The sequence below is a fragment of the Brotomerdimonas butyrica genome (assembly GCF_025567305.1).
GTDB lineage: Bacteria > Bacillota > Clostridia > Peptostreptococcales > Anaerovoracaceae > Lentihominibacter > Lentihominibacter butyricus.
The window spans coordinates 115,344-207,770 of record NZ_JAOQJP010000003.1; the positions used below are offsets into that span (position 1 = coordinate 115,344).

At 47.8% G+C, this 92,427-nt stretch carries 87 protein-coding genes, 3 pseudogenes and 1 riboswitch (1 of these 91 cut by a window edge); of the genes and pseudogenes, 22 read left to right on the top strand and 68 right to left on the bottom strand.

Annotation, left to right across the window (positions count from 1 at the left end; genetic code table 11):
• From kamA to OCV59_RS03350, 14 genes are all read right to left on the bottom strand, one after another.
• On the bottom strand, nt 1–639 hold the 5' portion of the coding sequence (kamA, locus tag OCV59_RS03285; RefSeq protein WP_147593087.1) for a lysine 2,3-aminomutase. Its footprint begins 618 nt before the window's first position; only the first 639 of its 1,257 coding nucleotides appear in the window; the start codon lies at nt 637–639; the stop codon falls past the left edge of the window.
• A gap of 470 nt (nt 640–1,109) precedes the next feature.
• Nucleotides 1,110–2,003 (bottom strand): DMT family transporter, encoded by an 894-nt coding sequence (locus OCV59_RS03290; protein ID WP_147593088.1) that lies wholly within the window; start codon nt 2,001–2,003, stop codon nt 1,110–1,112.
• A gap of 334 nt (nt 2,004–2,337) precedes the next feature.
• The gene (locus OCV59_RS03295) at nt 2,338–3,741 is read right to left on the bottom strand and encodes an ABC transporter ATP-binding protein (RefSeq protein ID WP_147593089.1); all 1,404 of its coding nucleotides are present in this window, start codon (nt 3,739–3,741) and stop codon (nt 2,338–2,340) included.
• Complete coding sequence (locus OCV59_RS03300; RefSeq protein ID WP_147593090.1) at nt 3,738–4,433, bottom strand: energy-coupling factor transporter transmembrane component T family protein; 696 nt, start codon at nt 4,431–4,433, stop codon at nt 3,738–3,740. The genes OCV59_RS03295 and OCV59_RS03300 overlap by 4 nt, the downstream gene beginning before the upstream one ends.
• The gene (locus OCV59_RS03305) at nt 4,433–5,032 is read right to left on the bottom strand and encodes an MptD family putative ECF transporter S component (protein ID WP_147593091.1); all 600 of its coding nucleotides are present in this window, start codon (nt 5,030–5,032) and stop codon (nt 4,433–4,435) included. Before OCV59_RS03305 ends, OCV59_RS03300 begins: the two co-directional genes overlap by 1 nt.
• A 77-nt stretch (nt 5,033–5,109) precedes the next feature.
• Nucleotides 5,110–5,727, bottom strand: a complete 618-nt coding sequence (locus OCV59_RS03310; protein WP_147593092.1) for a TetR/AcrR family transcriptional regulator — start codon at nt 5,725–5,727, stop codon at nt 5,110–5,112.
• A 79-nt stretch (nt 5,728–5,806) separates the two neighbouring features.
• A complete protein-coding gene (locus OCV59_RS03315; protein WP_147593093.1) occupies nt 5,807–6,673 on the bottom strand; it encodes a hypothetical protein in 867 nt (288 codons plus the stop codon).
• A gap of 113 nt (nt 6,674–6,786) precedes the next feature.
• Nucleotides 6,787–8,106 carry a sensor histidine kinase gene (locus OCV59_RS03320; RefSeq protein WP_147593094.1) on the bottom strand — a complete coding sequence of 440 codons (1,320 nt, stop codon included), beginning with the start codon at nt 8,104–8,106 and terminating at the stop codon, nt 6,787–6,789.
• Complete coding sequence (locus OCV59_RS03325; protein WP_147593095.1) at nt 8,103–8,756, bottom strand: response regulator transcription factor; 654 nt, start codon at nt 8,754–8,756, stop codon at nt 8,103–8,105. The genes OCV59_RS03320 and OCV59_RS03325 overlap by 4 nt, the downstream gene beginning before the upstream one ends.
• A 178-nt stretch (nt 8,757–8,934) precedes the next feature.
• A complete protein-coding gene (locus OCV59_RS03330) occupies nt 8,935–10,311 on the bottom strand; it encodes an ABC transporter permease (RefSeq protein WP_147593096.1) in 1,377 nt (458 codons plus the stop codon).
• A gap of 2 nt (nt 10,312–10,313) precedes the next feature.
• The gene (locus OCV59_RS03335; protein WP_147593097.1) at nt 10,314–10,967 is read right to left on the bottom strand and encodes an ABC transporter ATP-binding protein; all 654 of its coding nucleotides are present in this window, start codon (nt 10,965–10,967) and stop codon (nt 10,314–10,316) included.
• A 9-nt stretch (nt 10,968–10,976) separates the two neighbouring features.
• Entirely contained in the window at nt 10,977–12,146 is a 1,170-nt protein-coding gene (locus tag OCV59_RS03340; RefSeq protein WP_449495049.1) for an ABC transporter permease, read from the bottom strand.
• 416 nt (nt 12,147–12,562) lie between these two features.
• On the bottom strand, nt 12,563–14,329 hold the full coding sequence (locus OCV59_RS03345; protein ID WP_262584087.1) for an ABC-F family ATP-binding cassette domain-containing protein: 1,767 nt from the start codon (nt 14,327–14,329) through the stop codon (nt 12,563–12,565).
• A gap of 3 nt (nt 14,330–14,332) precedes the next feature.
• Nucleotides 14,333–16,576, bottom strand: a complete 2,244-nt coding sequence (locus OCV59_RS03350; RefSeq protein ID WP_147593099.1) for a U32 family peptidase — start codon at nt 16,574–16,576, stop codon at nt 14,333–14,335.
• A 329-nt stretch (nt 16,577–16,905) separates the two neighbouring features.
• Here OCV59_RS03350 and OCV59_RS03355 point away from each other — a divergent pair, with 329 nt between their 5' ends.
• The gene (locus tag OCV59_RS03355) at nt 16,906–18,219 is read left to right on the top strand and encodes an MATE family efflux transporter (RefSeq protein WP_317239763.1); all 1,314 of its coding nucleotides are present in this window, start codon (nt 16,906–16,908) and stop codon (nt 18,217–18,219) included.
• 96 nt (nt 18,220–18,315) lie between these two features.
• Here OCV59_RS03355 and yedF read toward each other — a convergent pair whose 3' ends face one another.
• From yedF to yqeC, 6 genes and pseudogenes are all read right to left on the bottom strand, one after another.
• Nucleotides 18,316–19,011 carry a sulfurtransferase-like selenium metabolism protein YedF gene (yedF, locus tag OCV59_RS03360; RefSeq protein ID WP_147593101.1) on the bottom strand — a complete coding sequence of 232 codons (696 nt, stop codon included), beginning with the start codon at nt 19,009–19,011 and terminating at the stop codon, nt 18,316–18,318.
• Nucleotide 19,012: 1 nt separating this feature from the next.
• Nucleotides 19,013–20,158: an aminotransferase class V-fold PLP-dependent enzyme gene (locus OCV59_RS03365; RefSeq protein ID WP_147593102.1), complete on the bottom strand. Its 1,146-nt coding sequence runs from the start codon at nt 20,156–20,158 to the stop codon at nt 19,013–19,015.
• Nucleotides 20,145–20,354 (bottom strand): DUF3343 domain-containing protein, encoded by a 210-nt coding sequence (locus OCV59_RS03370; protein ID WP_262584099.1) that lies wholly within the window; start codon nt 20,352–20,354, stop codon nt 20,145–20,147. The genes OCV59_RS03365 and OCV59_RS03370 overlap by 14 nt, the downstream gene beginning before the upstream one ends.
• A 39-nt stretch (nt 20,355–20,393) precedes the next feature.
• Nucleotides 20,394–21,440 (bottom strand): annotated as a pseudogene (gene selD, locus OCV59_RS03375) (selenide, water dikinase SelD); the annotation flags it as partial.
• Nucleotides 21,441–21,500: 60 nt separating this feature from the next.
• A complete protein-coding gene (yqeB, locus tag OCV59_RS03380) occupies nt 21,501–22,322 on the bottom strand; it encodes a selenium-dependent molybdenum cofactor biosynthesis protein YqeB (RefSeq protein WP_147593104.1) in 822 nt (273 codons plus the stop codon).
• A 122-nt stretch (nt 22,323–22,444) separates the two neighbouring features.
• Nucleotides 22,445–23,200, bottom strand: coding sequence for a selenium cofactor biosynthesis protein YqeC (yqeC, locus tag OCV59_RS03385; RefSeq protein ID WP_147593105.1), 756 nt, complete (start codon nt 23,198–23,200; stop codon nt 22,445–22,447).
• 112 nt (nt 23,201–23,312) lie between these two features.
• Between yqeC and OCV59_RS03390 the strand changes: the two genes are divergently transcribed.
• The 4 genes from OCV59_RS03390 to OCV59_RS03405 are packed head-to-tail and all read left to right on the top strand — an operon-like array spanning nt 23,313 to nt 27,492.
• On the top strand, nt 23,313–24,095 hold the full coding sequence (locus OCV59_RS03390; protein WP_147593106.1) for an FAD binding domain-containing protein: 783 nt from the start codon (nt 23,313–23,315) through the stop codon (nt 24,093–24,095).
• A complete protein-coding gene (locus OCV59_RS03395) occupies nt 24,086–24,610 on the top strand; it encodes a (2Fe-2S)-binding protein (RefSeq protein ID WP_147593107.1) in 525 nt (174 codons plus the stop codon). The genes OCV59_RS03390 and OCV59_RS03395 overlap by 10 nt, the downstream gene beginning before the upstream one ends.
• Nucleotides 24,611–26,899, top strand: coding sequence for a xanthine dehydrogenase family protein molybdopterin-binding subunit (locus tag OCV59_RS03400; RefSeq protein ID WP_262584088.1), 2,289 nt, complete (start codon nt 24,611–24,613; stop codon nt 26,897–26,899).
• Between the two features lie 14 nt (nt 26,900–26,913).
• Nucleotides 26,914–27,492, top strand: coding sequence for a nucleotidyltransferase family protein (locus OCV59_RS03405; protein ID WP_147593108.1), 579 nt, complete (start codon nt 26,914–26,916; stop codon nt 27,490–27,492).
• Nucleotides 27,493–27,501: 9 nt separating this feature from the next.
• On the opposite strand, the gene OCV59_RS03410 is transcribed toward OCV59_RS03405, so the two are convergent.
• On the bottom strand, nt 27,502–27,714 hold the full coding sequence (locus OCV59_RS03410) for a hypothetical protein (RefSeq protein ID WP_147593109.1): 213 nt from the start codon (nt 27,712–27,714) through the stop codon (nt 27,502–27,504).
• Nucleotides 27,715–27,743: 29 nt separating this feature from the next.
• Between OCV59_RS03410 and OCV59_RS03415 the strand changes: the two genes are divergently transcribed.
• Nucleotides 27,744–28,031 (top strand): substrate-binding domain-containing protein, encoded by a 288-nt coding sequence (locus OCV59_RS03415; RefSeq protein WP_262584089.1) that lies wholly within the window; start codon nt 27,744–27,746, stop codon nt 28,029–28,031.
• Nucleotides 28,032–28,119: 88 nt separating this feature from the next.
• Here the strand turns inward: OCV59_RS03415 and OCV59_RS03420 are convergent, their stop codons facing one another.
• The 13 genes from OCV59_RS03420 to OCV59_RS03480 all read right to left on the bottom strand — a co-directional run bounded on the left by OCV59_RS03420 (nt 28,120) and on the right by OCV59_RS03480 (nt 44,803).
• Nucleotides 28,120–28,875 (bottom strand): Rossmann-like domain-containing protein, encoded by a 756-nt coding sequence (locus OCV59_RS03420; RefSeq protein ID WP_147593111.1) that lies wholly within the window; start codon nt 28,873–28,875, stop codon nt 28,120–28,122.
• Between the two features lie 32 nt (nt 28,876–28,907).
• On the bottom strand, nt 28,908–30,566 hold the full coding sequence (locus OCV59_RS03425; protein WP_147593112.1) for a hypothetical protein: 1,659 nt from the start codon (nt 30,564–30,566) through the stop codon (nt 28,908–28,910).
• A gap of 162 nt (nt 30,567–30,728) precedes the next feature.
• Nucleotides 30,729–31,520: an ABC transporter ATP-binding protein gene (locus OCV59_RS03430; RefSeq protein ID WP_147593113.1), complete on the bottom strand. Its 792-nt coding sequence runs from the start codon at nt 31,518–31,520 to the stop codon at nt 30,729–30,731.
• Between the two features lies 1 nt (nt 31,521).
• A complete protein-coding gene (locus OCV59_RS03435; RefSeq protein WP_147593114.1) occupies nt 31,522–32,925 on the bottom strand; it encodes an ABC transporter substrate-binding protein in 1,404 nt (467 codons plus the stop codon).
• Entirely contained in the window at nt 32,922–33,932 is a 1,011-nt protein-coding gene (locus tag OCV59_RS03440) for a FecCD family ABC transporter permease (protein WP_147593115.1), read from the bottom strand. The genes OCV59_RS03435 and OCV59_RS03440 overlap by 4 nt, the downstream gene beginning before the upstream one ends.
• A 9-nt stretch (nt 33,933–33,941) precedes the next feature.
• Entirely contained in the window at nt 33,942–36,101 is a 2,160-nt protein-coding gene (locus OCV59_RS03445) for an ABC transporter permease (protein ID WP_262584090.1), read from the bottom strand.
• 52 nt (nt 36,102–36,153) lie between these two features.
• Nucleotides 36,154–37,071 (bottom strand): ABC transporter ATP-binding protein, encoded by a 918-nt coding sequence (locus tag OCV59_RS03450; protein ID WP_147593116.1) that lies wholly within the window; start codon nt 37,069–37,071, stop codon nt 36,154–36,156.
• Between the two features lies 1 nt (nt 37,072).
• A complete protein-coding gene (locus OCV59_RS03455; RefSeq protein ID WP_147593117.1) occupies nt 37,073–38,317 on the bottom strand; it encodes a hypothetical protein in 1,245 nt (414 codons plus the stop codon).
• A 44-nt stretch (nt 38,318–38,361) separates the two neighbouring features.
• Complete coding sequence (locus OCV59_RS03460; RefSeq protein ID WP_147593118.1) at nt 38,362–39,198, bottom strand: hypothetical protein; 837 nt, start codon at nt 39,196–39,198, stop codon at nt 38,362–38,364.
• Nucleotides 39,199–39,335: 137 nt separating this feature from the next.
• Nucleotides 39,336–40,907, bottom strand: coding sequence for a chitobiase/beta-hexosaminidase C-terminal domain-containing protein (locus tag OCV59_RS03465; RefSeq protein WP_147593119.1), 1,572 nt, complete (start codon nt 40,905–40,907; stop codon nt 39,336–39,338).
• Nucleotides 40,908–40,993: 86 nt separating this feature from the next.
• Nucleotides 40,994–42,469, bottom strand: a complete 1,476-nt coding sequence (locus OCV59_RS03470; RefSeq protein WP_147593120.1) for a hypothetical protein — start codon at nt 42,467–42,469, stop codon at nt 40,994–40,996.
• A 376-nt stretch (nt 42,470–42,845) separates the two neighbouring features.
• Entirely contained in the window at nt 42,846–43,595 is a 750-nt protein-coding gene (locus OCV59_RS03475; protein WP_147593121.1) for a collagen-like domain-containing protein, read from the bottom strand.
• 113 nt (nt 43,596–43,708) lie between these two features.
• Nucleotides 43,709–44,803 carry a glycosyltransferase family 2 protein gene (locus tag OCV59_RS03480; RefSeq protein WP_147593122.1) on the bottom strand — a complete coding sequence of 365 codons (1,095 nt, stop codon included), beginning with the start codon at nt 44,801–44,803 and terminating at the stop codon, nt 43,709–43,711.
• Nucleotides 44,804–45,406: 603 nt separating this feature from the next.
• On the opposite strand from OCV59_RS03480, the gene OCV59_RS03485 reads away from it, so the two are divergent.
• A complete protein-coding gene (locus OCV59_RS03485; RefSeq protein ID WP_147593123.1) occupies nt 45,407–46,243 on the top strand; it encodes a hypothetical protein in 837 nt (278 codons plus the stop codon).
• On the opposite strand, the gene OCV59_RS03490 is transcribed toward OCV59_RS03485, so the two are convergent.
• From OCV59_RS03490 to OCV59_RS03585, 20 genes are all read right to left on the bottom strand, one after another.
• Nucleotides 46,244–46,768 carry a GNAT family N-acetyltransferase gene (locus tag OCV59_RS03490; protein ID WP_147593124.1) on the bottom strand — a complete coding sequence of 175 codons (525 nt, stop codon included), beginning with the start codon at nt 46,766–46,768 and terminating at the stop codon, nt 46,244–46,246. It lies immediately after the preceding gene.
• On the bottom strand, nt 46,749–47,564 hold the full coding sequence (locus OCV59_RS03495; protein ID WP_147593125.1) for a prolipoprotein diacylglyceryl transferase: 816 nt from the start codon (nt 47,562–47,564) through the stop codon (nt 46,749–46,751). The genes OCV59_RS03490 and OCV59_RS03495 overlap by 20 nt, the downstream gene beginning before the upstream one ends.
• A 12-nt stretch (nt 47,565–47,576) precedes the next feature.
• On the bottom strand, nt 47,577–47,900 hold the full coding sequence (locus tag OCV59_RS03500) for a DUF4190 domain-containing protein (protein WP_262584091.1): 324 nt from the start codon (nt 47,898–47,900) through the stop codon (nt 47,577–47,579).
• A 173-nt stretch (nt 47,901–48,073) separates the two neighbouring features.
• Nucleotides 48,074–48,322 carry a DUF2321 domain-containing protein gene (locus OCV59_RS03505; protein ID WP_147593126.1) on the bottom strand — a complete coding sequence of 83 codons (249 nt, stop codon included), beginning with the start codon at nt 48,320–48,322 and terminating at the stop codon, nt 48,074–48,076.
• A gap of 93 nt (nt 48,323–48,415) precedes the next feature.
• Complete coding sequence (locus OCV59_RS03510; RefSeq protein WP_147593127.1) at nt 48,416–51,289, bottom strand: molybdopterin-dependent oxidoreductase; 2,874 nt, start codon at nt 51,287–51,289, stop codon at nt 48,416–48,418.
• A 208-nt stretch (nt 51,290–51,497) separates the two neighbouring features.
• Nucleotides 51,498–51,619, bottom strand: a riboswitch (molybdenum cofactor riboswitch).
• A gap of 267 nt (nt 51,620–51,886) precedes the next feature.
• Nucleotides 51,887–52,195 (bottom strand): MGMT family protein, encoded by a 309-nt coding sequence (locus OCV59_RS03515; protein WP_147593128.1) that lies wholly within the window; start codon nt 52,193–52,195, stop codon nt 51,887–51,889.
• Nucleotides 52,195–52,986 (bottom strand): hypothetical protein, encoded by a 792-nt coding sequence (locus tag OCV59_RS03520; RefSeq protein WP_147593129.1) that lies wholly within the window; start codon nt 52,984–52,986, stop codon nt 52,195–52,197. Before OCV59_RS03520 ends, OCV59_RS03515 begins: the two co-directional genes overlap by 1 nt.
• Nucleotides 52,987–53,039: 53 nt before the next feature.
• Nucleotides 53,040–53,510 carry an AzlC family ABC transporter permease gene (locus OCV59_RS03525; protein WP_147593130.1) on the bottom strand — a complete coding sequence of 157 codons (471 nt, stop codon included), beginning with the start codon at nt 53,508–53,510 and terminating at the stop codon, nt 53,040–53,042.
• Complete coding sequence (locus tag OCV59_RS03530) at nt 53,507–54,160, bottom strand: GDSL-type esterase/lipase family protein (RefSeq protein WP_147593131.1); 654 nt, start codon at nt 54,158–54,160, stop codon at nt 53,507–53,509. The genes OCV59_RS03525 and OCV59_RS03530 overlap by 4 nt, the downstream gene beginning before the upstream one ends.
• Nucleotides 54,161–54,276: 116 nt before the next feature.
• The gene (locus OCV59_RS03535) at nt 54,277–55,773 is read right to left on the bottom strand and encodes an aspartate aminotransferase family protein (protein WP_147593132.1); all 1,497 of its coding nucleotides are present in this window, start codon (nt 55,771–55,773) and stop codon (nt 54,277–54,279) included.
• Between the two features lies 1 nt (nt 55,774).
• The gene (locus OCV59_RS03540; protein WP_147593133.1) at nt 55,775–56,218 is read right to left on the bottom strand and encodes a GtrA family protein; all 444 of its coding nucleotides are present in this window, start codon (nt 56,216–56,218) and stop codon (nt 55,775–55,777) included.
• Complete coding sequence (locus OCV59_RS03545; protein ID WP_147593134.1) at nt 56,215–57,204, bottom strand: class II aldolase/adducin family protein; 990 nt, start codon at nt 57,202–57,204, stop codon at nt 56,215–56,217. Before OCV59_RS03545 ends, OCV59_RS03540 begins: the two co-directional genes overlap by 4 nt.
• A 14-nt stretch (nt 57,205–57,218) precedes the next feature.
• On the bottom strand, nt 57,219–58,820 hold the full coding sequence (locus OCV59_RS03550) for a xylulokinase (protein ID WP_147593135.1): 1,602 nt from the start codon (nt 58,818–58,820) through the stop codon (nt 57,219–57,221).
• Between the two features lie 126 nt (nt 58,821–58,946).
• On the bottom strand, nt 58,947–59,579 hold the full coding sequence (locus tag OCV59_RS03555) for a TetR/AcrR family transcriptional regulator (protein WP_147593136.1): 633 nt from the start codon (nt 59,577–59,579) through the stop codon (nt 58,947–58,949).
• A gap of 175 nt (nt 59,580–59,754) precedes the next feature.
• The gene (locus OCV59_RS03560) at nt 59,755–59,892 is read right to left on the bottom strand and encodes a hypothetical protein (protein ID WP_394802989.1); all 138 of its coding nucleotides are present in this window, start codon (nt 59,890–59,892) and stop codon (nt 59,755–59,757) included.
• Between the two features lie 8 nt (nt 59,893–59,900).
• Nucleotides 59,901–60,791: an ABC transporter permease gene (locus OCV59_RS03565; protein WP_147593137.1), complete on the bottom strand. Its 891-nt coding sequence runs from the start codon at nt 60,789–60,791 to the stop codon at nt 59,901–59,903.
• Nucleotides 60,788–61,702 (bottom strand): ABC transporter ATP-binding protein, encoded by a 915-nt coding sequence (locus OCV59_RS03570; protein WP_147593138.1) that lies wholly within the window; start codon nt 61,700–61,702, stop codon nt 60,788–60,790. The genes OCV59_RS03565 and OCV59_RS03570 overlap by 4 nt, the downstream gene beginning before the upstream one ends.
• A gap of 92 nt (nt 61,703–61,794) precedes the next feature.
• Entirely contained in the window at nt 61,795–62,832 is a 1,038-nt protein-coding gene (locus OCV59_RS03575; RefSeq protein WP_147593139.1) for a macro domain-containing protein, read from the bottom strand.
• A gap of 300 nt (nt 62,833–63,132) precedes the next feature.
• Nucleotides 63,133–64,278, bottom strand: coding sequence for a lactaldehyde reductase (gene fucO / locus OCV59_RS03580; protein ID WP_147593140.1), 1,146 nt, complete (start codon nt 64,276–64,278; stop codon nt 63,133–63,135).
• A 149-nt stretch (nt 64,279–64,427) separates the two neighbouring features.
• Nucleotides 64,428–64,970 (bottom strand): TetR/AcrR family transcriptional regulator C-terminal domain-containing protein, encoded by a 543-nt coding sequence (locus OCV59_RS03585; protein WP_147593141.1) that lies wholly within the window; start codon nt 64,968–64,970, stop codon nt 64,428–64,430.
• 539 nt (nt 64,971–65,509) lie between these two features.
• Between OCV59_RS03585 and OCV59_RS03590 the strand changes: the two genes are divergently transcribed.
• A complete protein-coding gene (locus tag OCV59_RS03590) occupies nt 65,510–66,673 on the top strand; it encodes a pyridoxal phosphate-dependent aminotransferase (protein ID WP_147593142.1) in 1,164 nt (387 codons plus the stop codon).
• 37 nt (nt 66,674–66,710) lie between these two features.
• On the opposite strand, the gene OCV59_RS03595 is transcribed toward OCV59_RS03590, so the two are convergent.
• The 4 genes from OCV59_RS03595 to pdxR all read right to left on the bottom strand — a co-directional run bounded on the left by OCV59_RS03595 (nt 66,711) and on the right by pdxR (nt 70,917).
• The gene (locus tag OCV59_RS03595) at nt 66,711–67,484 is read right to left on the bottom strand and encodes a 4Fe-4S binding protein (protein WP_147593143.1); all 774 of its coding nucleotides are present in this window, start codon (nt 67,482–67,484) and stop codon (nt 66,711–66,713) included.
• Nucleotides 67,485–67,525: 41 nt separating this feature from the next.
• Complete coding sequence (locus tag OCV59_RS03600; protein WP_147593144.1) at nt 67,526–67,777, bottom strand: BRO family protein; 252 nt, start codon at nt 67,775–67,777, stop codon at nt 67,526–67,528.
• 343 nt (nt 67,778–68,120) lie between these two features.
• Nucleotides 68,121–69,515: a magnesium transporter gene (mgtE, locus tag OCV59_RS03605; protein WP_147593145.1), complete on the bottom strand. Its 1,395-nt coding sequence runs from the start codon at nt 69,513–69,515 to the stop codon at nt 68,121–68,123.
• Nucleotide 69,516: 1 nt separating this feature from the next.
• Complete coding sequence (gene pdxR, locus OCV59_RS03610; protein ID WP_147593146.1) at nt 69,517–70,917, bottom strand: MocR-like pyridoxine biosynthesis transcription factor PdxR; 1,401 nt, start codon at nt 70,915–70,917, stop codon at nt 69,517–69,519.
• 107 nt (nt 70,918–71,024) lie between these two features.
• On the opposite strand from pdxR, the gene pdxS reads away from it, so the two are divergent.
• Nucleotides 71,025–71,909 (top strand): pyridoxal 5'-phosphate synthase lyase subunit PdxS, encoded by an 885-nt coding sequence (gene pdxS, locus OCV59_RS03615; protein WP_147593147.1) that lies wholly within the window; start codon nt 71,025–71,027, stop codon nt 71,907–71,909.
• Nucleotides 71,910–71,911: 2 nt separating this feature from the next.
• Complete coding sequence (gene pdxT / locus OCV59_RS03620; protein WP_147593148.1) at nt 71,912–72,478, top strand: pyridoxal 5'-phosphate synthase glutaminase subunit PdxT; 567 nt, start codon at nt 71,912–71,914, stop codon at nt 72,476–72,478.
• A gap of 30 nt (nt 72,479–72,508) precedes the next feature.
• On the opposite strand, the gene OCV59_RS03625 is transcribed toward pdxT, so the two are convergent.
• Nucleotides 72,509–73,396: a LysR family transcriptional regulator gene (locus OCV59_RS03625; protein WP_147593149.1), complete on the bottom strand. Its 888-nt coding sequence runs from the start codon at nt 73,394–73,396 to the stop codon at nt 72,509–72,511.
• Nucleotides 73,397–73,557: 161 nt separating this feature from the next.
• Between OCV59_RS03625 and OCV59_RS03630 the strand changes: the two genes are divergently transcribed.
• The gene (locus OCV59_RS03630; RefSeq protein ID WP_147593150.1) at nt 73,558–74,892 is read left to right on the top strand and encodes a sodium-dependent transporter; all 1,335 of its coding nucleotides are present in this window, start codon (nt 73,558–73,560) and stop codon (nt 74,890–74,892) included.
• A gap of 233 nt (nt 74,893–75,125) precedes the next feature.
• Here OCV59_RS03630 and OCV59_RS03635 read toward each other — a convergent pair whose 3' ends face one another.
• On the bottom strand, nt 75,126–75,788 hold the full coding sequence (locus tag OCV59_RS03635; RefSeq protein WP_147593151.1) for a Crp/Fnr family transcriptional regulator: 663 nt from the start codon (nt 75,786–75,788) through the stop codon (nt 75,126–75,128).
• Between the two features lie 178 nt (nt 75,789–75,966).
• Between OCV59_RS03635 and hcp the strand changes: the two genes are divergently transcribed.
• The 4 genes and pseudogenes from hcp to OCV59_RS03655 all read left to right on the top strand — a co-directional run bounded on the left by hcp (nt 75,967) and on the right by OCV59_RS03655 (nt 78,693).
• Nucleotides 75,967–77,562: a hydroxylamine reductase gene (gene hcp / locus OCV59_RS03640; protein WP_262584092.1), complete on the top strand. Its 1,596-nt coding sequence runs from the start codon at nt 75,967–75,969 to the stop codon at nt 77,560–77,562.
• Between the two features lie 54 nt (nt 77,563–77,616).
• Nucleotides 77,617–77,979 (top strand): annotated as a pseudogene (locus OCV59_RS03645) (recombinase family protein); the annotation flags it as partial.
• Nucleotides 77,980–78,037: 58 nt separating this feature from the next.
• Nucleotides 78,038–78,238 (top strand): transposase, encoded by a 201-nt coding sequence (locus tag OCV59_RS03650; RefSeq protein ID WP_147593152.1) that lies wholly within the window; start codon nt 78,038–78,040, stop codon nt 78,236–78,238.
• A gap of 104 nt (nt 78,239–78,342) precedes the next feature.
• Nucleotides 78,343–78,693, top strand: a complete 351-nt coding sequence (locus OCV59_RS03655) for a zinc ribbon domain-containing protein (RefSeq protein WP_394802990.1) — start codon at nt 78,343–78,345, stop codon at nt 78,691–78,693.
• A gap of 102 nt (nt 78,694–78,795) precedes the next feature.
• Here OCV59_RS03655 and OCV59_RS03660 read toward each other — a convergent pair.
• From OCV59_RS03660 to OCV59_RS03690, 7 genes and pseudogenes are all read right to left on the bottom strand, one after another.
• Nucleotides 78,796–79,254 (bottom strand): annotated as a pseudogene (locus OCV59_RS03660) (hypothetical protein); the annotation flags it as partial.
• 57 nt (nt 79,255–79,311) lie between these two features.
• A complete protein-coding gene (locus tag OCV59_RS03665; protein ID WP_147593153.1) occupies nt 79,312–79,503 on the bottom strand; it encodes a hypothetical protein in 192 nt (63 codons plus the stop codon).
• Between the two features lie 66 nt (nt 79,504–79,569).
• Nucleotides 79,570–80,103, bottom strand: a complete 534-nt coding sequence (locus OCV59_RS03670) for a DUF2815 family protein (protein WP_317239783.1) — start codon at nt 80,101–80,103, stop codon at nt 79,570–79,572.
• 4 nt (nt 80,104–80,107) lie between these two features.
• Nucleotides 80,108–81,238 carry a DUF2800 domain-containing protein gene (locus tag OCV59_RS03675; RefSeq protein WP_147593155.1) on the bottom strand — a complete coding sequence of 377 codons (1,131 nt, stop codon included), beginning with the start codon at nt 81,236–81,238 and terminating at the stop codon, nt 80,108–80,110.
• Complete coding sequence (locus OCV59_RS03680) at nt 81,231–81,569, bottom strand: rRNA biogenesis protein rrp5 (RefSeq protein ID WP_147593156.1); 339 nt, start codon at nt 81,567–81,569, stop codon at nt 81,231–81,233. The genes OCV59_RS03675 and OCV59_RS03680 overlap by 8 nt, the downstream gene beginning before the upstream one ends.
• Nucleotides 81,562–81,765, bottom strand: coding sequence for a hypothetical protein (locus OCV59_RS03685; RefSeq protein WP_147593157.1), 204 nt, complete (start codon nt 81,763–81,765; stop codon nt 81,562–81,564). The genes OCV59_RS03680 and OCV59_RS03685 overlap by 8 nt, the downstream gene beginning before the upstream one ends.
• Nucleotides 81,766–81,847: 82 nt before the next feature.
• A complete protein-coding gene (locus tag OCV59_RS03690; RefSeq protein WP_147593158.1) occupies nt 81,848–82,336 on the bottom strand; it encodes an RNA polymerase sigma factor in 489 nt (162 codons plus the stop codon).
• Between the two features lie 523 nt (nt 82,337–82,859).
• On the opposite strand from OCV59_RS03690, the gene OCV59_RS03695 reads away from it, so the two are divergent.
• Genes OCV59_RS03695 through OCV59_RS03725 form a run of 7 tightly spaced genes read left to right on the top strand, consistent with a single transcriptional unit; the run spans nt 82,860 to nt 91,757 of the window.
• Entirely contained in the window at nt 82,860–83,069 is a 210-nt protein-coding gene (locus OCV59_RS03695) for a type II toxin-antitoxin system Phd/YefM family antitoxin (RefSeq protein WP_117553284.1), read from the top strand.
• A gap of 19 nt (nt 83,070–83,088) precedes the next feature.
• Complete coding sequence (locus OCV59_RS03700; protein WP_147593159.1) at nt 83,089–85,251, top strand: type I restriction-modification system subunit M; 2,163 nt, start codon at nt 83,089–83,091, stop codon at nt 85,249–85,251.
• A complete protein-coding gene (locus OCV59_RS03705; protein WP_147593160.1) occupies nt 85,251–86,585 on the top strand; it encodes a restriction endonuclease subunit S in 1,335 nt (444 codons plus the stop codon). Before OCV59_RS03700 ends, OCV59_RS03705 begins: the two co-directional genes overlap by 1 nt.
• Before the next feature lies 1 nt (nt 86,586).
• Nucleotides 86,587–87,063, top strand: a complete 477-nt coding sequence (locus OCV59_RS03710; protein ID WP_262584093.1) for a hypothetical protein — start codon at nt 86,587–86,589, stop codon at nt 87,061–87,063.
• Entirely contained in the window at nt 87,060–89,663 is a 2,604-nt protein-coding gene (locus OCV59_RS03715) for a DEAD/DEAH box helicase family protein (RefSeq protein WP_262584094.1), read from the top strand. Before OCV59_RS03710 ends, OCV59_RS03715 begins: the two co-directional genes overlap by 4 nt.
• Nucleotides 89,664–89,677: 14 nt before the next feature.
• Complete coding sequence (locus OCV59_RS03720) at nt 89,678–91,174, top strand: ImmA/IrrE family metallo-endopeptidase (protein ID WP_147593161.1); 1,497 nt, start codon at nt 89,678–89,680, stop codon at nt 91,172–91,174.
• Nucleotides 91,175–91,190: 16 nt separating this feature from the next.
• Nucleotides 91,191–91,757: a GIY-YIG nuclease family protein gene (locus OCV59_RS03725; protein WP_262584095.1), complete on the top strand. Its 567-nt coding sequence runs from the start codon at nt 91,191–91,193 to the stop codon at nt 91,755–91,757.
• 10 nt (nt 91,758–91,767) lie between these two features.
• On the opposite strand, the gene OCV59_RS03730 is transcribed toward OCV59_RS03725, so the two are convergent.
• Nucleotides 91,768–92,427: IS3 family transposase (locus OCV59_RS03730; RefSeq protein WP_147593162.1), on the bottom strand; the 660-nt coding region annotated here is incomplete at its 5' end.

The window sequence follows — 92,427 nt, forward strand, 5'->3', positions numbered from 1 at the left end:
TCTCATCGGCATTACCACCGGCGTTCTTGAACCGATTCTTATGATTTCAACGTGTTCTATTTTGCGCAGTTCACTGATTATGTACTCGAGCATCTTGTCCGACACACAGAGGGCATCTCCGCCTGAAAGTACAACGTCTCTGACCTGCGGTGTCTTGCGGATATATTCGATACAAGCATCTATATCTTCTCTGCTTCTGGCTCTGTCATTTTCTCCTGCAACTCTTCTCCTTGTACAGTGTCTGCAGTACATAGAACACATATCAGTGATCAGGAAAAGCACCCTGTCAGGATATCTGTGAGTCAGTCCGGGTGCAGGTGAGTCTTCGTCTTCATGAAGAGGATCCAGCATGTCTTCAGCCCCTCTGAAAGTTTCACTGATTACCGGCACAGCCTGCATTCTTACAGGGCAGGTGTGGTCGTCGGGATCCATCAGGGATGCGTAGTAAGGCGTGATGCCTACGCGGAATCCATCCATTACTTTCGCGATATCCGCTTCTTCTTCAGGTGTAAGGTTGACAACCTGCTTTATTTCTTCAACTGATGTAAGTCTGTTTGAAATCTGCCACTGCCAGTCGTTCCACTGATCTTCCGTAACATTCTCCCATAATGGTATTTTTCTCCAATCTTGTCTTGCCATATAGTTTCCTCCTTTTGATCTCTTATGCTTTTATTGATTTGCACGATACTTTGATCCAGTATTATGATTAGCAAAGATAATGCCAACTTTTTAAAAAAGCTGACAGCGTTGAAAACACTGTGTTTTGCGATGAACCTAGATTTTGCGGTCTCTGTCATAAGCGGTTCAGAAAGGTAAAAATCGAGTCGGTTCTGATATCAGGCGAATCGATAAAAAAGAGGCTGATCTCCTTTTTTCTCAGACGTCAGTCGGAAAACCAGCATCAACCATGCCGAATATACGGATCAGATCGTCTGCCAGTTCTGCAGGTGTATGTGTTTCTGACAGCAAAAAACAGGTTCAAGCCGAACCGCTTGAACCTGTTTTTGCATCACTTCGCCTATGCTGCTTTGTGATTCTGAATGTTTGTCAATAACTGCACTACAGCTTGCCGCAGTCATGGACCTTACTGCAGCGCAGAACTGCCGGAACTATGGCAGGAACTTTTCTTTCACCATATTCAGGATGCCTTTCGGATTCGTTTCCATGATGAGCAGACCGAGAAGCATCATAGACGCACCGGCATATGCTCTCGGCAGCAGTATTTCGCCGGCAAGCAAAAATGCTACTATGCCTGCGAACACAGGCTCAAGTGTGAATATGACACCAACGTGAGCCGCTGTGGTGTATTGCTGCGCGACTGCCTGTACGATGAACGCTACGCCTGTACAGAAAACAGCAAGAAATATCGCAGCGCTCCACACCGGGAGTGAGTACGGCAGAGAAGGTTCTTCAAATATGAACGAAAACACCAGCATGAAAATGCCGGTAAAACCCAGCTGGAAGACCCCGAGCTGGAATGCATTGACATCTGCTCTGGAAACTGCCGCTTCTGTGATGAGCAGATCGATGGAGTATGCAAAAGCGCACATAAGACACAATATATCGCCGAATGCCATTTTGAAATGGCCGTCCAGCGTCATAAGCGCAATACCGATAATGCACAGCACTATTACGACCATCAGCTTTCTGCCGGGTTTTTGCTTCTTTACAAAAAAAGCAAGTACCGGAGTGAACACGACGGCAAGAGCACATAGAAACCCTGCGTTTGAAAGGCTCGTGTACTTGACGCCGAATGTCGCGCCGATGTACACGATCACGAGAGCTATGCCGATATAAAGAGAATATTTCAGCGTTACCATATTGACATGTTTGAGCCGGGGGAAAGCAAGCACGCCGGCCGCCAGAAAGGCACCGAGAAATCTGAACGCATTGAGCGTGAACGTACCCATCTCTTTCAGGCATATATCTATAAAATAATACGACATCCCCCAGCCAAGTGTAACAATAACCAGCATAAGATCGGCCTTTAACTGTGTTTTCATATTTATGATCCGCCTTTCTGCATCTTCTTAACATCGTACACTTATGCAGCATAAAATCAAAGACAACAATAGACTTCGCTGTCATAAATATCTTTAACGCAATAAACATGCCACCTTGCCGATGACTTTAAAAACCTTTAAAGCACAGACCTTTCAGCTTATACAGCCTGCTTGATCAACGTATGTCGTGATGACAGAATCGAATCGGACCGAATCGCCTGAACCGGTTCTGCAATCAGATTGCCGTCTGCATTCTGCTTTCTCTCATTGACTCAACTGAATACAATTCACTGACAAGCGGCCTATGCGGATAGAATCTCCGCCGCTCAGGTGCCTATTTATCGGCACGACCGTCTATGGAGATCTCGCTGTCACAACGGCATATCAATTCATCATCATGCGTAATAACAAGAACTACTTTCTTTTGATCTGCGGCTTCTCGCAGCACATCTGCAATTATCTTCATATTACCGCCATCCAGTCCGCTTGTAGGCTCATCAAAAATGAGTATCGTTCTGTCAGAAAGGATGCCGCAGGCAATCGCGAGCCGCTGCTTTTGACCGCCAGACAAAGAAGCCGGATGAACATCTTTATATCGATACAGACCTAAGCGCTTTAGAAGGCTTCTTGCTTTTTCCAGGTGTTCTTCTGAATGTTTCATATTTAGCAGTACTTCCTCCGAAACGCTGTTCGTAAAGAATTGCGTTCCCGTATCGTTGGAGCTAAACCAGGTTTGCTTCCGACGCTCACGAGCATTCAATTCTCTACCATCAACCAAGACTCGTCCGCTTTCTTCTTTCCATAAACCAGACAAAACCAAGGCAAGGCTCGTTTTGCCAATGCCGTTATGACCGGTGATCGCCGTGATTTGTCCTGCAGGAGCAGAAAAACTGATACCACGAAAAATTTTAGTTTTTTTCCTTCTGCAGGATAGGCTTTTTACACACAATGCCGGGAACTGATCTGTATGCCTTGTGGTAATCAGAATATTTCTGTCCCTTTTTTCGGTGATTTCTCTTAACCCATATCTCTCTCTTTCTTCTGGTGATAGCTGTTCCATCTCGGCAGTATTTCGTTCCCACAAAACTCTGCCATCCCGAACATAAATAAAGCGGTCTGCAATTCCATGAAGCCATGATAACCGATGTTCAGCAATAATAATGGTATTGCCTTCAGCTTTTAACTGCTTGAATGCTGCGGCTAATTGTTCAGATCCGGTTTTATCCAGATTTGATGTAGGCTCGTCACAAACATAAATATCGGGGCGAAGTGCATAAACCGAAGCAATCGCCACTCTCTGCTTTTCTCCACTGGAAAGCACATCAAGATTTCGTGAGCGGAATCCATTCAAGTCGAACGATACGATCGCATCATCCGTGCGGTCACGTATCTCCTCTGCTGAGAATCCATAGTTTTCACAGGCAAAAGCCGTTTCTCCGACCAGTTCCGAAGAGAAAAACTGGCTCTTTGGATCTTGAAATACACTGCCGATCTGCCTTGCCACTGTATATTGCGGCATTTGTGTCAATGATTTTCCCTTTAGAGATATCGTCCCTGTCAGTGTTCCTGCGTAATAAGAAGGAGCGAGAGCATTTAAAAGTCGTGTGAGAGTGGTTTTTCCGCCGCCGGATGGTCCGGTAAACACTACGCACTCCCCCTCATTAATCATAAGATCAATCCCGGATACTCCTTCCGTGCTGTTTAAATACCGGAAAGAAACATCTTTCATCCGTATCATGCACGCACACCTCCTATCCACAAAAACAGAAAAGTCACGACACTCCACAGGATCAGGCAGCTCCAATCCTTGATAGTCATATCTTTTTCATAATAGCTGCCCCGTTTGCCCGGAGCCTCTGCACCACGTGCCACAGCAGAAACGGAAAGCTGATCGGCAATTTGAAGACAGCGCAGCAGCAGAGGTACCAGTACATATTCGCAGGAAACCACAGGGTGTAACAGAAGTTGAGCCGGAGCTGCAAGTCCCCTGTTACGCATAGAAAGCCATACACTTTTCAGCTCTGCTTTCATCGTAGGGAAAAAACGGAACATAACCAGTAATCCCAAAACACCGGCAGTCGGCATATGGATACGAGACATAAATGCTGACAGTTCTCCAGGGGGTGTCGTGATCAAATCCCAGCCAACAATAAAAACGGCAAACAGGTTCCAGAACATCAGCACATAAAACTCTGAAAAAACAACCATATGAAGACCCTGATACCGGATCAAATACAGCAGTACCGCCATAGCAATATAAAACACGCCAAAAGACCTCAGTGCCCGCCAATTATGCTGAACCGAAAGATAAAGAAATCCGGACAGTGCCAGGATGCAGGTCAGCACTGTATTGGATGTCATAGAAATACCGACTATGGCACAGCTTGATGCCCACAACTTAACCGGTACCGCAAAGTTCTCCCTCTGCATCAGAGTGCCCCAGCTTTCTTAAAATGCTTGTCCATAAGCCGTCCACCTGTCAAACTCCCAATAAAACCGCAGATAGTTGTAAAAAGAATAATGAAGATCAGCCATCCTGGAGAAGAATAATACCGTACAAAAGAATCAATGTAGCTCTGTTCCATGCCACTGGAAACAGCAAATTCTTCATAAGTATCCCAGAAAAACCAGAGCGGCAACAGGTTGACGCCATTATACAGTAAGCTGGCTATCGTCCATGCAGCCGTCATTTTCTTTTTAGATTCCCATCCGTTTTTCCATAAAATAGCTTCGCAGATAGTACCAATCACCATATAATAGGGCAATAGATACCAGTTCCCCATAATGAGAAAAACGATCCCCAAAATGGTCATGTAAACGAAGGAAACACCCCGTTGACGTACACGGCTGACCATGAGGAAATAGATCGGCGCACACAACAGCATAGTGAAACCGACTGACAGCACCATGCTCACAAAATCGTTCACCATGCACACCATATTGACGACAAGTTGAATAAGGATCAACAACACCGAGAGTAATACCGTTGTAATTACATCTTTTACAGTCCACTTTTTTGTCTGACTCATAATAATCTTCCTTTCATAGATAACCCCTCTTAACAATTCGGTTAGAATTCACTAACTCTCACCCTTAAAATTAAGGCTCAGATGAGCCTCAACAGACCGTTCCAGCCATGGTTAAAAAATACAGCAAGCTCGTTTACATATTCAACAGCCCGTTCTCTGTCCATATCATGTGCTACCGTTTCAAAAACTGCGGTGAAATAAGCACTGGTGATCATATGGTGCAGATCATGACTTATGTTTCCTTCCAGCTTGCCAAGCTGGCGGAGCTGTTCATAATAGACTTCCGTTTGAGAGACTTCCGATTCCACTAAATCATGAATATAGTTTGCATATCCGGTTCCTTCAGAGCAACAGACCACCAGCTTGAATGCATCAAAATTATCATAAATATAATTGATAAAATGATTCAGATAATCTGTAGACAGCTCTATGCTTTCAGTCGTTTTTTCTTCCGGGATCAAATCGAAATGTGCATCTTGCGCTGCCTTGAACTGATTCATAAGAGTATCAGCTGCTTCTGATACAAGCGCATCAAAGAGCGCGGCCTTATCCGGGAAATAGCGAAATACTGCACCTGTTGTCAATCCTGCGGTTTTTGCAATATTGCGAACTGATGCTTCACTGTATCCCTTTTTCAAAAATTCTGCTTTTGCCAGTTCCAGCAGATGTTGTTTTGTCGCTTCACCTTTTTGCAATATCTTCCTCCGTCTCTCAAAAAATAGCGCCGCTATTTTTTATTATACATAAGAATTTCAATTTTTCAAGATAGAATTATTATTTTTTATGAGTTTCCTGCAATCCTGCAATTGCTGCTGTGGTTTTGCTGCCACTTTTTTCAAAGTACTCCAGCAGTTCTCTTATTCGCCGGATCCGCTCTCTGTCACGAAACTCGCTCCAGTAGTACTTCTCTTTCTTGGCGTTTTCATTAAATTCTGTTTTAAAGAATTTCAGATCTTCCGCCAGTTTCTTTTTGATTTCCTGCAAAAGAAGATCATTTTCTGAAACCGGCATGCAGTAACGTACATTACAATTTTTGAACAGCTCCATTTCAAAGGCAGCGACAATCTTCTCTGCTGCGCTGCCTCGATCTTTTGTACTGTGCCTGCATGCCTCGATATAATCCCTCAGCAAATCATCCCGGTTCAACGACAGTATCCTTTCATGCACTGCCATATCGAGATCCATATAGTCTTCTTCACAAACGTCATCTGTATCCGGATGGTCTTCTATGACAAATTCAAGCCTGATGATATCATCCAGTATTTCAAATGCATCCTTATATTCTTCCAGCACGATCAAATCATGACATCCTTTTATTGCTGATACGATAACCGGCATGGCATTTTCAGGATCATAAAAAACGTACTCCCAGTCATCATGGAAATGGCCATAATCATCAAATTCAACATAATGAGTCTCATACTCAACGGTGATTTCACCATTCCTGACTTTTTCACATAACTCAGTGATTTCTTTGCGCTCGGGCATATCTATGACCTTTTTGCTGCCGCAAACGCTTTTATAAAAGTCCTCCTGCTTCCATTCCGGAAGTATCTTAGCCTGCGAAAGGATCCACTCATCTTTTTCATTTTCTTTCATCCGCATCAATTGTTCCTTGATTTTATCTAAAAACCTGTCCATAGATCGCTGCCCCCCTACTATACCGCCGCATCAGCATCAATACTGTCAATAACTTTCCGGATCCTGAACCACGCGCTTTGACGCTTGTGTCAGATTGTTATTTCAAACAGTATCTAAGAAGATAATTTTATTTTAAATACAAAACTATCTTTATTCTGTAAAGCTTTATATTCTATTTTATAGTTATTCAAAAGATTACTGACAATATATAACCCTAAGCCATTACTATTTTCCTTATTAAGGTCAAACTCAACCTCAAATAATTTATCTATATCCAGAATTTTATCATTTTTATATGAATTTTCAATATATAACCATCCTTTATCTGCTCCAATATTGATAACTCCGCGCACATCAGTATATTTTACCGCATTACTGATCAAATTAGATAAAACAATCTTTAAGGCGGTTTTACCTATATAAATCTCTTCATCTGATATATAATTGTTGATCCTTATATCTTTCTGGCTTGCTAATACTTCATACTTTTCTAATACATCTTCTAATATATAATTTATATTTAATAATTCTTCATCATTCTTCAGGTTTTCTATAGAATAAACTGATATGATCTGAGAGATATTTTTTGTTAAGCTGTCAACTATATCAATGCAGTCATTGATATAAAGGTCTCTGTCTTTATACTTGCCTATATTATATTTCATGTTCTCCAGTATTATTTTAAGACTGGCAAGAGGAGTTTTAAGTTCATGAGATGCCCCTTTGAAAAAATCATATTTTAACTTTTCCAGTTTTAAGATCTCTTTATTTTTAAATTCCAGATCATCAATTGTTCTTAATAAAGCATCATACAAATCATTGATCTGTTGTTTTAATTCTCCTATTTCATCCTTCGAATCATATTCTAAACGAGCATTCTTATCAAGCTCCATCATTTTGTCAGTAACATTTTTTATTTCATCTATGTTATTCTTTACTGATTTCGCGTATATTAAAGAAACAATAGCAGAAAACAAAATTGATACCGATAATGAATACGGTAAAAATTTAAAACTTAAATCTTTTGCATCTTTTTGCATATCAGCTGTAGAAACGAATTGCAGATCTATTTTTTTACCATCATCAAGTGTTATTTCTCTTTCTTCAATTATCAGAGAATTATTATCACTTTCCAAGTCAATATCCACATTATTTCTGATCTGTATTTCATTATTCCTGTTCCCGGCCTTTACAAATACTTTTATCTCACTGATTTCAGAATAAAAATCCAAAGTTTGTTCTATATATTCTAATCCTTTTCCATTCATATTGCCGGAAATTTCATTTGCCTTACCGGAAATCTCTTCTTTTCTAGTCTCCAGATATGTTTTAGGAAAAATCAAGAAAACCAATAAATGGATCAATATGATTATTACTAAAATAACAGAAAATATTTGTATAAACATTTTGGGAAATATCTTTAGATTTTTCATTTTCTCTCCAATTTATAGCCTACATTTCTAATAGTGATGATACAATCCAATTCTAATTTTTTTCTCAATTCCTTGATGTATACGTCTATTACACGATCATAGGGAACTTCTTCTGTTTCCTTCCAGACATTATCAATTATTTGCATTCTCGTTAATACTTGCCCTTCGTTATCCAGCAAACACTTTAGTATTTCCAGCTCTTTTGCATTTATATCTATATCCTCATCATTTATTTTTGCAGTATAACTGGTAAAATTAACATCTATATTTTTATATTCGAATTTCTCTATCTCTCCAAAGTTCTTTTTGATCAGAGAATCGATCCTTGCCTTTAACACTGGTAATGAAAAAGGCTTTTCTACATAACCATCTGCCAGATTAGTGAATGCTTCGATCTTAAATTCTTCATCACTAAACGCTGTCAGCATCAAAACCGGCACCTTGCTTTTCTTCCTGATTTCTTTTAACACATCTAATCCGTTTATGAATGGTATCTGAATATCTAAAATGATCAAATTTATATCATTATTAAATTTGGATATAGCTTCGCTGCCGTCTTTTGCTTCCATAACAATATAACCGAATTCCGATAAGTATTCACTTATTCCTTCTCTTAGCGTTTTATCATCTTCAACAACCAATATCTTCATAGCCAGTCTCCTTTTTTTGATTTATATGATTATATTATATATCACATATTCCTACTATGTTTTTTTACGATTTAATTTATATATTATTTGATTTTTCAGACAGTCAATCGGGCAGGGGCTGACATGCAGCCCCTCTCACCCATAAAAAACTATAGGTGCCAAATGGCACCGACAGTTTTTATTTATTATCAATCAATAAATCTTTTGGATTTTTCTTTAAAATACCTGCTGAGGAAATGATCAGAGATATTATAAGCACCAGACTCATGAATAAAATCACATACAGCATAGACTTTGGCAATATGCTGATATCCAGACTTGTCAAAGTTTTGTTGAATCCATCAACTTCTGCCCCTCCGCCAAGCTGGCTCGATGATGATTGTTTTGCTATCTGTTTAGTGATATCACCAGTTACCTTATTTAATATATTATTTCCAAGGTTAGCACCTGTAAACCTAGCTAAGAAATAAGCTCCTGTAAATGCCGGAATTGATATGAACATCAATTCCATTAAGAATTGCCCGAAAATTGCTAACTTGGAAACTCCTAATGATAATAAAACTGCTATCTCTTTTTTCCTGGCATTCATCCACAGAAACAGCAGTAACGAAACTACAGCACCTGCAAATATCAGAGAGCCGGCAAACAACTTATTCGCTATTGAATATATACCTGATATGGACTGCTGCAATGCAGGATAATTCGATGAACTTTTGATCAAATTATAATCTCTCCAATTTATATCCAGTTTTCCGAGATCTTTTATCACCTTATCTAAATTCTTATCGCCTTTTACAAAAAAAGTCGCATCCTGATATACTGCTGTATCTTCTGTATTCCCGTAAACTTTAGCAGCTGTGTCGATATCCGTTATCAGAGTATTTTCGTAAAGCTCTTGTGCTGCACTTACACCACCATTATTATGTCCATCAAAAAGACCTTTTATCTCCGCTTCGACCGTTTCATCTGCACCTTTCTCATTATCAGCATCAAATAAATTAGACTTTACTTTTATCTTATCTCCAACTTTCAAATTATTCTTTTCTGCCAAATCTTTATGCATCAGAACTTTGTTTTTATCCTGATTTTCCAAATGTTCGCCTTCAATCAATTTATAGGCTCCTGACACGAATTTTGTTTCTTTTGACGAGTCATTAACTCCCGTCAGCATGACAGTTCTCTTAAAGTTTTTTGCTCTCTCCGGTGATTGATATGCAAGCGTTTCCTGAGTTTCTATAATGTCATGATCAACCAGATCAGCTACGCTGTTTATCCTTTTAACATAAGACTGTATATTTTCAGTTTCGGATATTTTTTTAATATCCTGTCCTTTTACATTGCCTCCTCCCCTGGGTGTGCCTGGATTTACCTGCCTGTTTATTTCCATAGAAAAGCTATTTGTAATACTGCCGAAAGTTTCTTCTGAAGCCCTGTTTGTAGCATCTTTAATAGACAAACTGATCAGACTAAGAGTTGACATTGATAAAATAACTAATAATATTATGACTGATTTCAAACTTTTTCTAGTTACGTATGCAAAAGCATTTTTTATCATTACTACACCTCCGTATTGATTTTACTTACTTCTTTTAGTTTTTTACCACTCAGCTCTAAAATGACGTCTGCGGCATCTGCGACCTCTTTACTGTGTGTTACAACTATCACACATTTATTTCTCTCTTTAGCCAGCTTCTTTAATATCGCTATTATTTCTCCGGCAGTAGCACTATCCAGATTACCTGTAGGTTCGTCTGCTAATATTACAGGTGCTTCCGACACTAAAGCTCTTGCTATAGCAACTCTTTGCTGTTGACCACCTGATAATTTCATTACATTTCTTTTTATCTGTTTTTCATCAAGACCTAATTCGATCAAAATACTTTCTGATGATTTTTTATTTACTAATCTGACATTTTCAATTGGAGACAAATAGTCTATCAGATTGTAGTTTTGAAATACTAAAGATATATTATTTTTTCTATGGTTACTATATCCCTTTTTCTCTATATTTTCATTTTTAAATAAGACTTGACCGGTCTGAGGTTTGTCCAGTCCAGCTAATAAAGAAAGCAGAGTAGACTTTCCTGCGCCTGATTTGCCTATTATCGCATAAAATTTTCCAAGTTGAAATTTTTGATTTACTGATGATAAAATTTTCTCCCTTGAGTTGGTGTAACTATATGTTACATTTTTCATTTCTAATACATCCATTTTGATCTCCTAACTTATTTTTGATAATATTTCTTTTGGTTTCTTTACTAATATCATGGTGGAAGCGACGATCACTGACAAAATAATAATACTTATCAATATGAAATAGCTTTGTATCAAATTTTCCAAACACAATATCCAATCGTTTTTATTAAACAAACTATTGATAATGGCCGCTGAGTTATCAGAACTGATAAACCCGTCAACAATCTGACTTAATAATAAGTTGCCTAGAAATAAAGATGATATTATGGATGGAAGAGATATAAATATCAATTCCAGAATAAATTGAGTCACGATCTTTATCTTACTGATACCAATTGATAATAATACTCCTATTTCATAAATTCTCTCCCTTAACCATAGGATCAATATCAGTGAAAGAACGACTATTCCACTCAACATGACAGAACAAGTCATTATTTTTATAATATATTTTATACCCCTTACAGAATCTAATGTTTCTTCAAACGCAGTGGTGTCTTTTTCAATGGTATACTCCGACCAATCGATTTTAAGCCTTTTTATTTTATTCAATGCTGAATCTGTGGCTTCCGGACTGCTTGAAAACATCAGAATTTTGCTGGCAACTTCAGAACCTTCTGTCCTGCCCAATGCCTCTTGACTTGTCTCATAATCGACAAAGACCATGTTCTCACTGAAATCAGAAGATAATCCCGTATATTTTTCCTGCTTTTTCCCGGAGAAGATACCTACGACTTCAAATTTACATTCTTTTTTTTGCCCATTGTTATCAATTTCAATCAATTCAAGGCTGATTACATCATTTAACTTTAAATTATTTTCTTTTGCAAAATCTTCATGTATAAGAATTTTTCTTCTGTCATTTTCTTCAATATTCCTGCCTTTTTTAATGGTAAAGACTCCACTGTTAAATAACGTATTTTTTTCAGTCTTATTTGCAGCTTCCAGAGAAAGAACATTTTTAAATTCATCAGGCAAATCATCTCTCTCTATTTTTTGTTCTCCATCGACCACTTTAGCTTTTATGGGTTTTGCCAATCCATTATACTGAAAAACTTTTTCTTCAACTTCTTTTATTTTTTCTATATCCTTAAACTGGTGAATATCAAAATAACCGCCGTCTTTTTTTGTTATTGATAACGAAGAATTAGAAATCTTATATAAAGACTCTTCCAGGCTGTTGCTTGATTTCATTATGCTTAAACACGAGTACAGGCAGGAAAGAAGTATTGTTAAGATAACAAATATGATAAAAGTTCTGTTTTTTTTCCTTGTAATATATGCTATGGCATTTTTTATCACTTTTTTACCAAGTCCCTTTCTGTTTTTTCACAATTAATCTACTTATCCTCATCTATATCTGAATATTGAAATAGAGTTAAAAACCGAGTAATACTTTTTTCATAAAATTTCCCTCCTTTATTTCTTATGCAGCAGCAGTTTATTATCGCTTCAAAAGATATATTACGGACCCTTTATGAAACGTTTATGAAACGATATTGTGAAGTTTTGAAAAGCCGGTAAAATCTGAAAAAAAGGATGGCGCATTAACGATTTATGATCTTAAATCGTTAATGCGCCATCCTCCGACGTCATATCCGTCATATGATCTATTTCACCTGACTCAGCTCTTCCAGCTGTCCGCAGAGCTTGTCCACGGCTGTCAGATCGTTATTTTTAAAAGCCTCAGTGATAGCCGCTTCCAGCTCCTGCTTTCTTCTGTCGGTCTCCAGGTATGCCGAATCGAAATACCTGTCATAGACCATCTTTCGGAACTTTCTGGCTCGCATCCGCCTTACAGTATTATCCTCGACAAGCAGTATAAAGTCCGCGCATCCGGCCGCCAGATAGAAGTCATGCGTCACCATCAGCACAGCTCCCTTGTAGTCTGCGATCGCCTTTTCCAGCGCGGTCTGAGCGTAAAGATCCAGATGGCTCGTCGGCTCATCCAGTATCAGCAGCTGCGCGTCTGAAGCCGCCAGCAGAGCGATCTGCAGCAGGTTCTTTTCGCCGCCGGAAAGCTGTCCCGCTTTCTGATCCATGCATTCCTCAGACAGGCAGTATTTCGCAAGGCACCTTCGCACCTCGTCGCGCGTCATGAATCCCGCATCCTGCATGATCTCATACACAGTCTTTTCCTCTTCCAGACTTTCTTCCTGCAGCTGGGAAAGGCACGCATAACTGATATTTTCATCTATATGGATCGCCGGATCGTCATTTCGCAGTATGTCGCGCACCAGCGTCGTCTTTCCTGTTCCGTTGGCGCCGATCAGCGCCGCCTTTTCACCGGGCATCAGCTGGAAGTCAACGTGCTCCAGCAGGTCCTCGTCAAAGCTCACCTGATAATCCGTGACGCTCAGCACCGGCTCTGAGCCTTCGCCCTCAGGTCTGACCTCAGGCAGCACGATCTCCGGTTCGCGTATCTCTATGAACGGCGCCTTTATCTGCCGCGCCACGAGACGATCCAGCTGCGACTGCTTTGCATTGACCGACCGGCCGATGACCGGATTGACCTTTTCCGACGCACGCTTCCTCAGTATATCTACCATCTCCTGAGTGCGCGCGATCTCATCCTGCTCCTCGATATTCTGCAGCTTCAGTGCCAGCTTTTCCCTGAGGATCGAGCACCTGTACTCGGTATAAGTGCCGTCGAACTCCTGCAGATCACCGTTTTCCAGATGAAGTATCTTGTTGAAGCAGTGATTCAGCAGATATCTGTTATGCGTGATCACCAGCATCGTCCCTTTGTATTCGTTTATCAGCTGACACAGACCCGCCAGATTCCCGAAATCCAGGAACGCATCCGGCTCATCGAGGATCAGCAGATCAGGCGCCAGCAGCATTTCCCGCATTATCTGCAACAGCTTGTACTCCCCGCCGCTTATCTCGTGCAGCTTCGTATCCGCAAGCCCGCTCATGCCGGCCGCAGCCAGCTGCTTCGATATATTGCTTTCATAATTATCGCCGTCCATAGCCTCGTTCCGGTCGAGAAGCTGCTGATACTTTGCATACGAAGCCTCAAGATCCTCCGCCTGCGCCATCTCCTCGCAGACCGCCGCGATCTGTTCCTGCAGCTCCGTGAACCGCTCGCTCAGATACTCGAACACCGTTCGGTCACTCAGCTTGTCGCGTACGCTGAACTGACTGGCATACCCGATGCGGCAGTTTTCATCCACGATGATCTTTCCGTCATACAGATACTCCTCCGGATCGGTCAGGATCTCCACCAGCGTGGATTTTCCCGTGCCGTTGCTGCCGATCAGCGCGCAGTGCTGCCCCGCTTCCAGCGTGAACGAAACATCTTTATATAAATCTTTTGCGCGAAAACCAAAAGAAAGGTTTTCCACTCGAATCAAATTTTCTCTTTCCTTTTCCATAACCTATAAAATTTCCTTGTTGAAATGTCCTCTCGTGTCCGTCTTCTGCCTGAACACCGATTTTTCCAGCGACCCTGCAAGCTTTTTCTGCGCCGTGCCGATGATGCGCTTCACTTCGTCGGCAGACTCTATCGTAAAGTTCAGCCTGAACGCTTCCACACCATTCACCGACGTCATCTCATCCAGCAGATTCAGGATCTTGCCGTTCAGTATCGTAGTAGTGCAGTCATCATGCGACAGCACCGGGAACTCCCCGTACTCGTCCTTCAGCTCATAGCTGTTCTTTTTGCAAAGGCCGCACTGCCCCATTTTCTTCAGCGGACAGTATTTCGTAAAGAGCAGCGGTGCGCGTCCGTACACGATCATCTCAAGCGCCGGATATCCGCCGTTTGCATCCCTGTAAGCCTCCACCAGATTGCTGATCTGGTTCCTGTTCAGCTCGTACGACAGCGTGATGCGCTTAGCACCGAGCTCGTGAAGCTGCCTGCAGCTTTCAGCATTGACGACGTTGAGCGAGTAGTCCGTCACAAACGGATTAGTATCCCTGTAGCGATAGATCCCGCCGTATCCGCCGATCAGCAGCTCGCCGTCCTTCTCTTCATATGTGTTCTGATTTCTTCGTATAATATTGTCAAAATATATGTCTTTTATGCCGCACGATCTGCACGCCTCGTACTGTTCCATGGTCGTGACAGTCGCCGTCAGGTACGGCTCCCGATGCGGGAAGGTCAGGCCTTCTTCAGGCTCCACGGTCTTCGTACGGTTTTTCCATTTTCCGAGCTTCGCCTCGCAGAGAGCCAGGGCGATCTGCCGTCTGGCACTGTTCAGCAGCTTTGCCGGTATGAACGCATCGTATTCCTCGAATTCCACGCTGCCGAGTTCGAACACGGTATCGTTCAGCTTCGAAAGCTGTTTAACCACCTGTTCTTTCGTCGTCGGGCTTTTCACCGCTTCACTGATGATCTCTTCGCTCTCGTAAAGGTACTGCAGGCCGAACGCCTCTGCATCTATGACGAGGGCGGATCCGGGATACGCGTAGACCTTCATGTCCAGCGGAAAACGCCTGAATTCCCCGTCGAGTGAGCTTTCCAGCTCCTTGTAAAAATGATAGTCCTTCGTCTTGTAGACCACGTCACCCGGCCATAGCTTTTCCTTGATCCGGATATAGCACACTTTGTCAGCATGATTTATCAGCCTGCCGTCTCTGTCATACAGCTTCACGACTGACAGATTGACGTCTTCCCCGTCGTGGTCGATCCTGATGATGTCGTTCTGGTTCAGCACGCGGTCGAGCGCTATTTCGTACATGCCTCGGTAGACCCTCGTGATCCTGCCGATCTCATAGCCGAAATTGTTCGGTCTGCTGATATTGGTGATATCGCCGGGGTCTTCCCCGAACAGATAGCCCTTCGTGTACGTCCTGTTGAAAGTCTTGCGGAGATCTTCCCTGTCCTCCTCGCTGATGTCGCCGTCGAGTGCTTTCCTGTAGCGCGCCACGACGTTCGCAACATATGCCGGTTCTTTCATACGGCCTTCTATTTTCAGCGAATCGATCACCTTCAGGTCATCCGTATAGTCGATGGTATTCAGGTCTTTCGTCGATAAGATGTAATTCCTGCCGAGAGACGCTCCCGTCGTCATGTCGATGATCTCGTACTGCTTGCGGCACGAGCCCACGCATCTTCCGCGGTTGCCGCTGCGGTATCCGATCAGCCCGGACATGAGGCAGTTTCCGGAGTACGATACGCAAAGCGCGCCGTGCACGAAGATCTCAAGCGGTATTTTTGCCGCCTTTCGTATAGCTTTCGCCTTGTCGATATCGACTTCACGCGCCAGCACGACTCTGTCGGCGCCAAGCTCTTTGAAAAGCAGCGTCCCTTCCAGATCGTCTATCCCCATCTGCGTCGAACAGTGGACCTCCATGTCGGCAAAATGCTTCTCGGCATAGTCAAACACGGCCAGATCCTGCACGATGATCCCGTCCACACATATCTCATTGAGCTGCCGCAGCTGCTCCTGCATATCGCTGATCTCGTCTTCGAACACGATGGTATTCATCGTCACATATATTTTCACATCTCTCAGATGCGCATAGTCGACAGCTTCCTTCAGCGTGTCTGCCGAGAAGTTGTCCGAATATGCTCGCGCGCCGAATTTCTGCAGTCCCAGATAGATCGCATCGCAGCCGTTTGCTATCGCTGCTTTCAGTGCCTCCATATTGCCTGCCGGCGCCAGTAATTCCGTCATCTGTTTCTCCTGTCTCATGATCGTCTCATTTATTTCTTTTCTGCAAAATGCAGATACTCATACAGAATATAATTTACCACATATGCGGCAGGATTTCAAATCCGCGCTGGCGGCTGACATATGCTGACATCTTGACAGCCCTGATCTTTGCTGATAGAATCTAGCTACAAAACCGCTCTGCGGAGCGGTGTGGATTTTTCTGAAGGCAGCACGCTGTCTTTACTTTTCGCCACACGAAGACATTGAAGCTATCGATGTACTCGTGTGTTTTCTGTTTTTTGGCAGCAGACACACGGTAACAGAAAGGATTTTAAATGGATCAGGATTTTATGAAAGAAAAAAAAGTGCTACCGCTCGTACTTACGATGTCATATCCCATGGCGATCTCGATGGCGGTCAACGCACTGTATAATATAGTGGATTCTTTTTTCGTGGCGCAGCTGGATGTGAAAGCCATGACGGCTCTGTCACTGCTGTTTCCGGTACAGAACCTATCGCATTCCGCAGCTGTGGGCTTTGCGATAGGGATCAACGCCACTGTCGCATTTTATCTCGGTCAGGAGAAAAGCGAGCCTGCGGACCGGGCGGTCTCAAGCGGTACGCTGCTGAGTATCATACATGGATTCATACTTACAGCCATATGCATTTCAGTGATGCCCTGGTTCCTGTCGATGTTCACTGATGACGCTGCGATCACGAACTACGGGATCGAATATTCGCGGTATGTTTTCCTCTTTGCTCCGATGGACTGCATGTTCCTGACATGTGAAAAGATATTCCAGGCAACAGGGCGTATGAAGACCACGATGTTCTGCCTCGCGGCAGGCTGCATCACGAACATCATACTGGATCCGCTGATGATATTCGGGATCGGCCCATTCCCGCAGCTGGGGATCAGGGGTGCGGCCATTGCAACGGGCATCGGACAAAGCCTGCCTGTGCTGATATATATAGCGCTCTACGTGCTGAGACCGCTGCCTGTGAGATTCCGCCTGAAATACTGCCGTCCTGAGCTTTACATGATAAAACGGCTGTACTCCATAGGCAATGCGGCCACTCTCAATCTGGCGCTGCCGTCCGTTCAGATATCCGTACTCAATGCGATACTGTCATCGTTTTCGTCCGGATATGTGTTCGTGCTCGGAGTCTACTACAAGCTGCAGACGTTCCTGTATCTTTCTGCGAACGGCGTGGTCCAGGGTATCAGACCGCTGGTCGGATACAATTACGGCGCCGGCAGGAACGACCGGGTACGTGAGATCGTAAAAATAGCGACCATAACGGTCGCCTGTATAATGCTGGCCGGCACTGCCGTATGCCTTCTGATGCCCGGCCGCCTGATAGGTATATTCACAAGTGATGCGGAGATCGTCAGCATCGGAGCTTCAGCCATCAGGATCATCAGTGCCGGATTCATCATTTCATCGGCGCCAGTGATACTGTCCGGTGCTCTCGAAGGTCTTGGAAAGGGTACAGCGTCTCTGATGATATCACTGATACGGTACATCATCGTGATACTGCCTCTGGCTTTCCTGCTCAGCCGGGTGTTCGGCGCCTGCGGCGTATGGCACGCATTCTGGCTGACCGAGATCGTCGCAGCAGTCGTATCGTATTTCATATATCGAAGAGCATGCAGCATATGACGTACATGTAGCGCACAGACCGCGGTCACGATCTGCCTGCACATGTTCCGTTCTGTATACCCCGGATCACATGACGGCACGGATGATATATGCACATCACGGCCTGATGACCGTGACTGCCTTTTCCATGACCTCAACGATCTCATACATATTCGTCACGGAGCCGACACCCAGCTCATCCTTGAGGCCGTAGTAGTCGAGACATGTGCCGCACGTCATGATGCTGACACCTTCTGCCTCAAGCGCCTTCAGATCCTCGAAAGATTCTGAGCCTTTGCATGAAAGATACGCGCCGCGGTTGTAGCACAGCACTGTTTCCGGAAGCACATCCTGCTTCGTCAGTGCGAACACGAACGACTTCATCAGTGTTTTTCCGAGCGCGTCGTCGCCTGTCCCCATCATATCGGCGGACAGCACGACCACCATTCCGGATCTTATCACATCAGGCGCGCACCCTGCAGCTCCCGTAACTGTCGCTGATCTGGCGTTTTCATCGTTTCTGGCTGCGGATATGACGCCGCTCTTATCCTGCGCAGCAGTCCCTGAGATCTCCGGAGCGCTGTCTGCACCTGAAACATCGATCACTACACGGTACTCCTTTTCCGCTTCTTTCTCGCCGGAAGCCGTATACCCCTTCTGCGCTGCAAATTTCTGCAGGTTCTGGACCGCTATCTCGTTATCGACGCGGACGGTCAGTATACCCTCCTGCCCCATTTCTTCAGCCGCTTTTTTCGCATTTATCACCGGCAGCGGGCATGTGAGCCCTCTTGCGTCTATCGTTTTTGTCTTCATTCTACATCATCTCCTCTCCTGATATTTTTCTCAGCGCTCTGATCGCTTCATCCACCTCATCTTCACTGTTGAAATATGAAAAACTGAATCTCACGGCGCCCCGGGCCTCTGTTCCGAACGTCTCATGCATCAGCGGAGCACAGTGCGCGCCCGGTCTCGTGGCTATCCCGAAATCTCGGTATAATACATCGCTTATATACGATGAGTCCGTATCGCCTATATTCAGCGATACGACAGGGAGTCTTCTTTTCATGCAAAGGTCGCCGTATACCTTTATCTGCGGTATTTCTTTCAAGCCCTCACAGAATCTGCCGGCAAGCGATCTTGTTTTACGTGATATCTCATCGATGCCTGTTTCAAGGATCCAGTCCAGCGCTGCGTCGAGTCCTGCGATCCCGTGGGAATTCAGCGTGCCCGCTTCAAGCGAGGTCGGCATTTCCGCCGGATGAGTCCTGCTGAAGCTCTGCACTCCGCTCCCTCCCGTCTTTAGAGGTCTCAGCTCTACGCCTTCCCTTACGTAAATACCGCCCGTCCCCTGCGGTCCGAACAGTCCCTTGTGCCCGGTGAAACACAGAACGTCTATCGACGATTTCCGGACATCTATCATGCATTCTCCGGCCGCCTGTGAGGCATCGGCAATAAGCGATATATCATATTGCGACGTTATCGCGCCGATCCTTTCCATATCAGGGATATTCCCGGTCACATTCGACCCGTGAGTGCATATCACTGCTTTCGTGTTCGCCCTTATATTCCTCTCTATATCCTGAGGATCGACTCTGCCGAGATCGTCGCACGACACCACCGTGAGCTCCGCTCCTGCCGCCTGCATTTCATATGACGGTCTCAGCACGGAATTGTGCTCCGCGGCTGTGGTTATCAGATGATCTCCCGGCCCGGCTATACCTTTTATAGCGATATTCAGACTCTCCGTACCTCCCGACGTGAACGCTATGCGTGTCGGATCCTCCGCGTTGAAAAGCCTGCACAGCTTTTCTCTGACGCCGTATATCATTCTGGCCGCATCAAGTGAGACTCCGTGGGCTCCTCTTCCGGCATTGCCGAGCGATACGACAGCCTCTGCGACAGCCTCTGCCACTCCGGGCGGCTTGCACAGCGTAGTCGCCGCATTGTCAAAATATATCATGCCTTATCTCCTGCCAGACTATCTTCTTTCTTTCCATCAGCCCCCTGACCGTGCTTTCATCCCCGGGGGCTGCACACCATGCCAAACCGCAGCCAGCTGATATGAATCCCGGAACAGGGATAAGCCTCCCTGGAGACCCTTCTTCCCTGCAGGCCTTTTCCATAGCCATAGCCATCGCCGTCGTCGCAAACGTCACGATCAGGCTTTCCTGCTTTTCTATAAGTACACTCTTCCTTACTGTTATCTCATGCTCGCCTTTCTCCGTGACTCTGCCGATCACTGAAGCCGAAAGTCCGGCATTCCTCATCTCGGCAGCCATCGCTTCCGCTTCGGCCGGATCCAGAGCCAGCAGCAGTCCTCCCGACGTCTGAGGGTCGAACAGCACTTCCTCCATTCCGAACGGTATGCCGTCAAATGCGACAGCCGTCCCGACATGATTTCTGTTCCTCTGCCCTGCCGCCGTGATATAAAACTCATCTGCATACTGCAGTGCGCTTTCCATTACCGGCACCCTTTCCGCATCTATGATGCACGAAAGCCTGCCGCCCATCATCTCGTGGAGATGCCCCAGCAGTCCGAAGCCTGTCACATCGGTGCATGCGTTTACTGCAAAGCTGCGTGATATCTCTGCGGCTTTACGGTTGAGAGTAGTCATCGAGTCGATGGCTTCCTGCATCGCAGATCCTGATGCCTGACCGATGCGTCCTGCCGTGCAGATCATACCCGTTCCCAGCTTCTTCGTCAGCACCAGCGCATCGCCGGCCGCTGCCGTGTCATTTCTGTATATGTGATCCGGATGGACCATACCTGTCACTGAAAGCCCGTACTTGACGTCGCTATCATTTATCGAATGACCTCCGGCCAGCATGCCGCCTGCTTCCGCCACTTTCTCAGCTCCGCCCTGCATTATGCGTCCGAGCACGTTCAGATCCATGTCTTCCGGAAAGCACACTATGTTCAGAGCAGTCACCACGCGTCCGCCCATCGCGAATACATCGCTGAGCGCATTTGCCGCCGCGATCTGCCCGAACGTATACGGGTCCTCCACCATCGGCGGGAAAAAATCCAGCGTGTGGATCATAGCGGTATCGGGTGATATCCTGTATACTGCGGCATCATCACTGCTGTCGTATCCGACTATCAGGCTCTCATCTGCATTGCGCTTCGGTATCATCCCAAGCACTCTGCTGAGCGCTCCGGCTCCAAGCTTCGCCGTACATCCGCCACCTTTGCAGAATTCTATATCGCATTTTCCGTATCTATCGTCTTTCGCATCATTCATATGATGATTTCCTTTCATCTGCCGGTCTGTTCATATGCCGGTCCGCTGCATGCATACGTATCATATGCCGCGATCTCTGCCGCGCATGTGCCTGCACACGAGTTCCAGCACGCTTCCTGATATGCACCGCGCTTTGTCCGAGATCGTGAAGCAGTTTTTGTAAGAGTCCTCTCTCGGGTCTATGTCTGCGACCTTTAGCCCCGGCTTCACTTCGTATCCGTCATGTATGATCCCTCTGATCACTCCGGTGATCGAGGCATTGAGAGCTTTCTCTCCTTCCGCCGTCTCTATTACCGCGATCACATCGCCCGCAGCCACATGGTCTCCGATCTTGTGTACCGATCTGAGGATCCCTTCGTGCTCCGCGTGCATCACGCGTTCCTTCGTATAACCGCCGATATTTCCCGGGACGCCCGTATCCGGCAGTGCGCTTCCCTCCGAGATCATCCTGCCGAGGTCGTGGCCTCTCATCGTCTCTATCACGTAGTCAGCATCCACTCCCGCTGTGAATCCTGGTCCGAGCGCGATCGTGAGCGGCGCCATATCTATCGTCGTCCCTGTGTTTCGCTTTGCGATGATGCCGTCGACTACGATCTCCGGTTCCATGATCCTGATGTACCTGCCACCCGGGTCTTTCACCACGGGCACATCTCCATATTCTATTATTTTCTCTGCTTCTGCGGCATCCGCAGCCAGTCTCGCCGTCATTCCCTCGACAGTCTGACTTCCCCTGTACACCGCTTCACTTGCCGCCACATGTCTGCGTATCGACGAAGGTTTATCTGTCTCCAGCGCCATCACTATGAAGCCCGCGCTCCACAGCCGGTGTATCACCGCCGTCGCCAGATCACCTCCGCCTCGAACTATTATCAGATCATCCATCCCGATTATTCCTTTCAGTACTCTGCCGGTCGACGACCGACATCAAGGTCACACCCTTGTGGTGTTTCATATATTTATCATCAAAGACTGACCTCAGGTCACACTCCTGCACCGCTCCGTACTTATGGCCTGAGCCACTCGCCGCCGGGCTTCATGCACGTCAGCACCGCACGCACACCGCGCGCTTCCGTCATCCTGCACAAGGTCCTGCCTGTCTCGAGCCTTTCCTCATCATCACATTTATTATACACGGCAAAGAACCTGCGACCGTCTGCATCCTTCCTCATGCAGTCCGCGCGGGTCATCAGATCAGCCATATCATCACACGTCAGCAGATGATCCTGCCCGCAGCCCAGCCTGCTGCACACTATCTCTGTCCTGAAACATACCTCCGAGACCGGTCTTCCTGCAGCATCGAGCCCCATCACGCCGACCACCACGTCACATTCCGGCAGTATCACAGGCTCATACGGAGCCGGCGCCTTGCACGGCCTCGTCCCTGCACCGTCAGCCTCGATCAGCACGACATCCGCCGAAGCCGTCAGGATATCGACGAGCTCCTTTTCCATAGATCTAAGTTTTATCCCATCAGCCGCTTCACCGCAGACCGCATACTTTCCCTCGTCCCACAGCTTTTCCCACTGCTCCGGTGCATTGCAGAACACCTCGGTCCGGCGTATCCTCGTAGTCGTCATCACTGCAGTTTTCAGTCCTCTGCGGCTGTACACCTCCGCCAGATAAAACATCGTGCTCGTCTTTCCGCCTCCTCCGACAAAAGATATCATCTTCCCCGGAGGCATCCCGTCAGCCGTGCCGAAAAAATCCTCCGGACCTCCGCACAGCCATCTTCCGTTTTCATTCCAGTAAGCCTTTGCCATTTTACGCCTCTCTTTCAACAATCATATTCTAATATAAAAGAGCGCTTTCTTCAATAAACTCTCTCGACTTATGCTATAATATATCCTGAAAAAGAATGCTCGGAGGTATATCGTGTTAAAAATCAGAGAATATGCAAGACCCCAGACTCTCGATGAAGCCTACAGGCTCTGCACCGGTAAGAAAAATGCAGTCCTGGGCGGCATGCTGTGGCTGAAAATGCAGGACAGAACAGTGAATACGGTCATAGACCTTCAGGATCTGGGGCTCGATAAGATAGAAAAAACAGAGAGCGGCTGGCGAATCGGCGCAATGGTGACGCTGCGCGATCTGGAACTCAGCGCGGAGCTCGATGATCTGACCGGCGGAGCCGTGAAGGAAAGCGTCCGCCATATCGTCGGAGTCCAGTTCAGGAATCTCGCAACGGTCGGCGGCAGCCTCTGGGGGCGATACGGTTTCTCAGACGTGCTGACGCTGTTCATGGCTCTCGATGCGAAAGCAGAGCTTTACAGCCGCGGCATCGTGGACATCGAAACCTTCGCTGAAATGCCGACATCGGAGAAAGACCTGCTGCTCAGCGTCACGATACCTTACAACTGCGGCAGCTGCGCATACCTTTCCCAGCGAAACATATCGACTGATTTCCCTGTGCTCACATGTGCCGTATGCAAAGATCCTGCAGACGGCTCTCTGCGCTGCGCTGTAGGAGCACGTCCGGGCAGAGCCGTACTGCTTCGCGGTCTGCCGGCTGACGCCGACGAGGCAGCAGGATACGCAGCCGGAAAGATTTCGTTTGGCGGCAATATCAGGGGCAGTGAGGAATACCGCAGACAGATCTGCAGGGTATTAGTGCGCCGCGCCATCAGACAGCTCGAGGAGGTACAGCCGTGCAGATAACAATGACACTTAACGGAAAGAAAATAAAAGACAACATCGATGCGGACATGCTCCTGATCGATTTTCTCAGAGATCACAGATGCTTCAGCGTGAAACGCGGATGCGAGACCTCGAACTGCGGCCTTTGCACAGTATTCATGGACGAAAAGCCCGTGCTTTCCTGCTCTGTACTGGCAGTGCGCGCAGACGGACACGATATCAGAACGCTCGAAGGGCTTCAGGACGAGGCCGCCGGGTTCATCGGCTTCATCGCCGACCAGGGCGCCGATCAGTGCGGCTTCTGCAATCCAGGGTTCGTGATGAACACGATCGCGCTCCTTCGCGAGATCCCCGACCCGACTGACGATGAAATACGCGCTTTCCTCGCAGGCAACCTCTGCCGCTGCTCAGGCTATGAGGGACAGCTCCGGGGAATACGCGCATATCTGGACGCACGCAGCAGCGCCTCGCGACCGGACGATGGTACCTCCGTAAAACCAGAAAAATCATGGGAATACGGAAAGGAGGACGTTTAAATGAATGACAGCGGATTCAAGACGGTAGGCAAGGGCATCAGAAAAAAGGATGCCATGCAGCTGCTCACAGGCAAACCCGTATATCTCGATGACATCGTGCCGCGCGACTACCTCACGGTCAAGATCCTGAGGAGCCCGCACGCCCACGCCATCATAGAAGAAATAAACACCGACAACGCGATGAATGTTCCCGGTATCGAATGCATCTTCACATACAAGGACGTCCCTCAGACCAGATACACGCAGGCAGGCCAGACATTTCCCGAGCCGTCACCCTACGACAGGCTTATACTCGACAGACGCGTGCGCTTCGTCGGTGATGCGGTCGCTATAATCGCAGGAGAAAACGAGGCCTGCTGTGAACGCGCGATGAAACTGATAAAAGTAAAATACGACGTGCTCGAACCGATCCTCGACCCGCTCAAGGCAAAAGGCAACAGGATCCTCGTGCACCCCGAAGACAACTGGATCGCTCCATGCCCCGTCGGCGCAGACAACACCATGAACCTCTGCGCTTCAGAAACCACCTCCGACGGAGACGTTGACAGCGTCTTCGCAGACTGCGACCACGTGATAGAAAGGACATACCACACCAAAGCCTGCAATCAGGCGATGATGGAGACTTTCAGGACATACACGAGGATGGATCATTTCGGCAGGCTCCACGTGACAGCCTCGACTCAGATAATCTTCCACCTGCGCAGGATACTTTCTCATGCCCTCGGCATACCGAAAAACAGGATCAGAGTCGAAAAGCCGCGTATCGGCGGCGGTTTCGGCGCCAAGCAGTCGGCAGTGTCCGAGGTGTACCCTGCGTTCGTCACATATATGACGGGCAAACCGGCCATGATCGTCTACACGCGCAAAGAGTCGCAGATCGCGGCAAGCCCGCGTCACGAGATGTATGTCCGAGTCAGGCTCGGTGCGAACAGCGACGGAAAGATCCGCGCGATGGACGTTTACACGCTCTCAAATACGGGAGCATACAGCGAGCACGGTCCTACGACAGTCGGCCTCAGCGGACACAAGTCGATACCACTTTACACGGGTTCACTCGAAGCGTTCCGCTTTGCATACGACGTCGTTTATACAAACGTGCAGGCGGCCGGCGCCTACAGAGGTTACGGTGCGACCCAGGGCATATTCGCCGTCGAATCGGCGGTGAGCGAACTTGCAGACATTCTCGGGATAGATGCTGTAAAGATGCGCGAGATGAACATGCTGCGCGAAGGCATGGTCATGCCTGCATATTACGGAGAGAAAACCAACTCGTGCGCGCTCGACAGATGCATGGAAAGATGCAGTGAGCTTTTTGACTGGGATGCAAAGTCGCAGGTGCGCACTATGCCGGACGGCAAGATCAGAACGGCAGGAGTAGCGATGGCTATGCAGGGCAGCTCCATATCCAATGTTGATGTCGGCTCCGCGACAGTGACTCTCGGTGACGACGGATGCTACACGCTAGCCATAGGCGCCGCGGACATGGGCACAGGCTGCGATACGATCCTGTCCCAGATGGTAGCGGAATGCATGGACTGCGATATCGACGATGTCTTCGTTGCGCCAGTCGATACCGACTCCTCGCCTTATGACTCCGGATCATATGCATCATCAACTACATACGTTACAGGAAAAGCCGTGATGCTGGCATGCGACAAGCTAAAAAACCAGCTCTGCGAGATAGCAGGCGAGATGCTCTCATGCCCGCCTGACGAGATCGAGTTCTGCGGCAGCACTCTGAAATGTCTTTCTGACGGCAGCACTGCAACGTTGCGGGATCTGTCGTATAAAGCGCAGTGCAACAACGAAATCGCGGTCAGAGCCACGGCAACACATTCGAGCCCCGTATCACCTCCGCCTTTCATGGTGGGGATGGTAGAGATCGAGCTCGATCCCGAAACAGGCAGTGTCGAGATACTCGACTACACATCAGTCGTCGACTGCGGCACTCCGATAAATCCCAACCTTGCGCGGATCCAGACCGAAGGCGGCCTCGTCCAGGGCATAGGGATGGCGCTCTATGAAGACGTCACGTACGATGACACCGGCCGTATCATCGAGGATTCGTTCATGCAGTACAAGCTGCCTACAAGACTCGATATGGGAAAGCTCCGGGTGGAATTCGAAAGCAGCTATGAACCTACCGGTCCGTTCGGCGCCAAGAGCATCGGCGAGATAGTCATCAACACCCCATCGCCTGCGATCGCCCACGCGATATACCGTGCGACCGGAGTATGGCACCGCACACTGCCTATCACGCCTGAAAAGATCCTGTTCGGAAAGCAGTGATCAGGTGACCCGTTATGAAAATACACATCATTTATCTTGCGGCGGGCTCGTCCCGCCGTTTTGGCAGCAACAAGCTGCTGTGGGAATATGAAGGCCGGCCGCTGTACCGCCACGGGCTCGACCGGCTGATCGAAATGTCATCAGACCGCGATGACTGCACGCTGACCGTCGTTTCACGCTACGATGAGATACTGGAATATGCAGCTGCATATCCGAACGTACGCACTTTATACAGCCCTCTCAGCCACCTGGGAGCCAGCTTCAGCATACGTGCCGCTTTGCAGTCTCTGCACGATATCCTTTTTGATGACGATGACTATTTCATGTTCATGGTCGCCGACCAGCCGCATATCTCCCGCAAAACACTCGATGCGATCGCTGATACTGCGTACTCCGGATGCCTCACGGCTTCTGCATCATATGGAGACAGACGCGGGAATCCTGTATTATTCTCGGCTGTGCTCGCTGACGAGCTGCTCGCTCTCAGCGGTGACACAGGCGGCAGACAGGTGCTCCGCGCCCATCCTGAAGACCACATCGATATCAGCGCAGGTTCTCCGGAAGAGCTCGAGGATATAGACTACAGACCGTGACGCCGGTACTCAGCCGCCCTGCACTTTTCTCATTCCCAGGATCCCCGCAAGTATCAGGACGGCTCCGATGATACCGACGTACACTATCCCCACGCTAAGGGAGTCATGCTTTCTGCAGACTCTATCTGTTATTATCGTAGTCCATGCAAAGAGCACTGCTGCTATCATGCACAGGATCTCTCCCTTTCCAATGGAGCTTATCCCGCCTCTCAGAGCGATCATGCCTATCCCGGCAAAAGTGACCAATGTGCTTGCGCAATCACATACATCCGAATACGCGCTACAGCACTTCCGACAACTTTACCGCATACACCATGGTCGAAGCGGGCCTCGGAGTGGCCTGCACCAATGCGATCATCGCCGGATCGTTCGGAGATGTCGTACGCTATCTGCCGCTCGACCCGCCTCAAAGTGTAGAGAGAAGGATCGCTGCACTGCCGCCGGACTCGATGTCACCCGCCGCGCACCGTTTCATCGAACACGCGCTCAGATCTATCGAAAGCTCCGGAGAAGTATCCAGATCAGTTTCAGAGCGGTGACATGCAAACCCGCAGTTATCCGCGCTCCTTTACATGCAGAAAAGGCTCACACGCACGATGCGGTGAGCCTTCATGATTTTTTGTTCTGTTATGCATAAAGATGCGCGAAACACGACCGTTTCTGATCCATGAGCACGGCGCCTCCGGAAAATGTCGTTCCGTAAAAAACCACTTCCTTGCCGATATCGATAAAATTCACTATCGACCCGTTGCATGCAGTGCTGCCGGTGCAGAGCACCAGATCCGCATAATCCATCACGACCTCGTCATAATCCTTTATGCCGTCCTCGACCTTTACACCATATCGTACTTCTCCGACATTTTTCGGATTGAGATCGAGCACGCGGACATCGTATTCGCTGTGTGACAGCATATCGAGAAGCGCCGGCTGATACCCGATCAGCGCTATCCTTTTCACATCAGGATATTCTCTGCGCAGGAACTCCAGCATGTCCTGAGCGCAGTATTCAGGACCTTCTGTGCGGCAGTGCACATTTCCCCTGCACAGACCCAGATATCCCATGACCGCATTCATCACTGCTATGAACAGGCCTCTGCCATGTGCATCGTTCACTATGTCCATATCAAGCACTTCAGAAAGCGTGCCTTCAAATGCTGTCGGCGCATCTGTGAATGCCTGACCGAATGAGTCGCGGAACTGCGCCTGTATCATCACATCATCGCCTGTTATTATCGGAAAATCCTGACGCTTAGTCTTGCCTATAGCCTCTTCCGGTGTCAGCGAACGGCATGTGATCTGTACTGGTTCATCCCCTATGTCGTGTTCATCCAGAACAGCAATGAATCTTCTTCTCAGTTCTTCAAAAAATTTTTCTGCTGTCATCTTGTTTCACATCTCCTATACTTATTTCAGGCTTATGCTGCCTTTCTTCTCTTAACAGCGACTCCTGCTGCTGTTCCGCTTACTGCGAGCAGCGCCAGGATAGCAGCCAGCGGCGTCATGTCGCCTGTTGCTGCGGTTTTATCATTCTTTCCTGCAGCAGCTCCCTGATCTGTCTTGCCGTCAGTCTTGCTGTCATCAGTCTTTACAATGACATTCCTGCCTGCTTCATTGATCCTTGCAGTCATATCGTCGACATCAGTCTGCGCGTAGTATGTAGTATCCTTAGCTACGAGCTCTCCGAGAGTGATCATTTTCTGAAGCTTCCTGTAGTTTTCTTCAGTGTATTTGCTCTTGTCTGCTTTCTTAGCCTTTTCGATAACAGCTTTCAGCTCTGTTGAATCGATATCCTTGCTTCCGCTGTTCAGATATGATGACACATGGAATTCCAGAACATCTCCGGGCTGTGAGTTTTTAGCTGTGATAGTGAGCACGTCGCCATCAACTGTAAGCGTATAATCATCTTTGAGAGCTCCCATGTCCCACCATCCGGGTACCATCGACGAGAACTTTTCTGCATTGAGTGCCATGTAGTTATGGTAGTGAGCTACAACGTGTGCTCCGTGATTGTTGAGCACAGCCGCAGGCTGCCCGTTCTTGAGCAGGATCAGATGCACCATTCCTCTTGTAGTGCTCTTTGGAGTGATGATCCTGGTAGTTACTGATGCAGGTGTGTTTTCATCTGCGATCACCTGATCTACGATCTTAGTCTCAACACCTGTAGGAAGTGTGAGAGCCATATCGGATTTAGCAAGCTTGCTGCCGTCTTCCGTAGTCAGATTTTCCCATACGCCTTCTGATGTTATCTTACCGTTGAACGGTGCCACCCATCCGCTCAGTTCGAATCTGAGGGCCTTGCCTCCTTCAGCCAGTTCGACATTCTTGATGCTGCCCATTCTTCCGCCCAGCTTCTGCGATGCGAGTTTTACAGTATTCATCATTTCTGCCGTAAGTGCCTCTTTATCAACTATTTTCATAGCTTCAGGGAATCTTAACGTAACGTATGCAGTCTGTGTATCTGTCTGAGATTCTCCCATCGCTAATTCAGGGATAGGTACACCGTCATGATCTGTATATGCGTCAAAGTCTGCCACTTCAACGACATCCTTTACCTTTACAGTATAAGTCTTCGTAGTGCTTACCCAGTCGCAAAGTGAAGCTGTGACAGTTATCTTGGCTTCGCCTGTTGCTGCTGCAGTCAGAGTTATCTTGCCGTCTGTCTTGCTTCCTACAGCAGTTCCGACTTCAGCTGCAGCTTCAGGAGCTCCTGCCTTTACTACAGATTCATCAGTTGACCTTACAGTCACTGCTGCTGTTCGAGTTGCTGTATCCATTCCAAAACACGAACATCCCTGACCTTCTGTAAAGCAGCCCTGACCGCCACAAGAATCCGGACAGCCCGGCATCTGGCATCCCTGATACTGCACATGCACATACGGTGATACCGTTATCTCTGCAGAACCGCCCTTCACCATCGTGATAGTTCCGTTGCTGTCATCAGCTTTCACAGCTATAGTGCCGTGATTATACTGTGAACTAGTCTCTGTTTCATTGGCAAATGCGAGCGTTCCCGCAAGTCCGAAGACCATCACTGCGCTGAGCATCCATGCCAGCATTCTCTTTGGAAATTTCATTTAACCTCTCCTTTCATCTCCATCGATCGTTTCTATGGTGCTTTCGCACCACTGAATGAATTAATTGGTTGATTTATCATTTAAAACCCCTCGGGATCTCAAATCGTATTTATCGGCATTCCTGATCTGCCTGCCGATGCGCATCTGTGCAGCGCGAGGCGGTCAGTCTATATCTGCCGTTATATGCCTTATCTGTCTGCCGCTCCTGCCTGTATGCACATGTATCGACGCATCGACATCGTACATACGCCGCAGCAGATCCTCAGTCATCACTTCGTCGGCGGTGCCGTATGACCACGTGTCTCTGTCCTCCAGTGCCAGCACCGAAGCGTCCGCAATGAATGCGTGGTCGGGATAATGGGTCGTGAATGCGACACCTATCCCTTCCTTCGTCAGATTCCTTATCACGCCGAGCAGGCGCATCTGATTGCCGAAATCCAGGCTCGCCGCAGGCTCGTCCATCAGTATGTATTCGGTCTGCTGAGCCAGTGCCCTGGCTATCAGCACCAGCTGACGCTCGCCTCCACTTATCTCCGTATAGACATCGTCCCTGAGATGCGAGATCCCCATCCTTTCCAGCATTTCCAGAGCTATCAGCTCGTCCTTCCTGCCCGGTGAGGAGAATCTTGATATATGCGTCCCCCTGCCCATCAGCACGACGTCATATACCGAATATGCAAACGGCGGGGTGTGGTACTGAGGAACGTACGCTATGTGCTTCGCCAGCTGTTCTCTCGGGATCTGCCTTATGTCTCTGCCGTCCACGAGCAGTTCTCCCTCCAGCAGCGGCAGGAACCCCAGTATCGTCCTGTACATCGTCGTCTTGCCGACACCGTTCGCGCCGAGTATGCAAAGCAGCTCTCCCTTGTCCAGAGAAAACGACACGTTCTCGAGCACTGTCTTTCGTTTGTTTTTTCCTGTATAGCCGAATACGGCTTTATTTATTTCCAGCATATTATTCAGGACTCTCCCTGTTCAGTATCTGCTCGGCTTCCTCTCTCGTCAGGCTGTGATCGAAGAATTTCTCGTAAAACTCCATCACTTCCGCATCCATGTCAAGATCCCTGAACTCATCCGGATGCAGCGTCCTGGCCATATCCATCACGAGCAGTATCTTCTGTATGCCCATGTCCCAGTAGAACACACCCGACGGAGTCGCATAGACCTGATCGTTCTTCACAGCCTTGAGCGACTTGTACGACGCCTTGCTCTTCAATTCTTTTTTCAGCTGCTCGACTGTCTTGCCGTCGTTCATGCCGCCGTGATCTATGAATATCACATCCGGATCCCATGCCATGAGCTGTTCATAGTCTATCTGTATCCTGTTGCCGGCGTTCAGATCAGCCGACACAGCATTGCCGCCTGCGCTTTCTATCACTTCTATGATGTCCGAATGCTTACCGTAAGTCGTGAGTATGTCCACGCCGGCATAGTAGACATCCGGTCTGTCTTTTTCCTTTATCCCGTCTGTACGCGACTTCACCCACGCCAGCTTTTCATCAAAATATTCACAGTACTCCGAAGCCCGCTTTTTCGCATCCGCGCCGAGCGTCTGTGCGTAAGACTTCACCTGGTCCGTCACTCCTGCGAGAGTCTCCTCAGTCTCTCCCGGCAGTGCAGCCACTCCTGCTTTTTTGAGCTGAGTCAGCTCGTTTTCCCTGGGGAACGTGTACACGATGTCGGGTTCATATGTCATCAGCTCCTCGAAATTCACCGAAGTGTGCACATTTTCCAGCGCAGGCACCTCGCTGATGCGTGAAAACACCTTTTCAGCCCACGGGAAATCATCAGTCTGCACATCGGCTCTGACCACTATCTTATCCTCCGCTCCGAGCATCGTCAGAAGCTCATACGAAGGCCCGTAAACAGCCGCAAGCCTCTGAGGATCTTCCGGGAACGGCACACTGTCTATCTCGGCTTCTGTCCCCGAAATCACCGGCACATCTCTTCCCGAAATCGTGCCTTTCAGCGTTATGCCATCCGGAGCCGACAGCGGACCTATGCTCTCCACCGTGCCTGCCTCCTTTTCACGCAGCACGACAGTCGCACCATCGCATGAAACGACCTCCCAGAGATCATCTGCACGTTCGACGACATCCTTTATCGCTTCAGCCACATCCTCCGCATCTGCCCCGGCATAGAGATGCACCGGCTGTTTCTCACAGTCTCCGCAGCTGTTGCTCGCCTCGTCTTTATAAACATTTATGCTGTAGTCCAGGACTGTGATCACACCCTCCTGCACAGAATCGCCGCTGGCTGTGACCGTATATTCGGCCTTTCCCTGTCCGCAGCCTGCCAGGATCAGCAGCGCCGTCACCATGAGGCCTGCAAACCATATGAAATGTTTCCTGTGTATCATAAGAATCCTTTCCTTCCCTTTGCCAGCAGTGCTATGAACACCGGAGCGCCTACTATTGCCGTAAGTATACCTATAGGCAGTTCCTGTGGAAAAGCGCAGCGTGCCACATCGTCGACGAGCAGCAGGAAAGCCGCACCCATCACTGCGCTGCACGGCAGCATCCTCCTGTAGTCGGATCCTGCCATCAGTCTTGCAAAATGCGGTATTATCAGTCCGACCCATCCGATCATCCCTCCGACTGCCACACATGCGGCAGTCATGAACGTCGCACAGAGGATTATGACTGCCTGATACTTCTTTACAGGCACTCCCATCGCCTCCGCTTCATCAGTCCCGAATGAAAGCAGATTGATACGCCACCTCAGCAGCAGCATCACGACCGTGCCCGCTATCACAGGCACCGCCAGGATCAGCAGATCAGAGGCTGTCACATATGTCAGCCCGCCCATCAGCCAGAATGCGATAGACGGCATCGTGTCGAACGGATCCGCAACATACTTTATTATCGAAATGAATGCCTGGAACAGCGAACCTGTGACGATACCGCTCAGCACGAGCAGCAGCCTGTTGTTTTCCATATGACCGCCGACCATCCTGCTTATCAGACCGGTTATCAGCACCGCCGCTATACCCGAACAGAACGCCATGCACTGCACTGCCACTGTAGGCATTCCCCAGAGGAGTCCCAGCGCAGCTCCGAAGCCCGCTCCTGCAGATGCTCCGAGCAGATCAGGCGATACCATGGGATTCCTGAAGATCCCCTGATAGCCCGCTCCCGATACCGACAGTCCGCAGCCGATAAGTATCGCAGCGGCTATCCTCGGAAGCCTGGACTGGAGCAGCACCGTCTCTCTGCCGGATCCGTCACCGCTGCCCGAAAGCCTGTTTCTGAGTATTTCCACGATATCGTGCCACGACAGCGAGTATCTGCCTACCATCACGGATATGACCGTAAGCACCGCCAGCAGTACGATCAGCAGCAGAAGCACGTTTTTCTTTCTTCCCATATGCTCCTCCTACTGCCTAATGAATGACGGCACTTCCGACTGCGGCAGGAACATGTATCTGTACATATCATCACCTGAAAGCTTGACCGCCGCCAGGTATCCACCGCCGCTCATGTAGTATCCATCCCTGAGTCCTGCCGCGACCTCTGCTATGTCGTCACTGTCATCTATAACGTATTTATCCCCGAAGTCCTTCTGTATCATGAACTCGTCCGCACTGTCTGCGCAGTACGCCATGAAATACATCCCGATCGGATAGTCAGGCGCATTGATGCCGATATACGGATCCATGCGCTGGAGTATTATCGATTCTATCTGCTGCTCTTCCTTCACGTATTCCAGCAGCTCGTTGTCCTCGAGCCACCTGAGCGTGTTCTCGTATCGTGACGTCACGTAGATGAACGCATTGTTGAGATGATACGAGAAATACAGGCTGTCATCGTCTCCTGACTGCGTGAACATGATCACGGCTTCTGTCTTCTCTTCAGGAAAATACCGTTCTTTCACGCTCATCACGCTCATGTCCTGCCAGATCGCCGCCAGCAGCTGCGCCCTGCGGTCTTCTCCGAGCGTCACTTCATACGTATCAGTCATGGTGTCATCTGTCAGATATACCGTTCCGTTGTCATAAGCCTGCTTTGTCAGCGACTCGGGATTCCCCTCCTCGGCATATGCGAACAGCTCCGCCTGACCTGCCTTCACTTCATCGAGTTCTTCTATATCCAGCATCTTCTCGAGCTGACCGTATGAAGCTCTGTCGTAGTACCATGTATGCTCAGTGCCGTCGCTATCCACATATGAGAATGTGATATCGTACGGTATGACCGTGTCTTCAGCGTTTTTCGAACCTTTCATAGGCTCTCTGCCGGATTCTTCGAACATCATCTGAAGCTCACGCACAGTATCTATAGAATCATCCTCATGCAGGCTCAGCCGGCTCGACACGTAATATCCGTGACCCGTGCTGCTGCCCATCGCCTCTTCATACATGCCTGACGGAGCCCCTGCATAATTGACTTTCGCTTCCGTGATGTCCGCGTTCGCATCCTTCAGAAAACGTTCCGTGCCTCCGAAAAATCCTGTCGCAAACACTATGCATATCACACCCGTGACTGCCAGCTGTATCAGTGCGCCGGTCAGCTGAGTGCGGACCTTTATACGTCCGAATATGCCCGCTTTTTTCCAGAACAGATGCATCGCCGCAAATGCCAGTATACCCAGGATGACCGCCAGCACTGTGCTGTAGTCGAAGATATATGCAAACACCAGTGCGAACATCATGAAGCCGGTCAGCGCTGCGGTTATTTCTGCAAAGATCCTGCAGCTGCCTGTTATGCCTGCGTTTTCCGCCTTCCATTTCTTAAGGATCCACCATGCCAGCACCACCAGTGCCGCCAGCACTGCGGCCCACACTGCGGCGATCCACCAGGACACAGCCTCAGGCGTATCAGTGCTCAGCGGCCGCATGAACTGCGCATGAGTTTCCAGCTGCCCTTTGAAAAACAGCAGCGGATTCAGTATCGAAAAACGTTCCAGCAGAGATTCACCGATCTGCTCGGTCCCTGAATATGCCACTACTCCCCAGGCATTTCCCCAGTAGAGCTTTTTCATCAGTATGTTGACCCCGCAGCATATGACCGTCGGTATCGACATGCCGCACGCCCAGTAGATCACCATCTCCATCAGATTGCCCGACAGCAGGCTCATTATCACGGCCACTGTGCAGCTGACTGCCGCCATCAGGAACAGCCCGATACACAGGAACACCGCATTCCTCACCAGGCACTGATATCCGCCTACTGCGCTTATATTGAGCGCGACGGAAACTGCCACCGGTATCACTGTCATCAGCGCCAGCATCACGAATGCAGTGGCGAGTCTGTCTATGAAAAGCCTCGTTCTCGTGATACCCATCGAAAAGAAGATCGTGGTCTCCTTCTTGTCCTGCACGAAACGGAACATCGAGCTTCCGGCAACGAGTCCCATCACTACTGCCGCCACCATCACAGGAATGAACGCATCGTCATTTATCAGCCTGAACTTGAGCTGATCGTGAGTGACCTCGATATTGTAGATGGAGTCTCCCGGCAGCCCCGCCGTGAAAAACGGTATCAGTATCAGGAATATCACCGTTCCCGCCAGAAAGATCCATCCGTTCCGGCCAAGCACAAAAGCCGTGTCATGTTTCCATATATTCAGTTTTCCGGCCGCCCCGCGGCTTTTATCTGAAGATCTTTTCCCAGTCAGCGTCACGTTCTTTCCTTTCCATGCGGAAAAATTCCTCCAGCTGCACCGGTCTCACCTGTATATTCTCTGCGCCCGCAGCCTGCAGCTTGCGGCGCGCATGCTCTTCCGAGGCATGGATTATACAGTAGTACCGTGCACTGTCCGTCTTTTCATCCGAAATATCTATTCTTTCTATCAGCTCTATCTCACCGATATCGATCGAGTCGACATCGCCCGCATAAGTGACTTCGCATGCCTGATAGCTTTTTCTCATCTGTCCGGTCGAATCATCGAAGGTCAGCCTGCCTTCATGCAGCATCCCTATGTGATCCGCCAGGTCTTCCAGCTCCTTCAGATTGTGAGATGTCACAAGGATCGTTGCTCCCCTGTTTTTTACATAAAACCTGAACATGTCTCTGACCTGTATTCTCATGGAATAGTCGAGACCGTCGAACGCCTCATCCAGGAAAAGGTATGCAGGTCGTGTGGAAAACGCCAGTATCAGGCTCGCCTGTCGCTGCATGCCCTTCGAAAACCTGCTTATTTTCATGGACGGATCCACTCCGAACCATTCCACCAGTCCGTTGAAGGTTTCGTCGCTCCAGTCAGGGTAATAGCCCGAGTAGAACTTTCTCATCCTGTTCAGCGATGACTGCAGGAAAAACGACGCCTCCTCCGTCATGAAAAAACACTGCTGCTTTACAGCCGGATTTTCATAGACAGGCTGTCCGTTTATCAGAGCACGCCCTGAATCAGGCCTGTAGATCCCGCACATTATTTTGAGGAGCGTGGTCTTGCCGACTCCGTTATAGCCTATAAGACCGTATATCTCTCCTTTTTTCACAGTCAGGCTCACGTCCGAAAGGACCGTGAAATCACCGAAGCTTTTTGTGATATTTTCTGCCGATATCATGTTACTCTTCGACCTCTTCTGTTTCTTCCAAAGGTTCTGCCGGTGTTTTCTTTCTGTTCTTCACGATGTATGCTGCTGCAAGCACCGCTATCAGCACTGCTGCTGCGATGCCGATCCACACTCCCGTATGACTGCCTTTTTCTTCTTTTACCGTTTCCTTCGCCACATCCCATTTTTCTGTGGAAAGTATGTATTTATCGGCTTCTCCGTACATTGTGCTGCATGTCACGTATCCGTTCTCAACACTCAGTTCATCCTCTATTGCCCTGGCGCCGTTTTCCTTGTCGAACGAATACAGGTAAAGCTTGTCCGAATCCTTGAACCAGTCTGCCACTCTGATGTAAGTGCTCGCCTTGCCCGGCAGCGCCTCCTTGTCGCCTCTCTGTATATACAGTGAATCGGATTTTGAGCCGTATTTGCAGCCTTTGAATGCCTCCCGGCTGAATTCGAGGTTGAGATCCATATCTCTCGGTTCAGTCACATCTTTTCCTGCGAATTCCCAGGCGTAGAGGATCGTATCTGCGTCGTCCTTCTTCTGGAAGTCGACAAAGTCGCCTTTCCCCTTGATACTTTCAAGCGCGTCTTTTCCGGTCTTTCCGTCAGGTATCATCACGAAACTGATCTTGCCGCGGTCGCTGTCCACCGTCTTTGTCGTTCCTTCGGTTTCGTTTTCCTTTTCGTTTTTATCACTTTTCTTTGATTTGTTTTTCTTTGCCGGTTTTGCTGACACCTGTCCTGAGGAAGCTGTTGTCGCCTGTGTCGCAGCCTGCGTGCTGTCACTTACCGTCACGTATATGCTCGTCGATGTGCTCGTGAACTGCCTGAGCGATGCAGTGACCGTTATCGTAGCGCTGCCGGGCGAAATGCCGGTGATATACACAGTGCTGCCGCTGCACGACGCAGTCGCTACACTCGTATTGCTCGAATATGCGTTGGCATATGCATAGTATGTCATATATGTAGTTCCTGCGCATTTACATTCTCCATTCGCATCAAGGCAGTCTTTCTCACCGCAGATCTGCGGACATTCCGCCATGCCGCAGCCCGGAAGCTGAGAACTTGATGCCGGAGAAAATGAAAGGCTGACTGCTGCCGAGCCTCCCTGCGATACAGATACACTGCTCTGCCCCGCATACACTCCCACACTTCCTCTCTGGAAATATGCGAATGAGTCGGAACACGTCATCACTCCTGTTATCAGCAGAGCCAGTACGAATATCAGACTCCGCTTAGCTGTCTTTTTCATTTCAGTTACCTCCGATAGTTTTCATGATCGACTTGATTTTCCCGTTACTTTATCGATCTGCCGTTTATCTTCCTGTACGAATATATATCTATGTCAAGCTCTGCATCAGAGCCCTGTTTTTCTACTGTTATGATGTTTTTTGAACACGATACGGAGTATTCAGCTCCGTAATTGTTCTGCAGGGTCTCGACTATCCCTGCCGCTATATCTCTGTCGTTTTCTGCGAGGAATTCGTGACCGTGCACTGCTGCGTACCCATCCAGCATTTCCAGCGCTCTGGTCTCCGAAACCGGTACCTCTTCACCGTTTTCGGTTATGCCGACCCATGCGATGCTTCGTATGTTCCAGATCGAATCCACGGATTTCACGACTTTGCCGGGTTCTGACGATACCGTTGACAGACTTACTCCCGACGGTATCAGCGCTTCCAGTGTAAAGTCCTGCACTGCGTACTTTTCATCGGCACTTCTGATACACGAAATACCTTTTTCTTTTTCCGCGGGTCCGATCTTCAGGATGCCTTTCGTGACCGCATCCACCGGGATCTTTATCCTTGCCGTATTTTCATCGTCCCCGGCCGTAAACTCGCACTCGTCGTCTTTCACTCGTTCATCTGAGATTGTGATACGCAGATCGCTGCATTTTTCATCTGTGACCGCGATCTCCCTGTCGAATATCAGATCCGCCGTGACATACTGACTGTCCTCCGAACCCTCGCTGTATGACCCGACCGCCACATCCTCGAGCTGCGGCGAGTATTCAGCATCCGTTTTTACGCTGCCGCACGATGCCAGCATCGCTGCTGATACGACAGCTGTCGCCGCTGCCATGAACATCCTGCGGATCATCGTACATCTGTTTCCTGCTTTGTTTCTGTCCATTTTCACCTGAGTTTTCTATTGTATTAACGCTCTTTATAAAGGGAATATGGAGACCGAAACACTGTCCGATCTCCTGCTTTCCCCTGTTGCTTTATTTGACATAATGAAAGTAAGTGTATTGCATAGTTATATGTTTCTTATCTGCTTCTGCCTGCATTCTTTTTTCTGAATGCTATCACAGTACCGCCTGCAGCTGCTGCAAGGATCAGTGCTCCCGCCCACAGCATGATGCTGAAATCATCACCGGTAGCTGTGCCGCTGCTTGGATCTTTTTTCCCGTCAGTCTTTCCTGTATCTGCAGGTGTTTTCGGCTGTGTAAATTCCGCACTTACGATATCGCTTGGCATCATGCCGTTCTTTACAGCATATGCTTTTACTACTGCGGCCTTTTCAAGAGTAAAAGTTCCTTTATATTCTATTCTGGTATCGCTGCTCTTCGGATCGCTTCCGTCTGTCGTGTAGTAGATCACAGCATCCTCTGTTTCACAGCTTATCGAAACTTTCTGCTTGTCCTTGAATTCGCCTCCGTTAGGAGTGATAACAGGTGCTGCAGTCTTTTCACCTTCGATCACGTCCATGCCGAACACTGTATAAGTCGCCGACCACGTAGTCGTCTCCCCTGCGACCTTAGTGCTGTCCTCAGGATCCATCGCGATACCGAACAGGAATCTGAACGTGTTTTCCTTTGCAATGAGGCTGTCATATGCACCGGCAGGCTTTGTCTGATCGCTCCTGAAGATCACTTCATCATACTGATATGCGATCATCGGATCCACCTTGGTCTTGTCAGCTCCGCCAAGAGCCGTCTTCACACCATCATCGAATCTTCCACCGCTGAGCAGAGTGTTCCTGAGCGATTCGTCTGTATATACTCCCGGGAATGCATATCTGTCCTGCATCAGATGTTCATATGTGAATATACCTCTAGAGTAGTATGCATCCTCCGTAGTGCTGTCATTTGACTCCTTTGCGCTGTCATTAGTTCTCAGCTTCAGCGTCATCCCCTGTTCAAAAGTTATCCCGGCTGCCTTGAAGATGTCGTTTATATCAGCTCCCTGTGCTCTGAACACAGTCAGACCTCTCATACCGCAGATAGTGTTGTACCACTTGTCCTCACCGCTGCTCATCTGCTTTATCTCGTCTTTTGTAAAGGTCTTTGCAGTCTTCACATTGCCGTCTTTGTCGATCAGCCTTACCTGCAGTGTCTCCGCACCGTACATCGTAGCCGTGAAGTCTGCCTGTAATGAGCCTTTATCACCCGATGTATCGAGCTTTACAGTAAATGTCTTTGTACGTTCTGCTGTTGATACGTTGAGTATCGGATCTTCTGCTGTACGCTTGAGGCTCAGCACCATCCTGTATGACATTTCTCCTGTCTTCCTGTCTTTTACAGTATCTGCTTTTATCGACCACTGCTCTGCCGTCAGCTCCTTCGCTTTACCGTCAGCTATGATAGTCACTTTCTCCACCGCTTCGGCATAGCCTTCGAGCTCTGCCAGCTTCTCCTCATCTGTCTTGCCTGCCCACGTATCATCTCCGCTGTACGTGAGATTGATCTTCAGCGGATCACCCGTGTAGCGCAGCGTTACATTTTCCGCAGATATCGACGGCTGCGTCGTTTCTGCCGCCATCGCAGTCACCGGAGCCATCACACCGAGGATCATTATCGCACTCAGTACGAAGGCCAGCATTTTTTTCGAAAATTTCATCTTCCCTCTCCTCCTTTAACCATTCATTTTACCGGCTGAAACCGGTATCGCCTGCTTTTTACACTTCTTATACTTTCATAAATATGTCAGTTCAGATATATCCTTATCAGCGTACAGTCTCCTGCTGTCTCTACACGTTCACCGCCGTAATAGCCGTCAAGATTTCCAAAGCATGCAGTGAACGGGCCGCTGTGGTTCTTTACAACGCCCACTTCAGTATCTATCCCCTTCTTTTCAAGAGACTGATTCAGCTGATCGTATGCCACATAAGCCTTGCTCTCATGATCATGCTCTTTCAGGATCGGATACCCGTTCTTTACACACGATATCACCGGGATCGCGCCCGGGATCTTCACCCCGTCACGCGTCATGATGTAGTATGCACTGTCATTGTTCTTATGATCGAAATACTTCAGATCTTCCACAGTGTTGTACACCTCGCCGTCTCTTCCGACAAGTTCGGCCCTTCCGTCAAGAGTGCTCACTCCGGCTTTCTTTTTAAGGAGCCACAGAAAATCGACCCCTTCAAAGTAGTCGGTCCATCCGCCTGCGCCCGCATACGAAAATGTCTTCTCATCTCCGAGTGTTCCGTAATAACCGCCATGCACTTTTGACGGATTTTCCCTCATCAGGTCTTCGATCTCCGCAGTCGTAAGTTCCACGACTCTGTCCGGTCCGCGATATGCCGTATCTTTGTGGTATACTTCTATCGTAAATGTGCAGTCCAGTGAATCTTTATACAGCTTGCGATCATGAAAACCGTACTCCGGGTCTTCAGGCGTCCTGCCTTTTCCTGCAGTCATGGACTTTACAGGAAACTGTTCCTTGAGTTTTCCGTCTTTGAAAACCATCAGCATCACCGCCTGATCATCATCGCGGCCCTGCTCCTGCAGAGCAAATGGACCTTCACCGCTTCCCGTGGCCAGTATCGCCTTGTATTTGCTGCCGGAAAGCTTCTTATATGAAAATGTTTTTTTGTTTTCGTCTTTGTCTTCAAAAAGAATATTAAGCTTTTTCGTATTTTTATCTATACCGCAGAGATCGAGAAATTTTATAAGATCGACCCCGTAGTATCCAGCGTTTTCTGCGAGGAGCCCGAGCGCATTCATCTTGCTGTTTACAAATGATATCCTTATCAGCTCCTCGAGATCCCTGACCGAATAAATCGATTCCTCAGGCATAGCATTGCCTGTGAGCGTTATCGCATAGTAGATCTGATCTCCATACTGTGATCCGTATTTTCCCAGATCTGAAATGTACAGCTTGTCTATGATCTGCTGTTCATGATCTGATGGCGATCTGTCTTCTTCAGTTACTTTGACCTTAAGCGAGGTCTCATGCGATTCACCGTCCGCATCCTCTTTGTGTGATCCATGTGACTCAGAAGGTTCTGCGTTTTCAATGCTGCTACTGCCCGAATCGCTTTGCAAAGCACCCCTGCCTTCTGTATCTGTGTCGCTTTTTTCACAACCCGTCACTGCAAGAGTAAACAGCACCACAATAGCAATGAAAAGGATCCTCAACACATACTTGTAATGCTTTGCGCTTTTCTGGTAATACATTGCCTTGTCCTCTGATAAAATTCATTCAATTATTACATAATCTACACATAACTTTTATGCCGTTTGATAGTATCAACAAAACTCTCATCTGTCGTTTGTCGAAACAACCGACGCCTGCCAAAAATGTTTTTGCGACAACATCAATCCTCTCGGATATCGCATTGAGCAAAATCGTTACATATCAGCAGCAAAAAGATCGTGAGCAATTGATAAAATCGGAGAACACGATCAGACGGGATAAATCAACAATAGAAAAAACTGCCCTGTCAACAGCTTTTACACTATCGACAGGGCAGATTTTATTCATCCAGATTTGTTCATCGTATATCAGGATCAAGTTTAGCAGTTATTATTGTGCATATCGCAATCTACGCTTTTATCTTGCCAGATACCCTGCGTTTCTCAGATTTCCAAGCAGTTCGTTCACAGTGTTGATCACATCTGTAAGCGTTGCCGTCGCAGCAAGGTCGGTTACCTGTTCTGCAGCAGCCGGTGCGGGGCCGGTCGCTCCCGTCGGACCCTGTGCTCCTGCTTCACCTGCGGGACCCTGAGGCCCTGTAGGGCCGGTTGCTCCTGTTGGCCCTGTTGCTCCCTGTATGCCGTCAAGACCTGCCGGGCCTGTCGCTCCTGTCGGACCCGTTGAACCCTGCGCTCCTGCTTCGCCTGCGGGACCCTGAGGCCCTGTCGGGCCGGTTGCTCCTGTCGGACCTGTTGGTCCTGTTGCTCCCTGTATGCCGTCAAGACCTGCCGGGCCTTGAGGACCGGTCGCTCCCGTCGGACCCTGTGCTCCTGCTTCACCTGCGGGACCCTGAGGGCCGGTCGGGCCGGTTGCTCCTGTCGGACCTGTTGGTCCTGTTGCTCCCTGTATGCCGTCAAGACCTGCCGGGCCTATCTCTCCCGCCGGACCTGTCGGCCCTGTTACACCAGTCGCGCCGGTTGCTCCTGTCGTCCCCGGAAATCCCACCGGTCCCTCCGGGCCCATCGGGCCTTCCTGCCCGCGAGGCCCCCTTGGACCAGGACACCCCCTCGGCCCCATCGGACCTGTCGCTCCGGTCGGGCCTCGCTGCTGACAGCAGTCATTATTATAACCGCAGCAGCAATCATTGTTCGGATTATTAAAAAGCATGATATTCCTCCTTACAGATATACCATATCCCTGTTTTTCCCATCGACTCTTCCCTGCAGAGCCTGTGCTCTGCCCTTTGCATGATACCGAAAATACCGGTATCCTTATTTAACTTATGCCTCCTGATATCGCCCGGTTACAAACAGGCGCTCAAAATATTTCTGGTTTTCGATCACTTCCTTCGATGCCGGTCTGATCATTGCCGCTCTAAGATGATACTGCCACGCCCTGCCATGGTCACCGAGCCTGTCATAACATACACACAGCTGCATCAGCGGTATATAGCCACGGCAGTCGCTGTGATCAAATCCGCCGTACTTCGCGCAGTCAGGTGCTGCAAGCGCCCGTTCATACCAGTAAGCCGCCGTTTCATGATCATTACATTCCATAAAACATGCGCCTATCTCACAGCATATCTCCGCCCTCGGCAGATCGTATCTGAAACTGTAAAAAAGACTGTCCAGCCTCATCTGCGGTTTTGCGAGATACTTGAAGCACAAAGACCTCTGCAGGCATGCATCTATCAGATTTTCACGCCACGCGCCCTTTTCAGCGAGAAACCTGTCAAACACAGAGATCGCTTCTTCATACCGCCCGTGATCGTAAAGCTCCCTGCCGTAATAAAACACCTGCCGCGAATCGCCCAGCTCGCCACGCGCTATCATGGACTCGTATATCCTGAGGTTCCTATCAGAGCCATCTGCACTGTTCTTATGATGTTCGATCTCAATGTCAGAATACAGCACCTTGCCTGACGGCACGACTGCCTCGTGCACCCGGCCTTTCCATATGAACCCCTTCCCGTTTCTGAGCCAGCGTTCCCGATAATATGAAACAGCCGGATATCCGTCACGATCAAACCCCGTCAGATACTTCATCATCACTACATCTGTATCAGGATCGATCTCCGACTTCAGCGCTTTCATCTTCTTCAGCTCATTCTCTGTGACGATATCGTCTGCATCCAGCCACATCCAGTAATCCATCGACGCCTTCCTGCATGCAAAATTCCTGGCTGCTGCGAAATCATCCTCCCACTCAAAGTCGAACACTTTCTGCGTATAATGCCGCGCTATATCTTTCGTGCGATCCTCCGAGCCGGTGTCCACTATTATAATCTCATCTGCGAGCTCCTTTACAGAATCCAGAGCCCTCGCGAGCACATCCTCTTCATTCTTCACAATCATGCAAAGACTGATACTGACCATTACAAATTACCTCCTGTTTTCGCATCGTTGCCAACACACCGAAATGCTTCTTATTTTCGCCGTACATCGTATAACTACTATCTATATTATTCAACTGCTCTCGTTTCGTCCGCACCTTTTGATTCATAGTGTACCTGTTATCTCCAGTTATGCGCGGCAATTTCAGCCATAAAGCAGAAATATCCTATGTAAAATGGCGGAAATCTGGAAATCATGTGGACCTGTCTGTATGTACGTTCTAAGTCTTCAATAATCATTTGTAAAATTTCAGCCAAACGATCGCATCTGGAGCAAGAAATGGCGGAAATCTGGAAACAAATAAAAGTTCTGCCTGCTAGCTATGCCCCAGGAAAACTGCTCGGCCAGTTTTATATGGATATAATTTACATATTTCAGCTGCAACACCTGATATATCATATGTTTTTGGCTGAAACAGCAGTGCAAAACTATGCAAAACCCTGCAAAACAATCCTGCAATCATCACTTTACATTACCTTTGAGCGTATGGTATCATTACATGTTCGGAATATGCCAAACCATACCGGATACACATCAGTAATAATCACAGTATTCATTCAGAACAGGAGTATAAACAGATATATTATGAAAAAACACAAAAGAAAATTTCCCGCAAGACTGTTTACAGCAATGAAACGGGAACTCCGGGAACATCGCAGCTCATTTATAGCATACAATATTTTCAGAGCCCTCGTGATCGTGATAATGATCTTCACGATATTCAACAGGAATTTTGAAAGTTCGTTTCTGTGCCTGCTGACGCTCATCCTCCTCACAGTCCCGAGCCTCATGCAGGTAGCACTCAAGATAGAACTTCCGACAGTTCTCGAAATCACTCTGCTTGCGTTCATATTCGCCGCAGAGATACTCGGCGAGCTCTGCAACTTTTACACGATCTTCCCTTACTGGGATACTGTGCTGCACACACTGAACGGCTTCCTTATGGCTGCGATAGGACTCTCGCTGGTGCAGCTGCTCAACAGCAGTGACCGCATACTTTTCCAGCTTTCGCCGATATTTACATCTATAGTATCGTTCTGTTTCTCGATGACGATAGGCGTTCTGTGGGAGTTTTTCGAATTCAGCATGGACAGATTTTTTGAGCTCGATATGCAGAAAGATACTGTAGTCCACAAGATTTCTTCCGTCCTGCTGCATCCTGCAGGTGAAAATGTGCCGATAGTGATAAAGAACATCCGCGATGTTACCGTCTCCGGTACCGATCTGGGGCTTGGAGGCTACCTGGATATCGGTCTGATCGACACCATGGCTGACCTCTTCGTCAACTTCATAGGCGCGATAGTATTCGCGATACTGGGATATTTCTACGTAAAAAACAGGGAGCAGAATTCCGTTGTCGGAAAACTGATTCCCCGTAAAAAAGACACTGATAAAGATTATTTAGCTGCGCAGGATCGATGATCACAGCTTTTTCTCAAGACACAATAGTTTAACGCCGTTTATCCCGTTGAACGATGTGCACGGCACGACGCCCGCTTCCATGAATCCCAGTGATGCGTAAAGGCTGCGGGCTCTGCTGTTCTTTACATTAGTGTCCATGCGCAGGTATCTGCATCCGTTCTCAGCGGCGTATTTTTTATAATGATCGACAAAAGCCCTGCCGTAACCCTTTCCGCCTTTCGCAGGATCTACCACAAGTGTGTGCATGACCATGATCTCATCGTCAGCCGCATCGTATTCCCATTCGGCGCCTGCATATTCAGCTCCCTGTGTCTGATCTATCCTGGCAGCAGCTGCGATTTCTCCATCATGTTCGAGCACGAACAGTGTTCCTCGCTGCAATGCGTCCATAGCAGTCTGCCTCGTCGGATATATTCCTCTGACCCAGCCTATCAGCTTGTGCTCACGCGCTTCTTCCTGCGTTATTATCGCGTCATAGATCTTTTCGATCGCATCTATATCCGCTTCAACTGCTTTTCTGATCATTTACCTGCCTCCTGAAATCCTGTTTCCTGTTTTGCCTGCCCGAAATATATATATGCACCAATACGGCTGCAACCAGTATGATACTTATCCACTGCGATACCGAAAACATCAGCAATCCGCCTCGCGCCTCGTCGCCTCTGAGGAATTCCAGACAGAATCTTACCGGTGCATACAGAAGTATATATGTCCACAGTATACTGACCCTGTTCACTGTATGCCCTGCATAAAATGCGAGGACAGCAAATATCAATATCTCGACTGCTGCTTCTATCGCCTGGACAGGCAGCAGCGGCACATCGTTCGGCGCTATATGCGATGAATGGTATGTGATGCTGAACGGAATATCAGCTTCTATACCGTAACAGCACCCAACCAGCAGACACCCGATCCTGGCTATGCCGTGCGCGAGTGCGAATCCAGGTATCAGCACCGGAAAAAAGTCAGTTATCTCTTTCCCGTACCTGCCGGCTGCATAGCCGGCAAGAAGAAGAGCTCCGATCAATCCTCCGTAAAAAACCATCCCCCCGCTGATGTATTTGTTTACGACAAGCTCAAGACTCATTTCATCTGACTGTATATCACTGATGATGTCACCTGTCGAAACGAGCAGATAAAGTATCTTGGCTCCTGCAGCGGCTCCCAGCGCACCGAAAACGAATATGTATGCCGTATCATCTCTGTCCAGCCCGAATTTCCTGCAAGAAAATAAGGCATATGCCATTGCCAGACATATGCCCGAGACTCCGATAAGTCCATATACAGGAACAGCTCGACCTAAGATCATCAATGCTTCCACTGTCCCATTCTCCTAAACAGCAAGTCCTGCGATCCCTGCCATTCCTACACATGCCACGCATGCAACGAAGAATATCGCTCCGCCTATAATACCTATCACAGATAATATAAAGCCTGCAGTCCTGATGTTTTCATCATAACCCTCTTCTTTTGACTTGGAGGCCATTACCACACCTATAATACCAAGTACCACCGACAGTATGGATGAATATCCGAAAAACCACAGTACTACAGATATTATACCCAGTACAAGTGACGCGATAGCTTTGTTCTTTCCGGGGATCTCACCATTTGGCTGATAACCTCCCATGTTCTGATTGTTGTTTTGTGAATCCATATCTTCTTCTCCTCAATAAAATAAAACTTTGAATGTTGCACTATTTATCAGTATATCAAACAGTCGTACAAAAAGTAAAGAGCATACCCTTACGCTGGTAATGTCGGTAATGTCACTCCCCTTACGCTGTCGGCGCCAAATTTCTGTCAAGTTTCTGTAACAGACGTACCCGACTATACATCAGATTTCCATCGGAATTCAGCGCCGCACACTCTGCACTTTTCCGGTCTCATCGAATCGTTCGGCTTCGGCCCTCTGGGCACCGAGCCGTAATAATACCATTTTTTTATAAGCTCTCCGCACTCAGGACATGAATCGATCATCTTCGCCCCGCATACGCCGCATGTATCGCCCGGTCTCACTCGCTTGAAATCGGTTTTAAGATGGCCGTTTTCGCATATGTGCAAATAAAAATTAGTCATGTATCCTTATACCTGCTTTCCTGCAAAAGAACAGGCCACCACATATGCAGTGACCTGTCTGTAATTCTTTATTCAGTGATCAGCAACCTGCTGCTAGTCCCAGCTTAACGGATTAGCCTTGATCTTCTCGAGTTCTTCATACATATCTGAACCGAGGAAGTACTTTTCAGGTTTCTCAGGCTTCTCGCCTCTTGCGATCGCTTCGATTCCTGCCTTTACCTTATCCGGTGATGCAGGCAGTTCGTAGATTCTTACGCCGCAGGCATTGTTGATAGCATTGATAACCGCAACGTGGTCTGACGACTGGAATGCTTCTGATGCTCCGGATGATCCGAAAGGTCCTCTTTCGTCATATCCGTCGATGTGGATAGCAGTCATGTCATCCGGAATATCCTTGATGTAAGGTACTCCTGCCTTCAGCATGTTGGTATCTTTCGTCACATCTTCATAGTTTTCGGAAAGTGCGAATCCTATCGAGTGTGACATACCGCCGAATGCCTGGCCGTTTACTGACTGGATGTTACCAACCTTACCTACCCAGTCAACGCATGTCATCTTGTCTACAGTAGTCTTACCTGTCTTCATATCAACAGTTACTTCTGAGAGATACAGCGCATATGTGTAAGCATATGTAGGGTTACCCTGTCCGTCGTTAGGGTCGAGGAAGTCGAAGTAATCCCATTCATCTGCAGCAACCCAGTGTCCGTCGTATCTTGTAGGGATACCCTCTGCGATCATTTCATCGTAAGTTCTGTATGTTCCGTCTTCCTTACGCATTGCGTCAGCCAGCATCTTTGCAGCTACGATCGATGCTTTACCGTTAGCAAAGTGTGATCTTGAACCTGCAGACTCACCTGTGTTAGGGCAGTATTTACTGTCTGTCTGGATGACCTTTACATCATCAGGCGTAACTGTAGGGAAGTAAGGTCTCAGTGCTTCGAGTGTGCAGACGAGTGATCCTGCGTCTCCGCCCTGGCCCTGATCCTGCCATGTATCGTATTTTCTGAATTTGCCGTCGCCAACGAGTTCGATAGCTACTGTAGCTTCGTCAACGCCGCCGAGTCCTACGTTGTATCCGCCCCATGCGATACCTACACCCTTTCTCTTCGAGCCGTCTGAAGCAGCGTTGAATTCATCTGCTCTCTTAACAGCTTCATCATATATAGGCTTTAATGTATCCATCATCTCTTCCATAGGGTACTGGAGGAATTCTCTCTGGTTCAGGTTGAGATCGCCTTTTCTTGCGATATTCTTGTATCTGAACTCGAACGGATCCATTCCGATCTTCTCTGCCATCATATCGATAAGAGCTTCGCCGCATGTGTATGCCTGAGGAGCTCCGTAGCCTCTGTAAGGAACACCGAAGTTGTGGTTTGTTACAGCACTTCTTCCGAGACCTACTACGTTTGGTACATAGTAAGGGAAGAACATGAATCTCAGGATCTTTGTAACCTTGTCGTCTCCCATTTCAGGATATGCACCGTGGTCGATACCTGAATCGAATTCTCCTGCGAGGATCTTTCCGTCCTTGTCGCATGCGAGTCTTCCGTTGAAGAATGCCGGTGAACGCTTACCTGAGAATGCCATGAACTCATCGTAAGTCATAGATAATGCAACAGGCATTCCAGTAACCTTTGTAGCTACGCCTGCGAGTGCGTATGAAGCTGCGTTCATCGCCCATCCGAATGAACCGCCTGTAGGGTTTTCGATAACACGGAGATCTTCAACAGGGATACCGATAGCTTCTGCCATATCGTCTCTGTCAAAGTACAGAGTCATCGTCTTGCAGTGTACGCAGAGCTTGCCGTCTTCATCATAGTAAGCCTGAACTGTATCTCCCTCGATCGAAAGATGCGGCTCTCTTGATGAATAGAAGCTTCCGTCTACAGCATAAGGAGCGTTGTCTATCATCTCTGCCACGTGATCGTAGTCGCCCTTTAATACAGGCTGAGTACTGTATATATTGTCGAATGAATCGTGGATCCTCTCTGCTTCAGGTTTTACAGCTTCAAGGTAGCTCATGTATTCAGGCAGCGGTTCGAGATCTACAACGACCTTCTTAGCTGCTGCTCTTGCATGATCCTTAGTATCTGCAACTACCATTGCAACAGGGTCTCCCCATCTGAATATCTTTTCGTCTGCGAGCAGCTTGTGAGTCTGTTCGAATTCAACTGTTCTCGGTGAGAACTGGTATGCCATCAGCTTGTTTGCGCCAGGATTATCTTTTGCAGTGATGACCTTAACTACGCCAGGCATCTTCTCTGCTTCTGAGAAATCGATGTTCAGGATCTTGGCGTGGTTAGCCTTCATCGGCATTACGAGTACTGCATGAAGTGTTTCTGCAGGCATCTTGAGCTCGATATCATCGCCGTAGTCGCATACACCGCATGCCTTTGCCATAGCATTAGGACGAACGAGCGGCTTGCCGTAGAAACCTTCTTCTATATCTTTTGACCAGTCATATGTGATGTCTTCGAATGTCTTTTCACCACGCATGATAGCAGCTGCTTCCATAACAGCGTCTACGATCTGCTTGTATCCTGTACATCTGCAGACATTTCTTGTCTTCTGGAACCAGTCTCTTATTTCTTCTCTTGTCGGATCCGGGTTTTCAAGAAGCAGCTGATAAGCTGAAACGATGAATCCAGGTACGCAGAACCCGCACTGTACTGCTCCGAGGTTTACCCATGCATACTGAAGCGGATGAGGATGGAGCGGATTACCGATACCTTCGATAGTCATAACTGTGCTGTATTCTTCTATGCTCTTGATTTTTCTGACACATGAACGAACCACTTTTCCATTGAGGATAACGGAACATGCTCCGCATACACCTGTACCGCAGCCTACTTTAGTTCCTGTAAGTCCCAGACGACGAAGTACGGATGCCAGTGTGTCCTTCTCCGGATCACAGATGAACATACGGTCTGCACCGTTGATGTTCAGCGTAAGTTTCTTTAAATTCATAATAATTGCCTCCGATTTCACAACATTACTTTAACTACGAACTACGCACTAAGAATATAAAAACCCTTTTCACGCACAGTGAAAAGGGCTTCAGACGATGAAACATAAATACAGGCTCCAAGTGGTTTTCTCTGCAAAAAACACCTCTTTTTACACGGCATCATGCAAATACGCCGTACATTGGGATATTATGGCGTTTTTCGGCAAAGCCTGCACTTTTTATCCTTTCCAAATGCGGGAGGCCTGAGCGTTTCCACACAGACCCTAACGTTCCATACTCCATGCTTTTGCCAGAGCGAAGGGGTTATGGACTCGGATCTTTATAAGTCTATTACGTCATTACGTTGATAATATTTTATCAGTAAATTATGAATAAAGTCAACTACATATAACGACTTTTTTTAACCGTCTTGCTATCTTTATGTGATATGTTTGCAATCATTGATTTTAACATTTCTTCGGGTGGTACATCTGTTATCTGAACAACACAATATATGCTTTTGTGCGTTTTTCACCATTTATACACGAAACGAGCGACCCTCATCATGCAGGATCGCTCATTTTTATTGCTTTTGGTTTATTGCTTTCTGATTCTTTTTATTCTTCCCAGCGGCATTTCCTTATATCCACGTGGTGCTCGTCTTTCATAGGCACGCCTTCCATCATGAGCAGGCTCCTCTGCTCCGTCCAGCCCGGCACGAGCCTTCCCGCGTGATTCACGACGCGGTGGCACGGGTATTCACCGTACATGCCTGACACCGAGAGCGCCTTCCCGACAAGCCTGGCATTTTTCTCACGACCTATAAGCCGCGCTATCTGTCCGTATGTCGCAACGCATCCTTCCGGTATCTCCTCGACTACAGACAGTATCTCATACAGAAGATCTTCATCAAGCTGCTTTTTCATCACGCAAGCTCCCTGTTCTCCTTCACCTGTCCGTAAACGAATCCGAGCAGCTTGACTACGTTGTCGGTAAATGCACTTTCGCCTTCCTTGTACGTATCGTTTTCAAGCGATCCCACTATCATCTCTGCCTTTTCAGCTGCGCCTGACTGCGCCATGTCCAGAGCGAACGGATCCTGATCTCTTATCGCTGCTATCGCTATGATACCGCATGCTGCGATATCGACTTTCAGCGCATGCTCGTCTGCAGTATTTCCTGATGAAACAGCTTCATAACGGTCCTGCAGATCGTCGCAGAAAGCGATCCACTTGTCGCCGACCTCATCGAATGTCCTCGCTGCGATGCTGTCTCTGTATTCATCGCGGCACACCTTATGGTCGTGCTTAGGCAGCGATTTCCATGTAAAGTACTCGAGTATCGAATATACGCACACTTCGTGTATGCCGTACTCGATATTGTCAAGACCCTCGAACGGCGGCACCTGGAAAAACTCCTCTATATCATCGTAAAGTCTCTTGAATATGTCATCCGCCTTGTTGCTTTTCATGAACTTCTCGAACTCCGCTTTCACGGATTCGGTCTCCTCCATGAGCAGGTCGACGTCATACAGCTTTTTCTCGTCATTTTTTATCATTTCATCGAAATACGCTCTGCACTTTTCCACAGTCTCAGGCTTCAGCCCCTTCATCAGCTTGTCGAAATCGATGACTTCACCTGCTATCTGACCTCTGGTAAGCTCTCTTTTATCGCCCATGCAGATATTCCGCATTTCTATCGCAACTTCATAATCCATAAATCCGTCTGATCCTCCTGTTCCCGATATATAAAATCTCTACAGTTAATATATCAAAAATACAGGCTGTCAGCAAGCAGCAAAAGCATGCAGGCGCCGGTGCCCAGGACTATGCTCAGCAGCGCCACATAAAACATCGTCTGCTCTTTTTCCTTCTCAGGCATGTCCAGCGTACAGTTGACTGCATATGTCTCGTCCATCATCGTATGTATCATGTAAAGCTTCCTGCGCCCCATCCTCCTGAAGTCATCAAGGAACGTCAGGCTGTAGAAGCTCTGCCTGCTGTTCATCAGAAACGCTGTCACCGCTATCGTCAACATCGACGCTCCGCTGCTCAGGAATGTGATAAGTACGAACTGGAACGCGCCTGTGTATACGGTCGCACTTATAAGAAGCGAGTAGTACCACGCCAGCCCGTGCTCCTCCATCGTTATTCCGTACGCCATGCTCACGAAGATATAGCTGCACATTATCGGCAGCGATTTTATGAATGCAGTCTTTATCAGTTCACGCTTTCCGGTCATTGCCTTTTCTCTGTCCCTCCGTTTTGCGAAAATATCTCGAACACTTTTTTCGATACCGCATCAGCCAGATTCCTGTGTCCTTCAGCATCGAGATGCTCCTGGTCAACTGCGCTCGGTTTTGCGTAGTCGGATGCGGCCAGATACGATATGTCCCATTTGCCTGACAGTTCCCTGTAAGCCGAAGGAAGCGCTCTTGCCACCTTTACAGATTCTTTTCCGAATTCAGGGTCGAATTCTTCTCTCCATACTTCATCTCCAAGCTCGATCGGTGACAGCAGGAGCACCTCGCAGTCTCCCGAGAAATCTCTGATCTGACCGAGCAGGGAATCTATCCCCGCCGATATCGATGAAACCGTCGGATCATACACTGTTTTGCAGTCATTGGTGCCGAGCATCAGGATGACGAGATCCAGCGGTGCATGCGCCTCAAGCAGCACAGGCAGCAGTTCTGCGCCGGATCTGCCCGGACGGCTGACATCGTCAAAGACCGTCGTCCTGCCGCACAATCCTTCCTCCACCACCTGGAACCCGTCTCCTGAAAGTGCATCCTGGAGACGACCTGTCCACCTCGTTTCCCAGTCATATCTGTTATCAGTTCCCGCTACGAGTCCCCATGTATTCGAATCGCCAAAGCAAAGTATCCTTTTCATTATCATCCACCGCCCTTTTTACTGTCATCAATATATCTTTTAACGCTGTTCCTACGATTTATGATAATGATATATTTTAATTCCTATTTTGTCAATAGGTTTATAGGGTTATATTGCTATTTCAGCAGCCCCTTGTCTGTTTTTTTCACGTGTCTGAACACTTCTTCGAATCTGTCGAGAGCTTCGTCTATGATCTCAGGTGTGTCTGCAAGCGATGTGTAAAGTCTGCTGCCCGCGAGCGTCACGATGCCGTTTGCCATGTAGGCAGCGCCCATCCTTTCCATGGAATCCTTTCTCACATACATCATATCCTTGTGCTTCAGCAGTCCGATCGCGGATTTCAGGAAACACATCGACGAGAAGTCAAAGCTCATCGCACCCGTACATTCCAGGTGCACGATAGAACCCTGATTGTATGCGACGAAAGGCAGGCTGTACTGACTTATTAGGGACTTGAGTCCGTCGCAGAGCCTGTCTCCCATCTGTCCTGCGACCTCGCACGCATTGGTCCTCTCGATCTCTTTTATCGTCGTATATCCTGCAAGGCACGAGAGCGGATTTGCAGCGAGCGTACCGCCTACATACGCCCTGTGCTTTCCTGTAGCCAGACCTGCAGCCATCAGCTCGGCATACTCGCGCTTGCCGCCGACGCCGCCTGCCGACGGATAACCGCCTGCGACGATCTTTCCGAAAACAGTCAGATCAGGCACGACGTCAAAGTATCCCTGCGCACCCGAAAGCGCCAGCCTGAATCCCGTCACTACCTCATCGAATATCAGCAGTGCCCCGTACTTGTCGCACAGCTCACGAACGCCCTTGTTATAATCCTTTGCGACCGGTCTCGTGCCGCTTTCCGGACCTGCCGGCTCGACGATAACGGCTGCAGTACCGCCTTTCAGCCTGTTGCGTTTCATCATCTTCCCGAGCATATCGAGGTCGTTCGGACGCACTTCATCAGTTCTCCTGTAAGCTCCCGGCGTTATCCCGTGTGACTCCAGCAGCGCGCGGCTTCCCGGGATCTTCAGCCCGTATACCATCTGATCCGACCAGCCGTGATAAGCTCCGCCGATCTTGATTATCCTCTTCTTGCCCGTCGCGATCCTCGCGATACGGAGTGCCGCCATCACCGACTCCGTTCCGGAGCCCAGCATACGGAACATTTCCACATTAGGCATATGCTTCGTTATCTCTTTCGCGATCATCATCTCTGATTCGTGGAGCAGCCCGGTCACAGGTCCGCATGTATTGAGCAGCTCGATAACTTTCTCCCTTACCGCAGGGTAGTTGCTGCCCAGTATCGTAGGACCGCCTGCCTGCAGAAAATCTATGTACCTGTTGCCGTCCTGGTCGTAAAGGTATGCGCCTTCCGTCTTCGCCATGCACATAGGGAACGGCTTGTTGAATGCGAGATTGTGCTGCACGCCTCCCGGTATGTATTTCTGCGACTCCTCGTATACCGCCTTCGATGCTTTGCACTTTTCATCGAAATATTTCATCACGACATTGTCGTAATAATCATCGTCGACTTCCCATATCTCCTGACTCGTCAGTTCCTTTAGCTGTCTGTTTATCTCTGCAGGATCGTCCCATCTGCTCACTCCGCAATTTTTCATTTTATTTTCTCTCCTTATACGCTTTTTTCTTTGCTATATCGTTCGTATCTATCGTTTTTCCGAAGACGACGAATCTGTCGTACAGATATTCTGTCGTTATGTTCATCAGCATGTTCAGCCCCGTGACAAGATACTCGTTCCACCCGAGGTCTTCTGCCAGATAATTGCCTAGTATCGTGGTGACAGGTGTGAACACACAGTAGAATGCCAGTATCTTCATCATCGCCAGCGGAACGTTATTAGCCGATTTGAATGTGAATTTCCTGTTCAGCGTGAAGTTCCAGAGCACCGACAGCACGAGTGCTATCAGGTAGCGTGGCCAGTACTGCCAGTCTGTAAGCTGTGTCAGCAATGTGAACGACACGATCTCTATGATCCCCGCCGACACTGAAAACAGTACGAATTTTATAACTCTCAGTATTTCTTTTCTTTTTTCAGATATCATGATCTCTCCCGGTCTTTCTGCTTGGAATATTTATGCTTGTATACGAAGTTCATCAGCGCCACATCGACAACTCCGATCTTTTTGACTCTGCCTGACGCCAGTGTGTGCACCGCGCACAGGCACGACTTGTCGACCAGCAGCTTCAGTGCCTCCAGATCGTCCGCCGTTTCGGCTCTGACTGCTGCGCCAGTTCCTTTTATCAGCACGGCCGGATACTTATTCAGCAGATCTTCCGCTTCACTCGCAGTGCCTGCTGCAGGTATCTTCCTGCCTATCATCTGCGCCATATCGTCTACCTGCGCATATACGGGAGTTCCTGCGTCAGCGCAGATCCTTACAGCATCGGTGCTGAAAACGTCTGTATACCCGGACATCTTCTTAACCTGCACTGCCGCCCCGGCAGCCGCGCTCTGCGCCTTTCCATCAAAGCCTCTGATATTCCTCCTGCAGATATTTTCAAGAAGCACCGCGCGCTCCATAGCCTCATCACGGTCACGTCCGCATATCAGTACGCCGTGATGTATCATGAATACTGTCTGTATTCCCTGTTTCAGCACATCCGCTACCGCGTTCGTCAGCTTCTTCATTCCGGGCAGTCCGTATGCAGCGAGACCGATCCCGCCGAGCTTTTCGCGTTCTTCGTCTGTGATGTCCAGATCTTCCAGCCCTGTCAGCCCTATCGCGGTCGCATATTTCTGATGTGTGTGTATCACGAACTCCGTTTCCGGGAAACAGTTGTACGCTGCGATGTGCACGCCGCGCTCTCCCGAAGGCTTGTGCTTTCCTTCCCATTCCTCCGTCTCTGTATCGAGCACGACTATATCGTCTTCCCGAGTCTGCATGTAGTCGAGCCCGCTCGGTGTTATCAGGCAGTGGCTGCTGTCGAGCCTGCAGCTTATATTGCCCCACGTCCTCGCAACCAGTTCCTCCTGAAGAAGTTCTTTTCCGGTCGCCACAAGCAGCGCCCTTTTTTCTTTTTCATCCATTCCGTTGTTCTCCTTTATTCATGTACCGTATTCAGCATAGCGAAGTTCTTTTTGTTGTTCCTGTAAAGCTGCACGAATACGCTGTAATTGCGGTCATAGACTTTCCCGGCGTCAGGATCCGGCACGAACCTGTCCTTTACAGGGACCAGTCTGTCTATATCGTCAAAACCGCCGATCACACCGCTGCCCACAGCTACCAGCAGCGCCGCCCCCGTCGATCCCGTGTCTTTCGTGTTTTCCACGGTCTCGACGGTCCTGCCCGTTATATCCGCGAGCATCTGACATGTCACATCCGAAAGTGCACCGCCGCCGACGAATCTCAGCGTATCGGATGTCTGCACTTTTCTGCTCTCGCACTCGAGCATCCATCGCAGATGATAGCATATGCCCTCGAGCACTGCCCTTATCATCTCGGTCTTTCCAGTCTCGATCCTAATGTTGAAGAACATCCCCGCCGCATTCGGATCTTCGAACGGACATCTGTTGCCGTGCAGCCATGGTGTGAATATCACCCCGCCGGCTCCCGGCGGCACCTTTGCGACCGTATCCGACAGATAGTCATAAAGGCTCTCGTAAAGAGACTCCCGGCTTTCCGCGACATCGGTCTTCTGCATATACACGCCTATCTCGTCTAGCGCCAGATGCTCCTTGACCCACTGGAAACACTTGCCTGCGGTCTCCATCTCTGCGAAGTAGTTGTACTTCCCGCTCTGCGCGCCTACGATCCCTGCTATCATCGAGACGATGTCGACCTTCTGTCTGTCTATCACCGTGCCTACCCATCCGGACGTCCCGGAGTAGATATGTGTCGCGCCGGTCCTGGTACAGCCCGCACCTACGCCGATCAGCGTCGCATCGCCGCCTCCGCCGTAAACCGCCGTTCCCGGCGCAAGTCCCAGCTCCGACGCCGCTTTTTCCGTCAGACCGCCCGCCACATCCGTGCACTCTATGATCTCGGGAAGATGTTCCGGCTCCACGCCGTACATCCTGCAGAGGCTTTCATTCCAGCCTTCTCGCCCTTTTCTCGTATCGTACAGAAACGTCGCATACGCGGAATCTCTCGTCATCACGAACCTGTCCGTGCACCTGGCGATCAGATACTCTTTGACATCAAGCCACTTGTGCGCTTTTGCAAAGATCTCCGGCTCGTTCTTCTGGACCCACTTGTATTTCCACACCGGATCTTTTACGCTCGTCGACGCCGCGTGCGTGATCTTCAGACTCTTCAGCAGCTTGAAGACGTTGACGCCTGCGATCCTGATGCCGTGGCTCTGACATTCCTTCATTTCCCTTACGGCTCGCTGATCCATGTAGCTCATCGGCCGTCTCAGCGCCCTGCCTTCCCGGTCGACCAGCACCATTCCCTGCATCTGCGAACAGAACGATATCCCGTCTATCATATCCGGGGTCACATCGGTTTCTGACATTATCTCCTTCGTGGTGCTGCACATGGCCTCCCACCACTGGTCCGCATCCTGTTCGGCACCGCCGTTTTCCAGTATGTAAAGATCATAGTCGCTGTATGTGCCTGCTATCATCTCTATCGTTTCACCTATGGAAAACAGGCAGGTCTTGAGCCCTGTCGTGCCTATATCATATGCGATAACATAAAGCATTTTCTCCTCCTTCTCCGTTATCTGCAGTTGTCTGTGATAGTACGTCTCTGTCTGTAATTATATGCCGGCCGGCTGTGTCTGTTATACCGGCTGTGTCTGCTATACCGACTGTCTCGGCTGCACCTGCTATGTTGTCTGCACCCGCAGCGCGCCCTCGATGAACTGGATCAGGCTCTCCGCCATCTCTTCGTCGTCCTCTGACGAGCTGCCGCAGAATATCTTCATGCGCTCCCTGTAGTAGTCGCAGCTGTATGAAAACTGCATCATCATGAGCATGTTGTCGAAAAAGAATGCAAGGATCCCGGGATCCGTGTCATTCCCTATCACACCGTTCTCCTGGGCGCTTTTTATGGCATTTCTGTAAATGTCCGCGGATCGCTTTTCTATCTTTTCCACGATGTCCTCTGCGTATTTCTTGCAGCCGCCCGACATTATCTCATGGTACATCGCATTGTAGTTCGCGTGCAGCTTCGAATTCCTTATCAGCGCGTATACGATCTTCCTTATGTATTCGCTGATGTCAGACGACCCTCCGGCCGCCTCCTCCAGCACCTTGTCCAGCAGCTCCAGACTGTGGTTGACGCAGTGCAGGAAAAAACTGTCCTTGTCGCTGAAATACTTGTATATGACGCCCACGCTCACGCCTGATCGTTTCGCGATCTCGTTCATACCGGCGCCCCTGAGGCCTTTCTCCACGAACACATCGATCCCGCTCTCAAGTATCGCCTCTATCGTTTTTTCATCAAGTTTCTTGTACATTTTGCTGTTCCTTCTTTTTCGTGACGTGAATATTCGTTCACAAGATAATTATATTATATCCCTCTGGCTGCATTTTGCAATACTGCCGCAGAAAAAAGCGTGCGCTTTTGCACGAAAAAACAGACGCCTCACTGCGAGAAACGTCTGTCTCATATATTCCCTGATGCGGTTTATCTTATTTTTTCTTCCAGCGCAGGAGCAGTGCCGAATTTATGATGACCATTATGGATCCGGCATTGTGCACGAGGGCTCCCACTACAGGGTTCAGTATACCCGTGATCGCAAGTATTATCGCTACGAAGTTGAGTGCCATGGAAAAGCTCAGTGTTTCTTAAGCAGGTTCATCACGATATATATTCCGATCAGGACTGCCGTCGAGCCAGCCAGGATCATATACATCGTGCCTGTTTCCACTTTACTGTCAAAAAAGTAAAGGTTGCAGTCCACGGAATCCTTTATCGCCTCTATGACCTCTGACGGGAATCCCGTGTCTGCCATTTCCTGATAAACGCCTGCAAGCGCATGGTTCCTCAGCAGACTCGTGCCATATGTACCCGGCAGGAACGAGATCACATGCTGCAGAGTTTCCCCGAACTGCGATATCGGCATGTATGCGCCGCATATGAAGCCGTACCCTGCGCTCACTATCGTCCCCACCGCCGACATCTGCCCCTGCGATGACAGGAAAAAGTTTATTATCGAAGACAATGCCGTGCCGAACAGCACAAGCAGGATCACATCGAGCACGAACAGCGCCGTATCCGCCGCGGACAGGTACCACCCGGCCTTTGCAAGATATATGAATCCCGCCCCGGTCGCTATCAGACATATGAGCATAGTCGAAAGCACCGTCGCGATATAATAGCTGACTGCCAGCGTCGAGCGCTTTACCGGTGTGACAGTGATGTCCCGGAGCGCGCCCGTGACTTTGTCCTGCACCATCAGCATGTTCGAGCAGAATGCCACCGTGATACAGCACACCGCCAGCAGTGATGAGATCAACTGCCCTCCCACAGTCGCGTCTATCAGCGACGAATCCAGCTCGAATCCCTGCGGCACGGCTGATGCAAAGCTGTCGCGGTATACCTTCGCCAGAAATGTCGCATAGAGCACAAGCAGGATCACGGGAGTTATCAGCGACGTGAAAAACATCCCTTTATCTTTAAAAAACAGCTTGCTGTTTCTTCTTGTCAGATTGCCCAGTCCAGTCATTTTTCATCATCTCCCGTAAGCGTCTTCCCTGTTGCAGCAAGGAAGACATCGTCCATTTTACCTTTTGTTATCTCATAATCTCTGAAAATCTCCGGATGGCGCAATATCAGTTCTGTCGCTTCCGCAGTGCTGCCGACTTCTATTCTAAATGCTCCCGGCAGCTTTTCAAAGCTGCGGCCCAGCAGCTGCGCTTCCGCTTCACTCGCCCCGTACAGTGTGATGAAATCGCCGGTGTACCGGTTCTTGAGCTGCAGCGGCGTCCCCTCTGCCACGATCCTGCCAGAATCGAGTATCACCACATGATCGGCGTCTGCCGCTTCTTCCATGTAATGCGTCGTAAGGAAAACCGTCATGCTTTCTTTACGTCGGAGTTCCTTGACAACGTCCCACAGCAGTTTCCTGGTCTGAGGATCGAGTCCTGTCGTAGGCTCGTCCAGTATCAGTATCTGCGGTCTGTGCAGCAGCGCTCTCGCGATATCTATCCTGCGGCGCTGCCCTCCCGACAGCCTGCCGACGATGCGCCTGTCCATATCTTCAAAATCAAGAAGCGCCGCCAGCTCGTCATAACGGTTCCTGAACGCGTTTCCGTTTATACCGTAAAGCGCCGCGCGGCTCCTCAGATTGTCTCTGACTGAAAGCGCCTGGTCGAGCACCGAGTTCTGGAACACCACTCCTATATTCCTCGTGATCTCGCCCATGCCGTGCTCTGTATTCTCTCCGCAGACTTTCACCGTGCCGCCGTCCTTCGCAAGGTGACCGCACATTATCGATATCGTAGTCGACTTGCCAGCGCCGTTGACGCCCAGAAAAGCGAACAGCTCGCCCTTTTCCACGGAAAACGACAGGTCATCCACCGCTTTCAGATCGCCGAAAGACTTGTTCAGATTATTTATTTCTATGATCTTTTCCATTGAGATATCCCTTTCATGGCCTGCCGCATGCAGTGCCGGCCGGCTCGCTCATGTCCGCCCGCAAAGCTGCAGCGTGCTTCCTTTTCACGGCATCAGCTCTTTATCAGGTTGAGATAGAATTTGTATTCATTGTCTGTAAAGCTGCACAGGTACACGTTCATCACTACGTCAGGATGCTCTTCGAACCACTCTACCACTGCTATCAGTGCTGTCGGCGCCGCCTTGTATATCGGAAAGCGCTGCGCTCCTGCTGATATGCATGGGAATGCCACGCTGTCGCAGCCGTTTTCGGCAGCGATGTCGAGTGCCCTGCGGTAGCATGACGCCAGCAGTTCTGTGTCACTTTCATCATCTTCATCGCCCTGATAGAACGGTCCCACTGCATGTATTATGTGATCTGCATTTTTGAAATCGTGTGCGCCGGTAATCTTCGCATCTCCCGGCATACATCCGCCCAGAGTCCTGCACTCGTTGAAAAGTCCTTCACCGGCAGCTTCATGTATCGCACCGTTGAGACCGCCTCCGCACAGGAACGCCTCGTCGACTTCTCCGTCGCTGAGCAGGATCTCATCGACTGCCGCTCCCCCGAGCAGCGTCTTATGCGCTGAATTCACGACAGCTGACACTTTGAGATCCATCACGCTGCCTCTGACGAACGCGACGTGCGACTTTGCTTTATAACCTCTTATCATCTCGCGTATATTGCGGTCTACCAGTATCTTTTCGGAGTACGGGTTTATCACATATCCCGCGCAGTCAGGCCACTGGTCCAGCTGATCCATCAGCTCTGCGAACTGCTGGTTTATCGCTGAAGTTTCATCTCCAAGCTGCATCTGTTCCTCGCTCGTGTAAAGCGGTATCAGGTAATGTCCTTCTTCATCTATCGGTATATGCTTGAAGCTTATCGGCATCTCCTCGTCTATGGAAAACGCAGTGCCTTCGCTGAGGTCGCCGGCATTCGCGAGCTGCTGCAGCAGTTCCTTCGGTATCTCTATCGGCACCAGCAGCTGCATCCCTTTCCTGCTGCCTTCGCTGAGCATGTTGAAGACCGGTTCCGTCGGCGCCCCGTCACCGCAGTAATACCAGTTGTATAACGCACGTTCAAGCGCCTTTGCGTATCTGTCACTCATTGTAAATTCTCCTTTGTGATTTTCATGTGTCCATTATATATTATTTTGATATCAAAGGCAATTTGAGTGCCGGTAAAACCTACAACTGCGGTAAAAGCCGCAGCGCTGAGGAAACCGCAGCAGAAGAGAAAGTCCATGTCTCCGGCGAAAACAGCGGCGTGAAACTTTACATCAAAAACTAAAGACTGCCGTATCGAACGAATATGACATCGCTGACACGACAGCCTTTCTAATATCTATACTGCATTATGCACAGCTGACATATCTGCAGTCAGTACTCATAAATGCATATGACTCATATTACATCAGCTTGCGGAACAGGGTCTTGAAATCTTCGATCCCTGCATCCTTTGGATTTCCCGGTGCGCATGCATCTGCCTGTGCCGATTCTGCCAGGAACTCGAGATCTTCTTCTTTGAGAGCTTCCAGCTTAGTCGGTATGCCTACATCTTCGGAAAGCTTGCGCACTGCATCTACTGCCGCTTTGCGATATTCCTCCACCGACATGTCATCCACGCCTTTTACACCCATTGCTCTGGCGATCTCTCTGTATTTTTCACCGGTCTGGTCCGCATTGTACTCCATGACTATCGGTAAAGTCATCGCGCATGCAACTCCGTGAGGCGTGTCATATACTGCTCCGAGCGTGTGTGCCATCGAGTGAGCTATTCCAAGACCCACATTCGAGAATCCCATACCTGCTATGTACTGTCCGAGAGCCATTCCTTCACGGCCTTCCTTTTCATTTGCAACAGCGCCTCTGAGCGATCTTGAAATGATCTCGATGGCCTTCAGATGGAACATATCAGTCATCTCCCACGCAGCTTTCGTAGTATATCCCTCTATCGCATGTGTCAGAGCGTCCATTCCCGTCGAAGCAGTCAGGCCCTTAGGCATGGACGACATCATATCAGGATCCACCACTGCCACTACCGGCATGTCATGGGGATCTACACATACGAATTTTCTCTTCTTCTCAACGTCTGTTATTACATAGTTTATCGTCACTTCTGCTGCCGTGCCTGCAGTCGTAGGCACAGCGATTATAGGAACACATGGCTTCTTTGTAGGTGCGACGCCTTCAAGACTTCTCACATCCTCGAATTCCGGATTGTTTATTATGATACCGATAGCCTTGCACGTATCCATCGCCGAGCCGCCGCCTATAGCGATCATGCAGTCGGCATCTGCATCCCTGAATGCTTTCACACCATCCTGTACATTTTCGATAGTCGGATTTGCCTTGATATCCGAAAAGATCTCATACGGTATCCCCGCTGCATCCAGCACATCTGTGACTTTCGCTGTAGTGCCGTATTTCAGCAGGTGCGGTCCTGTGCATACAAGCGCTTTCCTGAAGCCTCTTGCTTTTACTTCTGTTGCGATTTCATTTACTGCGCCTGCTCCATGATATGAAGTTTCATTTAACATAATTCTGTTAGCCATGATGATCCTCCTTCAGAAAAATCTGTATTCTTTTTATGTCTATATTTTAACAATATCCCGCTGTTTAAAAAAGTGACAAATCTTTACGACTGTCACTTTTAAGGATATTTATTTTGAAAATCACTGCACGGAAACACCGCACATCATGGTCACTGAACCAGACCCTGCACCCTGAAAACTTCGGCGAGCACTGCAGGCATTGCCTCGACGAGACATTTTGCCATTTCTTCCGGGGTATACTCGATTTCTCCCGACACCCACCGCGTAGTCATATACACCGATCCGCGGCAGTACATTTCAAGGATAAAATTCAGCTCGCTGCTCAACGGCTCCTTCGTCCTGCTCTCTATCATATTCGTGTAAAACGCATGTATCTCTCTGTAGTCATGATCTCTGAGACTGTTCTGATCATCATATCTGAAGGCCGCATCAAAGAAAAGCCGTTCATGTTCTATGAAGCGGAATTTCCTGACAAGGCTTTCGTATACAGTCTCTCCTGTTCCCATATGCTTGAAAGATTCGCTCAGGATCTTGTCAAAGTACCAGTTGATCAAATCATATTTATCAAGGAAGTGCCTGTAAAACGTCTGTCTGGTCGTCCCGCATTCCTCGACGATCTCTTTCACTGTGACCTTTTCTACAGGCATACGCTCCATGCACTTCTTCATTGCCGCCGCGAGCCTGTATTTCATTTTTTCCTGCCGGCGATCCGGCTTTTTCTCAGCACTGTCAACACATGTGTCTTCTGCAGTGAGATTTTTTTCAATTCTGTCATTTACCATATCTGGATTTTAACATCACCCCTGTATGGAGTCAATCACTAGCCGGTTTTATGACACAGGGGTGATGTTTTTCTCATTTCAGCCATAATTGATGTCATAACTGTGGTGTATAGCGGAAATCTGGAAATATATGAGAGTATGAAATCGCATTGAGCGGTTCTTAAGAGATTTCAGACATCTTCCCGGCCTGCGTTCAGCCATAAACAGCATTCTTTACAATAAATACGGCTGAAATTTTCCATAAATATACAGATGATGATCATGTCCTTTTCTTTTCATTTGATATTTCTGGAATATTTCAGCCATACACGAGACCTCAAAGTGGGATCATGGCTGAAATCAGTGCGACAAAGCTGCAAAGCTGAAAAAACAATGCGGCGTATCGAACGTTCAAAACCGTTTGAAAATATGCTATACTTGTCCGGTAGAAAAGATGCAGGAGGGGTATCATGCCTAGATTATCATCAAGAACAGAAACTTTTACAGAATCGGTAATACGTCACATGACAAGAGTCGCGAACGAACATGGCGCAATAAATCTTTCACAGGGATTTCCTGATTTCGATCCTCCGAAAGAACTGACAGAACGCCTTTCACAGGTCGCACTGGATGGGCCGCATCAGTATGCGCTCACATGGGGTGCGCAGAATTTTCGCGAGGCGATCGCCGAAAAGCATGAGCATTTCTCGGGGATGAAGATCGATCCGGACTCTGAGATCGTTGCCACATGCGGCAGTACGGAAGCGATGATGGCTGCGATGATGTCCGTATGCGACCCCGGTGACAAAGTAGTAGTATTCTCGCCGTTTTACGAAAACTACGGAGCTGACGCTATATTGAGCGGAGCGGAACCGATATTCGTTCCTTTGAAACCGCCTGCATTCACATTCGACGCCAACGAGCTTGAATCTGCTCTCAGTCAGCCCGGCGTAAAAGCGCTCATACTCTGCAACCCGTCGAATCCATGCGGCAAGGTCTTCTCTCGCGAAGAGCTGTCGATCATCGCCGGACTTGCGATAAAATACGATCTGTTCGTGATCACTGACGAGGTCTACGAACATATAATCTACAAACCGTACGAGCATGTTTATATATCTGCGCTACCGGGGATGCGCGAGCGAACGATCATCTGCAATTCGCTTTCCAAGACATATTCCATAACGGGCTGGCGTCTTGGCTACGTCATGGCGTCTCCCGATGTGATCGATCGTGTGAAAAAAGTCCACGATTTTCTGACAGTAGGCGCTGCTGCGCCGCTCATGGAATCTGCCGTGACTTGCCTGAGATTTGACGATCGCTACTATGAATGGCTGCAGAACAAATACACTCACATGAAAAATCTGTTCACTGACGGTCTCCGTGATCTGGGACTCACTTTCACTGAACCTCAGGGAGCATACTATGTTCTTGTCGACATATCTGAATTCGGATACGAAGACGACACGGAATTCTGCCTCGACCTGATCCGTAAAGTCGGAGTGGCTGCAGTGCCCGGATCGAGCTTCTTCCGCGAAAACATAAATCATCTGATACGCTTTCATTTTGCAAAACAGGATGAGACGCTGAACAATGTACTTGAAAGACTTGCCGGCATACGAATGCTGAAAAAATAGGTGAAATTTTCGCCAAAAAATACAGAGGCTGCAGAGCCTATATGAAGAACTCTGCAGCTTTTCTGTTTTCACACACCGGTTTCATTTTCTCGATAAGCCCGTATACAAATTCGTCAGGCAAATGTCGGCACCCGTTCTTGCAGATTGAAATGCACCTCATACAGTTGACGCATATTTCCATGTCAGTCTGGAAATCATCTGCTGAAATCGCATTTACAGGACATTCCGCCGCGCACAATCCGCAGCCTGCGCACCTGCTTTTTTCAAACAGAACGGGGGCTTTTAGCACGTGATACTCCTTATATGGATGATTCCCCGGCAACTCCGGCGAGTTGAAATCACCAGAGTAAACCTTTGTGCGAATACGCTCGGAAAAAGCTCTGATCTCCGCACGATCCGCTTCATCCGGCCTGCCTGCTCCGTAGACATGCATGATGTTGTGTTCAGCTACAACTGCTGCAGCGCCGATCACCCTGAACCCGCATCCGTCACACACATCTGCCAGCTCCAGCAGAGAATCCTCAAATGCGCGATTTCCATAGCTCACACATATGATCGCAGGAACGTCATGCGCCCGGATCTTCTTCATGCGTTCCACAGCCGTCTGCGGAACACGTCCGCCATAGCATGGCACTGAAACAACTGCGATACAGTCAGCAGACAGCGTAACGGTCTCAACTGCGGTATCACAGAGGTCGATTTCTTTAATCTCGCTGCACTGTTTATCACCACTCAGTACCTCAGCTATCTGATATGAAATTTTTCTGCTCTGCCCCGTTGGGCTGAATGTTATGCTGTAAATATTGTGCATAAAACCTCCTTTTCTGATTTTCACTTAATAGATCATAATCTTCAATTTCTCTCTTCACCATTGCCAATTACTATCATTTTGCCAACATCGGCAAAATGTTCTTCAACAAGATTATTGCTGTTTTTACAAGCTTCTTGTGCCTTAAGAATAACCTCTTTGAATCGCCTCCACTGTGAATATTCCAAGATGCTTTGCAATTCTCTGGCATACCAAAATTCCTGTCCGAATTCATTCACATGTTTTATGTTTTCAAATATAGCTTCGCTGTATTTTTCAATTTGATTAGTGGTCAAATCAATCACCCCTCTTCGTACTAAATTATATCATAAACACCATCGAACATTCGTTCTTCAGTCAATTCTCATTAGGTAATCGTCCATCTTTATTACGGGCAGTTTTTAATATCCTTTTCGCAAGGTCTCAAGTTACTTGTCATCGGAGAGCTTTTCTATCATTTCTGTAACAACAGACCCCATTAGCATAGATTCCGCATTCTCTGATGATATGACAGGTTTTCCCGTTTTCTCTTCTATCTCTTTTCTCGCATTTCCTGCGGCACGCCGTACTCCTCGACAGCCCCCTTGATCTTATCCTGCTCTTCATCTGTGCACAGCACATATAAAGCTGCGCAGGACTTTACACGATATGCATGATCTGTATCAGCAGCAGCCAGGCGAGACCGTAATATGTCACTACCGCAACCAGATCGTTCACAGTAGTGATCAGCGGGCCCGACGCTACCGCCGGATCGACTTTGATCTTATGGAAAAACAGCGGCACCAGAGTACCTACCAGACTCGAGATCACCATGGCGACCAGCAGAGACACACCGACACATCCCGCTATCAGGAACGCATGTCCTGCACCATAGCCTTTGAACAGATCTATATAGATCCCCAGAAATGCCACAGTCATGATGCCGAGCAGCAGACCGTTGCCGAAACCGACCCTGATCTCTTTCCATATCAGCCCGAGCTTTTCTCTTCTGCCCAGCTTTTCATCCATAAGCACTCTGATAGTTACTGCCAGCGACTGCGTGCCTACATTTCCGGCCATATCCAGTATCAGTGACTGGAAGCATATCACGACCGGAAGCACTGCGACTACACCCTCGAAAGCTCCGACCACCGAGGACACGACCATACCGAGAAAGAGCAGCACGACCAGCCACGGAAGCCTTTTCTTCATGCTTTCTTTCATCGTCTCTTTGAGATCCTCTTCCGCTGTCAGACCTGCAAGCTTTGCATAATCCTCTCCCATTTCATCGTCCACAGCTTCGATGATATCCTGAGCCGTCAGGATACCGATCAGCTTTTTCTGCTCATCCACCACCGGCAGCGAATCCTCCGCATAGTCCTTGATGAGCTCGATGCAGTCAGAGATCTTCTTCCCGGCAGACAGATACGGGTACGAAAAGCTTATGAGTGCATCCAGATCATCACCTGCTCTCGCTATTATCAGATCTTTCAGGTCGACAGCGCCGACAAAAATGCCGTTTTCATCAACGACATATATAGTAGAGATGTTGTCATGCTCGCCCGCCTGCTTCACCAGTTCGTGCATGGCCCGGCGGATATCCAGATTTTCGGATATGCATATATAGTTAGTCGTCATCAGACTGCCGATCTGATCTTCGGCATACGAATGTATCAGGCGTATGTCCGCCTTGATATCCTCCCTCAGGACAGGCGCCAGCTGCGCCTTTACATCATCATCTATATGCTCCAGAAGGTCTACCGCATCATCGGAATCCATCTCATTGATGACGGCCGCCAGCCTCTCGATGCCAAGCTCCTCCGCATAGCTCTCCGGATCATCCATATATGATATGATCTCCGCGATCCACTCTGCTCCCATGAGCTCGTACAGGCTGTCGCGTTCCTCTGCTGTCAGCAGCATCATACTCTGCGCTATATCATTCGCATGGTAGCTTCGCAGCTGCTCTTTTATCGCTTCACCGCTGCTGCCGCTTCTGATGATATCTACGATCTCTTCTATGAAGATCGGTTCCTTCAACACTTTCTTTTCCATTTCAAACCTCCGTTTCCTCCCTGAAAACTCTCAGTGCCCCTTCGATCCTGTCAGCATCTATGTTCGAATAGTTGAATATGAACTGATGCTCAATGCCGTCTTTTCCGAGCATCTCGTAATCGCTCACCGCAGAAATCTTCAGCCCTCTTTTCTTCAGACGTTCCTTGATGACGCCATCAGGAAGCCCTGTATTTATCTCAAATATAAAGTGCAGTCCCGAGTCGTTCTCGATTATCCTGTACATGCCGGCCGTGAATGTGTTCTTTATGATCTCCAGCACGCGTGCCCTTTTACGCCCGTAAAAAAGCCTCATCCTGTTGATGTGTTTCTCAAAATGCCCCTGCTTCATGAACTGCGCCAGGATGTACTGCTCAAAATTCGAGACCGTGCATGCATAAAACGACAGTGTCTCGTAGAACCGGTTCGCCAGATGCACCGGAAGCACCATGTAGCTTATTCGGATCGTCGGTGCCAGAGACTTTGAAAAAGTATTCATATAGATCACCTTCTCGCACCCGTCTATCGAAAACAACGTGGGGATCGGCCTCCCTCCGACTCTGAATTCACTGTCGTAATCGTCTTCTATGATATATCTGCCCTCGCTCTCGTTCGCCCATGACAGCAACTCGTATCTCCTGCTCGCCGGCATCGTGATCCCGGTCGGAAAATGGTGATTCGGGGATATATGCGCTACATCTGCTTCCGAAGCCCTGAGCCCCTGGACCGTCACTCCGCATCCATCGATCCACGCAAAACGGCAGGTAATGTCGTGTTTTCCATAAATATGCACGAGCTTGTTGTAGCCCGGATTTTCTATCGCGTATATGCGATCTTTTCCCAGCAGCTGGATGAGCACACCGTACAGATACTCGGTACCTGCCCCGATGACGATCTGATCCGGATCCACCAGCATGCCGCGAAAAGACTGCAGATGCTCTGCGATAGCTTCTCTGAGAAGCTTTACTCCTCCGGCCGGAGCGATCTGCATCAGCTCCCTCTCACGGTTCGCAATGACATCTCTTGACACCCTTGCCCACACGGAAAGCGGAAAGTTCGCCGGATTCATGCCATTGTCGGACAGGTCATATATGTAATCACCATCGTTCTCCGGTATGCGTATATCATATGATACATCCGCCTTCGCCGATACCGCCGCCATCCCCTCTATATCTGCCACATAGTAGCCTGTCTTGGGGATGGTATACACATACCCCTCGCTTATCAGCTGGTCATATGCATTCTGTATCGTAATGGTACTGATCCCGTTATTGCGTGCGAACGACCGCTTCGACGGAAGCTTCTCGCCCGGCGCCAGGACTCCTGAAATTATGTCCTTTTTTATACATCTGTAAACGTAATTGTAGAGTGGTCCCTCTACATTTTCAAAATCATATGTAAGCACGATCTTCCCCTGTCTCTGGCATGTTTTTTAATCTCTATTTGAGTGTTTTTTTATAACCAGATCCATTATATGATTTCATTACGCAAAACACAAGGAGGTATTAAGAAATGGATAAAACTCAGAAAACTCAGTACGAATTGAATAAAGGACTCGCACAGATGCTCAAAGGCGGAGTGATCATGGATGTCACTACTCCGGAGCAGGCAAAGATCGCAGAAGCAGCCGGTGCATGCGCTGTAATGGCACTCGAGCGTATCCCTGCGGATATCCGCGCCGCCGGCGGTGTATCCAGGATGAGCGATCCGAAAATGATAAAAGGTATACAGGAGGCAGTCAGCATCCCTGTAATGGCAAAATGCCGTATCGGACACTTCGTAGAGGCTCAGATACTCGAGGCCATCGAGATAGACTACATAGATGAATCCGAAGTGCTCTCTCCGGCCGATGACGTATATCATATCGACAAGACTCAGTTCAAAGTCCCGTTCGTCTGCGGTGCGAGAGATCTCGGCGAAGCGCTGAGAAGGATCAGTGAGGGCGCTGCGATGATAAGAACAAAAGGCGAACCTGGTACCGGTGATGTCGTTCAGGCTGTCCGCCACATCAGGAAAATGAATGCACAGATCAGAAGGATCACTTCTATGAGAAATGACGAGCTGTTTGAAGAAGCAAAGCAGCTGCAGGTCCCTTACGAGCTGGTACAGTATGTACACGACAACGGCAAGCTCCCGGTAGTTAATTTCGCTGCAGGCGGTGTCGCAACTCCTGCGGATGCGGCGCTCATGATGCAGCTCGGCGCAGAGGGTGTATTCGTAGGCTCCGGCATATTCAAGTCCGGCGATCCTGCAAAGCGCGCGGCAGCGATCGTCCAGGCTGTTACGAATTATCAGGACTCAAAGCTCATCGCTTCACTCTCCGAAGACCTGGGAGAAGCGATGGTCGGTATCAATGCCGATGAGATCCAGCTCATCATGGAAGAAAGAGGTAAATAGTCATGCAGATAGGCGTTCTCGCCGTTCAGGGCGCTTTTATAGAACATATACATATGCTGGAAAAGCTCGGCGTATCGTGCGTCGAACTGAGACAGCGATCCGATCTGTCCGGCATCGACGGACTGGTGCTGCCCGGTGGTGAAAGCACAGTGCAGGGCAAGCTGCTGAAAGAGCTTGATATGTTCGGACCGCTTCAGGAAATGATAAAATACGGTCTTCCCACTCTTGCGACATGTGCGGGACTCATACTTCTCGCCGGGCAGCTGGAAAACGATGACACTCGTCACCTGGCCACGCTTCCCGTCACAGTCAGGAGAAATGCGTACGGCAGACAGCTAGGAAGCTTCACCACTGTCGCAAATGCAGGCGATATCAAAGATTTTCCAATGGTATTCATCCGCGCGCCGTTCATCACCTCAGCAGGCGACAACGTGGACATCCTTTCCAGAGTCGACGGCAATATCGTCGCAGTCGAATACAAAAACCAGATCGGTCTGTCTTTCCATCCGGAAATGTCAGACGACACGAGGATCCACGAGTATTTCATAAAAAAGATCCGGGAAAAATAATAACATATAGTTAAGGAAAGTAATGCAGGGCTACCTCTGCATTACTTTTTTATAAAAATCTATAAATGCTTCCATCGCCGGAGATCTCCACTTGTTCCTGTGGATCAGAAGCTGTGTCCACACTTTTACGTAACAGTCATCGACATCCAGCGTTTTCAGGCTGCCGGAATCAACATGATCCTGAAAGATGAAATCGGGAAGGAAAGAAATGAGTCTGCTGTTCTGAACGATATCGCATATCTGAAGCGGGTTTCCGATCTCGAGGACCGGTCGTATCTCTATCGACTGAGCCGCAAGCTCCTGATTGAGCAGCTTGCAGTAGCTCATGTCGCTCTCAGTGAGAACGAATTCTTCTGAACGCAGCGTGTTCAGCAGTATGTTCTCCTGACGCAGTATCGGATGGTCTGCAGCTGTGATAAAATGCACGGACTCCTCACGTTCCGCACAGATGATGTATTCGGAATTGTATATATGGCTGTCCAGCGTGAAAACAAGATCGACTTCGTTTTTCTGCAGCATATCGAACATATTCCCCGGCACATTCTCCGAAACTATCAGGCATACATCAGGAAACTGCTCCCTGAACCGCAGAAAGTCATCCACGAAATATCTGCTGCACACAGAGCTGGACATGGCGAGCCGTATCGTCCCTTCGATCCTCTCCGGCTGCTTTATCTCTTCTATCATCTTTTTCTGTGATTCCAGGATATTTCTGGCATACTTCAATGCTGTAACTCCATCCTCGGTAAGCACTATCTTATGATAAAAACGGTCGAACAGTACGGTATCAAGTTCTCTCTCCAGCTGCCTTATCTGGGAAGAAACCGTCGACTGTGTGTAACCCAGCTTTTTGGCCGCTGCGGAAAAGCCGGAGTACTCGCATACCGAAATAAACGTTTTCAGCACATTCGTATCCATTGTTCCATCTCCTTTCTACAATATATGAACGATTTTTTCGTTAGTATATCACGAAATCATCAATTTTACAAATCGTGTGATTTCCATTATTCTGGTAATGTACTTATACGTTTTGAAAATGTTTCTAATACAGGAAACATTTTGGAGGAGGATTATTTATAATGAAACGTGAACAACTGGGAAGCCGTATGGGCTTCATTATGTTATCTGCAGGCTGTGCGATAGGCTGCGGAAATGTATGGAAATTCCCGTGGATGTGCGGACAGAACGGCGGCGGCAGCTTCATGCTCGTCTATCTTCTGTGCCTTATCATCCTTGGCATACCTGCACTGACAATGGAATTTTCTATCGGAAGAGCTGCTCAGACAAGCCCGCTATACATGTACCGCAAGCTGGAAAAGCCGGGACAGAAATGGGACATTTTCGGCTGGTTCTGCCTTGTCGGCAACATCGCTCTCATGGCGTTCTACACCGTGGTATGCGGATGGCTCATATACTATTTCTATAAATTCGTGATCGGACAGAATCAGTCTCTCGGGTTTGTATCCATGATATCAGATCCGACGGTCAACGTGACTTTTCTTTTTGTCACCGTCGCAGTAGCATTCGTGATCCTTTCATTTCACCTGCAGGGCGGCCTGGAGCGTATCACAAAGATCATGATGACTTCACTGCTGATCCTGATGATCATACTGGCAGTACACAGTCTCATTTTAGACGGAGCAGGAAAGGGCATGCTCTTCTACCTGAAGCCGGATTTTTCTAAAATCAACGGCTCTGTGGTGGTCGGCGCGATGAACCAGGCGTTCTTCACGCTTTCTGTAGGTATGGGCGGTATGGCTATCTTTGGAAGCTATATAGGAAAGGAACGTTCTCTGATGGGAGAAGCGCTCAATGTTATCGCACTGGACACTCTCGTTGCTGTACTGGCAGGGATCATCATCTTCCCTGCATGCTTTACTTACGATCTTGAAGTCACAGCAGGGCCAAGTCTCCTGTTCGATACGATGGCTACTGTATTCAACAATATGGCAGGCGGACGTCTGTGGGGCACACTGTTCTTCCTGTTCATGATATTCGCTGCAATGTCTACAGTACTCGGCGTCTGCGAGAATATACTTGCTATGATCCGTGAACTCACAGGATGGTCACGTCCAAAGGGGAGCCTGATCTGCGGTATCGGCGTCTTCCTGCTTGCACTGACGACGGCTCTCGGATTCAACCTGATCCACTTCCAGCCGTTTTCAGAAGGCACGACATGGCTGGATTTCTGGGACTTCGTAGTATCCACCAACATTCTCCCTCTCGGTACGCTTGTTCTCGCACTGTTCTGCTGCAGCAAGTTCGGATGGGGATGGGACGGTTTCATCAAAGAAGCAAATGCCGGTACAGGCCTGAAAGTCAAGTCATGGCAGAAGCCGGTCTTCAAATATGTCGTTCCTATCCTGATCGCTGTGATCTATATCTACGGCATCGTAACATTCAACTGGAGATAATATTCCGGGATCTGCATCGATCATAACAAACTTTAAAAGCTTGCGCTTTTCCAAAGGCTGCAGATAAGATACTGCTGGGCCGGCGTCTCAAGACGCCGGCTTTTCTGCAAATCCGGTACTTCGCTGGATGATGGATAACATCTATATCCGTACAGCCCCTGCTGATGAAACCGGACGTGAAGATTTTACGAATCAATTCTCCGGCATATGAAAGAAATATTTTTATACTGACGTCACACTTTCAAGATGAAGTGGCTTTTGTAAAAATCCAGCAGTCCGTCTTTTTTCATTTTTCCGAGTTCCAGTGACAAGCCGCTGCGCTCTACCCCAAGGTAATCTGCAAGCTGCTGCCTTGAAAAAGGAATGTCAAATTCATATTTCCCGATCCGCTGCGCTTCGGCGGAAAAATACGACATGAGTTTTGCACGCGTAGTGCGTTGTCCCACATGTATGAGCTTTTCACTGAAACGCAGGTTTTTCTCGGCAAGCTCTCCGAGCAGGTTGCGGATGATCCGGCTGTGGTGCGCACAGACGGACGAACACACATTCAGTATGCGCTTTACATTCAAAAACATAACCGTAACAGGTGTTTCGGCTACCACGCTCACATTCAGCACCGAACCGGGCGCACAGGCATAGGCGGCGGCAAAGCTCTGCCCCGGCCCCGCCTTTAAAAGGATATTGCGGTTGCCCCAGATATCCTCCTGTATGATCAGAACACTACCCGACAGCACAAGACCTATCGACTCTGCCGTGTCACCGACACGCAGCAAAAACGCATCTTTCGGGAAGCTCTCTTTTTTCGTATCAAGACAGGAAAGCATGATCGCAAGTTCATTTTCGGAAATGCCCGAAAAAAGCTGAGATGATCGTATAACATGTAAAAAATCTTTCATAAAAATCCTCTTTCGTTGAAAATTCAACCGAATCGTTGAATTTATCATACTATAATCAAAACAGCAAATCAAGAAGACACTGTTATACACAGAGCGGGAAATCTATTCTGCGACAGATCGTGAGCATTTGCATGAACGTAAAGCGCTTGATCAAAATCAAAGAAAGCGAGGATTTAAAATGGATAATAAAATGTTTTGTTTTCAGTGTGAACAAACGGCAGGATGCACCGGCTGTACAGGACGAGCGGGTGTTTGCGGCAAAACGTCTGATGTTGCGAAGCTGCAGGACCAGCTTACGGGAGCACTGGTCGGGCTGGCGCATGCGCTTGATAACGCCCCGGAAGTGAATGAAGGCACATGGCAGCTGATAATCGAGGGGTTGTTTACAACTGTCACAAATGTAAGCTTTAACGAAAAAACACTGTGCGGGCTTATCGAAAGGGTACATGAGGAAAAGGCAAGCCTTCTGCCCGGCTGTGCTGTATGTTCCTCCACATGCGGACGGACCGATGATTATGATATGGAAAAGGTCTGGAATGCACAGGAGGATATTCGCAGTCTCAAGTCACTCATCCTCTTCGGCATACGCGGTATGGCAGCTTATGCACATCATGCCATGGTACTGGGATATACCGATGAAGAAGTAAACCGCTTCTTTGCAAAAGCACTCTTTGCCATAGGTGAAGACTGGGGCATGGACGAGCTGCTGCCGATCGTTATGGAGGTCGGCGAGAAAAACCTCAAATGTATGGCTCTCCTTGACAAGGCAAATACCGAAAGCTACGGTACGCCTGCGCCTGTTACCGTTCCTCTGACCGTGGAAAAAGGACCATTCATCGTTATTTCAGGTCATGACCTGCATGATCTGAAGCTGCTTTTGGAGCAGACCAATGGCAAGGGTGTCAATATCTACACACACAGCGAGATGCTCCCTGCACATGGCTATCCTGAACTGAAGAAATATCCGCATCTCAAGGGTAACTTCGGCACCGCCTGGCAAAATCAGCAAAAAGAATTTACAGAACTTCCTGCACCGATCCTGTTCACCACCAACTGTCTTATGCCGCCTAAGGCAAGCTACGCAGACCGCGTGTTCACCACGGCACTGGTATCCTATCCCGAAATGACTCATATCGGCGAGGACAAGGATTTCACTCCGGTCATCGAGAAGGCTTTGGAGCTGGGCGGTTATTCCGAGGACAAAGCGTTTACAGGCATCAATGGCGGCAGCACGGTCATGACCGGCTTCGCACATGGTACGATACTTGGTGCGGCAGACAAGATCATCGAGGCAGTGAAGGCTGGAATGATCAGGCACTTCTTCCTGGTTGCCGGATGCGACGGGGCACGTCCCGGTCGCAACTACTACACGGAATTTGTTAAGCAGACGCCTTCCGACACAGTAGTACTGACCCTAGCCTGCGGCAAATACCGCTTCAATGACCTTGATCTCGGCGAGATCGGCGGGCTGCCTCGTCTGATGGATATAGGCCAGTGCAACGATGCTTACAGTGCTATTCAAATAGCCGCTGCACTTGCCGATGCATTCGGCTGCGGAGTGAACGACCTGCCGCTTTCCATGGTGCTTTCCTGGTATGAGCAGAAAGCTGTATGTATACTGCTGACACTGCTTCACCTTGGCATCAGGGATATCCGCCTCGGTCCTACACTGCCGGCGTTTATTTCACCTGATGTGCTGAACTATCTCGTGGAGAATTTCAGCATCGCTCCGATAACAACGCCTGAAGAAGACTTGAAGCAGCTTCTGAAATAGCAGTGCTTTACGAGTCATATAAAAACGGCTGCACCGCGCCGGAGCAGATCAAAGGATGCTAAGGGCGAAGTTCTTATCACTATCATGGCATCTCTGGCCCAGCAGGAATCACAATCCTTAAGTCAGAATGTAAAGCTTGGTCTCCAGTTCCGCTACCAGAATGGTCAGGTACAGGTAAACCACAACCGCTTCCTTGGCTACACCAAAGATGAAGAAGGCAATCTCGTCATTGACCCAGAACAGGCTGAAGTTGTAAAGAGAATATACCGAGAGTACCTTGAAGGCTACAGCATGGACAAGATTGCTGCAGGACTTGAAGCGGATGGTATTCTTACCGGCGCCGGAAAACCTCGATGGCATACCAGCACCATCAACAAGATTCTTCGCAACGAGAAATACATCGGCGATGATATGCTCCCCTTAAAGTAGACAGATAAAATAAAAAAACAGTAAGCTTTAAGGAGGGGGATTTTCGATGACGAGGAAATCAAAATACAGTAAAACAGAAAAAATCAAATTAGTAGAGGAATTCCTTGATGGATCACGCAGTATGAACTCTTTTGCAAAAGCAAAGGGCGTAAATCGTTCGACACTGGGAAACTGGATAATGAATTATCAAAGCATGGGTCCTTCAGGACTGCCCTGCTCCAGAAAACCTACACAACAGACTTTCTGAACAAAACCAGAGTCAAGAGCAACGGTCTCGTCCCTCAGTACTATGTAGAAGGTAACCACGAAGCTATTATCCCGAAAGACATTTACTTACAGGTTCAAGAAGAGTTGGTTCGCAGGCGAGTAGTCAAAACCAGTGCCAACGGCAAGAAACGAAGCTACAGCTGCAACCACTGCTTCTCACAAATTGTCATCTGCGGTGAATGCGGCGAAATGTTCCGAAGGCTCCACTGGAACAATCGTGGAGTTAAATCTATCGTCTGGCGCTGCATCAACAGGCTGGAATCCACTGGACTGGAATGCCACGCCAGAACCATCAACGAGCTGGTCCTTCAGGATTCTGTCGTCAAGGCAATCAACCAGATGCTTGGAGACAAAAGTAGCTATCAGGCACAGCTACAGCTCAACATTGCCTCGGTCATCCGAGCTTCGCAGGCAACTTCCGTTGAGAACATATGAATGTCAACTAGAAAGTGAGCCACGCGCTCGTTTGATTTTGAGCCACATGTGTTCATTTGAAAGTGAGCCACTTAAGCACCGTTCTTCGAGTGATCCAGGTTGTGGAAGATTTCTGGTTCTGCCGCCATTGGTCTTGGTAGGGGCGCAGGGAACACAGAAGTATTTGATGAGATTTTTTCCCTCGGTCAGTTTCTGCTTCTCCAGTCCCAAAACTGCCCCCACCCCTTCCAGGGACAATGGCAGACCGAGTGTCGCCGACCACACCATCGTGCAGTGCCAGCTGTCAGGAGAAAGCCAGGTATCAAGATAATTCGACAGGCATACACGCTCAAACTGTGCGTTGAATGCCCACTTGATAACCGATTCGTCCGACAAGGCATCCACAATCTCCGTAGGAATCTTCTCTCCGCAGGCAAGGTCTATGACCTGGACTGCTCCGCCATCCACACTGTAACCGAACAGAAGGATATCGAAGTCAGGACTCTCGGCATATTTATAAACTCCAGCTTTCTGCAGATTCACACTGGAGTAGGTTTCAATATCAATGCTTAAATGCTGCATAGCTGCTCCTTTCTACGACAAAAGCGGCGGAAGAATATCCTCCGCCGCCCGTCATGTTTACTCCGTCATATCATCCTTCTGTACAGCCTTTTTCTCTTTGTGTTTTGTAATAAAAGCTCTTGCCTTCTTGACCACAAAGCTGAAAATTTCGCACACTGCCCATACGATACCATTGATGGCAAGACCGTAGATCAGGCAGAAAAGGACTATCACATCGACTTGTTTCATAAATTCATATACTTCGTTCATTACGTTCACCTCGTTATTCAATGTGGGCAGACGGTGGCAGCACCACCGCCCGCCGGGTTTATATGTTTAGGAAAGGAAATCGTCATCAGCCACAGTGCTGAAATCGTCAGTTGCAGAGCTTCTGCCGCCAAGGCTTTCACCGTCACGGATCTTCTGGATGTTGCCCAAGCCGCATGCCACGCCCTTGTTGCCGTTACTGTTGAACGCATAGAAGTTCAGAGACACACGAGCATAACAGCCGGAGTATACTTCGTTGCGGTCAAGGATAGGCTTCACATACTTGTCCACAATCTGAGGCGGAGTCGTGCTGTTGGCATTGATGAAGGAGTGACCCTTATAGGCCTCATCATCACGCTCGGTATCTCCGTCACGCAAAGGAAGCTTGATTGCGGCCTTGTTAGGCTTCTTGCCGCCGAACTTGGCAACCCCCTCTTCGATTGCGGCATCGATAGCCTTCACCGTTTCAGTGTCAGACTTAGGGATAAGTACGGAAACGGAGTATCTCTCAGGTCCGTTGTTGATGCTGGTAGGCTCCCAGCCATGGAAATAAGAGAGATGAGTGTTTACACCTGTGATAACTTTTGTCTTAGAAATAGCCATGATATTAATCCTCCTGTTTAAATTCGTTATTGGCGTTTGTTACGTTCATTGCCGGACGCTTGTCCGTTACCGGAACTAAGGTCGGCTTACCCTGTGGTTTCACAATGAGGTCACCCAGGATCTGGTCAAATTGTTTCTTGCCCATCAGCTTCTGCATCTCCGTCATAGTGATAAGGCTCTGACGATAGATATCGGTATAGCCGTGGTCTTTGGCTGCCTGTGCGACCAGTTCTTCATCCTTGTACTTGCGGACGGATCTACCTTCGACAACCTTGAATCCGTTCCACTCCTTGCCGTGGTTGACTGCTGCATCGGTGGCATAAGCCAGGATACCGTCTGCCCACTTAGTAAGGTCAGGAAGGATGGTCAGCACTTCTTCAATTTCAGCATCCGTAAGAAGCGGCGGCATTTTGAACTCCTGCTGTGCAAGACGAAGTTTTTCTTCAGCCCTTGCTCTGCATCGGACTGCTGCCTTACAGAACTGACACCATTCGCCGGGGTGATATTCACCCTCGCCGTTTAATGCCATCTGTGCCTTCGGCTTCAGTTCGTTTTCTGCCCATGCTTTTAGTTCATCTACCGGGATAGTCCAACTCTGAACATTCTCCCTGCGAGGCTGAAAGATGTGCATCGTGACTCCCTTGATGTCATACAGGCTGTCAAAGAGGTTCAGCGCACCGATGGAATAACACATCAGCTGCGTATTCTGCTCGGCATTCACCAAAACTCCCAGCCCGTACTTAAAATCAATAATCTGCATGGTATCGTCCGATACGATGATGCAGTCTGCAGTGCCATAGCCATCCGGGACATATTCCGAAAAGTCTACTTTCTGCTCAATCAACACCATCGAATCTTTACAGGTCTGCTTTGCGACTTCAAGCTGCTCCAACACATAATCCACATAACTATCGGTGTACTCCTGCATCTCGTCACTATCGTAATCGGAGACAGGTCTTTTGCTTCTTCTGCGGAGTGCTTTCTTTAACTTGTGTTCGCAAAAGGCGTGGGCTGCGGTTCCTTCTTCGGCGGCTGAACTGCTGCCACCCGGAAACTCGGATTCGAGCATCGCACTTGGTGTACAGTTCAGCCAGCGGTGTGAACCGGAAGGAGAAAGGAAAGCGTGTTTACTCATTTCCAAGCACCTCCGCTTCTGCGAGAAGTGCCTTATACTGTTCCGGGTCAATATCTGACAGTCTGGTGCCACCGTATTTTCTGATGAGTTCTCTCACCTCGGCAGTCATACCCGCCTGACTCTTCTGACCCAGAACGGCACGGACATCTTCCAGGGTTACTTCCTTCTCAGCGGGGAGTTCCTTTACTTCCTGTGCATCAATGACCTTGGCATCGGCTTCTACTACAGTTGCATCTTTGTAGGTATCTGCGATTGCCTCGAACACATCAGCCAGAGAGCGGATGATTCTCACCGCATCAAGAAATAAATTGTACTTCTGATTGTTAGTCACGGTCCTTACCTCCTTCCTTAAGTTCTCGGATCCCGACAGTCTGCACCGAGTCGCCAGGGGACAGGACAAGGACATTGACCTGCTGCCCAAAGAGGAAGTCGAGCAGACGCTTTCGAATCTGCACCGTACCGCTTCTTACTACCGGGGTCGGTGTACCGCCGGGGTTTGCAACGTTGATACATACTTTGTGTTTCATTGCATTGGCTCCTTTCCGAGGGTCTTTTGTTGTATCCCTCTGTCCATATGCGAAAGAAGCGGGGGAATCGAACCCTCATCTCTTAGATTTTTTTCGCAAGGTTTGCGAAAATCTTTTTCAGGCGGTTACGGATAGCCGCCTCAGATACACCTTCTTCCGCTGCAATATCCACGTTGGACATGTTGCGGTAGAATTTCTTGTAAACGGTGTTCTTCTGAAGGTCGGTCAAAGTTGTGAGTGCTACCTTGAGCTTGTCCACCTTCTCCGAATGCTCCTGCTCATTGATAGAGGCAAGCATCTGCTCCAGTGGGTCTGCAGCTGTGTCGCATAAGTAAGGGTTGCGGTCATCCGCATCTTCACCTTCGCCATTGGAGTAAGCCTGATAATGAACCGGGCAGTGATACTCCTCACGGCGGTCAGCATCGACCTGTTCATCATCCATCGCATGAAGCTGTGCGATGATGGTAGTGTTTTCTCCGTCTTCTCCCGGAGTGATGACACACTTGCTGCCGTCATTGAAGTAATAGATGTAATTTGTACGGTTTTCTTCCGCTGTTTTGAATTTCCTCATTTGAAATCCCTGCCTTTCTTTTTCGCCCGAAAGGCTGGCGGCAGGGATACAAAAAGAGCCGACGAGGCGATGTACGCCGACTCTGATACCGAAAATGGGCATAACAAAGCACGGTGGGTACATCTTTGGTCAGTCCACGGCTATACCGTGAACAAACTCTTGATGTATCCGCCGCCTTAAGGTCGACCACTTCGGGCATTGGAATAATTGTTATTTATCGTGGCTATTGCCTTCCGACACTTTAATTTTATCTGTAAGACTCGGAAAACCCGAATCTCGGCGAGTTACAAGTAAAACACGCAAAAAATCCCTGTCTACCATACATTTCCATGTTTTACGAAATGCAGAAGACAGGGATTTAGGGACTTGTAGGTGTCAAATCGTAACTCGTCAAGTTACGAAAATTTTTGCAATTCTATAGATAATCTAAATTATACATATAAATGTTTACACAAATGTCATTGTAAATGTAATTACTTTATGCCATACTATAAAATAGTGATAAGTGTAAGGAGGGCAAACAATGTCTGAAACAAAGAAAAGCATTACTCCAATGGAGCATTACAATATGTCAGATTTCCTTCGTGGTCAGTCTTCACGAATTATTACCACCATATCAGAAGAGGACAAAGCAGGATTTGTCCTGAAAAACGGTAAGCCTATGGCGGTTATTATTTCAAACGAAAGATATAAACGACTGCTACAGGCTGGTATCGATATTAATGAATATTAATCCGGAGGAACCAGATATTATGGCTAAAGCTAAAATTACAGAAGTTATGATGGACGATAAGACTATTGATGCGTCCAAAGAAATAGCAATGGTATTTTCTATTGCAAATACATTAAGAGGACCTTACAAGCCTGACAAGTATAAGGATGTTATCATTCCGATGACTATCCTTCGTCGCCTTGAATGTGCCTTGGCAGCAACGAAAACCGCAGTTTTAGACACATATAAGAAAAACCCAAAAGCACCTGCACAGTTATTGTGCAAGAAATCGGGCTATCAGTTCTACAACACCTGCGAATATGATTTGAAAAAATTACTTACAGAAGCACCTGCTATTGTAGAGAATCTCACTTTCTATGTTGAATCATTCTCTCCTAACGTGCAGGCAATTTTTGAAGAGTTGAAATTTAAGGAGGAGATAAAAAACCTTGATAAGAACAACCGCTTACTTGGCGTTGTTAAGAAATTTTCTGAACTGGACTTAGACCCGGAAAAAGTTGATAATTTAAAGATGGGTTATATGTTTGAGGAAATCATCCGTAGATTCTCTGAAAACGCATCTGCTGGTGACCATTACACCCCTCGTGAAGTTATACGTCTTCTGACAAGCATTCTGCTTGCTGAAGGATGCAGTGATATTTTCAGCGAAGGTCGTGAAGTTACCGTATTAGACATGGCCTGTGGTACAGGTGGTATGCTTGCTACTGCTCACGATTTCATTGTTCGTATGAATCCGGATGCCAATGTCCGCCTGTTTGGACAGGAAAATAGTCCTGAATCCCACGCTATCTGTCTTGCAGATATGCTGATTAAGAACCAGTCTGCTGAAAATATCCGCTTTGCTGATACAATGAAAGAGGATTGTTTCGAAGACACCGATATGCGTTTTGTCATCGCTAATCCGCCTTTTGGCGAATCCTGGGGCGGCAAAGATGCCGGAGACGGTGTTGAAAAAGCTGTACGTAAAGAACATAAAAAAGGAAAAGATGGTAGATTCCCTGCAGGTCTTCCGGCAACCGGAGATATGCAGTTACTTTTCATGCAACACGCCGTTGCAAAAATGCAGAAAAAAGTTGGCCGTGCAGCTATCATTACAAATGGCTCTCCTCTTTTCTCTGGAAACACAACCAGTGGCGAAAGCCAGATCAGAAGATACCTTCTTGAAAATGACTTGGTAGAAGCTATCATCGGACTGCCTTCTCAGTTGTTTTACAACACTGACATTGCTATTTATGCCTTCATTCTCTCCAAAGGAAAAAGAGATGAACGCAACGGCAAGGTTCAGTTTATTGATGCTACCGATATGTGGACTCCTTTGAAACGCTCTCTCGGTAAAAAACGTAGAGAAATTTCCAAGAAGCAGATTACACTCATTACTGAAATGTATTCCGATTTTGCTCCTGGTAAGAAAACCATATGGGACGAAAAACGCAAGCATGATTGTGTGATTGAAAGCAAGATTTTTGACCGTGAAGAATTTCTTTACAAGGAATGGTCTGTGTACCAGCCACTTCAGCGTAGTGGTGCTATCAATGCAGATACCATAGAGGCACTTCGTAATAGTGCTTATTTTACGGCGAATACTAATATTTTCAATGAGGCAAAATTCGAGGAATTAGAACAGACCAATCCTCGTAGTGATGCCGATGAGAAAGCATATCAGAAGCAGATTAAGGGACGTGAGTTTACTGCCGCCGTTATCGAAGCATTGACCGATCATATCTCAGACACTGTATATACCGACTTTTCAAAATTTGAGATTGCTTTGAAAAAGGCACTTGCAGATGTAGATGGTTTGTCTCCTTCCCGTTTAGGTGGAATTGCTATGGAGATGTCGGTTATCGATAAAACAGCCGTTGTTCAAAAGGACAAAAAAGGTCATATCATTATTGACCCTACTACTAAGGATACAGAAATCATTCGCTTGAACCAAGATGTTAAGGCTTATATGGATGCTGAAGTATTCCCTCATATCCCGGACGCTATTTACTGCTACGAGTTTGACGAGAAGAAGGCTGTAAGTGTAACAAACAAGGAAAAATTAGGTGCTGAGTTTCCTTTTACTCGTTACTTTTACGAATATCAGGAGCCCGAAAAAGCAGATGATTTGTTAGCACAGTTTATGGAATTGGAATCTTCGCTTTCTACTAAAATCGCAGCCTTGCAAAAGGGGGCGGAATAATGGGAGGTTATAAACAAAGTGGAATTGAAGGAGTTGGATTGATTCCTTGTGGATGGGATGAGTCCAAACGAATTAAGGATGTATTTGGCCATTCAAAAGGATTATCAATCACCAAAGAGGACTTAGTTGATGAAGGCATAGCTGTAATAAGTTATGGTCAAATTCACTCTAAAGAGAATACCGGAACAACAATAATTCCTGAATTGATTCGTTTCGTTGAGGAACGGCATATTCGAGGATGTGCCAATAGTCGAGTGCATCGGGGCGATTTTATTTTTGCTGATACGTCTGAGGATTTAGATGGTTGTGGCAATTGTGTTTATGTTGATTCTGATGACATAATTTACGCTGGATATCACACTATCATTTTCTCGTCACCCAAAACTGATAACCGCTATTTAGCATATCTGTTTCAGACTGATGCATGGAGAACTCAGATTAGAAAAAATGTGTATGCAGTCAAAGTGTACACAGTATCCCAAAAAATATTGAAAGAATGTAAAATCATTCTACCTCCCGAATGGGAGCAGATAGCGATAGCTAATATTTTGGATACTTCCTGCGAGCAATTAAACAGTATTATCACTGACTTAGAGTCACAAATTGATAAGTTGATGGCATACCGTAAAGCAATAATCACAGAAATCGTGACAAAAGGGCTTGGCAAAAGTGTTCCTATGAAGGATAGCGGTATCATGACTATCGGACAAATTCCAGCACATTGGGATGCAAAAAAGCTTAAATATGCTCTTGCTTCGCCATTACAATATGGTGCCAATGAATCAGGGGATAATTTTGATGATGCAAATCCTCGCTATATCCGAATCACGGATATAGCAGAAGATAACACCTTGAAGGAAGAAGGAAAACTTTCACTTCGTGCTGATCTGGCCAAACCCTATATGCTGAAAGACGGAGATGTGTTGTTTGCAAGAAGCGGTGCAACGGTTGGTAAAACTTTTTACTATACATCCGATTGCGGTCCCGCAGCGTTTGCCGGCTATCTTATCAAGGCGAATACAGACAGAAATAAACTCAATCCTCGTTTCCTTTTTTACACAACCTTAGGTGTTGGATATGAAAACTGGAAGAATACCGTATTTACCCAAGCAACGATACAAAACATAGGGGCAGATAAGTACGCAACCCTTCCGGTCACCTTGCCTCCAATTAAAGAACAGACGGTTTTGATTGAATATCTTGATAGAGTATGTGCAGATATTGATGCGACTGTATCTATCAAATCTGCCCAGTTGTACGCAATGCGAAAACATAAAGAGGCTTTAATTTATGAATATGTTACTGGTAAAAAACGAGTAAAGGAGGTTCAATAATATGCCTATCAAAGCAGACCAACTTCGAGAAAAAGAAGACTATCAAAAACTGATTATGGAACGCTTGCATGAAGACAACGGTTTTCGTACCCGTCCAAATACAGTATATCAACCGGGACTGGCTATGGATACCGAGATGCTTCTTGAGTTCCTTGAGGACACACAGCACGATGAAATGGAACACCTCCGCCGTATGTATAAGGACCGCACAGAAGAAACGGTTATTAATTACATCAACTCTGAAATAAACAAAGAAAGCCGAGGTCTGATTGATGTAATCAAACACGGTGTCGAATTTGACAACGGCGTTACATTAAAACTGATGTATCGTAAACCAGACAGCACCATCAATACACAGGCTGTTGCAAATTACAAGAAGAATATCTTCTCTGTTATGGAAGAGGTATATCACAAAGCCGATGAGCGAGTAGACTTGGTTCTGTTCCTCAATGGTTTGCGATATTTGCCATCGAATTGAAGTGCAACACATCAGGTCAAACTTATAAAGATGCCATCAAACAGTATAAGGAAGAACGTGATGCCACTACCCGTCTTTTCAAGACCAAGGTCGGCGTTTTCGCTGCCTTTGCTATGGATTTAAATGAAGTATATTTTACAACCGAACTCAAAGGTACAGATACCTTCTTTAATCCATTTAACATTGGCGAGAACTTCGGCAAAGGAAATCCTCATAATGAAAATGGCTTGAATGTTTCCTATATGTGGGAAAATATCTGGACAAAAGATAAAATCCTGTTCTTGATTGAGCGTTTTATTTACATCAAGAAAAAAGAAACACGAAATGCTGACACTGGAAAAATCAAGAAGTCGAAGGTTCTGATTTTCCCACGTTTCCATCAGCTTCGTGCCGTTGAGCGTGTTATGAATGATGTCATTATCAATCATACATCTTGCAACTACCTCATCGAGCATTCTGCAGGAAGCGGAAAAACTGAAACCATTTCCTGGTTGGCTCATATACTGGCAACTGTCCATGATGCAAATAATGATAATGTATTTGATACGGTTCTGATTATCACCGACCGTATCATCGTTGACCGCCAACTTCAAGAGGCTATCCTCGGTATCGAGCATAAAAGCGGACAGGTAAAAGTTATGGACGACAAGTGCGATTCAGAAGATCTGGCTATCGCCCTTGGCGGAAACACAAAGATTGTTGTTACTACAATCCATAAGTTTTACTATATCCTCAATAACAATCTGCTCGGCGACCTTAAGAATAAGAAATTCGCAGTACTGATTGATGAAGCACACTCTTCCACCGAAGGCGTTTATATGCAATCAGTTACAAATGTGCTGACCAACGAAGAAGATGAGGAAGAAAAAACCGAAGAAGATAAAATGCTTGAGGAAATCCAGAAAAGCGGTAAACAGAAAAATGTTTCTATGATTGCTTTTACTGCTACTCCTAAACCGGATACCCTTCAGCTTTTCGGCACCCTTAACGCAGAGGGCAAGAAAGAATCCTTTGACCTGTACTCCATGAAGCAGGCTATTGAAGAGGGATATATACTGAATGTTCTGGATAACTATGTTACCTGGAAAACCTACTGCCACATTAATAAGGCTATCGAAGGTGACCCTGAACTTCAATCCATTGCAGCGAAACGTAAAATGGCTCGATTCATCGATTTGCATGATACCAACATTGCACAAAAGGTTGAAATTATCATCGAGCATTTTAGAGCAAATGTTGCAGGTTGCCTCGGTGGTAAAGCAAAGGCAATGGTAATTACCTCCTCCCGTCCTGCTGCCGTTAAATACAGACAAGAGTTTGAAAATTACATCCAGGCAAAGGGATATTCCGGAATCAAAGCACTTGTGGCCTTTTCCGGCAAAGTAAAGCTGAACGATATAGAATACACCGAACCTGTTATGAATGGCTTTAAGGAAGAAGAACTGCGATACGAATTTGACCGCAGTTGCTACCAGGTTCTTATCGTTGCCGATAAATATCAAACCGGGTTCGACCAGCCGAAATTGGTGGCAATGTATGTCGACAAGCGTTTGCGTGGTGTGCAGGCTGTACAGACGCTCTCTCGCTTGAATAGAATTTGCCCTCCTTATGATAAAACCACTTTTGTTTTGGACTTCAAAAACAGCTACGATGATATCAAGGCCGCTTTTGAACCTTACTACAAAGATACTGTTTTATTCGAGACTATTTCGCCGTCCGACATTCGTGACCTTGACCGCGAAATTGATGCCTACGAATTTTTGGATGCAGACGATATTGATGAATTTAACACTTATCTGTATAAGGAAAACCGTACTTCCAAAGATAAGCAACGTATGTGGGCATTGCTTGACAGTGCATTAAAGCTGATTACAAAGCACCCTGAACTGGAACAGATGGAAATCAAGATTACAATTCGCCGCTTCTTAAAGGGATATTGTTTCCTAATCCAAGCTACGGCTTATGAAAATCTCGAATTTCATAAGAGATATAACTTCCTCTCCTACTTGATTAAAGAACTCAATCCTGGCGGTGGCGGAAACAACTTCGATATAGCAGACAAAATTACAGTAAGTGATTTTAGGCAAAAGCAAATGGAAAAACACGAAGGAGATGAAATCGAAGCCAAGCCAGAAGTAAAAATCAAGAAACCAAAGCCTGCAAGCATTGAAGAAGAACAGAAAAAACTGCTTTCCCAGATCATCGACGAGGTAAACGCTCTGTATGATAAGGATTATGAACCGGATTTTACTACCAAAGCAGCAATGCAAATCCGCGACTTGCTTTTGAAAAATCCTGCTCTAAAAGACCGTCTTGAGAAGAGCGCCAAGAATAATACCTTAAGTGAATTCAAATTCACATACGATGACTGCGTGCAAGATGCATTAGTAGAAGGCTATGACCAAAATGTTGATTTCTATACTCTTCTTTTAAACAATGAAGAAATTAGAGCAAAATTCGCCAACGTATTTATAACTGAGGTGTATCGCATTTTGCGTGGTCCTGCAACTACTGTAAACTATACCGATATTATTAACAGCACGCCTCTTTCAAAGGTAGCTGAAGATACTGCCCCTTACGGCAACAACAAAAAAGACTAACAGGAGGAATTCATATGGCCAAAAATCCATTTATGCACTTTGTTCAAGATTTGGAAAAAGAGGCCGAAGACTTCCTGCGTAAGTACGAATGCGCCGATGCTATAGACACTCCGAGATGTATCCCTATTCGCGATATTGCAACAAGACTGATGTCCTTGGATATCGTGGATACGGAATACCTTTCTTATGACGGTAGCGTACAAGGTGCTATCGCCTTTACCAATGGCATAATAGATGTGTATGACTGGTCTACGGAGCAAAACATCGGATACGAAGTATCCCATCCTACACTATTTGTAGATGCAGATATTTTAAACACTGGAAGAGTCAATAACACAATAGCCCATGAATGTTTTCATTGGTGGCGACATCGTAATTATTTCAACTTTAAACGCACCCATGAAAATGGTACTGAATTTGCGTTCCGTTGTAATAATCGCACTTCGCACTTCGGAAGCCTTCTCGGTGGGCAATGGTCTGACGAGGATAAAATGGAATGGCAGGCAAAGACTATCGCCCCTAAAATTTTAATGCCTCGTAATGCCTTTAGAAAAAAAGTTGATGAAACCTATAAACTGCTCTGTAGCAACAATGGTCTGACTAAATTGTCAGTTACCTCAAATGTTATTGATGTCGTTTCTGATTTTTTTGCTGTATCAAAGCAATCTGCTGCAATAAGAATGCTTGAGTTAGGATATCAAGAAGCCGAAGAATATTGCAGTACCGATGCCACAAACAACGAAAGAACACCTCAGAGTAACAAAAAAGGTTCGACCGCAAAATATCATCTTAGACCTATTACTCGTATCCAGGCCTTTGAACTGTACTTCTCAAATGATTTACTTAAAGCCGCTTTAGATACAGGTGCATTTCATTTCGCTGATGGTTATTTTGTTTTAAATGATTCTAAGTACTTACAAACCAATTCCTTTGGCAAAAAAACACTAACGAAATATGCCAAAAACCATCTCACAGAATGCGCCCTTGATTTTTCAGTACGCTTGGTGCCAGACGGATTGATGCATGGACTTCCAAGCATTATGTATCGTTCCGACAGTGTTTTCCGTGAAGAATCAACCTTTGAGGCAAACACTCAAAACACCGAACTTTTCAATAAATCAAAGGAGTTTGAAAAGAAACTCAAACGCAGTCAAGCTACCGCCGTTACTCCGGCAATGTGGATGAAGCAACGCATGGACGATGAGCATTGGTATGAAACTACCTTTGAAACAAAAACCAAACTCGATAAAATGAATTTCTCTCGTGTCCAGGGTGGCACTCACAAATTTACAATGCGTCCTTTGGTTGCGATGGGTGTTGGATTATCTCTGGACTTATCTGAAATGGAAGAGGTTTTAAGCCTTGGCGGTATGACCTTTATTAAGGGAGACCGTGAACATGAAGCATACAAATATCTATTTACCGCTTTTTACGGCAAAGATATCGATGAATGCAACGAATTCCTACAGGAAGTAAATGTACCTCTTTTAGGGACACAGCAAAGATTATAGTAAGGAGGCACTTGCAATGGCACGTGGCAAAAGCATCAATCTCTTCCTTATGGACGGAGATGCAAACGGACGTATGAAATGCACACTGGCAAACTGGACTGGTGTTGCATATAAAATTCCAAGAACGGAATTAGATAAATGTAAGGAAAGAGATGACCTTAAACAAAGTGGCGTTTATTTCCTTTTCGGTAAAACCGAAGAAACCGGAGAAAGCGTTGTATATATCGGACAGGCAGGCGCAAGAAAAAATGGCGAAGGCATTTTACATCGCCTGCAAGAGCATAAACGCAACCCAGAAAAAGATTACTGGACAGAGGCTATTGTATTTACGACCTCAAACAACTCCTTTGGTCCAACTGAAATCAGCTATCTTGAAAATCGTTTCTGTGGCTTGGCGGTTCAAGCTAAACGCTATGTTGTAAAAAACGGCAATGACCCTACACCAGGTAATATCACAGAAGAAAAAGAAAGCGAACTTGAAGAATTTATCGACAACGCAAAAATCATCATGGGTACCCTCGGACACAAGGTGTTCATCCCGTTACTGGTAACCCTTTCTGCACCAGTTGAGGTGCACCCATAAAAGTAGAGTATCAAACCTCGTTTTTCCCCTGCCTGTAGAACTCGTCAGGAGTTAAATATCCGAATGTTTCATGTGGCCTTTCTTTCGGATAGAAATGCCACACGTATTCATATACATCCCGCTTCGCCTGCTGGATCGTATCATACTTATCTGAAAGCCATTCCGATTTCATTTTTCCCCAGAAGCTTTCCATCGGAGCATTATCCCAGCAGTCTCCTTTTCTGCTCATACTGCAAAGAAAATCATGTTTACTGATCAGCTGCCTGTATTCCGTTGCACAGTAGGTGGAGCCTCGGTCCGAGTGTATGATACAGCCGGGCTTTCCGCATCCTCTCATGATCATATCATCAAATGCATCCATTACAAGCTTTTTATCATTGCGAGTGCTCATCGCGATCCCTACGGGCATATCTCCATACAGATCCAGAATACCGGCTACGTAGAGTTTTCCCTGCCCGGTCGTGATCACTGTTGTATCGCTGAGCATCTTGGAATCAGGCTCTTCTGCTGTAAAGTCTCTGTCGATCAGGTTATCTGCTATCAGTTCATCGTGATCTGAATCCGTTGTGCAGATATATTTTTTACAGGACTTTGAAAACAGGCAGCATTCCTGCATGATGCGTTCTACACGCTTATGGTTTATTGGTTTTTTATGCATCTTGTTTAAAAT

Excerpts from the sequence above, each read along its gene's own strand:
- OCV59_RS03290 (WP_147593088.1), bottom strand. The coding sequence starts at position 2,003 with ATGAAAACACAGTTAAAGGCCGATCTTATGCTGGTTATTGTTACACTT.
- OCV59_RS03295 (WP_147593089.1), bottom strand. The coding sequence starts at position 3,741 with ATGATACGGATGAAAGATGTTTCTTTCCGGTATTTAAACAGCACGGAA.
- OCV59_RS03300 (WP_147593090.1), bottom strand. The coding sequence starts at position 4,433 with ATGCAGAGGGAGAACTTTGCGGTACCGGTTAAGTTGTGGGCATCAAGC.
- OCV59_RS03305 (WP_147593091.1), bottom strand. The coding sequence starts at position 5,032 with ATGAGTCAGACAAAAAAGTGGACTGTAAAAGATGTAATTACAACGGTA.
- OCV59_RS03315 (WP_147593093.1), bottom strand. The coding sequence starts at position 6,673 with ATGGACAGGTTTTTAGATAAAATCAAGGAACAATTGATGCGGATGAAA.
- OCV59_RS03320 (WP_147593094.1), bottom strand. The coding sequence starts at position 8,106 with ATGAAAAATCTAAAGATATTTCCCAAAATGTTTATACAAATATTTTCT.
- OCV59_RS03325 (WP_147593095.1), bottom strand. The coding sequence starts at position 8,756 with ATGAAGATATTGGTTGTTGAAGATGATAAAACGCTAAGAGAAGGAATA.
- OCV59_RS03330 (WP_147593096.1), bottom strand. The coding sequence starts at position 10,311 with ATGATAAAAAATGCTTTTGCATACGTAACTAGAAAAAGTTTGAAATCA.
- OCV59_RS03335 (WP_147593097.1), bottom strand. The coding sequence starts at position 10,967 with ATGGATGTATTAGAAATGAAAAATGTAACATATAGTTACACCAACTCA.
- OCV59_RS03340 (WP_449495049.1), bottom strand. The coding sequence starts at position 12,146 with ATGAAATCAAGCAACAGCCTGGAAGAGTCTTTATATAAGATTTCTAAT.
- OCV59_RS03345 (WP_262584087.1), bottom strand. The coding sequence starts at position 14,329 with ATGGAAAAGGAAAGAGAAAATTTGATTCGAGTGGAAAACCTTTCTTTT.
- OCV59_RS03350 (WP_147593099.1), bottom strand. The coding sequence starts at position 16,576 with ATGACGGAATTACTGGCGCCGGCAGGCAATATGGAGGCACTGAAAGCA.
- OCV59_RS03355 (WP_317239763.1), top strand. The coding sequence starts at position 16,906 with ATGAAAGAAAAAAAAGTGCTACCGCTCGTACTTACGATGTCATATCCC.
- yedF (WP_147593101.1), bottom strand. The coding sequence starts at position 19,011 with ATGAAGACAAAAACGATAGACGCAAGAGGGCTCACATGCCCGCTGCCG.
- OCV59_RS03365 (WP_147593102.1), bottom strand. The coding sequence starts at position 20,158 with ATGATATATTTTGACAATGCGGCGACTACGCTGTGCAAGCCGCCCGGA.
- yqeB (WP_147593104.1), bottom strand. The coding sequence starts at position 22,322 with ATGGATGATCTGATAATAGTTCGAGGCGGAGGTGATCTGGCGACGGCG.
- yqeC (WP_147593105.1), bottom strand. The coding sequence starts at position 23,200 with ATGGCAAAGGCTTACTGGAATGAAAACGGAAGATGGCTGTGCGGAGGT.
- OCV59_RS03400 (WP_262584088.1), top strand. The coding sequence starts at position 24,611 with ATGAATGACAGCGGATTCAAGACGGTAGGCAAGGGCATCAGAAAAAAG.
- OCV59_RS03405 (WP_147593108.1), top strand. The coding sequence starts at position 26,914 with ATGAAAATACACATCATTTATCTTGCGGCGGGCTCGTCCCGCCGTTTT.
- OCV59_RS03410 (WP_147593109.1), bottom strand. The coding sequence starts at position 27,714 with ATGATCGCTCTGAGAGGCGGGATAAGCTCCATTGGAAAGGGAGAGATC.
- OCV59_RS03420 (WP_147593111.1), bottom strand. The coding sequence starts at position 28,875 with ATGACAGCAGAAAAATTTTTTGAAGAACTGAGAAGAAGATTCATTGCT.
- OCV59_RS03425 (WP_147593112.1), bottom strand. The coding sequence starts at position 30,566 with ATGAAATTTCCAAAGAGAATGCTGGCATGGATGCTCAGCGCAGTGATG.
- OCV59_RS03430 (WP_147593113.1), bottom strand. The coding sequence starts at position 31,520 with ATGCTGGAAATAAATAAAGCCGTATTCGGCTATACAGGAAAAAACAAA.
- OCV59_RS03435 (WP_147593114.1), bottom strand. The coding sequence starts at position 32,925 with ATGATACACAGGAAACATTTCATATGGTTTGCAGGCCTCATGGTGACG.
- OCV59_RS03440 (WP_147593115.1), bottom strand. The coding sequence starts at position 33,932 with ATGGGAAGAAAGAAAAACGTGCTTCTGCTGCTGATCGTACTGCTGGCG.
- OCV59_RS03450 (WP_147593116.1), bottom strand. The coding sequence starts at position 37,071 with ATGATATCGGCAGAAAATATCACAAAAAGCTTCGGTGATTTCACGGTC.
- OCV59_RS03455 (WP_147593117.1), bottom strand. The coding sequence starts at position 38,317 with ATGAAAAAGACAGCTAAGCGGAGTCTGATATTCGTACTGGCTCTGCTG.
- OCV59_RS03460 (WP_147593118.1), bottom strand. The coding sequence starts at position 39,198 with ATGGACAGAAACAAAGCAGGAAACAGATGTACGATGATCCGCAGGATG.
- OCV59_RS03465 (WP_147593119.1), bottom strand. The coding sequence starts at position 40,907 with ATGAAATTTTCGAAAAAAATGCTGGCCTTCGTACTGAGTGCGATAATG.
- OCV59_RS03470 (WP_147593120.1), bottom strand. The coding sequence starts at position 42,469 with ATGTATTACCAGAAAAGCGCAAAGCATTACAAGTATGTGTTGAGGATC.
- OCV59_RS03475 (WP_147593121.1), bottom strand. The coding sequence starts at position 43,595 with ATGCTTTTTAATAATCCGAACAATGATTGCTGCTGCGGTTATAATAAT.
- OCV59_RS03480 (WP_147593122.1), bottom strand. The coding sequence starts at position 44,803 with ATGGTCAGTATCAGTCTTTGCATGATTGTGAAGAATGAAGAGGATGTG.
- OCV59_RS03485 (WP_147593123.1), top strand. The coding sequence starts at position 45,407 with ATGAAAAAACACAAAAGAAAATTTCCCGCAAGACTGTTTACAGCAATG.
- OCV59_RS03490 (WP_147593124.1), bottom strand. The coding sequence starts at position 46,768 with ATGATCAGAAAAGCAGTTGAAGCGGATATAGATGCGATCGAAAAGATC.
- OCV59_RS03500 (WP_262584091.1), bottom strand. The coding sequence starts at position 47,900 with ATGGATTCACAAAACAACAATCAGAACATGGGAGGTTATCAGCCAAAT.
- OCV59_RS03505 (WP_147593126.1), bottom strand. The coding sequence starts at position 48,322 with ATGACTAATTTTTATTTGCACATATGCGAAAACGGCCATCTTAAAACC.
- OCV59_RS03510 (WP_147593127.1), bottom strand. The coding sequence starts at position 51,289 with ATGAATTTAAAGAAACTTACGCTGAACATCAACGGTGCAGACCGTATG.
- OCV59_RS03515 (WP_147593128.1), bottom strand. The coding sequence starts at position 52,195 with ATGAAAAAGCAGCTTGATGAAGATCTTCTGTATGAGATACTGTCTGTA.
- OCV59_RS03520 (WP_147593129.1), bottom strand. The coding sequence starts at position 52,986 with ATGGATTATGAAGTTGCGATAGAAATGCGGAATATCTGCATGGGCGAT.
- OCV59_RS03525 (WP_147593130.1), bottom strand. The coding sequence starts at position 53,510 with ATGACCGGAAAGCGTGAACTGATAAAGACTGCATTCATAAAATCGCTG.
- OCV59_RS03530 (WP_147593131.1), bottom strand. The coding sequence starts at position 54,160 with ATGAAAAGGATACTTTGCTTTGGCGATTCGAATACATGGGGACTCGTA.
- OCV59_RS03535 (WP_147593132.1), bottom strand. The coding sequence starts at position 55,773 with ATGAAAAATTGCGGAGTGAGCAGATGGGACGATCCTGCAGAGATAAAC.
- OCV59_RS03540 (WP_147593133.1), bottom strand. The coding sequence starts at position 56,218 with ATGATATCTGAAAAAAGAAAAGAAATACTGAGAGTTATAAAATTCGTA.
- OCV59_RS03545 (WP_147593134.1), bottom strand. The coding sequence starts at position 57,204 with ATGGATGAAAAAGAAAAAAGGGCGCTGCTTGTGGCGACCGGAAAAGAA.
- OCV59_RS03550 (WP_147593135.1), bottom strand. The coding sequence starts at position 58,820 with ATGCTTTATGTTATCGCATATGATATAGGCACGACAGGGCTCAAGACC.
- OCV59_RS03555 (WP_147593136.1), bottom strand. The coding sequence starts at position 59,579 with ATGTACAAGAAACTTGATGAAAAAACGATAGAGGCGATACTTGAGAGC.
- OCV59_RS03560 (WP_394802989.1), bottom strand. The coding sequence starts at position 59,892 with ATGGCACTCAACTTCGTAGCGATAATACTTGCGATCACGGGTATACTG.
- OCV59_RS03565 (WP_147593137.1), bottom strand. The coding sequence starts at position 60,791 with ATGACTGGACTGGGCAATCTGACAAGAAGAAACAGCAAGCTGTTTTTT.
- OCV59_RS03570 (WP_147593138.1), bottom strand. The coding sequence starts at position 61,702 with ATGGAAAAGATCATAGAAATAAATAATCTGAACAAGTCTTTCGGCGAT.
- OCV59_RS03575 (WP_147593139.1), bottom strand. The coding sequence starts at position 62,832 with ATGAGTGACAGATACGCAAAGGCGCTTGAACGTGCGTTATACAACTGG.
- fucO (WP_147593140.1), bottom strand. The coding sequence starts at position 64,278 with ATGGCTAACAGAATTATGTTAAATGAAACTTCATATCATGGAGCAGGC.
- OCV59_RS03585 (WP_147593141.1), bottom strand. The coding sequence starts at position 64,970 with ATGAAATACAGGCTCGCGGCGGCAATGAAGAAGTGCATGGAGCGTATG.
- OCV59_RS03590 (WP_147593142.1), top strand. The coding sequence starts at position 65,510 with ATGCCTAGATTATCATCAAGAACAGAAACTTTTACAGAATCGGTAATA.
- OCV59_RS03595 (WP_147593143.1), bottom strand. The coding sequence starts at position 67,484 with ATGCACAATATTTACAGCATAACATTCAGCCCAACGGGGCAGAGCAGA.
- mgtE (WP_147593145.1), bottom strand. The coding sequence starts at position 69,515 with ATGGAAAAGAAAGTGTTGAAGGAACCGATCTTCATAGAAGAGATCGTA.
- pdxS (WP_147593147.1), top strand. The coding sequence starts at position 71,025 with ATGGATAAAACTCAGAAAACTCAGTACGAATTGAATAAAGGACTCGCA.
- pdxT (WP_147593148.1), top strand. The coding sequence starts at position 71,912 with ATGCAGATAGGCGTTCTCGCCGTTCAGGGCGCTTTTATAGAACATATA.
- OCV59_RS03625 (WP_147593149.1), bottom strand. The coding sequence starts at position 73,396 with ATGGATACGAATGTGCTGAAAACGTTTATTTCGGTATGCGAGTACTCC.
- OCV59_RS03630 (WP_147593150.1), top strand. The coding sequence starts at position 73,558 with ATGAAACGTGAACAACTGGGAAGCCGTATGGGCTTCATTATGTTATCT.
- OCV59_RS03635 (WP_147593151.1), bottom strand. The coding sequence starts at position 75,788 with ATGAAAGATTTTTTACATGTTATACGATCATCTCAGCTTTTTTCGGGC.
- hcp (WP_262584092.1), top strand. The coding sequence starts at position 75,967 with ATGGATAATAAAATGTTTTGTTTTCAGTGTGAACAAACGGCAGGATGC.
- OCV59_RS03650 (WP_147593152.1), top strand. The coding sequence starts at position 78,038 with ATGACGAGGAAATCAAAATACAGTAAAACAGAAAAAATCAAATTAGTA.
- OCV59_RS03665 (WP_147593153.1), bottom strand. The coding sequence starts at position 79,503 with ATGAACGAAGTATATGAATTTATGAAACAAGTCGATGTGATAGTCCTT.
- OCV59_RS03670 (WP_317239783.1), bottom strand. The coding sequence starts at position 80,103 with ATGGCTATTTCTAAGACAAAAGTTATCACAGGTGTAAACACTCATCTC.
- OCV59_RS03675 (WP_147593155.1), bottom strand. The coding sequence starts at position 81,238 with ATGAGTAAACACGCTTTCCTTTCTCCTTCCGGTTCACACCGCTGGCTG.
- OCV59_RS03685 (WP_147593157.1), bottom strand. The coding sequence starts at position 81,765 with ATGAAACACAAAGTATGTATCAACGTTGCAAACCCCGGCGGTACACCG.
- OCV59_RS03690 (WP_147593158.1), bottom strand. The coding sequence starts at position 82,336 with ATGAGGAAATTCAAAACAGCGGAAGAAAACCGTACAAATTACATCTAT.
- OCV59_RS03695 (WP_117553284.1), top strand. The coding sequence starts at position 82,860 with ATGTCTGAAACAAAGAAAAGCATTACTCCAATGGAGCATTACAATATG.
- OCV59_RS03700 (WP_147593159.1), top strand. The coding sequence starts at position 83,089 with ATGGCTAAAGCTAAAATTACAGAAGTTATGATGGACGATAAGACTATT.
- OCV59_RS03705 (WP_147593160.1), top strand. The coding sequence starts at position 85,251 with ATGGGAGGTTATAAACAAAGTGGAATTGAAGGAGTTGGATTGATTCCT.
- OCV59_RS03710 (WP_262584093.1), top strand. The coding sequence starts at position 86,587 with ATGCCTATCAAAGCAGACCAACTTCGAGAAAAAGAAGACTATCAAAAA.
- OCV59_RS03720 (WP_147593161.1), top strand. The coding sequence starts at position 89,678 with ATGGCCAAAAATCCATTTATGCACTTTGTTCAAGATTTGGAAAAAGAG.
- OCV59_RS03725 (WP_262584095.1), top strand. The coding sequence starts at position 91,191 with ATGGCACGTGGCAAAAGCATCAATCTCTTCCTTATGGACGGAGATGCA.